Annotated in this window: 87 protein-coding genes (1 of these 87 running past the window's edge); 52 read left to right on the top strand and 35 right to left on the bottom strand. The window is 65.0% G+C overall.

Translation table 11 applies throughout. From position 1 onward, the window contains the following. Positions 1-1037, bottom strand: the 5' portion of a protein-coding gene (gene mtnA / locus Spa11_RS22410) for an S-methyl-5-thioribose-1-phosphate isomerase (protein WP_145116812.1). Its footprint begins 58 nt before the window's first position; 1037 of the gene's 1095 nt are visible here — the first part of the coding sequence; it begins with the start codon at positions 1035-1037; the stop codon falls past the left edge of the window. A gap of 162 nt (positions 1038-1199) precedes the next feature. Between mtnA and Spa11_RS22405 the strand changes: the two genes are divergently transcribed. The 5 genes from Spa11_RS22405 (at position 1200) to Spa11_RS22385 (ending at position 5191) form a co-directional block, all read left to right on the top strand. Further along, complete coding sequence (locus Spa11_RS22405) at positions 1200-2039, top strand: SDR family NAD(P)-dependent oxidoreductase (protein ID WP_145116811.1); 840 nt, start codon at positions 1200-1202, stop codon at positions 2037-2039. A 112-nt stretch (positions 2040-2151) separates the two neighbouring features. Continuing rightward, positions 2152-3147, top strand: a complete 996-nt coding sequence (locus Spa11_RS22400; protein WP_145116810.1) for a M28 family peptidase — start codon at positions 2152-2154, stop codon at positions 3145-3147. A gap of 154 nt (positions 3148-3301) precedes the next feature. Then, positions 3302-3517 carry a CDGSH iron-sulfur domain-containing protein gene (locus Spa11_RS22395; protein ID WP_145116809.1) on the top strand — a complete coding sequence of 72 codons (216 nt, stop codon included), beginning with the start codon at positions 3302-3304 and terminating at the stop codon, positions 3515-3517. Positions 3518-3922: 405 nt separating this feature from the next. Beyond that, entirely contained in the window at positions 3923-4825 is a 903-nt protein-coding gene (locus Spa11_RS22390) for a hypothetical protein (protein WP_145116808.1), read from the top strand. Positions 4826-4906: 81 nt separating this feature from the next. Further along, on the top strand, positions 4907-5191 hold the full coding sequence (locus Spa11_RS22385; protein ID WP_145116807.1) for an antibiotic biosynthesis monooxygenase family protein: 285 nt from the start codon (positions 4907-4909) through the stop codon (positions 5189-5191). A 270-nt stretch (positions 5192-5461) separates the two neighbouring features. On the opposite strand, the gene Spa11_RS22380 is transcribed toward Spa11_RS22385, so the two are convergent. Further along, positions 5462-6247 (bottom strand): sugar phosphate isomerase/epimerase family protein, encoded by a 786-nt coding sequence (locus Spa11_RS22380; protein WP_197529596.1) that lies wholly within the window; start codon positions 6245-6247, stop codon positions 5462-5464. A 141-nt stretch (positions 6248-6388) separates the two neighbouring features. Between Spa11_RS22380 and Spa11_RS22375 the strand changes: the two genes are divergently transcribed. The 5 genes from Spa11_RS22375 to Spa11_RS22355 all read left to right on the top strand — a co-directional run bounded on the left by Spa11_RS22375 (position 6389) and on the right by Spa11_RS22355 (position 13862). Continuing rightward, positions 6389-9331: a hypothetical protein gene (locus Spa11_RS22375; RefSeq protein ID WP_197529595.1), complete on the top strand. Its 2943-nt coding sequence runs from the start codon at positions 6389-6391 to the stop codon at positions 9329-9331. 157 nt (positions 9332-9488) lie between these two features. After that, positions 9489-10352 carry a transposase gene (locus Spa11_RS22370; RefSeq protein WP_145113967.1) on the top strand — a complete coding sequence of 288 codons (864 nt, stop codon included), beginning with the start codon at positions 9489-9491 and terminating at the stop codon, positions 10350-10352. Positions 10353-10438: 86 nt separating this feature from the next. Next, a complete protein-coding gene (locus tag Spa11_RS22365; protein WP_145116804.1) occupies positions 10439-11248 on the top strand; it encodes a Nif3-like dinuclear metal center hexameric protein in 810 nt (269 codons plus the stop codon). Between the two features lie 159 nt (positions 11249-11407). Continuing rightward, positions 11408-12190, top strand: coding sequence for a glycosyltransferase family 2 protein (locus Spa11_RS22360; protein WP_145116803.1), 783 nt, complete (start codon positions 11408-11410; stop codon positions 12188-12190). Between the two features lies 1 nt (position 12191). Next, positions 12192-13862, top strand: coding sequence for a hypothetical protein (locus tag Spa11_RS22355; protein WP_145116802.1), 1671 nt, complete (start codon positions 12192-12194; stop codon positions 13860-13862). Positions 13863-15120: 1258 nt separating this feature from the next. Here Spa11_RS22355 and Spa11_RS22350 read toward each other — a convergent pair. Further along, on the bottom strand, positions 15121-15621 hold the full coding sequence (locus Spa11_RS22350) for an FxsA family protein (RefSeq protein WP_197529594.1): 501 nt from the start codon (positions 15619-15621) through the stop codon (positions 15121-15123). Positions 15622-15754: 133 nt separating this feature from the next. Between Spa11_RS22350 and Spa11_RS22345 the strand changes: the two genes are divergently transcribed. Then, a complete protein-coding gene (locus Spa11_RS22345; RefSeq protein ID WP_145116801.1) occupies positions 15755-16921 on the top strand; it encodes a PA0069 family radical SAM protein in 1167 nt (388 codons plus the stop codon). A 17-nt stretch (positions 16922-16938) separates the two neighbouring features. Here Spa11_RS22345 and Spa11_RS22340 read toward each other — a convergent pair whose 3' ends face one another. Beyond that, complete coding sequence (locus tag Spa11_RS22340; RefSeq protein ID WP_145116800.1) at positions 16939-17703, bottom strand: response regulator transcription factor; 765 nt, start codon at positions 17701-17703, stop codon at positions 16939-16941. A gap of 484 nt (positions 17704-18187) precedes the next feature. Between Spa11_RS22340 and Spa11_RS22335 the strand changes: the two genes are divergently transcribed. Continuing rightward, positions 18188-19423, top strand: coding sequence for a hypothetical protein (locus Spa11_RS22335; protein ID WP_145116799.1), 1236 nt, complete (start codon positions 18188-18190; stop codon positions 19421-19423). 164 nt (positions 19424-19587) lie between these two features. Here Spa11_RS22335 and Spa11_RS22330 read toward each other — a convergent pair whose 3' ends face one another. Together Spa11_RS22330 and Spa11_RS22325 are read right to left on the bottom strand one after the other, a co-directional pair. Then, positions 19588-19788: a small basic protein gene (locus tag Spa11_RS22330; protein WP_145116798.1), complete on the bottom strand. Its 201-nt coding sequence runs from the start codon at positions 19786-19788 to the stop codon at positions 19588-19590. 747 nt (positions 19789-20535) lie between these two features. Continuing rightward, positions 20536-21420, bottom strand: a complete 885-nt coding sequence (locus tag Spa11_RS22325; RefSeq protein WP_145116797.1) for a serine/threonine protein kinase — start codon at positions 21418-21420, stop codon at positions 20536-20538. 113 nt (positions 21421-21533) lie between these two features. Between Spa11_RS22325 and Spa11_RS22320 the strand changes: the two genes are divergently transcribed. From Spa11_RS22320 to Spa11_RS22305, 4 genes are all read left to right on the top strand, one after another. Beyond that, on the top strand, positions 21534-23456 hold the full coding sequence (locus Spa11_RS22320) for a hypothetical protein (RefSeq protein WP_145116796.1): 1923 nt from the start codon (positions 21534-21536) through the stop codon (positions 23454-23456). 247 nt (positions 23457-23703) lie between these two features. After that, a complete protein-coding gene (locus Spa11_RS22315) occupies positions 23704-28044 on the top strand; it encodes a tetratricopeptide repeat protein (protein WP_145116795.1) in 4341 nt (1446 codons plus the stop codon). A 280-nt stretch (positions 28045-28324) separates the two neighbouring features. Continuing rightward, positions 28325-29023, top strand: a complete 699-nt coding sequence (locus tag Spa11_RS22310) for a hypothetical protein (RefSeq protein WP_145116794.1) — start codon at positions 28325-28327, stop codon at positions 29021-29023. A gap of 216 nt (positions 29024-29239) precedes the next feature. Then, on the top strand, positions 29240-29896 hold the full coding sequence (locus Spa11_RS22305; RefSeq protein ID WP_145116793.1) for a hypothetical protein: 657 nt from the start codon (positions 29240-29242) through the stop codon (positions 29894-29896). A 94-nt stretch (positions 29897-29990) separates the two neighbouring features. Here Spa11_RS22305 and floA read toward each other — a convergent pair whose 3' ends face one another. Next, on the bottom strand, positions 29991-31034 hold the full coding sequence (gene floA / locus Spa11_RS22300) for a flotillin-like protein FloA (protein WP_145117113.1): 1044 nt from the start codon (positions 31032-31034) through the stop codon (positions 29991-29993). 197 nt (positions 31035-31231) lie between these two features. Beyond that, positions 31232-33130: a mechanosensitive ion channel family protein gene (locus Spa11_RS22295; protein WP_197529593.1), complete on the bottom strand. Its 1899-nt coding sequence runs from the start codon at positions 33128-33130 to the stop codon at positions 31232-31234. A gap of 311 nt (positions 33131-33441) precedes the next feature. On the opposite strand from Spa11_RS22295, the gene Spa11_RS22290 reads away from it, so the two are divergent. Next, entirely contained in the window at positions 33442-34593 is a 1152-nt protein-coding gene (locus Spa11_RS22290; RefSeq protein WP_145116791.1) for a DUF1559 family PulG-like putative transporter, read from the top strand. Between the two features lie 152 nt (positions 34594-34745). Next, positions 34746-35246, top strand: a complete 501-nt coding sequence (gene smpB, locus Spa11_RS22285; protein ID WP_145116790.1) for an SsrA-binding protein SmpB — start codon at positions 34746-34748, stop codon at positions 35244-35246. Positions 35247-35418: 172 nt separating this feature from the next. Here the strand turns inward: smpB and Spa11_RS23420 are convergent, their stop codons facing one another. Further along, a complete protein-coding gene (locus tag Spa11_RS23420; protein ID WP_231933082.1) occupies positions 35419-36927 on the bottom strand; it encodes a family 16 glycoside hydrolase in 1509 nt (502 codons plus the stop codon). 128 nt (positions 36928-37055) lie between these two features. On the opposite strand from Spa11_RS23420, the gene Spa11_RS22275 reads away from it, so the two are divergent. Both Spa11_RS22275 and Spa11_RS22270 read left to right on the top strand, forming a co-directional pair. After that, positions 37056-38078 carry a GH25 family lysozyme gene (locus Spa11_RS22275; protein WP_145117112.1) on the top strand — a complete coding sequence of 341 codons (1023 nt, stop codon included), beginning with the start codon at positions 37056-37058 and terminating at the stop codon, positions 38076-38078. A gap of 160 nt (positions 38079-38238) precedes the next feature. After that, on the top strand, positions 38239-40068 hold the full coding sequence (locus Spa11_RS22270) for a DUF7453 family protein (RefSeq protein WP_145116788.1): 1830 nt from the start codon (positions 38239-38241) through the stop codon (positions 40066-40068). Positions 40069-40171: 103 nt separating this feature from the next. Here the strand turns inward: Spa11_RS22270 and ilvC are convergent, their stop codons facing one another. Beyond that, positions 40172-41209, bottom strand: coding sequence for a ketol-acid reductoisomerase (gene ilvC / locus Spa11_RS22265; protein WP_145116787.1), 1038 nt, complete (start codon positions 41207-41209; stop codon positions 40172-40174). A gap of 140 nt (positions 41210-41349) precedes the next feature. Beyond that, positions 41350-41868 carry an acetolactate synthase small subunit gene (gene ilvN, locus Spa11_RS22260; protein WP_145116786.1) on the bottom strand — a complete coding sequence of 173 codons (519 nt, stop codon included), beginning with the start codon at positions 41866-41868 and terminating at the stop codon, positions 41350-41352. Positions 41869-42223: 355 nt separating this feature from the next. Here ilvN and rpsB point away from each other — a divergent pair, with 355 nt between their 5' ends. Both rpsB and tsf read left to right on the top strand, forming a co-directional pair. Continuing rightward, complete coding sequence (gene rpsB, locus Spa11_RS22255; protein ID WP_145116785.1) at positions 42224-43006, top strand: 30S ribosomal protein S2; 783 nt, start codon at positions 42224-42226, stop codon at positions 43004-43006. A gap of 151 nt (positions 43007-43157) precedes the next feature. Further along, positions 43158-44006 carry a translation elongation factor Ts gene (gene tsf / locus Spa11_RS22250; RefSeq protein WP_145116784.1) on the top strand — a complete coding sequence of 283 codons (849 nt, stop codon included), beginning with the start codon at positions 43158-43160 and terminating at the stop codon, positions 44004-44006. A gap of 746 nt (positions 44007-44752) precedes the next feature. On the opposite strand, the gene thrS is transcribed toward tsf, so the two are convergent. Beyond that, positions 44753-46933 carry a threonine--tRNA ligase gene (thrS, locus tag Spa11_RS22245; protein WP_145116783.1) on the bottom strand — a complete coding sequence of 727 codons (2181 nt, stop codon included), beginning with the start codon at positions 46931-46933 and terminating at the stop codon, positions 44753-44755. Positions 46934-47320: 387 nt separating this feature from the next. On the opposite strand from thrS, the gene Spa11_RS22240 reads away from it, so the two are divergent. Continuing rightward, complete coding sequence (locus tag Spa11_RS22240) at positions 47321-48007, top strand: DOMON domain-containing protein (RefSeq protein ID WP_145116782.1); 687 nt, start codon at positions 47321-47323, stop codon at positions 48005-48007. A gap of 45 nt (positions 48008-48052) precedes the next feature. On the opposite strand, the gene ribD is transcribed toward Spa11_RS22240, so the two are convergent. After that, positions 48053-49165, bottom strand: coding sequence for a bifunctional diaminohydroxyphosphoribosylaminopyrimidine deaminase/5-amino-6-(5-phosphoribosylamino)uracil reductase RibD (gene ribD, locus Spa11_RS22235; protein ID WP_197529592.1), 1113 nt, complete (start codon positions 49163-49165; stop codon positions 48053-48055). Between the two features lie 180 nt (positions 49166-49345). Next, on the bottom strand, positions 49346-51529 hold the full coding sequence (locus Spa11_RS22230; RefSeq protein ID WP_145116781.1) for an SEC-C domain-containing protein: 2184 nt from the start codon (positions 51527-51529) through the stop codon (positions 49346-49348). Positions 51530-51937: 408 nt separating this feature from the next. On the opposite strand from Spa11_RS22230, the gene Spa11_RS22225 reads away from it, so the two are divergent. The 4 genes from Spa11_RS22225 (at position 51938) to Spa11_RS22210 (ending at position 58723) form a co-directional block, all read left to right on the top strand. Further along, positions 51938-53437 (top strand): BBP7 family outer membrane beta-barrel protein, encoded by a 1500-nt coding sequence (locus Spa11_RS22225; RefSeq protein ID WP_145116780.1) that lies wholly within the window; start codon positions 51938-51940, stop codon positions 53435-53437. A 175-nt stretch (positions 53438-53612) separates the two neighbouring features. Continuing rightward, positions 53613-56690, top strand: a complete 3078-nt coding sequence (locus Spa11_RS23415) for an efflux RND transporter permease subunit (RefSeq protein WP_231933081.1) — start codon at positions 53613-53615, stop codon at positions 56688-56690. 131 nt (positions 56691-56821) lie between these two features. Continuing rightward, a complete protein-coding gene (locus Spa11_RS22215; RefSeq protein WP_145116779.1) occupies positions 56822-58132 on the top strand; it encodes a S41 family peptidase in 1311 nt (436 codons plus the stop codon). A 315-nt stretch (positions 58133-58447) separates the two neighbouring features. After that, the gene (locus tag Spa11_RS22210) at positions 58448-58723 is read left to right on the top strand and encodes a hypothetical protein (protein WP_145116778.1); all 276 of its coding nucleotides are present in this window, start codon (positions 58448-58450) and stop codon (positions 58721-58723) included. A gap of 136 nt (positions 58724-58859) precedes the next feature. Here the strand turns inward: Spa11_RS22210 and Spa11_RS22205 are convergent, their stop codons facing one another. Both Spa11_RS22205 and Spa11_RS22200 read right to left on the bottom strand, forming a co-directional pair. Then, on the bottom strand, positions 58860-60257 hold the full coding sequence (locus Spa11_RS22205; protein ID WP_145116777.1) for a bifunctional folylpolyglutamate synthase/dihydrofolate synthase: 1398 nt from the start codon (positions 60255-60257) through the stop codon (positions 58860-58862). Between the two features lie 147 nt (positions 60258-60404). Continuing rightward, positions 60405-60668: a DUF202 domain-containing protein gene (locus Spa11_RS22200; RefSeq protein ID WP_145116776.1), complete on the bottom strand. Its 264-nt coding sequence runs from the start codon at positions 60666-60668 to the stop codon at positions 60405-60407. A 90-nt stretch (positions 60669-60758) separates the two neighbouring features. Between Spa11_RS22200 and Spa11_RS22195 the strand changes: the two genes are divergently transcribed. The 3 genes from Spa11_RS22195 to Spa11_RS22185 all read left to right on the top strand — a co-directional run bounded on the left by Spa11_RS22195 (position 60759) and on the right by Spa11_RS22185 (position 63634). After that, positions 60759-61547 (top strand): hypothetical protein, encoded by a 789-nt coding sequence (locus Spa11_RS22195; RefSeq protein WP_145116775.1) that lies wholly within the window; start codon positions 60759-60761, stop codon positions 61545-61547. 98 nt (positions 61548-61645) lie between these two features. Next, positions 61646-63256 (top strand): glycoside hydrolase family 43 protein, encoded by a 1611-nt coding sequence (locus Spa11_RS22190; RefSeq protein ID WP_145116774.1) that lies wholly within the window; start codon positions 61646-61648, stop codon positions 63254-63256. 120 nt (positions 63257-63376) lie between these two features. Further along, entirely contained in the window at positions 63377-63634 is a 258-nt protein-coding gene (locus Spa11_RS22185; RefSeq protein ID WP_145116773.1) for a hypothetical protein, read from the top strand. Between the two features lie 181 nt (positions 63635-63815). Here the strand turns inward: Spa11_RS22185 and Spa11_RS22180 are convergent, their stop codons facing one another. From Spa11_RS22180 to Spa11_RS22160, 5 genes are all read right to left on the bottom strand, one after another. Continuing rightward, a complete protein-coding gene (locus Spa11_RS22180; protein ID WP_145116772.1) occupies positions 63816-64409 on the bottom strand; it encodes a type II secretion system protein in 594 nt (197 codons plus the stop codon). 203 nt (positions 64410-64612) lie between these two features. Further along, positions 64613-66550, bottom strand: a complete 1938-nt coding sequence (cysN, locus tag Spa11_RS22175; protein ID WP_145116771.1) for a sulfate adenylyltransferase subunit CysN — start codon at positions 66548-66550, stop codon at positions 64613-64615. 81 nt (positions 66551-66631) lie between these two features. Next, entirely contained in the window at positions 66632-67003 is a 372-nt protein-coding gene (locus Spa11_RS22170) for a four helix bundle protein (protein ID WP_145116770.1), read from the bottom strand. A gap of 25 nt (positions 67004-67028) precedes the next feature. Beyond that, positions 67029-67937, bottom strand: a complete 909-nt coding sequence (cysD, locus tag Spa11_RS22165) for a sulfate adenylyltransferase subunit CysD (RefSeq protein WP_145116769.1) — start codon at positions 67935-67937, stop codon at positions 67029-67031. A 220-nt stretch (positions 67938-68157) separates the two neighbouring features. Next, entirely contained in the window at positions 68158-69279 is a 1122-nt protein-coding gene (locus Spa11_RS22160; RefSeq protein WP_145116768.1) for a DUF1559 family PulG-like putative transporter, read from the bottom strand. A gap of 262 nt (positions 69280-69541) precedes the next feature. On the opposite strand from Spa11_RS22160, the gene Spa11_RS23495 reads away from it, so the two are divergent. Both Spa11_RS23495 and Spa11_RS22150 read left to right on the top strand, forming a co-directional pair. Further along, positions 69542-70300, top strand: a complete 759-nt coding sequence (locus Spa11_RS23495; protein WP_145116767.1) for an FKBP-type peptidyl-prolyl cis-trans isomerase — start codon at positions 69542-69544, stop codon at positions 70298-70300. A 583-nt stretch (positions 70301-70883) separates the two neighbouring features. After that, entirely contained in the window at positions 70884-72473 is a 1590-nt protein-coding gene (locus tag Spa11_RS22150) for a hypothetical protein (protein WP_145116766.1), read from the top strand. 299 nt (positions 72474-72772) lie between these two features. On the opposite strand, the gene Spa11_RS22145 is transcribed toward Spa11_RS22150, so the two are convergent. From Spa11_RS22145 to Spa11_RS22115, 7 genes are all read right to left on the bottom strand, one after another. Beyond that, a complete protein-coding gene (locus Spa11_RS22145) occupies positions 72773-73390 on the bottom strand; it encodes a DUF502 domain-containing protein (protein WP_145116765.1) in 618 nt (205 codons plus the stop codon). 429 nt (positions 73391-73819) lie between these two features. Beyond that, on the bottom strand, positions 73820-74551 hold the full coding sequence (locus Spa11_RS22140; RefSeq protein WP_145116764.1) for a DNRLRE domain-containing protein: 732 nt from the start codon (positions 74549-74551) through the stop codon (positions 73820-73822). 150 nt (positions 74552-74701) lie between these two features. Beyond that, positions 74702-75733: an NADP-dependent oxidoreductase gene (locus tag Spa11_RS22135; RefSeq protein ID WP_145116763.1), complete on the bottom strand. Its 1032-nt coding sequence runs from the start codon at positions 75731-75733 to the stop codon at positions 74702-74704. An 810-nt stretch (positions 75734-76543) separates the two neighbouring features. After that, the gene (locus Spa11_RS22130; RefSeq protein WP_145116762.1) at positions 76544-77257 is read right to left on the bottom strand and encodes a sulfotransferase family 2 domain-containing protein; all 714 of its coding nucleotides are present in this window, start codon (positions 77255-77257) and stop codon (positions 76544-76546) included. A 787-nt stretch (positions 77258-78044) separates the two neighbouring features. Beyond that, positions 78045-79244, bottom strand: a complete 1200-nt coding sequence (locus tag Spa11_RS22125) for a 5-(carboxyamino)imidazole ribonucleotide synthase (protein WP_231933080.1) — start codon at positions 79242-79244, stop codon at positions 78045-78047. Continuing rightward, a complete protein-coding gene (purE, locus tag Spa11_RS22120; RefSeq protein ID WP_145117108.1) occupies positions 79241-79699 on the bottom strand; it encodes a 5-(carboxyamino)imidazole ribonucleotide mutase in 459 nt (152 codons plus the stop codon). Before purE ends, Spa11_RS22125 begins: the two co-directional genes overlap by 4 nt. A 375-nt stretch (positions 79700-80074) precedes the next feature. Next, a complete protein-coding gene (locus Spa11_RS22115) occupies positions 80075-81073 on the bottom strand; it encodes an N-acetylmuramoyl-L-alanine amidase (protein ID WP_197529590.1) in 999 nt (332 codons plus the stop codon). A 119-nt stretch (positions 81074-81192) separates the two neighbouring features. On the opposite strand from Spa11_RS22115, the gene Spa11_RS22110 reads away from it, so the two are divergent. Further along, positions 81193-82971, top strand: a complete 1779-nt coding sequence (locus Spa11_RS22110; RefSeq protein WP_145116760.1) for an endonuclease I family protein — start codon at positions 81193-81195, stop codon at positions 82969-82971. 163 nt (positions 82972-83134) lie between these two features. Here Spa11_RS22110 and Spa11_RS22105 read toward each other — a convergent pair whose 3' ends face one another. Further along, on the bottom strand, positions 83135-84451 hold the full coding sequence (locus Spa11_RS22105) for an exo-beta-N-acetylmuramidase NamZ family protein (protein ID WP_231933079.1): 1317 nt from the start codon (positions 84449-84451) through the stop codon (positions 83135-83137). A gap of 121 nt (positions 84452-84572) precedes the next feature. Here Spa11_RS22105 and Spa11_RS22100 point away from each other — a divergent pair, with 121 nt between their 5' ends. The 13 genes from Spa11_RS22100 (at position 84573) to Spa11_RS22040 (ending at position 102441) form a co-directional block, all read left to right on the top strand. Further along, the gene (locus tag Spa11_RS22100) at positions 84573-86345 is read left to right on the top strand and encodes an ABC-F family ATP-binding cassette domain-containing protein (protein ID WP_145116759.1); all 1773 of its coding nucleotides are present in this window, start codon (positions 84573-84575) and stop codon (positions 86343-86345) included. Positions 86346-86696: 351 nt separating this feature from the next. Continuing rightward, complete coding sequence (locus Spa11_RS22095; RefSeq protein WP_145116758.1) at positions 86697-87395, top strand: cytochrome c3 family protein; 699 nt, start codon at positions 86697-86699, stop codon at positions 87393-87395. Between the two features lie 99 nt (positions 87396-87494). After that, positions 87495-90773: a TAT-variant-translocated molybdopterin oxidoreductase gene (locus tag Spa11_RS22090; protein WP_145116757.1), complete on the top strand. Its 3279-nt coding sequence runs from the start codon at positions 87495-87497 to the stop codon at positions 90771-90773. Positions 90774-90879: 106 nt separating this feature from the next. Next, positions 90880-92304, top strand: coding sequence for an NrfD/PsrC family molybdoenzyme membrane anchor subunit (nrfD, locus tag Spa11_RS22085; protein WP_145116756.1), 1425 nt, complete (start codon positions 90880-90882; stop codon positions 92302-92304). A 70-nt stretch (positions 92305-92374) separates the two neighbouring features. Next, positions 92375-93787, top strand: a complete 1413-nt coding sequence (locus Spa11_RS22080) for a quinol:electron acceptor oxidoreductase subunit ActD (protein ID WP_145116755.1) — start codon at positions 92375-92377, stop codon at positions 93785-93787. A gap of 120 nt (positions 93788-93907) precedes the next feature. Then, positions 93908-95137: a quinol:cytochrome C oxidoreductase gene (locus tag Spa11_RS22075; protein ID WP_145116754.1), complete on the top strand. Its 1230-nt coding sequence runs from the start codon at positions 93908-93910 to the stop codon at positions 95135-95137. A gap of 271 nt (positions 95138-95408) precedes the next feature. After that, positions 95409-95759: a hypothetical protein gene (locus Spa11_RS22070; protein ID WP_145116753.1), complete on the top strand. Its 351-nt coding sequence runs from the start codon at positions 95409-95411 to the stop codon at positions 95757-95759. 262 nt (positions 95760-96021) lie between these two features. Then, positions 96022-96891: an SCO family protein gene (locus tag Spa11_RS22065; RefSeq protein ID WP_145116752.1), complete on the top strand. Its 870-nt coding sequence runs from the start codon at positions 96022-96024 to the stop codon at positions 96889-96891. 5 nt (positions 96892-96896) lie between these two features. Continuing rightward, a complete protein-coding gene (locus Spa11_RS22060; RefSeq protein ID WP_145116751.1) occupies positions 96897-98174 on the top strand; it encodes a cytochrome c oxidase subunit II transmembrane domain-containing protein in 1278 nt (425 codons plus the stop codon). Between the two features lie 90 nt (positions 98175-98264). Continuing rightward, entirely contained in the window at positions 98265-100046 is a 1782-nt protein-coding gene (locus tag Spa11_RS22055) for a cytochrome c oxidase subunit I (protein ID WP_231933078.1), read from the top strand. Between the two features lie 179 nt (positions 100047-100225). Then, positions 100226-101347, top strand: a complete 1122-nt coding sequence (locus Spa11_RS22050; RefSeq protein ID WP_145116750.1) for a cytochrome c oxidase subunit 3 — start codon at positions 100226-100228, stop codon at positions 101345-101347. Between the two features lie 85 nt (positions 101348-101432). Further along, entirely contained in the window at positions 101433-101831 is a 399-nt protein-coding gene (locus tag Spa11_RS22045; RefSeq protein ID WP_145116749.1) for a cytochrome C oxidase subunit IV family protein, read from the top strand. A gap of 148 nt (positions 101832-101979) precedes the next feature. Further along, the gene (locus Spa11_RS22040) at positions 101980-102441 is read left to right on the top strand and encodes a thioredoxin family protein (RefSeq protein WP_197529589.1); all 462 of its coding nucleotides are present in this window, start codon (positions 101980-101982) and stop codon (positions 102439-102441) included. 186 nt (positions 102442-102627) lie between these two features. Here Spa11_RS22040 and Spa11_RS22035 read toward each other — a convergent pair whose 3' ends face one another. The 6 genes from Spa11_RS22035 to Spa11_RS22010 all read right to left on the bottom strand — a co-directional run bounded on the left by Spa11_RS22035 (position 102628) and on the right by Spa11_RS22010 (position 108858). Next, positions 102628-103044, bottom strand: a complete 417-nt coding sequence (locus tag Spa11_RS22035; protein ID WP_145116747.1) for an anti-sigma factor — start codon at positions 103042-103044, stop codon at positions 102628-102630. A gap of 70 nt (positions 103045-103114) precedes the next feature. Further along, on the bottom strand, positions 103115-103783 hold the full coding sequence (locus Spa11_RS22030) for an RNA polymerase sigma factor (RefSeq protein WP_145116746.1): 669 nt from the start codon (positions 103781-103783) through the stop codon (positions 103115-103117). 214 nt (positions 103784-103997) lie between these two features. Next, positions 103998-104912 carry a hypothetical protein gene (locus Spa11_RS22025; protein ID WP_145116745.1) on the bottom strand — a complete coding sequence of 305 codons (915 nt, stop codon included), beginning with the start codon at positions 104910-104912 and terminating at the stop codon, positions 103998-104000. A gap of 4 nt (positions 104913-104916) precedes the next feature. Further along, positions 104917-107019 (bottom strand): serine/threonine-protein kinase, encoded by a 2103-nt coding sequence (locus Spa11_RS22020; RefSeq protein ID WP_145116744.1) that lies wholly within the window; start codon positions 107017-107019, stop codon positions 104917-104919. 82 nt (positions 107020-107101) lie between these two features. Beyond that, positions 107102-107872 (bottom strand): FHA domain-containing protein, encoded by a 771-nt coding sequence (locus tag Spa11_RS22015; RefSeq protein WP_145116743.1) that lies wholly within the window; start codon positions 107870-107872, stop codon positions 107102-107104. A gap of 143 nt (positions 107873-108015) precedes the next feature. Next, complete coding sequence (locus Spa11_RS22010) at positions 108016-108858, bottom strand: hypothetical protein (protein ID WP_145116742.1); 843 nt, start codon at positions 108856-108858, stop codon at positions 108016-108018. 353 nt (positions 108859-109211) lie between these two features. Between Spa11_RS22010 and Spa11_RS22005 the strand changes: the two genes are divergently transcribed. The 6 genes from Spa11_RS22005 to Spa11_RS21980 all read left to right on the top strand — a co-directional run bounded on the left by Spa11_RS22005 (position 109212) and on the right by Spa11_RS21980 (position 115300). Further along, positions 109212-109817, top strand: a complete 606-nt coding sequence (locus tag Spa11_RS22005; RefSeq protein WP_145116741.1) for a hypothetical protein — start codon at positions 109212-109214, stop codon at positions 109815-109817. A 66-nt stretch (positions 109818-109883) separates the two neighbouring features. Continuing rightward, the gene (locus Spa11_RS22000) at positions 109884-110345 is read left to right on the top strand and encodes a heavy-metal-associated domain-containing protein (protein ID WP_145116740.1); all 462 of its coding nucleotides are present in this window, start codon (positions 109884-109886) and stop codon (positions 110343-110345) included. A 97-nt stretch (positions 110346-110442) separates the two neighbouring features. After that, positions 110443-111048, top strand: a complete 606-nt coding sequence (locus Spa11_RS21995) for a WcaF family extracellular polysaccharide biosynthesis acetyltransferase (protein ID WP_197529588.1) — start codon at positions 110443-110445, stop codon at positions 111046-111048. A 292-nt stretch (positions 111049-111340) separates the two neighbouring features. Further along, entirely contained in the window at positions 111341-112936 is a 1596-nt protein-coding gene (locus tag Spa11_RS21990; protein ID WP_145116739.1) for a glycosyltransferase family 4 protein, read from the top strand. A 112-nt stretch (positions 112937-113048) separates the two neighbouring features. Beyond that, positions 113049-114041, top strand: coding sequence for an NAD-dependent epimerase/dehydratase family protein (locus Spa11_RS21985; RefSeq protein ID WP_145116738.1), 993 nt, complete (start codon positions 113049-113051; stop codon positions 114039-114041). A gap of 305 nt (positions 114042-114346) precedes the next feature. Further along, entirely contained in the window at positions 114347-115300 is a 954-nt protein-coding gene (locus Spa11_RS21980; RefSeq protein WP_145116737.1) for a GDP-L-fucose synthase family protein, read from the top strand. Positions 115301-115343: the final 43 nt, after the last annotated feature.

The following is a 115343-nucleotide window of genomic DNA, read 5'->3' as shown; positions in this document are numbered from 1 at the left end:
TCGGTGATGATGCCGGTGATCAGCTCCGCCGGCGTTACGTCGAACGCGGGGTTGTCGACCTGCACGTCTTCGGGCGCGGTGCGGCGGCCGAAGGCGTTGGTGATTTCTTCTGGGGTGCGTTGCTCGATGGGGATGTCGCTGCCGAATGTGATCGTGAGGTCGAACGTGGTTGTTGGCGCCGCGACGTAGAACGGGACCTTGTGGTAGTGGGCCTGCACGGCGAGGCCGTAGGTGCCGATCTTGTTGGCCGTGTCGCCGCGGGCCGTGATGCGGTCGGCGCCGACGATGACGGCTTTGGCTTTGCCGTCGCGGAGGATTGGGGCGGCCATCGAGTCGCAGATCAGCGTCACGTCGACGCCGCGCTGCATCAGCTCCCACGCCGTGAGCCGCGCGCCTTGCAACAGCGGCCGTGTCTCGTCGGCGAAAACCTGGGGCTTCATGCCGCGCTCGCTGAGGGCGAAGAGCACGGCGAGGGCGGTGCCGTCGCCACCGGTGGCGAGCATGCCGGTGTTGCAGTGCGTGACAATGCCAACGCCGCTGCCAAGCGCTTCGAGCAGGTCGGAGCCGTGACGGCCGATGGCGGCGCATTGCAGGCGGTCCGCTTCGTGGATCGCCTGCGCTTCGGCGAGCAGCCGTTCGCCGACCCGGCCTGACGAGGGTTCATCGAGCGTGGTGATCACGCCGCGCATCCGGTCGAGCGCCCAGAACAGGTTGACCGCGGTGGGGCGGCTGGTGGCGAGGTAGTCGCATGCGGCCAGCGCCGCCTGCTTGGCTTCTTCGACGGTCGCCGCCGCGGCGCCTGACGGCAACATGGCGCCGTCACGCACGCCGAGGACGACGCCGTACGCCGCGGAGATGCCGATCGCCGGCGCGCCGCGGACGGCGAGCTTCTTGATCGCCTGCCAGACACACTCGACGTTGTCGCAGTTGACGTACGTCACGGCTTCGGGAAGACGTGTCTGGTCCAGCAGCGTGAGAAATCCGTCGCCGTGGCCGGTCCAGCTGATAGCGGCGACGGTGGTGTTGTCTTGTGACATCTTGGGTAAGGTTGCTGTGAGCGTGCTGCAATTCGACCGACGGCGAGCCGGCGACGTGAGTCGTCGGTGGGTAGCGGGTACCAGGGTTCCACCGACGACTTACGTCGCCGGCTCGCCAATAGGTGATTGGGTTTATCGTCTGGTATCGACTACACTAACCGCATGCTCCCCGATCCGCTCCCCCCGACGCTAGCGCGGCAGGTCGCTTTGGTGACCGGCGGGGCTCGGCGTGTCGGAAAAGCGATCGCCATCGAGCTGGCCCGGCGGGGCGCCCGGGTGGCGATTCACGCCAATTCCTCGCTCGGCGAGGCCCATGAACTGGGCGCCCTCTTGGAAGAGCGCTACGGCGCCGATGTCGCGGTCTTCCAGGCCGAGCTGACCGACGAGGGCGCCGCCGAGGACCTCGTGCACCGCGTCGCCCGGCACTTCGCTAGCACCGGCGAGGCGTGCGACGAGCATGCCGGCGTGCTCGACATCCTGGTGAACTCGGCCGCGATCTGGCCCGAGACGCCGTTCGAGGAGTTCGCGGCGAGCGACGTCCGCAAGTGCCTCGACGTGAACACCGTGGCGCCGCTGGTCCTCGCCAAGCACGCGGGGTTGTGGATGGCCGACCAAGACGCGGGGGGCGTGATCATCAATCTCGGCGACGCCGCCACGGCGCCCGATGGCAAGCCGTACCGCGACTACCCCGCCTACCACCCGTCGAAGGCGGCGATTCCCGGCATGACGCGGATGCTGGCGGTCGAGCTGTCGAGACGCAACAAGCGGGTGCGGGTGAATGCGGTGCTGCCGGGTCCCGTGATCTGCCAGCATCTGCCCGGCGAGCCGGACGAACCGGACGAACGCAAGGACGAGGCGCGTTACGTGTCGTTGATCCGCACCGGCGACGAGGGCGGCTACGGCAAGGCCGAGCACATCGCCCACGCGGTGGCGATGCTGGTGGAGAACCCCTTCATGACGGGCGTGGTACTACCGGTGGATGGCGGCGGCCGGTTGCGGTGAGCTTGGCGAGGCGCGCGACGTTAGTCGTCGGTGGAACCCGTGTACCCGCTTCCCACCGACGACTAACGTCGCCGGCTCGCCGAATTCTCCATTCTGCGAGTAGAATGCTCGCATGAAGCACTGGCATCTCTCCTTGATCGTTCTCCCCATCGTCCTGTTCGCCGCGTCGATCGCGTCGGCGGATGAGCCGCCGACGAACCCTCTCAACGCCGATCGGGCGATGGGCTATCTCGAAGCGATCTGCGCCATCGGCCCGCGCGTTAGCGGCAGCCGGGGGATGCTTGAGCAGCAGAAGCTTATCAAGGAGCATTTCGAGAAGCTCGGCATAGAAGTCGAGGAGCAGCGTTTTCAGGCGCCCCATCCGCAGAACCGTTCGCGCCGCGTGCGGATGGCGAACCTCGTGGTGCGCTGGCGGCCCGAGGCGACGCGGCGGGTGCTGCTGTGCGCGCATTACGACACGCGGCCGCTGCCCGATCAGGACCGCGACCCGCAGGCACGCCGCAATGGGGTCTTCATCGGCGCCAACGACGGCGGCAGCGGGACGGCGTTGCTCATGGAGTTGGGTCAACTGATGGCGGAGCGGTTCGACGAAGCGGCGCCCGATCAAGACTTCGGCGTGGACTTCGTTTTCTTTGATGGCGAGGAGCTGGTCTTCAACGACCGCGACCCTTACTTCCTCGGCAGCCAGTGGTTCGCCACGCAGTACGCGAAGCGCAAGCCGCTGCCGGCGAGCGATGGCGGCGAGGAGCGCGTGTGGAACTACGACGCGGCCGTGCTCTTCGACATGGTCGCCGACAAGGACCTGCAGATTCACTTCGAAGGCCACAGCTTCGCGTCGCGCCAGTCGCGGCCGATTGCCAGAGAAGTGTGGGACGTCGCCGAGCGGCTAGGCGTCGAGGAGTTCGTCCCGCAGGTGCGCCACACGGTGCTCGACGACCACCTCGCGCTGCGCCAATACGGCGGCATCCGCGCGATCGACGTGATCGACTTCGACTACCCCTATTGGCACACGACAGAAGATACGCCGGACAAGTGCTCGGGCAAGTCGCTGGCGAAGGTGGGGTGGGTCGCGTGGGAGTGGCTGATTGAGAAAGCGAATGACGAATGACGAAACACGAATGACGAACCTGCCGGTAGCGGCCTAACCCCTCCGACAGGTTCGTCATTCGTCATTCGGATTTCGTCATTCCTATTGGCGTCTTGGCGGTTCCGCTTCTGCCGTCAACAATCAGACCGTCAACAATTTCCCGGAGATACGCCCCATGGCCGACGTCAAGATCACGGTTCGTAAGAATGGCTCGCTGAAGATCGAGGGGCCGATCGAGCTCTACGACGCCGATGGCAACGCGTTCCCACTCGACCCCTCGAAGCCGGCGATCGCGCTGTGCCGCTGCGGGGCGTCGAAGAACGCGCCGTTCTGCGACGGCGCGCATAAGGAGTGTGAGTTCACTTCCGAGGTGAAAGCGCCGGTGGCGTAGTCCGCACGGTTAGTCGAATCCGTTGTAGGGTGGGTCGTGATCCACCGCAGCGACGTGAGCCCTGGGTTCATGGTGGGTCACGACCCACCCTACGAGGGACCGACACGCTGTCGACGGCGTCTCGACGTGTTATCCACGGCGTCGCCGGGAAAGTTTTCCACGCCCTGCCCGTGCCGCGGGTAGGGCTTTTTCCTGCGCCGTCAGGGGTTCTCTGCGAATTGGCGCGGGTGGCGAGGGTCGTGCGGCGCGGGTGTCGATAACTCAAGCGTGGCTGGCCCATTCGGCGCGTGGCGGCGCGGCGGGGGGCTGCTAGAATCCGCCCCCCGATGGCCGCTGGCGGCCGAGCACGCCCCGCCATCGAGCTAGCTGTCCTGCCGCTTACCGAGACAAGAGGCCCGTTTCTCCATGCTGCCTAGCGACCCAATCACGGACGAATCGTTCTCGCAACCATCCGCCGGCCCAATCCCTTCAACAGGTCATGTCGTTGGCGAGGAGCCGCGGGTCGAGACCGACCTGTCGGCCCAGACGGTCGAGTCCTCCTCGCCGTTCGTCGGACAGTGGAACCAGCTCGTCAGCACGACCAACTGGGAGAAGGGACGCATCATCGCCGACTGGCGTGAAGCGGTCCGCAAGAGCGGCGCGCACGTCACCGAGTACTCGGACGAGGCATGGACGCGGCTGGTGGGCAATGTCACGAGCCAGCACGTCGGCCGGCTGCGTCGCGCGCACGAGCGGTTCGGCGCGGTGCGCTCGCAGTATAGCGGGCTGTTCTGGAGCCACTTCCAAGCGGCGCTCGATTGGGACGACGCGGAGATGTGGCTCGAAGGGGCGATCAACAATCGCTGGAGCGTCTCGCAGATGCGCGGCGCGCGGTGGGAGGCGAATGGCGGCGGCCCCGAGGGCCCGACCGACGGCCAGGTGATCGAGGCCCAGATCGACGAAGACTCCTACAACGCGCTGAGCGGCGGCGAAGAGGCGTCGAGCGAAGAGGCCCGGAGCGGCGGCGCCACCGACGATGAAACCGTCGCCGCCGCGTCGCGCGAGAGCGCCGCGACGGTCGAAGCGGACGAGTCGGACGCCCCGTTCGAAGCCGACGGCGACGGCGATGTAGCCGAGAAGGCGCCGCGGGTGCGGCCGTTTGCCGACATGGCGAAGCTGCCGGATGACGTGGCGGACGCGTTCGAGCAGTTCAAGCTGGTGATCCTCAGCCACAAGATGACCGGCTGGGACGCGATCAGCCGTGACGACCTGCTGGGGGCGCTCGACGCGCTGAAGGCCCTGGCCGTCGCGCCCTCGGACGACAACTAAACCTTCGGCGCCGTTCTGTGCTACGCTCTGCAGGCTGCAACTCGCTTTAACCAGGACTGCTTTCTCAAAGGACGCGCCGCGATGGTCACTGTCGGAATGAATTACGTCGTCTTGCCCGGCAAGCAGGGGGAGTTCGAGGAGAAGTTCGCCGCAGTGCTCGGCGCCCTCAACGCGGCCGAGGGGCACGACAGCTCGTCGCTGTGGCGTGACGTGGCGAACGACGCGTCGTATCTGATCACCAGCCAGTGGAACGACGAAGAAGCGTTCAAGGCGTTCATCACGAGCGACGCCTTCCGCGCGGTCACCAACTGGGGCAAGGCGGAGATCCTGGCGGGCCGGCCCTCGCACAAGGTCTACAAGCACTAAGAGATTGTAGGGTCCCCTGTGCGGACCGCAGTTGGCGGTTTGCAGAATCGCCAGCACACCGATTCTTCGGGAGCCCTTAGCGCCAGCGCCGAGAGTGAAGCAGGCACACGCTTCAGATGCGACTTGAAAGGGAGCCGGAACGCGTTAGCGCCCGGAGTTGTAGCGGGTGCCAAGACCAACTACGGGCGCTAACGCGTTCCGGCTCTCTGTTACAACCGACGTTCGTTCGCTCGTTGCGGTGAATTGATCGTGCGGTCCGCACAGCGGACCCTACAAGGCGCGGAGGAACTGCACGGCGTCGCTGATTTCGCCGGTCGGGTCGGACGTGTCGGTTCTGGTGACCGTTATCGGGCCGCGGAAGGCGTGCTCTTCGAGGACGCCGAGCACGGCGGGCATGTCGGCTTCACCGCGGCCTAATTGGACCTCCGTGGCACGGCTGCCGCTGACGGACGCTTCGCGCACCGCGTCGACGGCGTAGACGCTTACCGTGTCGGCGCCGAGCTGCGACGCGGCGTCGGCGGGGTCTTGGCCGCCGCCGATGAGCAGGGAGGGGTGCAACGCGACGCCCACGGCGCCCTCGCCGATGCGATCGAGCAGCCGGCGCTGCGCTTTGGGCGCCGCGCCGGACGCGAAGGCGAAGCGCGCGCCGACGCGCTCGCCGTGGGCGCCGAGGAGTTGCAGCGACTGGACCATGATCTCGGACAGGGCATCGTCTTCGCCCTCGGGGATCTCGCCCGCCCGGCCGACAACGACATGGGCGCCGAGCTTGTACGCAAAGGCCATCGCCTCGCGCGTCGCCAGGACGCGGCGCTCGAGGTCCTCGGCGTCGTCGAAGCCGCGACGCGTTGGGAACGACGCCGCCAGCACCCGCAGGCCAAGGTCATCGAGCGTCTTGCGGAACTGCCGGAGGGCGGTTTGCGAGAAGTCGGCGATGCGGAGCTCGGTCCGGAGGTCGATCTCGACGCCGTCGGCGCCGAGCTGCGCGGCGGTCTCCAAGGCCCGCCGCAGCGGCTGGCGGAGGCTGAGCGTCTGGATAGCGATTGGTGGGGCTGGCACGGTTGTGTCGGTGGTTGGCGTCGGTCCGATGCGGCTGCTCCGCCGGGGAGTCGGGCGGGTCGCCAGACGCACCGTACAGTTGAAAGGCCTTGGGCGACAAGCGCTCGGCCCTCCGCTCCCCGTGCGCCCCAGCATGCCGCTGTGACCCTTCTGACGCACTGCCGACTCGCCCTTGCGACGATCGCTCTGACATCGGTGACGATAGCGCCGGCGTCGCCAAGCCGCGTCTCGAGTTCCGGGCCGCAGCCGCTTGCCGAGTCGAGTGGCGCGGCGCCGGAGGACAAATCGCCAGGCTCCGACGACTCGCTGGTGGACCTCGTCCGAGTGTTCGCTTGCCAGTTTGACGACGCGAGTTGGGACATCAACTATGACAGCTGGCCCGACCGCTGGACCCGCGTCTATGACGACGAGCATCCGCAGTACGCCCGGATCGCGATCGTCCCGGCGGACGATAAGGCGACCTCCGGAAAGGTGCTGTTGATCCAGCCGGACGGGGCGGGGGCGACGGCGATCAGCCCGCCGATCCACGTCATGCCGAAGTTCAGCTACAAGCTACGGATGCGGGCTCGGATCAAGGGGGTTGAGCACGGGGCCGTGCGGGTGCGGATGGCGTTTCATAACAACCGAGACATCAAGAAGCAGGTCGAACAGTCCGATCCGCTCCCTTCCGATGGGAGGTGGCGCGACATCGAGATGGGCGACTATCAGCCGGAGGACGGCGAGGTCGATCGCGTCTACCTGCACCTTGACTACGCGCGCGGCGAGCGTGGCGACCTCAACGCCGAGATTCAGATTGCCGACGTGCGTCTCTATCGATTACCAAGCATCCGCATCCATACCGACAGCCTCTACAACGTTTACACGAACGTCGAGGATGTGGAGGTCACGTGCAGCCTGTCGGGCATTCTGGAGCAAAACCCCGAGGTGCGGTTCCAGCTCCTCGACGCCACGAACAAGTCCATCGGCGAGGGGGGCAAGGTCAATCTCGACGGCCAGATCATCTCCGAGTCGGTCGCGCACGCTTCGGACATCGTGGACGGGTTCGGCACCGACAAGTCGAGCTACGAGGGATCGAAGGCGTGGAAGCCGCCGATTAAAGACTATGGTTTCTATCGCGTGCGGGTCGGAATGTACCGCACGGGGACCGACGTTCCGATCGGCGAGACACGCGCCATTTCCGTCGCGGTGGTGCGTGACGCACTCGTCACCAGCGAACGCGGCGAGTTCGGGTGGACGCTGCCCAAAGCCGACCGGCCGTTGCCGTTCTCGGTGCTGCAAGAGCTGTTGCCTCGGGTGGGCGTCCGCAAGGTGAAGCTGCCGGTCTGGTTCGTCCCGGGCGACGAGCAACGAGGCGAGTCGATCATGAAGTTCGCCGAGCAACTCGCGGCGCGCGGGATCGAGACGATCGGCATCCTGGAGGACCCGTCGCTCGTCATTGCCGACCCACGGACCCAGAAGGAGTCGCCTCCGATCGAGGGCTTTCTATCGGGCGAGCCGTCGTACTGGCTGCCGCAGATCGACCACATCATCACGCGGTTGTCGCTGCGCATCCGCTGGTGGCAGCTAGGCCGAGACGGCGACACGAGTTTCGTCGGTTACGACCGGCTCGTCGAGCGCATCGGCGCGATACGCAACCAGCTCTTCCGCTTCGGCCAAGACGTGCGGATGGGGATCGGCTGGCGGTGGGATCACCCGCGGGACAAAGGCAAATCGCTCAGCTGGGACTTCGAGCAACTCGCCGGACGCGAAGCGCTCGACGCGGCGGGGCTCGAGTCGGCGTTCGACAAGGCGCGGCCGAGCTCGGCCGAACGCTGGGTTGTCGTCGCGCCACCCGAGGTCGACATGACGCCCCCCGAGGGCGCCGACCCCGACGACCCTAACGACCCCTTGATGCGAGCCGCCTTTGTGCGTCGGCATCAGGAACGCGTCCGTGACTTCGTCAAGCAGATCCTCGTCGCGAAGATGAACGGCGCCGATGGCATCTTCATCAGCAATCCGTTCTCGGGATCACCCGACATGGCCGACGGCCAGACGGGCGTCATGAACACCGACGGCTCGCCGGGCGAGCTGCTCTTGCCGTGGCGTACGTGCGCGCGGCTGTTGGGGGGCGCCAAGTATCTCGGATCGATCCGATTGCCGCACGGCAGCAACAACTGGATCTTCAAACGGACGGATGGGCAGGTCGTCATGGTCCTCTGGAACCTCGAAGCTCCGACGACCGAATCCAACGATACACCCGTCGAAGAAACGCTCTACCTCGGCGAGAACGTCCAGGTCATCGACGTTTGGGGCGATGACAAGAGGCCCGAGCAACGCGACGGCCGGCAAGTGATCCGTGTCGGACAGATGCCACTCTTCGTCTACGGGTTGCACGAAGGGATCGCCCGTTGGCGGATGGAGATGGGATTCGAATCGAAGCAGGTGGCGAGCGTCTTCGGCGTCCAGCAGCAGAACGCTCTCCTGTTGCACAACACTTTTGGCCAGGGCGTTGGGGGGACGGTGCGTGTTTTTGTTCCCGAGCAAGGCGTCGGCGACGAGTCGATGTCGGAAGTCTCCTCCAGCTCGTGGAACGTCTCGATGGACGATCCAAGGCTCTCGATGAAGACGAACGAGTCGCTCAAGGCGCCATTGACGATTGGTCTCGACGACGCGAGTTTCGGCCCGCAGATCGTCCGCTGCGAGTTCGAGATCTCGGCGGAACGCGACTACAAGTTCAGCGTGTGGCGCGAGCTGTTCGTCGGCCTCGACAACATCTCGCTGGAGGTTGAGACCTTCCTCACCCCCGAGGGCGCGCTGGTTGTCGAGCAGCGGATGACCAACACTGGTGAGCTACCGGTCGATCTCAAGTGCACGCTGCACGCTAGCAACAGCCACCGGCGGCCCAAACGGGCCCAGGTGTTTCAACTTGAGTCGGATGTCGACAAGAAGCGCTACAAGTACATCAACGCCGACGACCTCATCGGCAAGACAATGCGCCTGCAGGTTGAGGAGACGGCGGGTCAGCGGGAGTTGATCTACCGATTCAAGGTCGAGCCGAAGTTGCTCGATGATTCGGAGGAAGCGACGCTGACGCAGGCGTTGTGAGGGGAGGGACGGGGGACGTGTTCGAAGCAACGAAGCGTAAGGCGAGCCGGAAGCGTAACAGGATTATGCAAGGGCTAGCACGGTCCGATGGCGAAGAGGGAGTCCGCGTCCCATTCTGCATGGAGAGATTCTATTCCTTGCAGGGGGAGACGATCCGATGGAACGCGAACTCTGGCGGTTATTGTACCGTTTGGTGAAACAGTTGGACGTGGGATGGGGGAGTTGGAGGTACTCCACCGGCGACATCGTGGTGGTTTACCTGTGGGCGGTGGTCCACGACCGCCCCACCGCCTGGGCCGCGTGCCCCGAGAACTGGCCCACCGACCTCTGCCCTCAACCTTTGCCGACGCAAGGCACGCTGAGCCGACGCTTGCGTAAGCCCGCTTGCGTGCTGCTGCTGACGGCCGTGGAGCAGCGGCTGATCGGGCTGCTGAACCTGGGCCAGGGGATCGTCAAGAAGATCGATGGCAAGGCGCTCGCGGTGAGTCTGGTGAGCAAGGACCCCGACGCGGGCTACGGCCGTGGCGCCGGGGGCAAGCAGCTGGGCTACAAGCTGCATGTGATCTGGGGCGATGGGCCGATGCCGCTGGCCTGGGACCTCTCACCGATGAACGTCAGCGAGAAACGCGTGGCCCGCTGGTTGATCGAAGGGCTTGCCGGCGGCGGTTACCTGCTGGCGGACACCGAGTACGACGCCAACCCGCTCTACGACGCGGCCCAAGCCGAAGGGTTTCAGCTGGTGGCGAAGAAACGCAAGGGGAAAGGCTTGGGCCACCAACGACATTCGCCCAGTCGGCTGCGGAGCATCGAGCTGTTGGGGACGGCGTTCGGGGCGGCTCTCTACCGCCAGCGGACGGCGATCGAGACCTCCTTCGGGACGCTGGTCACCTTCGGCGGCGGGCTCGCCTCGCTCCCCGCCTGGGTCCGACGCTTCCACCGCGTCCGACACTGGGTCCAGGCCAAGCTCCTTATCGCCGGAACCCGCTCGCTCGCAAAGAACCCTCAGCTACTAGTTGCATAATCCTGTCACGCTTCCGGCTCGCCTTTGTTTTGCTTTGTGGGCGGCGCCTCTACAGAAGGGTCACCGAACCCCTTACGATGGTTGGCATGCCGACGACGCCCACCATCGCCGACGCTTGCCGCCTGCTCGAATCGATCGCGCCGTGCGTGCTCGCGGAGGAGTGGGACAACGTCGGTCTGTTGGTCGGCGATCCGGCGGCGCCGCTGAGCCGTGTGCTGACGTGTCTCACGCTGTCGCCCGATGTGGTCGATGAAGCGATCGCCGCCGACGCCAGCCTGGTGGTGACGCATCACCCGTTGCCGTTCCGTGGCGTGAAGTCGTTGACGACCGAGAGCGTCGACGGCGGTTCGCTGTGGCGGCTCGCCCGGGCGGGCGTGGCGGTCTACAGCCCCCATACGGCCTACGACTCCGCCGCGGGTGGGGTGAATCAGCAGTGGGCCGACCGGCTTGGTCTGACGGCGACCCGTGCGCTTGCCCCCACCCCAGACCGCACCGACGGCGCCGGCGTGGGGCGGGTCGGCCGGTGGCCGGGCGGGGATTTCGACGCCCTGGCGGAAAGGGTGAAGCAGCTCACGAACCAACCGCAGGTCCGCGTCGTAACACCCGAGGTTGTTTCCTACATCGACCGGGGGGCGACGGTCGCGATCGCCTGCGGCAGCGGCGGGTCTCTGCTGGACCTTGCCGTCCGTGCGGGCTGTGACGTGTTTCTCACCGGCGAAATGGGCTTCCACGAGTGCCTGCGCTGCCGGTCGCTCGGCGTGGGGGTGATCCTGACGGGTCACTACGCCAGCGAGCGGTTCGCCCTCGAGACGCTCGCCGACCGCCTCCGGGCGGGTCTGCCGGGCGTCGAGGCGACGGCAAGCCGAACCGAACGCGACCCGCTACAGTCCGTCTGACGGCATGCGGGTTGCGTTTTTCTTTGGCGTCGGTCGTGCCGGCGCCTAAACTGTCCTGACGGCAACCACCGTCGCCCGACCGATTCAAGCATCACCTGCCCGCAATCGTCACCGGCGCCGCCCGTGGTTCCTACCCCGCTATCCCACCGAGGCCCTTCCGTGCGTTCACAACGACTGCTGACGGCTCTGCCGGTCTACAACGAGCAGGAGCATCTCCCGAAGGTCCTCGACGAGGTGGTGCGGCACGCCGACGACGTCCTCGTGGTGGATGACGGCTCCAGCGACGACACGCCGCGGTTGCTAGCTTCGCGGGACGACATCCAAGTCGTGACGCACGATCCCAACCGCGGCTACGGCGCCGCGATGCGGACGGCGTTCTGCTACGCCAAGAAGCACGGTTATGACCTTCTGGTGACGATCGACTGCGACGGGCAGCACGAGCCGCAGCGCATCCGCGAGCTCGCCGCGATGTGCAAGGGCGACGTCGATATCGTGTCGGGCAGCCGCTATCTCGCCGACTCGACCGCCAGCGGGCTCGCCGCGCCGCAAGACCGCAAGGCGATCAACCAGACCATCACGCGCGAGATCAACGAGCGTCTCGGGTTCTCGCTGACCGACGCGTTCTGCGGCTTCAAGGCCTACCGCGTCGCGGCGCTGCGACCGTTGCAGCTGCGTGAAGACGGCTACGCGATGCCGCTCGAGCTGTGGGTGCAGGCCGCCTACCATGGTCTCAATGTGATCGAGGCCGCGGTGCCGCTGATCTATCTCGACGAGAAGCGGAGCTTCGGCGGCGAGCTCGACGACGCGCAGCGCCGCCTCCGTCATTACCGCGAGGTGATCGACCGCGCGCAAGCCCGCGCCGGCGTGCGACACCCCGCCGCCGACTTCGATCCGTGCGCCGGCCTTGTCGCGCCGGGCGTCGCTGTCCCCGCCGTAGGCTAATATGGCGGCTTCCGAGTCCCAACTCCGCACCGAGCAACGGCGAACGCGCGACGCGATTCGTGGGAGCGGGGCTCGCGCCGGACAGACTCCCGCGGATGGCGACCGGGCCTCCAGTGAGTCGATCGACCGGTCGGCTACGGAGTACGCGCGCTACAAAGCGCCTGCCGCCGACGACGCCGCGCTAGTGGCGCCGGGTTGGCCCGAGCTGCTCGATCGCTTGCGGCAGCCACGCAAGATCGGCGACGCCAGGCTGGGGGGCGGCCCCCTAGCGAAGCTCGCCGGCTCGGCGCGGCAACATCTCGTCGACGCCGCCGCGCGCTACACCAGCGCTTACGCCGACGTCGCGACCGTCATCGACGGCCCGATCGTCCTCTCCGGCCATCAGCCTGAGCTGTTCCACCCCGGCGTGTGGTTCAAGAACTTCGCTTTGGACTCGCTGGCGAAGGCGTCGGGCGGTCTCGGTCTACATGTCATCATCGACAGCGATCTCTGCCGTTCGGCGAGCGTGCTTACGCCGACAGGCTCGCACGCCACGCCGCGCCGCGAGCCGATCGCTTACGACCAGCGCGCCGCGGCGATCCCTTTCGAACAGCGGCGGCTGTTGGACCAGGCGACGTTCGAGTCGTTCCCCGCGCGAGTCGCTGAAGCCGTGGCGCCGTTCGTCGCCGATCCGTTGGTAACCCATCTGTGGAAGCACGCCACGGCGGTTGGCTGTGACTGTGTGTCGGCGTTGCTTTCGACGCCGCGTCACAAGCTCGAGCGCAGCTGGGGGAGCCACACGCTCGAACTGCCGTTTAGCGAAGTCGCCGACAGTGAGGGGTTCCGGCGATTGGCGGCTGAGATGTTCTTGCGGTCCGAGCAAACCGCGGCGGCGTACAACGCGGCGCTTGCCGAGTACCGATTGGCTCACGGGCTCAAGAACGCGGCCCAGCCGCTCCCCGATCTGCACCGCCAGGACGGCTGGGTCGAGGCGCCGCTATGGGTCTGGTCCGACGCCGCACCGACGCGCCGCCCTGTCTACGTACGCCCGATCGCCAACACGATCCGGCTCACCGACCGTCAGGGCTGGGAGGCCACGCTCCCCGCCGACGCCGACGATGTCGTGCAAGCGCTCACCGAGCTCCGCGCCCGAGGCGTCAAGCTCCGCAGCCGGGCGCTGGTGACGACGCTTTACTGCCGGTTGGCGCTCGCCGACCTCTTTTTGCACGGCATCGGCGGCGCGAAGTACGACCAGGTGACCGACCGCTTCGCCGAGCGGCTGCTGGGCGTGCGCCCTCCGGAGCACGCCACGATGACGGCGACGCTCCGCCTGCCGATTGAGCACGACGCGCCCAGCGAAGCCGACCGCCGCGAGTTGGCGCAGATGCTCCGCGACCTCGACTATCACCCCGAGCGGTTTGCGCCCGACCACGAAGCCGCGGCGGAGAAGCAGCACTGGATCGAAACCGAGAAGACGCCGGACAACGCCGCCGAGCGCCACACCGCGATCACCGCCGCTAACCGCGCGATGGCGGAGTCGCTTGTCGATCGCCGCCGCGAGATTGAGCATCGGCTCGCCACCGCGACCGCCGGCCTCCGCGCCGCGGCGGTGCTCGACAGCCGCGAGCACTCGTTCTGCCTCTTCTCCGCTGAGAACATCTACGAGCGGTTGAGTAAGCTCGCAACCTTGTAGCGTCTGCTGTGCGGACCGCTGAGGGCGGTGGGAGCACTGTTGTTGCGGCCACTCACTGACCGAGGCGAGCCGAAAGCGTCATCGCCAGGAGAGTGACGGACGCCGCTTCCTTATGGGCGCCGATTGGCGTTGCTCGTCATCGTGCGATCTTGCCTTGAGCCACGTTGCTTAGGAGTTTCACGCCTCAGCAGATTTGGCGATAACTCGGATTGAGCATCTGTCAGTCAACTGAAGGCGCTTGCGATTAGTGTCCGCAGTGCGTCTTGCGATTGGTAGATTAGGCTCGGTCGGACTGGCGAGGTGCTCCTCTCCCGGGGTCTAGGCAGGATCGACGGAACGCCCGCGCAATTGCGTACCCGGCGCAACCTAATCCGACGTGGGCGTGCCCTCTGCCTTGGGCATGTTCGAAAGTTGAAGTCGTAACGCCCTATCGACAACAAACGCTCTTTTCTCCGTGTAAGGCTGCATGCAACACGGGCAGAGCACGGAAACGCCAGTCGGGACTGAGAGCCGAATCGGCGAAGTTGTCTTGACCTGAACAAGACAACTTCCTCCCCCTAGATTCGTCAAAGTAACCGTCGAATCTCTGGGGGGGTCTGTGCTTATAACCCACTTGTATTTGATGGTCATACGTCCATCTTTTGAGATTCCAGCGTCTATACTGGGGCCTAGCACCCCGCCCGACCCGTCCTCTAAAACACTCCCCTTTGCTTGCATGCTCCCGGACTTTTCTGGCCCTAACGCAATCACGTCAATTGAAACTGACGGCCCCTCTGACGTGTTCTCTTCAGCGCTACTCGCAGTGACGTGAGCCGTGCTAACACACACGCAGAAGGCAAGTTTCGCGAGCGTTCGCAACATCCGGACCACCTCTTTGCGTCAAGAAAATGATGACCTTCAAAGCTTCTACTGAATAGCTCGTCAGAGGCCGAATGGTTCTTCTGGGTACCTTGGAGGTATCATCCCATGACGATTAAATCCTAATCAAAAACGAGTGCGGAAGAAGTCGTGCGGTTGCTCAGACCGACATATTCTGGCCAGCCTGCTTCGCGCTGAGGCTTCATCGTTCGACGTAGTTTAAGACGTAGCGGCGATGTCCACTTATTCTGGTTGGCTGGGGTCGCAACCTAGCGGAGCCCGCGGCGAAGCTTTGTGGCGACGCCCATTCCACTGCTCCGGGGGCTCCGGCTGACGCCTACGACCCTTGCCACCCGACGCAATAAATTGCCAACCACTATCCACAGTCCGCGCAGCGGCGCTACTCGGCGTCGCGGGTGCGGACGTCGATGACTTCGGCTTCGATGACGCGGTCTTTCGGCGGCGGCGCTTGATCGACGGATGAGCCGATCCTTGAGCCGAAGGTCCAAACCTTCACGCCAGGTCCGGCGTCTTGGCTGCGGACGTTGCGGCGCAGCGCCTTGGCGATGAGCGGCTTGAGGATCGACCTCACCGGCGGGACGAGGAGCAGGAAGCCGGTGACGTCGGTGATCACGCCGGGAGTGATCAGCATCACGCCGGCGATGAGGATCAGGGCGCCGTCGAAGAGCGTGTCGGCGGGCTGCTCACGAGACCGCAGTTGTTGCGAGAGCTTGCTGAGCGTCGCCAGCCCCTGCGCCTTGGCGAGCGACGCGCCGACGACGCCCGTGCCGAGGGCGATGGCGATCGTCGGCAACACGCCGATCTCCTGGCCGAGCTTGTAGAGCAAGAACAGCTCGGCGAGCGGCAAGACGGTGAACAGCAGAACTAGAGTTAGCAGCACTTTTTATGGATTTTGGTGGTTGCTGTGGTCGGGGAAACCTTGACCCGAGCAGTGAACTTGTGTATACTACGTCTGTTCAGTTGGTTGTTCGGGTCCCGCCGATCGGTCGGTCAACTTGCGGAGGACGTGTCCTATGCTATCGAGTACGTCGTCGTCGAGCCCTGCGGTTTTGGTTGAGTTGAAGCTTCCGGCCGGGCCGGTGGGCCGCTGGACGGGACGCGGCAGCGCGTTTCGCCCGGCGAATCCGCACGAAGCGGTCCGCACCGAGGCCGACTGGGAGCAAGTCGCCGAAGACGCCGATTTCTTGGCGTCGCATGGTCTGCTGGACGGATCGTCAAGCAGCGGGGCGGCCAAGCTACGCACCACCATCGAGGGGGACCGGTCGCAGTCGATCGTCAACCGCAACGACAGCCCCGACCTGCCGTTCCGCTGGAGCGTGAACCCGTACCGGGGCTGCGAGCACGGCTGTGCCTACTGCTACGCCCGGCCGTCGCACGAGTTCTTGGGCTCGGACGCGGGCCTGGGGTTCGAGACGCGGATCGTCGCCAAGACCGACGCGCCCGAGCTGCTCCGGAAGTGGCTGGCGAGGCCGCGGTGGCGTCCCGAGCCGATCGTCTTCTCGGGAGTCACCGACTGCTACCAGCCCTTGGAGAGCCGCCTGGAGATCACCAGGGGGTGTCTGGCGGTGGCGGCCGAGTGCCGGCAGCCGGTGGGAGTCGTCACCAAGAACGCCTTGGTGACCCGCGACATCGACCTGCTGGCGGAGCTGGCCCGGCACAAGGCGGTGGTGGTCGCGGTGTCGCTGACGACGCTCGACGAGAAGCTGGCCCGGAAGATGGAGCCCCGCACCAGCACGCCAACCGCGCGGCTCGAGGCGATCGCCGAGTTGACGGCGGCCGGCATCCCGACACACGCGATGGTCGCGCCGATGATCCCGGGGCTCAACGACCACGAGGTCCCGCATCTGCTCGCTGCGGCGCGCGACGCGGGCGCCGCGTCGGCGAGCTACACGCTGCTGCGGCTGGCCAGTTCGGTGCGAGACGTCTTCATCGAGTGGCTGCGTCGCTGCGAGCCGGACCGCGCGCCGAAGGTCGAGGCCCTTATCCGCGGCGCCAGGGGCGGGCGGTGGAACGACCCGCGGTTCGGCCACCGCATGGCGGGGAGCGGCGCGTACGCCGGCCAGATCGCGCGGACGTTCTCGGTGTTCGCCAACCGCGAAGGCCTCCAGCGATCGCCCGAGCCGCTCAGCAGCGCGTCGTTCCGACCGCCCTCGGCGGAGCGGCAGCTGGCGCTGTTTTGAAGGCGATTCGGAGTTGGCTAGTTCATCCCGGCGATGGCCAACGAGGCGAGCACCATCGGTGTGGCGGACGGCGGCATGGCGGCGTGGTGCATCCGTGGCAACGTTGGCGGCGGCGAGGGCGCTCGACGCCGACGGTTGTTCTGCTCGCTGAGGGTTTGTACGACCGCCGTCAGCGCCGCGAGGGGGACCGCCGAATCGACGCCCATCTTGTCGAAGACGCGGCGCCGGCGTTGTTCGATTGTCCGGACGCTGACGTTGAGTTCGCTGGCGATCTGCTTGTTGAGGCGGCCTTCGCAGACGGCGTCGAGCACGTCGCGTTCGTTCCGGGTGAGCGAGGCGAGCCGGTGCGCGTAGGTAGCGATCAGTTGACGCTGTTTGCTACGACGGTTCGCTTCGGTGAGGGCCCGGGTGAGCGTGGCAGCGGCGACGTCGGCCGATGGCGGGGGCGTCAACGCGTCCCAGGCGAGCTGGCGCCACAGGGCGGCGTTGGCTTCGGTGTCGGTGACGACGACCACCGCGGCCGTCGAGAGCCAGCGGCACGCCGATTCCATCGACGCGCCGTCCATGAAGAGGGCGAGCGGCGCCACCACGACTGCCGGCGATTCGCTCGCCAGGGCGCGGTCGGCCTCTTCGACGGTTGGCGCTTGTAAGAGCGGCAACCGCAGCTTGCCGGCCGCGTCGTGCCAGTAGGGTGTTACTCCCAGCGCGCCGACAAGCACCGTCTGGCACGGGCGCTGCTCGGCGCCCGAGAAATCTTCAAATGCTTGATAAATTGCCTGCATCACTTCTACCCCACTCGGTACGGACGATTCGGGTGAATCGACAGAGACCAAGGGGCAGCAGCGATCGGTCGGGACTAGCCGTTAGGTGAGTCGCAATGATGTGGTTTCGAGGCGCCCGACCAGCTATCGCCCTGCCCGCAATGGCTGGTCTCGGCCGCTTGCGACAAATGACGGTCCGTGGGGCGTGGCCCGTCGTCGCTGTGTAGTATCTCGGCGATCCCCCCGAATGGAGATGCGAGAAAACGCTAGCGGGGAACGGGAAAAAGAGAGAAGGGCGCCCTCTCAACTCCGCTCTTTCCGGTTGATCGCCATTACCCCCAAACTCGCTTGGGGTTTTGTTGTTTGTGTCCTGAACTCAATGCTAGTTGTTTGACTGCTCGACGGGGCGCTCTATGGTTCCCCAGCCGCTGGAAGTGGGCCGCGATCCACCAATCCCAACGCTCTCCAACTCACTGCGTTATTTCCGACGCTCATTGCAATCGCCATGTTGATACGGACGCTAATCGCCGCAACGCTCGCGCTGGGTCTGTGTGTCGGCGCCTCCGCGCAAGAGGGTCGAGAGCTGGCGAGCGGCCAACCGGAGCCGTCGCTGCAAGATCGCGTCGACGCCCTAGCGCAGCAGATCTATCGTCGCTATCAACACTACCCGCCCGCGCTGGCGTCGCAGCGGGCGGCGGCCGAGAAGGTCCTCTCGGTTTGGAACCAGATCGCTCCCAACGGCGAGGAGAAGGCGTCGCCGGAGAACCTCGATCGGATGGCCGATTGGCTCGACGCGGCGATCCGCGCTGTGATGCCGGGCGGATCGGGCGAATTCCCCGCCGCTCCCGATTTCGAGCGGCGCCAACCCGAAGCGCCGCGGTTCGAAGAACCCGGCGAGCCCGCCGAAGTGGTTCCCGCCGACAAGTCTTCGCCGTCAACGGGAGCCGGAGTGGTCGACCCGACGGCAACTACTTCGCCGGTTCGCGACGCGGCCGGGCCCAAGACGACGTCCGTGGTCGAGCCGGAGCGTTCACGACTCAAGGTGAGCGACCCCGTGGCCACGATTAACAATCCGTACGTCAATGACGCCGAGCCTACGAGAGCCCGGCCCGAGACCTCGGTGAACCCGCTCCGACGATCGCCGCGCGACGCCGAGCCGACGCCGAGCCAGTTCGCCGGCCCCCGGGCGACGGCGAAGCCCGTTGTGCCCGAGCCCGAAGCGTTCGGGTCCGATTCCAATGCACCACAGCGCAGCAAGTGGTCGCAACACCCCTCGGCGGCGCCACTGGAGTGGCGCGACCCGTTCGCCGACGATCCGTCCGCGAGCCCCAATCCGCTGCGTTCTGGCAGCAGGCACGAGACGCGGCGTCCCGAGTACCGCCAGTCGTACCGATCGCGTTCGTCAAAGGTGAACCTCAGGCAGCTGTCGGCCGACATTCGTGGCTACAACTCGGCGCTGCGTTCGTTGCAATCGGCGGTGATGGGGCTGAAGCAGAGCGACATCGCTGCGCTGGCGGCGGCGGAGGAGGAGCTCAACCGGCTCGACGAGCGTCGGCAGTTCCTCGACCTCTATCGGGCGGGCCTCACGCCGGCCCAGCAGCGGGTCTTGCCCGACTCGCCCTCGGCGGAAGTCGTGCGCGAGCTGGTGCGTCGCAAGAGCGAGGCGCTCAGCGACCATTCGTCGTCGAGCCTGCGTGACGAGCGTCGGGCGCAGCAGGCAGATTGGTTCGACGGCTTCTGAGCCTCTGGGAACCACAGAGCCACCGAGGGCATTGTGGTTCATCTTCTAGAGGATTTACTACACAATAAAAGAAGCCGCCCGACGATGTCGGCCGGCTTCTCGATCGTAGTGCAGAGGCCAATGGCTCGCCGGCTCCCTTCGCAGGGGCGGCGAGCGGCGGGGGGTCACTTCCCTTCTTCGCCCTTGACCTTCTTCTTCTTCTTGAGCTGGAGCTTGCGGACGCGGACCTTCGGCAAGCCGAAGGGGGACGCTTCCTCGCCGAAGCGGTCGGCTTCGCGGAGCTTTTCGATCCGCTCGACGCGGGTGAGAACGCTGCGGGTGGAGACCGCGCCGGCCTTCACTTTCAGAGATTTGTCGATCGCCATGGCGTCACGCCGGGGATTTAGCGGTGCTGCGGAACTAGCCAGGGCCGCCCAGAGAGGGCGCCTCGGGCCGAGCCCCACAGGTTAGCGGTTGGGGCGAGAGGGGGCAAGCGGCGATTTTGGGCCGAATCGGAGAGTGGTCAGCGTACCGCCGGGCGGCGAGCCGGAAGCGTCACAGGATTATGCAATCGCTAGCAGTCAGTTGTTGCAAGTTCGATGAACTATCAGACTCGTTAGCGTCGTTTACTCCCCTCCCCCTTGTGGGGAGGGGTCGGGGGAGGGGGGAGAATCCGGGTACCCGCTTCGCCCCCCTCCCCTAGCCCCTCCCCACGAGTGGGAGGGGGACACAACGCGCTAACGCTTCTTGGATTACATCGCCGAACCGACTTCACACTGCTAGCCATTGCATAATCCTGGTCAGCGCCCGGAGGGAAATTGCTACCCGCTCCACTCCGGGGACTTACGTCTCCCGGCTCGCAGGGACGTCTCCCGGCTCGCTGGCGGTCGCTACTGAATATCAGAGTTGGTGCTGGGCGCACTCCGGTCGCTGACGAACATTCTGCCCGTCTTAATCAAAGGCTTTGGCGATCAAGAGGTGCGGGTCAAACGATAGGCGAAGAACCGGGGGCTAAGGCCCCGCGGCTAATCAACGCTCGCCACCAAGATCAGCCGGCACGCCTTAGCGTCCGGTTCTTCCACTTACGACGATGGATGCACAATGCGCTGACGCTTACGGCTCGTCGGTTGGCGTTACCCCTTGTCGGCGTACTCGCTCTTGAGCCGCTTGAGGCGTTTGACGATTGCCTCCATTGTGCGGGGGCGTTTGTCGGGGTCGGCGGCGAGGCACTCAGTGATGATCGCCTCGACCTCAGGGTGGACGCCCGGCACGAGGCCCGACAGCGGCGGGATGGCGATGACGCCGTGCGACATGGCCGCCAGGCCGTCGGCGCCGCGGGGCCAGGGGAGTTCGAACGCGAACATCTCGAACATCGACGCCCCATACGCGAAGACATCGACGCGCTGGTCGGTCGGCCGCCGACGGGCGATCTCCGGGGCCATGTAGTTGGGCGTGCCCGTGCGGTTGCCGGGCTGCATGTACTCCTTTTCGGCGGGGACGGTGAGGCCAAAGTCGATGAGCTTCAGCGACGAAGCGTCCTTCGCGCAGACGAAATTGCGGGGGCAGACGTCGCGATGGATGAACCCCGCTTTGTGAACGACGTCGAGGGCCTCGGCGGCCTGACGCATCAGGGTGAGGCGGTTGCCGTCGAGGCGTTTGTCGCGTCCGATGATCAGTGAGTTGAGGCCCGGGCCGTCGAGGAACTCCATGACGACGTACTGCTCGCCCTTGGTCGTCATGCCGTGGCGGAGCGTCTTGACGATGGTCGGGTGGTCGAAGCGCGACGCGATCTCGCCTTCGGTCGGTTTCTTCAGGCCACGGAACCGGGCCTCGAGTTGCTCCGTCTTAAGCTTATCGAGCACCTTGAGGCCGACGATCTCGCCGGTCTCGCGGTCGCGAGCCATGTTGAAGTCGGACATCGTCCCCGACACGGCTTCGCGAAGAATCTCGAAGCGGCTGGCGACATCGACCTTGCCGCTATCGAGCAGCGATCGAAAGAACGAACCGATACCGGGCATCGACCGAGCTAGGTTTCTGAAGGGGAGGGAAGCCCGCCGGCCGGTGGGCGGATATCCCCACTATACCTGCCCGGCGTGATTCCGCCCCGCAAACGACAAGCCGCCAGGCCCGCATGACCCGATCGACCGGAAATCTCGCTATCGCAGCGACGTTCGCGCTGTTGCTAGCCGCCCGGGGAGCCCTGGCGGGCGGCGGGCCGGAGAACGTTCTGGTGGTGGTGAACGCCAATAGCGCCGGCTCGAAGGCGGTCGCCAACCACTACGTCCGCCTACGCGACGTGCCGGCTTCGAACGTCCTCGCCCTGGATTACAAGGGGCCGCTCGAAGCGGCTAGCGGGGCGGTGTTCCGCAAGCAGATCCTGCAGCCGATTATCGACACGATCAATGAGCGCGGCCTGGCGTTGCAGATCGACATGATCGCCTACTCGACCGACTTCCCATGGCGGGTCACGCTCAAGGAGGAGTACCCAGAAGACCTCAAGCTGCCGGCGGTGATGTCGAAGGTGGCGTCGCTCAACGGGGCGACCTTTCTCTATGGGTTCGCGCTGGCGAAGAGCCCGGGAATCACGTCATTCGACTCGAACTGGTACTACGCGACCGCGCCGGGTCAGTCCCGCGCGACCAACCAGCAGAAGTGCCGACTCTTGGGCGCCGCACCGTCGCGGGGGTTTCGGTCGCGGTACCTGTGGAACCCTGCTGGAGGGAAAGAGGCCAGCGTCAAACGTCCGGACGGCGATGACGAAGACGCCGAGGACCAACCCGTCCGCCGATACCTGTTGTCAACGATGCTCGGCGTCACGACGGGGCGGGGCAACACCGTTGATGAAGTCATCGCTTCGTTGGAGCGGGCCGTTGAGGCCGAGGCGTCGCCTCCCACCGGCACGTTCTACTTCATGCGTAACAACGACATCCGTTCGCAGGTGCGGCACGGCTGCTACGACGTGGCGGCGGAGCAACTGCGGCGCTTGGGCGCCAAGGCGGTCGTGAAGGTGGGCGTTCGTCCCGCTGGCGCCGACGATGTGGCGGGGTTGATGATGGGGTCGCCCCATCTCGCCCTCGACACGGCCGCCATGACGATCCAACCGGGCGCCATCTGTGAGCATCTCACCAGCACGGGCGGGATGCTCTTCAAGCAGAGCGAGCAGACCTCGATCGCCGAGCTGATCCGTGCCGGCGCCACGGGCACGAGCGGCACCGTGAACGAGCCCTACGGCATCCAGGTGAAGTTTCCCTCGCCGATGCTGCCGATCCACTACCGGCGTGGTTGCTCGCTCGCCGAGGCGTTCTACCAGTCGGTCGCGGCGCCCTATCAGTTGCTGATTCTCGGCGACCCGCTATGCCAGCCATGGGCGAAACGGCCGACGCTCGAAGTCGAAGGGTGGCCCGAGGAAGCCGACGAGGACCTCCTTAAGCCGGGCGCGACCAGCACGATCGGCTTCGAGCAACTCGGCCTCACCAAGCCGGCGAAGAGAGCGGGGCCCGCCCCGTCCGCCCCAACTGCTGAAGTCCCGCCAGCCGACACGCCGCCCGCCGCACTGCGGATTAAGCCCCGCGTCACCCCTAACGGAGCGAAAGGGACCGCATTTTGGGAGCTGTTTGTCGATGGTCGCCTGCGGATGCGGCTGCCATCGGACACCGAAGCGGCGTTTACCACCGATCAGCTCGGCCCGGGCTGGCACGACCTGCGTTGCGTCGGGATCAACCCCGATGCAATCGAAGCCCAGCGGCGCCGGCTCGGGGGGCTGGAAGTCGGCTCGGGAGATGGCCCTGGCGGGGCGAAAACGCCCCGGGTAACTCTGAAGCTCGATGCAAAAAGCAGCACGCCGCTGGACGGCGAGGTCGCCCTCGCCGCGCAGGCTGAGGGGGCCGAGCGGATTGTCATCCGACACAACTTCCGTGAGGTAGCGACGATCGACGGCGATGGAGGCGACGCGTTGGTTCCAGCCGACTTGCTGGGGCAGGGGCCGGTGCGGCTCCAGGCAGTCGCCGAGCCGGGTGGAGCCCTCTCGGAGCCGGTTTGGCTTCGGGTCGAGTGAACGAACCTGCGCAACCCTCCCGAGCCGCGCCGCCGGACGAAAGTCCCTATTTGACAGGCGTTTACGCCGAGCTGGGTTCGTTGACAGCCCCCCATGCCCCGATACGATGACAGGCTTGTCGGGCGATTGTCCCTAACTGAGGGAACGCGCTGGGTCGCCCGGGCGTCTCAATCGGCCCGGCGCTTCGCCACGAGACACTAGCTCGTCCGCTTCACCGTCCAGCAGGAACCCCAGGTAGGGTCCTCTCATGCATCGTTACCGCGTCAACCTCACGCTGCTCATCGCGATCGTCGTCGGCTCGATCGCCATCCTGGGCGGGTCGTACGGACTCTACAAGTTCCAAAAGTCGCGTAACGCCAATCGGCTGCTCGACCGCGCGGAGGCCGCAAAGGCCGAGGGCGACCTCAAGCGAACGTCCGAGTTGCTGGTGGACTACCTGCGGATCAAGCCGCGGGACGAAGAGGCGATGGCGGACCTGTCGAATGTCTTCGCGGACATCGCGGCTCAGCCGAAGTCGGAGCCCGTCCATATCCGCAACGCGATGGCGCAGCTGGAGATGACGGTCCGGGAGTTCCCCGAGCGCGACGACCTGCGTCGTCGCTTGGTGGACCTGTATATGTCGCGCCGCGTGCGGATGCTCAAGCAGGCGCTCGACCACGTGTCGCAGTTGCTCAACCGCAAGCCGAACGACCCCGAGCTCGAGGTGATGCGTTCGGAGTGCTACTTCGCCGCCAACGACCCGAAGGCAATCGAACACGCCTACAAGCTGATCGGTTACGACAAGGCCGAAGGCGAGTTCGACGAAGCCAAGGCGATCGCTCCACACGATGCAGGCGTCTATAGCCGGCTGGCTTACAAGCTGAAGTCCGATCAGTTCGAGGGCGACCTGGCCAACGAGGTCATCGACCAGATGGTCGAAGCCAATCCCGAGAGCGGCGAGGCTCTTCTGGCCAAGGCGAGTTGGCTCGAGGCGAGTGATAAGAAAGAGGAAGCGATCCCGCTGGTGAAGAAGGCGCTCGAGCTCGAGCCCGAGAACACGACCGTGGTGATCGCGAACGCGCGGCTGGCGTTGCGTGACGAGAGGCCCGAGGAAGCGATCGCAATGATCGAGGAGGCTCTCGAGCGGGACCCCACCGACACGGGGCTTTATCAGACTCTTTCGGAAGCGTCGATTGTCAACAAAGACTTCGAGGGCGCGCTCGCGGCTTGCGACCGAGGCATCAAGGCGGTCGCCATCGACCAGTCGCAGGTCCTGATGGTGCAGAAAGCGCGGCTGCAACTCCAACAGGGCAAGAAGGACGACGTCCGCAAGACGATCGCCGAAATGCGAGAAGGGGAGATGATCCCGTCGGCGTACCCCGATTACTTCGAGGGTCGTCTGCTGATGGATGATAAGAAGTACCTCGAGGCGATCCAGCTGTTCGAGAAGTACCAGCAGTTTTTTGCGTCCAACCCGACAATGGGGCTGGAGCTTAATGTGATGCTCGGCTTCTGTCGCGAGGCGCTCGGCCAGGACGAGTTGGCGCTGGAGGCGTTCAACCTGGCGTTGCAGCTTGAGCCCGGCAACCTGATGGCAGAGCAGGGCCGGCTGCGCACGATGCAGAAGATCGGCCGCACCGGCCGCGACAACGAGGGGGTGTCGATCTACGCGGCGCTTGCCGAAGAACTCGCCAAGCCGGAGAGCCAGCAGAACTGGGAGGCCTTCGATGAGGTCTGCAAGGACTACATCGAGAAGATGCAGCTCGGCGACGCGATGCTCGACATCCTCCGTGGCGAGGTGATGATGCGTCGCGGCAAGTACCCGGAGGCGCGCAAGCTGCTCATCGGCGCCTACAAGAAGGACCCGGATAACTTGGGCGTCCGCCGCGCCGCGGTGAAGCTCTTCGCCGCCGACCCGGATCAGGGCCCGGCGAAGGCGCTGACGCTGCTCGACAAGGTGGTCGAAGACCTTGGCGACATGCCGATTCTACGCCTCGAGAAGGCCGACCTCTTGTCGATGATCAACGATGAGAACTTGACCGACCAGCTCTTCGCTTTGACGGAAGGGATCGACGATTGGGAGACCCCGCAGAAGGTCCAGCTCTGGAAGGGGTTGGCCGAGAAGTTCGCCAGGCTCCGCGATGAAGAGGCCCGCGCGGAATGTCTGCGGAGGGTCGCCGAGCTCCAGCCGGGCGACCTGCCGACCTTGATCGACATGTTCAACGTCTCGCTCGCCGCGAACGACCCCGCTGGCGTTAAGCGAGCGCAGGATGCGATCCTCGACCTCGTCGGATCGAAAGAGGACCCGACATGGCTGTACACCGAGGCGAGCCGACTGCTCAATGAGTATCGCGTCAGCGGCGGTCAGGGCGACGGCGTCAAGCAGGCCTCCGAGCTGGTGGAACGGGCGTTGGCGTCGCGCCGGGATTGGAACGACCTGATCAATCTCCAGGCCGACATCGCGCTGGCGCAGGGCAACGTCCGCAAGGCGTTGGAGAGCTACGACCGTGCGGCGACACTCGGTCGGCAAGACGCGCGGGCGCTGTTCCAGTACATCAAACTGCTCCGCGCCCGCGGCCGCTTTGTCGACGCGGTCGCGCAGATGGAAAAGATCAATCGCGAAAGCCTGCTCCGTCTGTTGGGGTCGGACTACGCCGAATCGCTGCTGCGGGTCGGGCGCGCGCCCGAGGGGGTCGATGCGGCGAAGGAGTTCGCCGCTCAGGCGCCGAACAACGCCAAGGTGCAGCTCTGGCTGGGTCGGTTCTTGACCCAGGCCTCGGGGCTCGAGGCGGACAAGTCGGAGCGTAAGAAGACGTTGATCGACGAGGCGGGCGTCGCGTTCGCCAAGGCGGTGGAGATCGACCCCACGTCGTCGGAGAACTGGCTGGCATTGGTCGGCTACTACGCGGCCACAGGCGAGGGCGTGAAGGCCGACGATACGATTCGCAGCGCCCAGCTGGCGCTGCCCGAGGACCAGAACCTGCTGATGTTCGCCCGCTGCTACGAGATGGTGGGACGCACGATCGACGCCGAGTCGCTGTACCGCCTCGCCCTGGAGGGCGCCGAAGAGGCCGAAAGGGCGCGGGTTTCGCGGATGATCGCCCAGTTCTACCTCGGACCGACCTACAAACGGCCCGACGCCGTTGAGAAGGCGACCCCGTTGGTGAACAGCATCCTCAAGGACGCCGCCGAAGGGACCATCTCCGTGGACGACGCCAGCGCCCAATGGGCGCGGAGCACGGCCGCCAAGTTGCTCGCCCGCAGCGGGGGTTACCAAGACCTCCGAAATGCCGAACGTTTGATCGCGTCGAACTCCGACAACGGCGTGTTGTCGCTGGAGGACCGCGCGCTGATGGCCGAGATCTTGGCGCCCCGTCCCGAGCCGGTGTCGCGGATGAAGGCCGCCAAGTTGCTTGAAGAGATCGGGTCGAACCAACAGCTCTCCCGAGAGGCGGAGATGGCCTTGGCCCGGCTCTACTTCGCGTTGGGCGAATGGCGTAAGTGCCGCGAGCAGATGCTCGACATCATCGGCCGCTACCCGAACGACCCGAACGTGAAGCTCACCTACATCGAGATGCTGCTGCAACGCGGCGGGCCGAGTGAGATCGACCTCGCCGTGCGGCAGGTCCAGCGCTTGCAGGAGATCGCGCCGAACGACGTTGCGACGCGCGAGATGCTCGCCCGGGTGGCGTTCGAGAAGGGCAAGAAGAAGGAAGCCGCTCAGGCGGTGATCGGGATGTTGCCCCGCGATTCGAGCAAGATCGACGCGAAGCAGATCCCGCTGCTCAAGCGCGTGGCGGGGCGGTTGATTGAGTTCGACGACCTGACCCGCGCGCAGAAGCTCTTTGAGTTGGCCGCCAAGCTAGGCGGCGTCAACGAGCAGATGGCGCTTGCGCAGTTCATCGGCGAACGGGTGGACGTGGAGCAAGGGCTCGACGCGATGGAAAAACTACGCGACGACCTGACCGCCGAGCAGTTGGTGCAGGGCGGCCTGGCAGTCCTCCGGGTGGCGGAGGTGAAGAACGAGGAGGTGTCTCCGGAGGCGATCGCGCAGGTAAAGGGATGGCTCGAGCGTGGCCTACGCGAAGACCCCGAGCTGATCGCGCTGAAGCTTCAACAAGCGGAGCTCTACGACGTTCAGCACGAGTATGAGAAGGCCACCGAGGCCTACCGCGCCCTGTTGGATCGGAAGGACCTGACCGGCGTCGGGCGGGCGGTTGTGCTGAACAACCTGGCCTACTTGCTCGCCCTTTCGAGCGACGATGACTCCGCCATCAGCGAGGCCAGCCGGCTGGTCACCGAAGCGGTTGAGATCCTCGGTCCGGGCACCGAGATCCTCGACACCCGGGCGGTGATCTCGATCGCCGGCAAGCGCTACGACGACGCCATCGAGGACCTCAAGCTGGCGGTCATCGACAACCCGACGGCTTCGAAGTACTTCCACCTCGCCACGGCTTACACGCTGTCGGGGCAAGACGGCTTGGCGAAGCAAGCCTGGGAAGAAGCGGTCGATCGGGGGCTTTCGCGCGACAACGTCAGCCGGCTGGAGAAAGACCAGTACGACCAGACGAAGCAGAAGGTCGAGGCCGGCGGCATCACCAGCAACTAGGCGCGTTTGTTGGCGAGCCGGGAGCGTGAGCGACCGGAGGGGAAGTGCGCCGAATTCCCTCCGGTCGCTCACGCTCCCGGCTCGCCGATTTTTTCGCGGGAGAGGCTGTACAGGGGCCTTTATTTTCAGCGACGGAGCGGCGGCGATTTGCTCCGGTGATCCCGGCCCGGCAATTTGGAATTAGCCACCGCCTCGATTATAATCAAGGCTTTCCGGCGCTATCGGGATAGGTGGCGCGCGGCGGTTATTATCCGGAACGTGTGGGATCAGGGCGACGACGATGCAGTTCCATTTCGCAGCCACCGTGAGAGCCATCGTCCACTTGGTCGTGGCGCCGGCATGCCTGGCGGCGACGGCCATTACCGCAACGGCCCTTAGCACACCAGCTTTAGGCGCTGCCTCGGAGGACGCTCCTGCTGGGGAAGCCGCGGCAGAGTCCGCGTCGCCGGCGGTGGAACGTCGCTTCGACCCCGCGGCGATGCCGGAAGTCGGTCCCGCTGCATCGCCTCTTGGCTACCACTACGCCGAGTTGACTCCCGCTCAGACCGCGGCGTTGCGGCGTCGCTTCAAGTTGCCGCTAGAGGCGTTGGCGACCGTCAAATCGCCGAGTGAACTGAAGCAAGCGGTTGTCGTGGCGCCGCTGCCCGATCCGAATCGCCCGCTGCTGGCCGTGAGCCCGGCGTCGGAATCGCAGAAGAATCCCTTCGCCGACAGCGACGCGATCTCGTTCCGCAAGGACCCGCTCAAGGCGCTTGGCGCTATGCTCGGGGCCGGCGACGCGATGCCGGCCGGGGCGCCGGCGGCAACGGCGGATTCCGAGGAAGACAACCCGTTTGGCGGAGCGGTAGCTGCCGAGGCCCCCGAGCCGCAGGCGGAGGTCGATGGCGCCGACGACCCGTTCGGCGCCGACGCCGACCCCTTCGGCAGCGACACGGGCGCCGAGGCGGCGGACGAAGAAGACCCGTTCGGGGCGTTCTGACGACGCGTGCAGTTGTGGCGATTTTGCGGCCTGTCCGGACCGCTGCGGCGATCGACGCCGAGCGACGGGCGCCAAGAGAAATAGTCTTCTCTTCCCCCCGGTGCTATCCTCCCAGCAGGACGGGCCGCTGCGGTCCGCGATAGCGAAGACCGTGATGTAGGGCGACCGATGACCCAGGCCTCGAAGACGAGCGTTCCCTCTCGCGGCAGACGCCGCATGCCGGCCCTCTGCCCGGGGACCCGACCGCTGGGATTCGGGACGTTGATACTGGGGGCGCTGATGTTCGGCTTGGTGGCGGGCTGTGAGCCGGCGCCCGAGCCCGTCGAGCCGCCCCCGCCGCCGCCGACTCCCGAGGAGCGATTCGAACGGATCGTCGGCGCGCTCGAAGACAAACTCAATGACAGCGCGTTCGGGACCGCCGACGCCGTAGCGGAATACGACGCTCCCGCCGGCACGCCGATCACCGCCGCCAAGGTGAAAGTCAAGCACACGATCACGCCGCCCGACGGCGAGGACGATGTCCCTCGCGCGCAGCTCTGCCTGATCACCAAGGCGAAGGTCACCGTCACCCTGCCGACCAAGTCGGAGAAGGAAGAGAGTGACGAGGAGTCGAGCAGCCGACGGCAAAAGCGGGCCGACGACGAGCCGCTCGGTGAGGGGATGCCCCCGATGGAATCGCTGATCGTCCCCTCACGGGAAGAGGCCGCCAGCCGCCTGGGCAGCTCGGGCGTCCACGAGATCGACCCGGGCGAGACCCAACGCTGTTTTAATCTGGAGTATCGCGACGACCGATGGGTGCTTGTCTCGGAAGTCGACGAAGAGAACGAGCCGTTCAACGCGCTGGCGATCGAGTACGCGTTGAAGAAGCAGTAGTAAAAGAGATGATAGATGGCAGAGGGTAGATGATAGGGAAGAGCCGCAAGCTCAATCTCTATCATCTGCCATCTAACCTCTGTCATCTCGCCCGTCAGGGTGTCGAGCTCTTCGTCAGGACGCCGAGATTTCCCTTCCGGAACGCGTCGGCCATCGCGCGGGGGACTTCGGCTTCGGCGGCGACGACTTGGCCGCGTTGGTAAGCGACCTGGGCCTTCATCTCTTGCTCGCGGGCGATCGCGTCGGCGCGACGCTTCTCGGCCATCGCCTGGGCCTTGCGGGTGTCGGCCTCGGCCTGGTCGGCTTGGAGGCGGGCGCCGATGTTCTCGCCGATGTCGATGTCGGCGATGTCGATCGACACGATCTCGAACGCCGTGTGCGCGTCGAGGCCGCGTTCGAGCACCGCCTTGCTGATGCGGTCGGGGTTCTCCATCACGGCGAATTGGTCTGACGACGAGCCGATCGCGGTGATGATCCCCTCGCCGACGCGGGCGATGATTGTCTCCTCGGTGGCGCCGCCGATGAGCTGCTTGAGGTTGGTGCGGACGGTGACGCGGGCGCGGACCTTCACCTCGACGCCGTTCTTCGCCACGGCGCTGAGGGTCGAGCGCGGCGACTTCTCCGGGTCGGGGCAGTCGATCACCTTCGGATAGACGCTGGTCTTCACGGCGTCGAGCACGTCGCGGCCGGCGAGGTCGATCGCCGCGGCGCGGTCGAAGTCGAGGTCGATGTCGGCCCGGTGGGCGGCGATAATCGCGCTGATGACCCGCGGCACGTTGCCGCCGGCGAGGTAGTGGGCCTCGAGACGCTTGGTCGTGATGCCCGAGGTTGGGTCCTGCCCGACGCCGGCCTGCATCGCCTGGATGCGGGCGTCGACGATCGTCTTCGCATGGACTTGGCGCAGGCTCATGAACACCAGGTCGAACGGGTTCATCGGAACGTTCGACATGAACGCCTGCAGCCAGACGCGCCCGTAGTTGAGCAAGAAGAACGCCAGCAGGAGCGCGGCGCCGATGATGACGACGACCAGGACCGCCTGCACGAAGAGATTCTCAGCCAGACCCTGGGCGAGAAGCGGAGCGGCCTGAGCAGCAAGGGGGGCAGCGGTGAGCGGGGCGGCAGCGAAGAGGGGAGTCATCACGCGGCGATTCCGGTAGGTGCGGTTGGCAGCTGCGGGAGATTGTAGCCGCTCGGGCGGCGAGTGGAGAGGTTCCGGGGCGGCGTTAACCCCTCACGGTGCGTCTGAGCCGGGGCGCTAGCCCTCGGTGGGTAGCTGGTACCCGAATCCCACCGAGGGCTAGCGCCCCCGGCTCAGACGTTCTCAATTGGCGAGGATTACTCGAACTGGGTAGCCCCCGGGAACTTTACCGGGCCGGGGCGGTCCTGGTAGTTCGGCAGCTCGCCGGCGATCTTGGCGGCCGTGCGGGCGCCGCTGCGGTCGGGGGTTTCGTCGCTGAGCTCGGGGACCTCGCACTTCTCGCCCTTTTGGAGGTAGAGCGTCTGCGTCGGGAAAGCGAACGAGACGCCGAGCTCCGCCGCCAGCCGGAGGACGTCGGCCAGCAGCCGGTGCCGCTCGCGCAGCTCCGTGGCGTAGTCGGGCACTTCGAAGAAGACCAGCAGCTGGATGTCGAGCGAGTTGGCGCCGAAGTTGTGCAGGTACGCCGCGTAGAAGTCCTTGCGGGTGTGGGGGTGCCGGCGGATGAGCTCACGGATGCCCTCGCAGAAGGCTTCGATCCGCTCGGGCGTGGTGCTGTACTCGACGCCCAACAACGTCAGGTAGCGGCGGTACTTGCGGCGGCCGAGGTTGTCGATGCTCGACGACGCCAGCTTGCTGTTGGGGAGCGTCACCTCCGAGTCGAGCGGGGTGCGTATCCGAGTGCTGCGGAAGCCGAGGGATTCAATGGAACCCTCCACGTTGTCGATCTTTACGTAGTCGCCGACCTCGAAGGGCCGATCGAAGAGGAGCGTGATCGAGCCGACGAAGTTCGAGAGCGTCTCTTGGCTCGCCAAGGCGATCGCGATACCGCCGATGCCCAGACCGCCGAGCAAGGTGGAAGGGAGTTCATCGCTGAAGGTCGCGATCGTGGCGATCACGCCAACCACGCCAATCGCGATCTTGGCGGTAGAGTTCGCCAGCGGAATGAAGAGGTTATCGAACTGTCGGCTGCTTCTCTTCGCGCGGCGGGTGAAATAATCACCGACCAGGTCCAGCACGCGGAAGAGCGCGAGCACGGCGGCGACGATGGTCACGATCACCAACCCATTGAGCAGGATGCTCGTAAGGGTGGGCGACAACTCAATAAACCGCGCCCCAAACACCCAGACCGCGGCGTTGGCGAGGCGGCCGACCGGTTGCCAAACGCCGGCGGTGGTTTTGTGCTCTTCGACGAAATCGGGGTCGATCCGAAACAGGAGCATGTCGCCGATCCAGGTCATCACCCTCCGCGTCAGCCAGTCGGCGAGCCAGCCTAGCGGGATGAACGCGGCGAGCAGCAACCACTGGTAGGTCGGCAGCAAGAAGTGCGTTGTCCGCCAACTCTGTGGGAACTGCTTGCGGACCCAGACGCCGAAGGTCTCGGTCGGTTCGGTTTCGGTCGCGGTCGTGTCGCCATTGGCGGCAGTCAACTCGGCGCGCTTCTCGGCGAGTTCGTCGATCCGCTTCTCGAACTGCTCGTAGAGGGGGTCGATGACAGCGACCGTCTCGGCGCTAAACCGCCAGCGGCCGACGCCGTCGCGCGCGATGGTGATCTGCTCGGCTTCCGGGGCCGAGTAGAGAAGCCAATTCTCCAGCGACCACGACTGCTCGTAGTCGGGGTTGGACTCCGCCTTCTCGAAATCGACCTTGGCCGAAGAGCCTTCTTTTTGAAGGTACCAGGGGTTGATCTCGCTCTCGCCGCCCTGGGTTGGCGGGTCGCCGACCGCGGGGATCAGGCGGAAGAGCTTGTAAGCAAGGTCGGCGCCGCGGCTGTCGGCGGCGACGGCGCTCAGTTGCGAGAGGTCGAGCAGCTCGGCGGCGGACGATTTCTCGTTCGCCTGCATGCGTTTCACAAAGGCCTCCAGCGCCGCCTGAGGCGTTAGCATCTCGGCGGGGACCTCGGGCTCGGCGGGCTTCTCGGCGGGGGCCGATTCGCCGTTCGCCGCGGCCGTGACGTCGGCGCGCGCCACCGGGAGCGCAGCGCCGAAGGCGAGCAGACTTAGGCCGAGGAGCGACCAGCGGACGAGGGGACGACTCATGGAGGGGCGTCTTTGCATGCGGCTCCCACGGGGGCTATCGGGGCCGCTCGTGGGCGGTCCCGAGCGGGTTTGCTGGCAATTTTGGGGGGATTCGGCGATACTGCACCATCGTGCCTCTTGGCGAGCGATCGGCAAGGGCGCCAGCGGCGAACCCGACCAAAGTGGGAGGTTGGAAGTGGGAAGTGGGATGACGCGCGAGCGGAGCTTTATTCCAACTTCCCCCTTCCAACTTCCCACTTCGAAATACCAGAACGCTCCGCTTATCGTGCGGCGTCCGTAGCGCCTGTCCGCCAACCAGCGACGAACCCTCCATGACCACGCCTCCACGCCAAGCGACTCGCGCTCACCGTCCACGCCCCGGCTTCACGCTCGTCGAGCTGCTGGTGGTGATTGCCATCATCGGCACGTTGACGGCGTTGATCCTCGGGGGCGTCCAAGCGGCCCGCAGCGCGGCACGCCGGGCGCAGTGCACCAACAACCTGAGCCAGATCGGCAAAGCGATCATCAACTACGAGACGCAGAAGCAAAGCTACCCGGGTTACGTGCAGTCGTTGCAACAAGGCAAGCGGCCGGGCCAGGCGCCCAACGAGAAAAACTTCCTGGTGCCCCAAGTTAACGGTTTGAGCGGATCGCGGTTTCAATCCGTCACCGTAACAACCCCCGCAAAGGTGTACGACGACTCCCGCGTCAGTTGGGCGGCGATGATCTTAAACGAGATCGAGGGCGGTCAAATCTATGACAATATGGTGGACAGCACGATCGACGTGAGTGACGACCGCGCCCTGATCCGCCCCATCGCGGCGTACATATGTCCCGACGACACCGAGCTGACGTCGGTCGAAGGCAACGCAGGCTTGAGCTACTCGGCGAACACCGGCGCGTGGGACTGGTACACCACCAGCGGATCCCTGGCGAGCGCCTTCGACCGCGCCGCCTTCACCGCCATCGAAGGTGATCACCGCGCCAACGGCGTCTTCCACAACTTGACGTTCGGCAACGTGAAGATGGACTCCGGCGACGTCAGCAAGGGAGACGGCGCCGAGAACACGATCCTGCTCGCCGAGAACATCCAGAAGGAGGGCGCCTACACGTGGGCCGCAGCGGCGCTGAGTCTGCCGGGTGAGCAGCAGCTGGGCGTCGTGTGGCTCGACCCCGCGCAGCATGGGGGCGGCGACCGCGAATGGAGCCCCTTCACGAGCGGCGCGATGATCCCCTTCTCAGCGGAGGGCCCCAGTCCGGAGTATCCGTCCACAACGCCGCAGTTCGCCCGGCCCTCCAGCGGCCACTCGGGCGTCTTCAACGTGGTGATGGCGAGCGGCGCCGTGCGGACGATCGCCACGACGGTCGATTACTCGGTCTACCAGCGTCTGCTCACGGTGCAAGGAAGCAAGTGCGTCGAGCCAGTTGAACACAACGACTCGGTGTTCCGCACGCTCCCGCCGCTAGCGGCGGGGGACTATTGAGCGATAGCGAACAATGGCGAGCCGGCGACGTTAGTCGTCGGTGTGACGTGAGTACCCGCTTCACACCGACGACTAACGTCGCCGGCTCGCCGCCCCTCGTTCGGCTAACCACCTCGCGCCTGACTGCTGACCTCTGACTACTGATTACTGCTGTGGCCCAGAAACCAAAATCGTCCGCCAAGAAGGGGGACAACCCCAACGAAAAGACGATCGCCACCAACCGCAAGTCGCGGTTCGCGTACGAGGTGCTCGATCACCTCGAGTGTGGCATCGTACTGGTGGGGAGCGAGGTGAAGAGCCTGCGTGAGGGACGCATGTCGCTCGACGAGGCCTACGCCCGCATGGACAAGGGCGAGGTCTGGCTCGTCGGCTGCAACATCGAGGAGTACCGCAACGCCACGCACGAGCAGCACGAGCCCAAACGCCGCCGCAAGCTGCTCATGCACCGCCGCGAGATTAACAAGTTCGCCGCGCGGGCCTATGAGAAGAACCTCACGCTGGTGCCGCTCAAGATGTACTTCAAAGAGGGCAAGGCAAAGCTGCTGCTGGGCCTCTGCCGCGGCAAGAAGACGTACGACAAGCGCGAGTCGCTGAAAGAAAAGACTGCCAAGCGAGACATGGACCGGGCCATCAAGGGCCGCGGAAGGGATTGAGCGTCAAAACGCCAAAGGTCAGCCCCGGAGGGGCGAAAGCGCGTAGCCAGGGGCGCGAGCCCTTGGTAAGCGGCTCTCCGTTTGTTTACTGCCGACTACCAGGGGCTTGCGCCCCTGGCTACGCGCTGCCGCCCCTCCGGGGCTTACGCTTCGACGCTAATCCGTTGATTAATCACTTCGCCGCGGTTTCGGCAATTTTCTGCTCCGCCGCCGAGAGCTCGGGGTTGGGCGTCGCGTCGCCCTCTTCTTTGCCGAGCAGCCAGCGGACGCCGCCGATCAGGGACTCTTGGTACTGCGGGTTGGTCCAGACGTCTTCGCGGTGGCCCATGCTCATATGCATGACGCGGCCTTTGCCGTAGTTCTTCACCCAGAGGATGGGGATGTGGACCGGACGCTTGAGCGCCGTCTTCTCCATGTCGAGCGACATCAGCACGCGCACCTTCTCGGGCTGCCAGTGCTTGAACATATAGATCTCTTCCTTGAGCGGGATCCGCGTCCCAGCGGCGCCCCAGGGCTTCGACGCGGGGTGGTCGTCGGCGTGGACCTTGATCACGACATCGGTGTCGGCCGTCCATGGGTGTTCAACGAACGTGCCGCCGATCATGTCCCAGAAGGGCTCGTAGTTGTGATAGGTGTCGGCGGCCGAGTGGACGCCCAAGAAGCCGTGGCCCTCTTCGGCAAGCCAGGTGTTGAGGAACCACTCCCGCGTCGCCTCGGGGATCGGCAGGTCGCCGGTGGTGTAGAACGCGACCACGTCGTAGTTCTCGAGCAATTCGGGAGTAAAGTCGGTCGCGACGTCTTGCGTGCAATCGACGCGGAAGTCGCCGCTGCGGACGCCCAGCTCGGTGAGGATCTGCTCGGCGTGTGACAGCTCGTGCTGCTTGCGATTGACGGTCGAGTGGACGAAGCCCTGGCTCTGCGTGACGAAGAGCAACCGCTTCGGACCATCGTCTTGCGAAACCTTGCTATCGCCGTCGGAGTCTTCACCATCCAGTCGCTTGATGCGTACGTTGCGGTAGGTGACTGGCGAGCCGTGGTCTTGCAACGCGATGAAGCCTTGCTTGTTTTCGCCGAAGCCTTTCCAGTCGGCGAACTTGCTGCCGGCGACGCGTTGGTTCCATTCGTCCGACCCGATCTTGGCGTCGACGACCTTCTGGTCGTTGAGCCAGTGCTCGACGTGGCCGTCGCGGATGACGATGCGGCCCGTGTTCCACTCGCCGGCGGGCTTTGAGACCGTCAGCGGGACGGGGTAGAGATCGTAGAGGGCGCCGGGGCCGTTCTTCTCGTTGACGCCGGGGTACTCGGGGTCGAGGACTTGGTACTCGGGGCCCGTCTCGTAGGCGTACTGGCCCGCTTCGCTGGCGAGGTAGATCACGCCGCTGTTGCCGCCCTTGGCGATTTTGAACTCGAACCGCAGGTCGAAGTCGCCGTACTCCTCACGGGTCACCAAGTCGCCGCCTGTGCCAGCGCCGGTGAGGAGGCCGTCCTTGAGGCTCCAGGCCCCGGGCGGAGTGTCGGTCTTGTAGCCCCGCCAGCCGTCGGTCAGAGCGTCCACGGCCAACAGGTCCTGCCAGCCCGATCCCTCGTCCTTCGGCTGGGCAGCGAGGCACACAGGGGTGGCGGCGAGTGCGCAAAGCAATGCGAGGGCTGCGCGGAAGTTTCGGCTCGGGTGAGGCGTCATGGCGGCGGTTCCGTCAGAATGGGTGGATTGAGAGAAGGGCCACATCAGCGGGCAGTATGCCCAGCCGGGCACGCCAGCGGCAACCGCCGGCGCGGCGGGCGCCCCCGTAGCTACCGGAACAGTGTGCGATGCGCTACCAGAAAGTTTTGACCGCCGCGGTTTTGTCGCTTTGCGTTTTTGCCGGCGACCGCGCCGACGCCGCGTTGTTGGGGGTCGACGTGTCGTCTTGGCAATCGAGCGTCAACTGGAACTCGATGAAAAACGCCGGCGTCCAGTTTGGATTCGCCCGGGCGACGATGGGGACCGTCGATTACGACTCCCAGTTCGCGTCGAACATGAACAATTCCCGCGCCGCGGGCATCCCGATCGGGCCGTACCATTATGGCTACCCCAACACGGCAATGAACCCGTTGTCGGCGACGGTCAAACAAGACGCCATCAACGAAGCGACCGACTTCGTCAACCGCATCAAGCCGTACTACGACGCCAACCCGGGCTGGTATCTGCGGCCAGTGCTCGACGTAGAAGAGCTGCCGTCGAACGCCGAGGTCAACACGGTCGCCGAACAGCGGGCCTACCTTTCCGCTTGGGTGAAGGACTTCAACAGCGTGGTGAAGGAGCGGCTTGGTGTCGATGTCATCATCTACTGCAACAGCAACTACGCCTCGAACTATTTCACTGCCGACTTGGCGTCTTTCGATCTTTGGATCGCACGCTGGACTTACAACTCGAACACTCCGCCGTCAGCCTCACAGCTCGGCATCTGGAGCAACGCTGGCTACGATTTCTGGCAGTACAGTGACAGCGGGAGCCTCGGCGGCGAGAACCCGCTCGACCTCAATCACTTCCCGGGCACGTTGAACGATTTGCAGCAGTACCTTGTCGGCGGCGAGCCGCCGCTCGAGGGGGATTACAACGGCGATGGCGTCGTCAACGCAGCCGACTACACGAAGTGGCGCGACACCTGGACCCGCACCAACACCGACCTCAGCGCCGACGGCAACAAAAATGGTGTGATTGACTCGGGCGACCGCGATGTCTGGGCGGCGAACTATGGCGCGGCGGCCGCGTCGGCGATGGGCGTGCCTGAGCCGACGGCGTTGCTGCTTCTTGGCGTCGGCGCCGCCACGCTGGGGGCCCGCCGACGCTAAGCAAGCGAGGGCCTGCAGGGCCCCGGACGGACCGGCGTCCAGATATCGACGGCTCGCCAGATCGTGTTGGGCAGGGCCGTGAGGCCACTGGCAAATTTGCGTTCGTCGTACCGGTCACATATAAGTACTCGCACCTCCTCTCTTGTGCGTGGACACCGGCATGTCGACAGTCGCCAACAGCCGCCGCTTAATCGGGTCCTCGGTTGTTTGGTGCCTGCTTGTGAGCGGTGTGCTGGCGAGCGGTGACCTCCGCGCCATCGCGCTGAGCGGTGTGGCGCCCGGCGGAAACAATGCGGCGTATACCGGACTTGGTACGCCCGTCATCAACGCTCGAGGTGATGTCGCGTTTCTGGGGTCAGCGACCGACGGGACGGAACAAATGGCGGGGGTTTGGACCGCTAGAGATGGTGAGCCCCCGTCGCCCGCCGCTCTCATCGGTCAGATCGCCCCAGGCGCCAACAAACCGTTTCAGAGCCTCCGCGGCCCGTCGATCGATCGGTTTGGTCGTGTCGCATACATCGCCAGTCTGCAACGCGACGAAGGAGAGACGATTCCTATCAGCGGCGCATGGCGCGCCGGTCCGGACGGCGACGTGACGCTGATTGCGTTGGCCCGAGAGGATTGGTTCATCCCGGGGACCTCCTCGGTCATTGGGCACTTCGACACCACGCTCTTCGTGAACGCCGCGGGTCAGGCGATGTTCTCCACGAGCCTGAGGACCGACAGCTTGTGGGACGGGACGGTCATCGTTGGGGAGAACGCCGGTGTGGATAGCGTCCTAGGGATCGTCGCCCGAGAGGGACAGTCGGCCCCAGGGACCGACGCTGCCTTTCGTTTCGTTTACTACCGCCATACCGGCCCCAGCAACGCGGGCCATGTCGGGATCGTGACGACCCTGCAGGGGCCGAACGTCACTCCCGACAACGAGGAGGGCGTCTGGGCTTACACACCGGGCGCTGGTATACGGCTCGTTGCGAGAGAGGGAGACGCAGCGCCAGCGATGGACGGCGTCTTCAACAGCTTCTACTACCCAAGAGTTTCGGTGAATCGGTTCGGAGACGTCGCCTTCGCGGCGGACTACCGACCCAACGAGGGAGGGGCGTCCGTCGGGAGCGGCGTCTTCTCGAGCGCCGCGGGGACGGAAGGACCGGTCGCGATCGTAAAGACTGGCGACGCCATCTCGTCGATGGGACTCCAGTTCGGGAGTGCGGGCAACGTGCTGTTGCTGGGGTCCACCGGGGACATCGTTGCGCCGGTCACGCTATCGGGGAGCGGCGTCAACACAGCGAACAACCACGCCATCTTGATGGCCGACGCGGGTGGTGATCTAAACCTCATCGCTAGAGAGGGTGACCCCGCCCCAGGAACCGACGCGCGGTTCGGCAACATGATAAGCCCCGACCCCTTCTTCTCCCCATCGCTCAACGGGCGGGGACAGGTCGTCTTCAGCAGCCGGCTGTCGGGGACGGGCGTCGATGCTTCCAATGACTCAGCGATCTGGGCGTACGACGGGGGCGCGTTGCGACTAATCGCCCGAGAGGGGGACTCGATTGACGTGAGCGACGACCCCCACAGCCCCGACCTGAGGACCATCGAGAGCCTCGATGCCGAGCTCCGGTCGAGTAACGATGACGGCCTCCCTAGCGGCTTTAACGACCGGGGCCAGATCGCCTTCTACGCCGCCTTCACCGACGGCACGAGCGGCGTCTTCGTCTCCGACGCGGTGGCGGCGCCGCTCCCGTTGGCGGGTGACTATGACCGCGACGGGTTCGTGACGCCGGGCGACTACGACGTTTGGGAGTCGGCCTACGGCTCGTGGGCCGTTTCGTACGAGGGCGCCGACGGGAACGGTGACGGCTTCGTCGACGCGGCCGACTACGCGGTCTGGCGCGACGCCTATCAGACGGTCGTGCAGAGCGTGCCCGAGCCATCGGGCCTGAGCGGGCTGGCTGTTGCTCTCGCGGCGGCGGCGTTCCGCCGGCGTCGATAGCGAACTTCCGAGGACGATCGATACAAAAAACAGCCCCGGCCAATCCTGGCCGGGGCTGTTTGCGTTTCGGTTGGGACCGTTCGATCGGTCAGAGGAGGGGGGCTTAGTTGACTTCCTTCTCCTTGATCCAGCTCATCATGCGGCGGAGTTCTTTGCCGACGATCTCGACGCCGTGGGTGCGCTCGCGGCGGCGGGTCGCCTTGAACATCGGCGCGCCTGCTTTGTTCTCGAGCATCCAGTCGCGGGCGAAGCGGCCCGACTGGATGTCTTCCAGCACGCGCTTCATCTCGGCCTTCGTCTCTTCGGTGATGATCCGCGGGCCCGTCTTGTAGTCGCCGTACTCGGCCGTGTTGCTCACGCTGTAACGCATGTAGCTGAGGCCGCCCTGGTAGAAGAGGTCGACGATCAGCTTCACTTCGTGCATGCACTCGAAGTAGGCCATCTCGGGCTGATAGCCGGCTTCGACGAGGGTCTCGAAGCCCGCCTTGATCAGCTCGCTGAGGCCGCCGCAGAGGACGGCTTGCTCGCCGAACAGGTCGGTCTCGGTCTCTTCGGCGAAGGTCGTGCGGATGACGCCGCCCCGCGTGCCGCCGATCCCCTTGGCGTAGGCCATGCCGATCTTGAAGACGCTCGACGACTCGTCCGACATGTCGTCGTCGGCCGCGACCGTGCCCGCCTTGCGCGTGGCGATGAGGCAGGGGACGCCGCCGCCCGCCTCGAACTCGCTGCGGACTAGGTGGCCCGGGCCCTTGGGCGCGACGAGCAAGAGGTCGGTCCCCTTCGGCGGCTCGATCAGCCCGAAGTGGATGTTGAAGCCGTGCGAGCACATCAGCACGGCGCCCTTCTTCAGGTTCGGCAGGATGTCCGACTTGAAGACCTCGGCCTGAACTTCGTCCGGCAGCAGGATGTTGACGACGTCGGCCTGCTTGGCGGCGTCGGCGGCCGAGACGGGCTCGAAGCCGTGCTCCTTGGCGAGGTCGTAGTTGGCGCCGCCGGGGCGCTGGCCGACCACGACGTTCACGCCGCTATCGCGGAGGTTCTGAGCATGGGCGTGGCCCTGCGAACCATAACCAATGATGGCGACCGTCTTGCCCTTGAGAGCGGCGAGGTCGGCGTCGGCGTCGTAGTAGATTTGGGCCATGAGGGCGGCGGTGTGATGCGGACGCCGCACGGTGGGCGGGGCGTCCTGGTGTTCAGAAGTGGGAAGTGGGAAGTCGGAAGTTGGAGAAGGGGATTAACATCTTTCCCACTTCCAACTTCCCACTTCCGCCTTTGAGTTAGTTAGGCGTCGCCTTCAGCGCCCGGTTCGCCCACGATGGGCCTGTTCACGCTCCGGATCATCGCGATGCGGCCGGTGCGGCACAGCTCGATGATGCCGAAGGGGCGCATCATGTCGATGAAGGCCTCGATCTTCTTCTCCTGGCCGGAGAGCTCGATCATCATCTCGTTAGGCGAGACGTCCACGATGCGACCGCGAAAGATGCGGCTGAGCTCGCGGATCTCGGGGCGGTCGGTCTTGGCGGCCTGGACCTTGATGAGCATCAGGTCGCGTTCGACGTGGTCCTTGCTGCTCACGTCATCGACACGGACGACCGTGACGATCTTTTCGAGCTGTTTGCGGACTTGCTCAAGGATGTTGTCGTCGCCGACGACAACAAAGGTCATCCGGGAGAGTTCGGGCGACTCGGTCTCGCCGACGGCGAGGCTGTGGATGTTGTAGGCCCGCGACGCCAGCATCCCGGCGACGTGCGCCAGCACACCGGGGACGTTTTGCACCAGAGCGGAAAGAACGTGTCGCATCGGTTGGAAAGGGGTCGCGGGAAAGGGCTTACAGCGACGGCCCGGGGGCCGTGCCGAGCCACGAATCGTAATCCGGGGGCGGGGCGGTCGCAACCAGCCCACCGCCGGCCGTCATTGACCAAAGATGTGAAGACCGGTACTCTGGCCAGACTCGCGACCCTCGAACGGCCCGAAGGGTTCGCGACTAGTCCCGACAAAGGAGCCCCGTACGGGCCCAAATCAGGGGCTCTAACGCATCCGGCCGGAACGACCAACGCTGGCCCGCCTCGGCGCTTTTGAACGCCTCAGGCGGCCTACTAGGGCCCTTGTAAGGGCTCTGGTAGGGCCTCGCCGGTGTGCCCCCAGGAGAGATTTTGTGTCGCTAGTTAATGAGCTCGTCGAAGCAGGCGTTCACTTCGGTCACCGTGCGAGCCGGTGGAACCCGAAGATGCGGCCGTACATTTACGCCCGCCGCAACCTGATCCACATTATCGACGTCCGCGAGACCATCCGCGGTCTCCTGCGAGCCAAGAAGTACCTGGCCGACGTCGCCGGCCGGAACAGCCTGATCCTGTTCGTCGGAACCAAGCGCCAGGCGTCGGAGTCGGTCGCCCGCGAAGCGGCCCGTTGCGGCATGCCGTGGGTCTCGGAGCGTTGGCTGGGCGGCACGCTCACCAACTTCCGCACGATCCGCGACCGGCTTGGCCGGCTGGAGCAACTCGAGGCGATCCGCCAGGGCGAGGCGATCAACTCGTACTCCAAGAAGATGCAGTCCACGTTGACCCGTGAGTACCGCAAGATCTACCGCAACCTCAACGGCATGCGGACGATGACGCGTCTTCCCGAGTGTCTGGTGGTCGTTGACCCCAAGAAAGAAAAGAACGCCGTCAAGGAAGCCCGCGCGCTGGGCATCGCTGTGGTGTCGCTGATCGATACCGACTGCGACCCGGACACGGTGGACCTGCCGATCCCGGGCAACGACGACAGCATGCGCTCGATCGAGGTGATCACCCGCCTGCTGGCGGACGCGATCGCCGCCGGCAAGTCGCAGGCCGCCATCCAGCAACAGATGGCCAACGAGGGCGCCGCCCGCGAAGCGGCCCGCAAGGCCGACGCCGCTGCCGCCGAAGCAAAGGCCAAGGCCGAAGCCGACGCCTGAGAGGGCTGACGCTTTGCGAAAGGGGAAAGACGAAAGTGGAAAGGGGAAACACCCAGCCACCGAACCCTCCCCTTTCGGCATTCCCCTTCCCCCTTTCAACCAACGTTGGACGCCGCATTAACTCAAGCGGCATCCCTAAGAGGAATCACTCATGGCCGATATCACCGCCGCGATGGTGAAGGAGCTGCGTGACGAGACGCAGTTGCCGATGATGGACTGCAAGAAGGCGCTCGTGGAAGCGGGCGGCGACAAGGAGGCCGCCAAGCAGGCGCTCCGCGAAAAGGGCGTTAAGCTGATGGGCTCGCGCGCCGACCGGGCGACCGAAGAGGGCCGCGTCGCGGTCTTCGCCGGCGTTAACCAGCCGGCCGGCGCGATCATCGAGCTGCAAGTCGAGTCGGCGCCCGTCGCCAGCAACGAGGACGTCGTCGCTCTGGCGAACGACCTCGCCAAGCAACTCGCCACCGGCCCCGGCGCCAAGACCGCCGACGAGCTGTGGGATCAGCCCTCCCCCAGCCAGTCTGGCAAGAAGCTCCGTGACATCAAGGACGACCTCGAGAACAAGATCCGTGAGGTCTTCAAGCTGGCCCGCATCGAGCGGATTGAGGGTCCGACCGGCGGCTACGTCCACTTCGACGGCAAGACCGGCGTCCTCTTGGCGGTGAAGGGCGGCTCGGACGAGCTCGCCAAGGACGTCAGCATGCACGTCGCCGCGATGGGCCCCTCGGCCACCAACGTTTCGGACCTCGACCCCGCCGAGGTCGAAAAGGAACGGGCGATCCTGATCGAGGCCGCCAAGCAAGAGGGCAAGCCCGAGAACATCATCGAGAAGATGGTCGAAGGCCGCCTGCGGAACTACTACGCCGAGAAGGTGCTGGCCGAGCAGCCGTTCGTGAAGGACGACAAGCAGACCGTCGGCAAGGTCGCCAAGGCGGGCGGCATGGAACTCCGCGGCTTCTCGCTGTGGAAGGTCGGCCAAACGAGCGACGCCACCGCCGCTTGAGAGGCGAGCGACAATTGAAACGACAAACGCCCCGGCGCCTTGGCTCCGGGGCGTTTTTTTTTGAAAGCCCCGGAGGGGCGAAAGCGCGTAGCCAGGGGCGCAAGCCCCTCAAAAACCATGAGAGAAAGCAAGAAGCCCCGGAGGGGCGACAGCAGCTCCACATGCAGAGTTGCTGTCGCCCCTCCGGGGCTATCCTCCATCACCCCTACAGGGCGAATGACGGCAAACGTCAAACGGGGTGGCGGGGGCACTCCGCGCTTTCGCGGAAGCCCCCGAGAAGTGGAGACCGGGTCACCAACGCACGGGGGCTTCCCTGACGGGAGCGCCCCCGCCACCCGTCGCGCTACCAACGCCAGCCACCCGACGAGTAGAACCTTCGGACGCTTCTAGGGAACAACTGACCAATCGCAGCAGTAGCACCGCTTAGAAGGATGTGCATACCCCTCCCGATCTCAATGGGATCTTCAGGCCATTGGCCTTGCCACCATGTGGAAGTAAGCAGGCAAGCGATGAGCGTCCCGAAGCATACAACCACCCATCGCACAATGCTGGAACGATTCCATACGCCAAAGCACATCAGCCCTGTCAGGGTGATGCCTAAGGCAAGCCCCAGTAGATTCTTTCCATCAAACGGTCGCTGATAGTATGCCATGAACAAGCAACTTGTTATTGGCACGCTAAGCAATGCAGCGCATGCAAGTGTTGCAATAAACCGTCCTTGGCGAAACGCATTTGGTTCGTGATCCTCAATACTCATTCCCCACCGCCTTCGCCGACAAGTCCGCCGCCGGCGCTTCCGCGACCTGGCGTACGCGTTTGTCGTCGACCTCTTCAGTGAGGCGGGCGATCGCGTCGGCGAGTGAGCACGAGCCCAGGTCGCCTTCGATGCGGTCGCGCAGGGCGACCGTGCCGTTGTCGCGGTCTTGTTCGCCGACGACGACGAGGTACGGCACGAGTTCGAGCTGGCCCTCGCGGATCTTGGCGCCGAGCTTGGAGCCGCGGTAGTCGCCTTCGACGCGCAGGCCCGCGGCGCGGAGCTTCGCTTCGACTTCGCGGCCGTACTCTTCGGACTTCTCGCTGACGGTGAGCACGCGGGCTTGCACCGGCGCCAGCCAGAGCGGGAAGGCGCCGGCGAAGTGCTCGATGATCACGCCGACGAATCGCTCGAGCGAGCCTAGCGGCGCGCGGTGGATCATCACCGGGCGGTGCGGCTTGTTGTCGGCGCCGATGTACTCCAGCGCGAAGCGGCCCTCGCTCGGCAGGTTGTAGTCGAGCTGCACGGTGCCCAGTTGCCACTCGCGGCCGATGCAGTCGGTGACGACGAAGTCGGCCTTCGGGCCGTAGAACGCCGCCTCGCCCGGCTCGATCGACAGGCCCGGCAGGTCCATCGACTCGCAGACGCTGCGCAGCTCGGACTCGGCCCGATCCCACAGCTCTTCGTTGCCGACGTACTTGCTGCTGTCGGGGTCGCGGAAGCCGAGGCGGACGCGGTAGTTGTTCATGCCGAGCGACTTGAGCACGGCCTGCGTCATCTCGAGGCACGCGCGGAACTCGTCGGCGACTTGTTCGGGCGTGCAGAAGAGGTGGGCGTCGTCTTGCGTGAAACCACGGACGCGGGTCATGCCGCCCAGCTCGCCCGACTGCTCGTAGCGATAGACGGTGCCGAACTCCGCGAGCCGCACCGGCAGGTCGCGGTACGAACGGGGCTTCGACTTGTAAATCATGATGTGGTGCGGGCAGTTCATCGGCTTGAGCAGGTAGCGCTCATGCTTGTGCGCCCACACGTCGAGCGCGGCGGCGCGCTCGGCCGGCGGTTTCTTGGGATCGACTTCGCCGTCGAAGCCGAGCAACCGCGCGGCGTCGAGCAGCTTCGCCTCTTCGTCGTCGGTGATCTCGCCCGCTTTGAGACGCTCGACGAGGATGTCAACGAGCTGCCCCGCGTTGTGCTCGCACAGCACCGGGAATTGGCTCTCCCGGTAGTAAGGGAAGTGGCCCGAGGTCTCGTAAAGCTCGACGCGGCCGACGTGCGGCGTGTAGACCACTTCGTAACCGCGCGATCGCAGTTCTTCGCGGATCATCGCCTCGAGGGTCTGCCGGATGACGGCGCCCTTGGGGAGCCAGAGGATCAGGCCCGAACCGACCTTGTTGTCGATCGTGAACAGCTCGAGCTGCTTGCCGAGGACGCGGTGGTCGCGCTTCTTGGCCTCTTCGACCTGCTTTAGGTGGGCGTCGAGTTCGGCCTTGTCGAAGAACGCCGTCGCGTAGAGGCGTTGGAGCTGGTCGCGCGAGGCGTCTCCCTTCCAGTAGGCTCCGGCGACGTTGAGCAGCTTGAACGCCTTGCCGATGTGCGAGGTTGAGGGAATGTGGACGCCGCGGCAGAGGTCGATGAACTCGCCCTGGCGGTAGAACGACAGCTCCGCCTCTTCGCCGAGGCCCGTCTCGACGTGCTCGACCTTGAAGCGCTGGCCGAGCTCTTCGCACAATTGCAACGACTCGGCGCGCGGCTTGTCCATCCGCTCGAAGGCGAGGTCTTCTTTGACGATCGCCTTCATCTCGGCTTCGATCTTCGGGAAGTCGTCTTCGGTGAGCGGCTGCGGCAGCAGCATGTCGTAGTAGAAGCCCGTGCTGGTGGTGGGGCCGAACGCCAGCTGGACGTCTTTGTAGAGCCGCATGACGGCCTGCGCCATGACGTGCGCGCACGAGTGCCGCATGATGGCGAGGGCTTCGGCGTCGCGCTTGGTGAGGAAGCGGAGCTTCACCTCGCCCGTGGCGGGGAGCTCGTAGGTGAGATCACGCTGGACGCCGTCGATCTCGGCGGCGATGGCGGCCTTGGCGAGGCCGGGGCCGATCGCCTCGGCGACCTCGCGGCACGTGACGGCGGTTTCGAAGGGGCGGCTGCTTCCGTCGGGGAGTTGGACCGTGAGCATGGCGGCGACGTATCGTCCTAGTGAGTTCGGCAAGTGCGCCCCGTTACGGAGGGGGCGCTGTGGCGACCGCGGATGTCCGTAAACCGCGGCGAAGCCCTGCATCATAGCGATTTCGGGCGGCGGGGGGACGGGAACCTCCAAGACGCCAGGAGCGCCAAGGTTCGCCAGGAATTTTTTAGACAGGATGAACAGGATCGACAGGATTTCTGATCATCCTGTTGATCCTGTCAAAAACTTCTGTCGGTTCTTGGCGATCCTAGGCACTCCTGGCGTCTTGGCGGTTTCTCTTCGTCGGAAGAAGGGTAAAGTGGAAGACCACCGACGACTAACGTCGCCGGCTCGCCGCCGTTCGTTCCGCCTTCCCCCTTCGACCTTCCGCCTTCGCCCGTGTCCTCCGCACCGAACCAACTCAACACGCTGCTGGCGCCGCGGTTCCTGTTCCAGTTCGCGGTCCCGGTGAAGCGACAGACGCCGATCTGGTCGCCCAAAGGCATCGCTCTGGGCGAGGACTATCGGTTGCCCGACCTGGCGGGGCTCGACCGAGAGACGCCCGGCAGCGAGCGGAGGTTCGCCGACGTCCGCATGGCTTGGGCGCCGGAGGGGTTGGCGTTTTGGATCGACATCGACTGCAAGCAGCAGCCGGTGTGGTGCCGAGAGACGAGGCTCGACGAGTCGGACGGCTTGCATATCTGGGTCGATACGCGGGCGACGCACAACATCCACCGCGCGTCGAAGTTCTGCAACCGTTTCATCTTCACGCCGATGGGCGGCGGCAGCGGTGACACCCAGCCGCTCGCCGACCAACTGCTGATCAACCGCGCGCGAGAAAACGCCCGCCCCGTGCGGCCGCGCGAGCTACAAGTCGTTGCGAAGGTGACGAAGACCGGCTACCGCTTGGCCGCGTTCATCCCCGCGGTGGCGATGACAGGCTACGACCCGACGCAGCAAACGAAGCTCGGCTTCAACTACGCGGTGGTCGATCGCGAGCTCGGTTTGCAGACGTTTTCGAACGGGCCGTCGATGCCGTTCGATGAGGACCCGAGTTGCTGGGCGACGATGGAGCTGGTTTCTTAGAAGCTGGAACCGCGAATCCACGCGAATTGACGCGAATGAATAAAACTATTCGCGATGATTCGCGTCCATTCGCGGTTCCAGCTTTGTACGACCGCGGATGAGAAGGTCGCCGTCGATTGATTCGTGGGTGACTTCGGTGAATGTCAGGGCGTCACGCATGAAGGCGACGCCTTCGCCGCCGATGGGTCCGGGACCCGTTCCGCCGATGAGCTTGGGGGCGACGAACGCCCAGGATTCGTCGATGAGTTGCTGATCGAAGAATTGGCCGAGCAGTTTGCCGCCGCCTTCGACGAGGACGTTCGTTAGTCGGCGGCGGCCGAGTTCGTCGAGAAGTTGCGGGGGCGTTGCGGTGAGGACTTCGACGCCGCGGTCGCGTAGTTGCTGCGCATCGGCGGCGGGATAGCCTTCTCCGACCGCAACGAGCACGGCGCCATCGTCGGGGGTGTTCCAAAGCTTGCGATCGATGGGCAGCGGTTTGTCACCGGCGATCACGATACGCAGCGGCGTCCGCGGTCCGGTGGGACGGGCGGTTAGCAGCGGGTCGTCGGCGACGAGTGTTCGGGCGCCGACGATGACGGCGTCAACGCGACCGCGTAGTCGGTGGACGCGGGCCCGTGACGCTTCGTTGCTGATCCACTGGCTGTCGAGCGTGCTAGTGGCGATCTTGCCGTCGAGCGTCATCGCCCACTTGGCGATCACCCACGGCCGGCCCGTCTCGAGGAGCTTGAGGTACGGCGCCACGAGTCGCCGCGCGTCGTCTTCGAGCACGCCGACAACGCACTCGACGCCCGCCGCTTCGAGCGCGCGGATGCCGCCGCCATCGACCTTCGGGAACGGATCGCGCATCGCGATGACGACCCGCTTCACGCCAGCGGCGAGCACCGCCTCAACGCACGGCGGCGTCTTGCCTGTGTGGCAGCAGGGCTCGAGCGTGACGAAGAGTTTCGCGCCCTTCGCCCGATCGCCGGCTGCCTTCAAGGCGTTGACCTCGGCGTGCGGACCGCCAAATCGCTGATGAAAACCTTCGCCAACGATCGCGCCGTCAAGAACGACGACGCAGCCGACCATCGGGTTCGGCTCAACTAAGCCCTCCCCGCGCGCGGCAAGCTGCAAAGCCCGGCGCATTGCGGCGACATCGTCTACTTGCTCAGGGCTCATGAAGGGGAACCGCCAAGACGCCAGGAGCGCCAAGGATCGCCAGGAAAGAAACAGAAAGTCATTGAGACGGGATACACAGGATCAATAGGAGGACCAGAAATCCCGTCCATCCTGTTGATCCTGCCAAAACTCTCTTGGCGATCCCTGGCGCCCCTGGCGTCTTGGCGGTGAATCGTTTTCCTAGGAGGGCGTCCAGATCTTGGAGCCGCCGCCGGTGGCGGGTTCGTCGCTGCCGGGGGTCCAGAGTTTGGAGCCGCCGGCCGGCGCGTCTGACATTGCCGGCTCGGGACTCATGCCATCGCCTTGCATGCGAGCCATCTCTTCGGCAGACGGAACGGCGCCGAGGGCGTAGAGCAACTCGTAGAGCCGCTCGGCGATGCCCTTCTCTTTGAGGTGCTCGTCGCGCAGGTGGCCGACGATGCGGTTGGCCTCTTCGAACTGGCCCTCGACGACACGCAGTTCCAACTCGGCGAGGTCCCAGCCCGCATTGCTTTTACCCGTCCCATCGGCGGCTTGCCGACCACGCTCGATCCACGCCAGCGCGTCGTCGAGCTCGGGCTCGAGCGCCGCGAGTCGGCCATAGAGGTCCTCGGGCGGAAGGTCCTCGGCGAGGCCGGGTCGCCCGACCGCTTCCTTGGCGACAAGTCGGGCGACTTCGGTGGCGCCGGCAAGCTCGGTCCGCTTGTAGAGCGAAAAGATGTCGTCGTCGGTCGCCTTCGTAAGATCGACCCGCGTGACGCGCGACAGCGGGATCGTCTCGAGGTCGACTAGCTTGGGGTCGATTGCCTCAGGGGTCGGCAGGCCGAGCTTGGTCCGCAGTTCGGTGAAGACCCCAGCCTCGACCGAGGCAGCGGACGTTTGCTCCAACACCATCAGCGCCGCAGTGACGGCTGTCTTCAGGGCGGGGTCGGCAGCGGCTTGGGCGGGCGATTTGCCGGTGAGTTTCGCCAGCGGCTTATCGGGCCACTCTTCGAGCAGCACGCGACGCTGTTCGTCGGCGACGACGCGACGCCGATCGGCGACCGGTGTGTCGTCCGGGAAGCGCCAGCGCGACCGCATCGACGGCGCCCCGGCGCCGCGGCCGGCGACTTGTTCATCAGTCTTCTCGCCGATGGCGTCGCCCAGTTGGGCCGCAAGCACACCGAGCGTTGCGTCGAACTGTTCGTCGCGGTCAAGGACGAGTTCGAGCCGCTCGGGCTTGTCGGTCTGCCGGCCGTAATACGACAGCACGCCGACGATGCGCGGCGTCGTCTCGGCGGTGGCGCCGACGCCGGTCTCGGGTAGGTCGCGGTCGAGCAGCAGGAACGTGTGCCGCGGCGGCAGGCCCTCGATCGCGTGCAGCTCGGAGTCGCTGAGCTTGTAAGCGGACGTCCGCTTGGAGCGAGTCAGCTTGTCGACGAGGGTCTCTTCATCGGCGACCGAGTAAATGAGCCGGACGACATCGACACCCTCTTCACGGTTGCTAGCGTCGAGGAGTTGGGCGATCGCTTCGGATTCGACGGCGTCGTCCGGGAGGCCATCCTGGGACTGGTCGGTCACGAGTTGGGCGAACTTGCGCAGCCCAGCGACGAACTTCGTCTGGTCGCCGATCCAACCCGACACGACTGCCGCGTTGTACGGTAGCACGTCCAGATCGGGGTGGTTCTCGCAGAGTTTCTCTAGCAGGGCTTCGGCGCGGCGCCACTGGCCACGGCTTGCTAGCAGTTGGGCCTCGTCGTGCTCGGCTTCGACGGCGTGGCCTGCAGGCGCCTCGCGGAGGAACAGGTTGTCGCGTAGCAGCAGCGGCAGCTCCGGCGCGCGGTTGAGCCGCATCAGCAGCTCCATCGCCCGCGTGTCTTGTTCGCCCGCGACGCCCTGATAGAGCCAGAGGTGCGCACGGGCGGCGATGAGGTCGCCGTCCGCTAGCAAGGCTTGCCCCACCGCGCCGATCGCTTGCAGGACGCGCGCGGGGATCGAGTCGGAGACCAGCTCCATGGCGTCTTGCAGGTGCATGACGGCCTGGCGGCTCGACGGCGCAGCGCCGCCGGCTAGCTCTTCCGGTCCGGGCTCAAAGCTAGCGGCAAGAATCGCCGCCTGGGCGTGGGCGCTGGGGTTGGTGGGGTCGGCGGCGAGGTGCTGCTGGACCGTCTGCTGGGCTCGCTCCAGGTCGCCGAGTGACAGCTCGATCGACGCCTTGAGGTCCAGAAGCGACGCCCGGCCGGGCGTCTTGGCGAGCGTCTTCTCAAGGTGCGCCAGCGCCGCCCGTGGCTGGTCCCCTTCGAGCATGCGCTGCACTTTCTCGATCTCGCCCAGCAGGTCGGAGCAGCAGAACTTGAGTTTCTTGCCGCTACCGCAGGGGCACGGGGCGTAGGGATCGACCGCCATGACTAACGTCGGGGGCTGGGCTGGTGTTGATTCGTAAGGGCCTCTCGAGAAGGGCCAGGACACCATTCTAGCGGCGTAACGGCTAGCACCAACCGTCCGACCTCCTCCCCGGGGTTGGAGCGAAGCCGGTTTGCCACTGGCGGATTGCGCGGATTGGGTGGATGTTGTCGATTGCAAGTCTTCTGCGGATTTTGCCGGCAATTTCTGCATTGCTGGTTGTGCGGGGTCGATTAACTGGTCACAGGCGACTGAAGTGTCGTCACCCGTAGGGGGGCGCCCCGCGGGCAGGAGGCCGATAAGGGCCGGCGCTAGGCTGCGCCGGAGAGCCCTTGGGCGGCAAACCACGCCGCGAGGCGGACCGAGGCGTCGGCGATACCTACGCCGACTAAGAACTGAGGAGACTCATCCGTGGCTCATCCCGTACTCAGGATGTTGGTGGCAGCGGCCGTGAGCGGCTTCGCCGCGGCGGCTTCGGCGCAGGCGTTGCCTGCCCTGGCCGACGTGCCGACGTACGATCCGGCGGAAGCCAGCGTCGACGCGGCCGGAATCGGCTCGGCCGAGGCGATGCCGTCGCCGGAAACCGTCGTCGCTGAGATGCAGGGCCTCCAGCCGATCGCCGAGTCGCCGTACGACGGCCTTGCGCTTATGGGTCAATTGCCGGCCGCTACCGAGAGCAGCGGCAGCTGGCTGCGCCGAGGCCTGTGGTACGCCGACGTCGACGCCGTCGTGATGCAACGCACCTGGGACAGCAACGGCTTTATCCTGGTGCAAGAATTCGACAACGCGTTTGATCAGTCGGTCGGTTCGATCAACGCCTTCCTCTTCCGTTCGACCGTGCCGGTCCAAGAGCACTCGCTAAGCGAGAGCAGCCCTGGATACGACGGGGCGGGGCGTCTGGCGCTGGGCCGGTTCTTGTTCCGCGACACCGCAAACCGCGACCACAACGTTGAGATGGTCGTGTTCGGCGGTCCCGAATGGAACGAGCTCACCAGCTCGGAGGCGCAGCTGACGGAAGGGGGGCAAGGCATGTACGAGATTCAGAACGATATCTTCGGCAACTCTCTGCAGGCCACCCTTCCCCCCACGGTTCAAGTCCGTGACCAGCGTGGCTTGCACATCCCCGCATCGCTCGACGGATCGGGGCCCACCCGTGTCGATTTCATCCCTTCGTTCGCCTCCTTCGACCGCGCTCGGGCGATGCAGACGGAGTACTCCAGCGACTTCCAAAGCTGGGAGTGGAACTACAGCCTCGCCCAGCGGATGCGTCGCGACCGCATGGAGATGAACCCCGCCGGACAGTGGGTCCGCCGCGCGCAGCCCGGCTTTACATGGGATTACCTCGCAGGCCTGCGGTACTTCGATGTGGGCGAGCGTTTCGACTGGAACGCCCAGGGCATCGTCCTCGAGGCGCCTGAGGTCACGTTCACCCGTGTCGGCAACACGTCGTTCTACGAGAACAACGATCCCATGCAGATCACCGACACGACGGGCGCTATGAACATCCAGACGAGCAACAACCTATTCGGGTTCCAACTCGGCGGCGGCTTGACTTACGAGACCGATCGCTGGAACGTCTCGATCTTCTCCAAGCATGGCTTCATGGTGAACGACGCCCGGGCGACCACGAACGTCACCTTCAGCGACCCCGACGACGCGTCCATCGCCCTGAACAGCTTCGGCCGCGACCTGCACGAAAACGGCCTCTCTTACCTGACGCAGGGCGGCGTCACGGCTCGGTATCACCTGCGGCCCAACCTTTCGCTGCGGGTCGGCTGGGAATTCATGTACGCGACCGGCCTGGCGCTGGCCCCGAACCAGATCGACTTCAACCCGGCCACGAACCAGCTGCATATCACCGGCGATACGTTCTACAGCGGCGTGACGGCGGGAACGGAGTTTTACTGGTAGGCGATTCTCAATGAGGTGGCGGCGGCTGCTCCGTGATCCCGGGCCAACTTTGGGGGGCCCGCCCTGTCCGCTTGGCGTAGGCGCTGGCGGTCGGGCGGCTTAAGTTGGACCGGGCTGCGGAGCAGCCGCCGCACTGTCTTTCGCCCCGATTCAACGCTCTTTCGGCTCCGTCAGCATGTCCAAGCCCATCGATCCTACGAGCGGGCCGCCTGCTGGGGACGCTGCCAACGAGAACGCCGACCGCGAAACTTTCCTCTCGCGGCGCACTTGGGGCTTGCCGCACTATCTGTGGATCGCCCTGGCGGTCACCTTCGCGCTGGTCTTCATCCCGCGCGGCGCCCGCAAGGCTCTCGAGAGCAACACCAACAAGGCCGAGGACTGGCTGCCGGCCGCGTACGCCGAGTCGGCCGACCTGACGTGGTTCCGTGACCACTTCGTCCACGAGTCTTTCGTCCTCATCAGCTGGGATGGATGTACGCTCGGCAATCCCGAGAAGCTCCGCCTGTTGGCGGAAAAGCTTCGTGCCGAGACCGACAAGAAGGGGGGCTGGCGCTGGTACCCGCGCGTGATGACGGGGCCGGAGACGATCGAGCAACTGATCACGGGGCCCGCTTCGCTGAGCCGCACAGGCGCCATCGAACGGCTCGAAGGCGCGTTGGTCGGCCCACCAAAGGTGGGCGCCGATGGCGAATCGCTCGGTGACGAGTCACGCGTCACTTGCCTGCTCGCGTATCTGGACGATCAGCTCACCAGCAGCAACCTGCAGATGCGGCGCGCCGTGGAGCGTGTGCGGGACATCGCCCACAAAGAATGTGGCGTCCCGCTCGACAACATCCACATGGGCGGCCCGCCCGTCGATAACATCACGATCGACATCGAGGGCGAACGCACCCTATTCCGCCTCGCCGGCTTGGCGGGCCTGGTCGGCATCTCGCTGGCCTATCTCTGCTTCCGCAGCAAGAAGCTCACGGCGATGGTCTTCTGGACCGCCGGCGCCAGCGCGGGCATGGGGCTCTCGCTCGTGTACTGGTTCGGCGGCGTCGAGATGTTCGTGATGGGCCTGAGCCAGCCGCGGCTCGGAACGGCCGACGCCATCCTGATGTCGATGCCCGCGGTTGTGTACGTGCTCGCTCTGTCGGGCGCGATCCACTTCGTCAACTACTACAAGGACGAACGGATCGAGCACGGACAGAACGGCGCGGTGGAACGCGCGGTCCGCATCTCTTGGGGCCCCTGTTTGTTGGCGGCGTTCACCACCGCCATCGGTCTTGGCTCGCTCGCCGCCAGCGATATCCTCCCGATCCAGAAATTCGGCATCTTCACGGCGATCGGCGTGGTGGTCGCCGTGGCGCTGTTGTACGGGATCATGCCGGTGTTCTTGCACCGCTTCCCGCCGAGTCGCCGCGTCGTCGAAGACCGCACCGGCCACAAGGACCGCGGCCCGGCGTGGCACACCCCGCTCGCTCGATTCGTCACCCGCCGATACGCGCTGACTTCCATCTTGTGCCTAGCCGCAATGGGGCTGCTGGCGTTGGGACTGCCCAAGATCCGCACATCGGTGCAGCTGCTCAATCTGCTGGATGAGGACTGCCGGCTGATCCACGACTACGCTTGGCTGGAGGAGAACCTCGGCAACTTGGTGCCGATGGAGGTGATCGTCGCCCTGGACGACAACCAGCTTCGTTCGCCCGACGAAAAGGCAGTCGACCTCGAGGCCGACGGAAAGGACGCGCGGTATCGGATGACGATGTTCGAGCGCGCCGAACTCGCTCGCAAGCTCCAGGCCCAGGTTGAGTCGCTCGACGAGGTGAGCCGCGCGCTGTCGGCGGCGACCTTCGGCGCCCAGGCCCGCGACGACGGGGGCTCGGCCTCCACGCGGCGGGCGATCGAGTTCACCACCAGTCAAGCGCTGGAGGAATCACGCGGCGATCTGAACGAGTACCTCCTCGCCGAAACGATCGATGGCAAGACAACCGGCCGCGAGCTGTGGCGGATCAGCGCGCGCGTCACGGCCCTAGGCGACGTGGACTACGGACGGTTCGTCCAGAACCTCCGTGAGAAGGTCGAGCCGGTCCTCGACGCCTATCAGCAGCGTGACGAGTTGGTCAGGCGACTGAACGAAGGCGATGCCGAGAGCGAGGGGGGCAAGCCCCTCGATACCGCTCGCGTCTGTCTGTTGACGGCATCGAACGACCCCGAAAGTCCCCGGTTGCCGAAGCCCGGCACGCCCGAATCGCGGCTTGCCGAGCTGTTGCAGAAGTCGGCGATCGGTTCCTTCACGGTCTATCCACTGGAGTCGTACAAGGCCATCGACGAGGCGAAGCAAGCGCAGCTCCGTGAACAGTTGGCACAGCGTTTCGACGCCGTGGTGTCGCTGGACCCGGCGTTGGCGAAGGAACTCGAAGGCGTCGCGGTGACGACGCTCGACGCCGAGGCCGCGGTCGCAGAGGCTATCCCCGCTGCCGAGGCGACCGCCGTCTACACGGGTGTCGTGCCGCTGGTTTACAAGACGCAACGCGAACTGCTCACCAGCCTCAAGGACAGCATCCTGTCGGCGACGGTGCTTATCGCCATCGTGATGATGTTCGTGTTGCGTGGAGTCGCCGCGGGCATCGCCTCGATGCTGCCGAATGTCTTCCCGATTGTGGTGGTGTTCGGCGCGCTCGGTTGGCTGGGGATCAAGGTCGACATCGGCATCATGATGGCCGCCAGCGTCGCGTTGGGCGTGGCGGTGGACGACACGCTCCACTTCCTGACTTGGTTCGGCCGCGGCGTCCGCGAGGGCCTCGACCGTCGGACCGCCGTGGAGCAGGCGTTCGACCGCTGCGCCACGGCGATGCTGCAGACAACGCTCATCGGCGGCATGGGCTTGGCGGTGTTCGCCGTCAGCACGTTCACGCCGACGCAGCAGTTCGGCTCGCTGATGATCACGATCCTGGCGATTGCCCTGGTGGGCGATCTGATCATGCTGCCGGCGCTGCTCTGCGGGCCGCTGGGGTGGTTCTTCGCCCCGAAAGCGCCGGCGACACCGGGGGTATTTCCTCACGATGAGGGCTCGTCCATCACGCCGACACCGAAGCCGGTTAAGCCCGTTTACGTCCCCGAAACGCCGCCACAGGCGCTCGCGGAAACGCCTGCCCCGCAGAGGACAGCGCCGAAGGCTGCCAGCGAGCCGCTAACGCCCGCGAATGCGGCCCTGCGGTCGAAGCTGCAGAAGTTCCGCCGGTCGCAGGCAGGCGACTCTGCGAACTGAGGAGAGGTTCGGCTCCCCTCGGCTGCAGGCCTGCTGCCTCTCGATTGAGGGCTCTGGGCCGGTGGCAAAGTGACTGACGGCGGGCGATACTGCCCTCGGACCAGTCTTCACCGCCCGCTCGGCCGCCCCGGATGTCGCGACGAAACCTGACGGTGCTCTTCGTAGCGCTCGCGATCGGCCTGTTGTGCTATACGCGTTCGGAGCGGAACCCCTACGCTCGGTATGTCGGCCACGCCTACGAGCTGGTGGACGACTATGCGCTTGAGCAGCCGACGGACCGCGAGCTCTTCGCCGGCGCCATGCAGGGGATCGTTGGCGTGCTGCGGCAGAGAGGCGATGTCCACTCCGACTTTCTCGACCCGCGGAAGGCCGAGCCCTTCATGGCCGACATCCGCCAGGAGTTTGGCGGTGTTGGCGTACGGGTGAGCTTTGAGGGGACGCCGCCGCGGATTGTCGTCGTCGAACCGCCGCAGCCCGGCACGCCGGCTTACGCGTCACCGATCCGGGTGAAGGACCAAATCCTGACCGTCGATGGCAAACCGACCGAGGGCCTGGGCTTGCAAGACGTCGTCGGCATGATGCGCGGCAAAGTCGGCGCGCCGGTGTCATTGACGGTCCGGCACGAGGGCGGCGCCGAGGAGACCTTCCAACTTGTGCGGGCCGAGATCCGCGTCCCCTCGGTGATCGGTGATCGCCCAACCGCTGACGGCGGCTGGCGTTACGAGCTCGAGAGCGAGCCCCGCGTCGCGCTGTTGCGGGTCACAAGCTTCGGCAACCGCACGTCCGACGAACTGGCCGCCGCCTTGAAGCAAGTTGTCGACGACGGCGCCGAGGCGGTGGTGCTCGACTTCCGCGGCAACCCCGGTGGCCCCCTCGATACGGCGGTGCGGGTTTGCGAGCTATTTCTCCCGAAGGAGTCGCGGGTCGTCACGATCCGCGGCCGTGACGGCGAGGTGCAGAGCGAGTTCGCGACGAGCGCCGACGGGCCTTACCTCGACCTGCCGCTGGCGGTCCTGGTGGATGGCGACACGGCGAGCGCCAGCGAGATTGTCGCCGCGGCCTTGCAGGACCACGGGCGGGCGGTCGTTGTTGGCCAGCGTTCCTACGGCAAAGGAACCGTGCAACAGATGCTCGAGCTGGAGCCCGGCCACAGCATGCTCAAGCTCACCACGGCGAGCTTCTGGCGCCCCAGCGGCGTCAACATCCACCGCCTCCCGGGCACGCCGGAGAGCGTGCCCTGGGGCGTCTCACCGGATGAAGGGGCGGAAGTCCCGATGACGGACAAAGAGCGGATCGCCTGGTACGAATGGCGCCGCAACCGCGACCTTGTAGGTGCTACAACCGCTAGCGACGGCAGCGCTGAAAGCGATCCCCTAGTAAAAGACCCGACGCTAGCGAAGGCCGTCGAACGGCTCGACGCGATGTTGGGCGAGCGGCCGTAGTGGTTCCAGTTGCAGCGGCGTGCACCACGTTTGCAGGAATTACCAAGCGGGCGGCTCCCTTGTGAACGCCTGCAGGCATTGCGAACACCGCGTTTTCAGCGGGTTTCTTGGGCAGCGCCTCGTAGGTAGGAGTTTGGCACGCGTCGTGCTTTTAGGGTCTGGCGTTGGCGACGCTCGTGGGACGAGCCTCCGCTAGCCAAGGCCGCGTCGGCAAGCTCGCCGCCGCTCAACGCCGCCCCCAGCAGGGCTTGAGCCGGAGCCGCCCGTCGGTCCCTTATCTGAACATCTCATTCATTCGGAATAGCAAGGAAGTCCATGATGGTTGCCGCCCGCAAGATTCGCTGCGTTGTTGTGCTAGCAGACGCCGAAACTCTCGGCATGCCCCAACGCACGCAGCCCCGTTTCCGCCCCAGCGACTTGTTGCCGTGGGCCGACCCGCACATCCGTTCGCTCGTCGAGCAACTCCAGCAGGAGGTCCGCGAAGAGGAGGCCCAGCGCCGCATGGCGCCGCCCGCCCCGTCGGCAACGTTCGACGACGACTCAACCCTCGACGACGAACTGGCGCTCGACCTAATCACGCGCCGCTTTTGACAGCGACCCCTCAATCTTGATCGAGAGCCCAGGACGCGAGTCGTGGGAGTGCAGCGCGATCAGCGTCTGCCTTCTCGACAACGGTTGAATCGTGAAAGAATTGACTCGTGGCGTTCTCTGACCCAGACGCCACGCGTCACGCCGGACCGCTGAGCGGGGCGCCCCGCTCGGCGAGCACCAGCCGTCGGGCTTCGGCGGCAAAGAGTAGTGACCCGGCGAACACGACGACGTCGGCGGCTTGCCGCTGAGCGGCGTCCCACGCCAGTTGTGGCGTGTCGGCGAGTTCGATCGTCGTTCCCTCAACTACAAGCCGCCGAGCCGTCTCGGCGACCTTTTCCGGTTGGGCCGCGCGCGGGTTCTCGATGAACCGCGTCGCGATGAAATGGCCAAAGCGTCGCGCGAGCGGCTCGATTATCGCAGCCTTGTCTTTGTCGTCGCTAATGGCGACGACTAGCACCCGCTGCTCGCGCGGCGCTACGCCACCCCTTTCCAAGCGGCAGAGTTCGTCGAGCGCCTCGGCCAGCGCCCGAGCCGACGCGTCGTTGTGGGCTCCGTCGATGATGACGAGCGGATCGCCCGCTATGCGCTCCATCCGCGCCGGTAGTCGTCCGGTGTTGATGCCGAGTCGCCGCGCATCGATCGGCAGCGCCCAGCCCTGATCGGCAAGCACGCCCAGCGCCGCGAGTGCGACACTGGCGTTCTCTGTCTGAGCCCTACCCGGCAGGGCGGGGATGACGCCTTCGATCACCTCGCTCGAACCGTTCTCGCAGCGGCGGGTAAATCGCCAATCGTTTTCAGCGGTTTCAATGTCAAAGTCGCGCCCACGGCGCCAGAAGGGACAGCCTCGCTCCGCTGAAATCTGCTCGATGACGTCGCCCGCTTCGGCGTCGGCGACGCCACTCACCGCGGGGACGCCCGGTTTGAGGATGCCCGCCTTCTCGTAAGCGATCTTGTCGCGCGTCGCTCCGAGTAGGGCCGTGTGCTCGAGGCTGATGCTCGTAATGACCGACAGGGCGGGCGTGACGACGTTCGTGGAGTCGAGCCGCCCGCCGAGACCGACCTCGAGCACGACCGCGTCCGTCCGACGATCGGCGAAGTGCTGAAGCGCCATCGCCGTCGTCAGGTCGAAGAACGTCGGCCCCCCAACGGGTTCGCACTGCATCGCCTCGGCGATCGGCCGAATCCGTTCGACGAGCGCGACAAGCTCCGCCGCCGTGCAGGGTTGGCCGCCGACAGTGAAGCGTTCTTCGAGCTTCTCAAGATGCGGCGACGTGTAGAGGCCCGTCCGCAGGCCGGCGGCTTCGCAGGCGGCGGCGATCATCGCCGACGTGGAGCCTTTGCCCTTGGTCCCCGCAACGTGGACGATCCTGAGGGCCGTGTGCGGGTCGCCGAGCCGCCGCAGCAGTTCGCGGATGCGGTCGAGCTTGAAAGCCTCCTCGGCCGGCGGCACAACGGCGGCCCGCTCGTAATTGACTCGGCCCATCAGCCAAGCGATGGCGGCGTCGCGTTCAGCGGCAAGGGAAGGCGTGTTCACGGCGCGAATCTAGGACAGAGTCCACCGGATTCCCAGCCCCAGGGCAAAGCAGTTGAACCACAAAGGAACGAAGGGACAACGTATTCCTCTACCCTTTGTTCCTTCGTTCCTTCGTGGTTCTAAAAATTTAAAACTCATTTGCGACCGCTAGTCGGCGTGGGTCTGCTCGACGGCGCCGTGCGTGCGGTAGAACCTTGCCGCGCCGATCGCCAGCACGACGATTCCCGCCGCGATGGCGCCCCAGCCGATTGCGCGGTCGAGGTCGCCTGTGGGATGGAATCGCCAGAGGGTGACGCCCGAGGCGATGAGCATCAACGCCGTGCGTAGATAGGCCAGCAGCGTCCGCTCGTTGGCGAGCTTGGTGCGTACTACCGCGAGGCGGTCACGGACATAGGAATCGGCTTCGGGCATCGGGGTAGGATGGCGCCGCTTGGATTAAGACACAAGCGTCGCTGTGCTATCCTTTGTGCAACTCTTCGCCTTTCCATAGAAGACCAAGCCATGTCCTTCGCCGTCACCGACCCCCGCTTCGAACAACAGCCTCCGACCGAGCAGCCGCCTTCCGATGGCCGTGAACCCCGTCGTCAAGGCCGGGGCTGCTTCTTCTGGGGCTGCCTGACGCTCGTCATCCTGTTCCTGGTGCTGCTGATCGGCGTCCCGCTGGCGGCGTATTTTACGGTCAGGCACTACGTCAAAAAGTTCACTGCCGACGCGCCACTCAACATCGTGGCCGTCGAGCTGCCCGAGCAGGAGATGCAGGCCCTCGAAGCCCGTTTCGAGGCGTTCGACGCGTCCATCGAGAAGGGCGAGCCGCAGGACCTTGAGGTTACGGCCAAAGAGATTAACGCGATGATCGCGCAGGACGAACAGCTCAAGGGCCACATCGTCGTGCGGATCGCAGACGGCAGGGTCGGTGGCGACGTCAGCTTCCCGATGGACCAGTTCCCCGGCGGCGGCGGGCGGCACCTCAACGCGGCGGCTGACTTCGACGTCTCGATGCAGGGGGGCGTTCTGATCGTCACGCTTGCCGATGCGAAGGTGAACGGCGCCCCGTTGCCGCAGGCTTTTCTCGACGCCTTCGCGGGCGAGAATCTCGCCGAGGGGTTCTACGAAGAGCCGGAGAGCGCCGAGGTGCTGCGGAAGTTTGAGTCGCTCGAGATCATCGATGACAAGATCATCCTGAAGGCGCGCCGAGAGCCGCAGGGGCAACCCGCCGCACCCCCCGCCGAGGCGCCCGTGGCGCCGGAAATCGAGTCGATGGATGAGACCGCTGTGCCAGTGGAAAACTAGCCTGTCTCAAGACGGGCCCGGCCTCGCCGGATAACGATTTCGTGGCGAAGTAGGATAGAAGCGACTTGACCCCCGTCCCTCGTCGTCACTTCCACCTCATGCCGATACGTCTCCCAACCGCGGTGCTGCTTGTCGGGACTTGTATCGCTTACGGCGCCGATCCGCCGGCCCCGTGGGTCGCGGACGACGGCGACGGCGGCTACAAGAACCCTGTACTCTACGCCGACTACAGCGACCCCGACGTGGCCGGCGCCGATGGCGATTACTACCTCACGGCGTCGTCGTTCAATTGCGTGCCCGGGCTGCCGATCCTCCACTCGCGCGACCTCGTGAACTGGGAGCTCGTGAACCACGCGCTGCCGCGGCTCTATGACGGCGACGCGTTCGACATCCCGCGGCACGGCGATGGCGTCTGGGCGCCCTCGTTCCGCCATCACGACGGTTGGTGGTACATCTACTGGGGCGACCCCGACCTCGGCATCTACATGGTCCGCACGCAGGACCCGGGCGGCGAATGGTCGAAGCCCGTCCTCGTGAAGAAAGCCAGCGGCAACATCGACGCCTGCCCGCTGTGGGACGACGACGGCCGAGTCTACATGGTGCACGCGTTCGCCCACTCGCGCGCCGGCGTCAACAGCCTGCTGACGGTCGTTGAACTCAACAAGGAGGGAACGCAGGCGATCGACAAGGGCTGGATCGTCTTCGACGGGCACGCCGAGCATCCGACCGTTGAAGGCCCGAAGTTCTATAAGCGGAACGGCTATTACTACATCTTCGCCCCGGCGGGCGGCGTTGCCGAGGGCTGGCAGATCGTGCTGCGTTCGAAGAACGTGCGCGGACCTTACGAGGTCCGCCGCGTGCTCGCGCAAGGCGACACCGACGTGAACGGCCCGCACCAAGGCGCGTGGGTCGAGGCGCCAGACGGTTCGAGTTGGTTTATGCACTTTCAGGAGAAGCAGCCCTACGGCCGCATCGTTCACTTGCAGCCGATGCGCTGGGTCGATGACTGGCCCGTGATGGGCGACGACCCGGATGGGGATGGCGAAGGTCAGCCCGTGCTGCATCACAAGAAACCTGTCGCAAGCGAAGCGGTGAAAGTCCCGGCGACAAGCGACGATTTTGAGCGCGAAGAACTCGGCCTCCAGTGGCAATGGCACGCCAACCCGCATGCGGATTGGGCGTCGCTAACGGCCCGGCCCGGGTGGCTGCGGCTTACGGCGGCCAAGCTGCCGGCGGGGTATCGCAACCTCTGGGACGCGCCGCATCTCTTGTTGCAAAAGTTCCCGGCGCCGGAGTTTACGGCGTCGTGCGTCATCGACCCGCAGGCGATGCGCCCAGGCGAGACAGCGGGTCTGCTCATCATGGGTCTCGATTACGCGTACGTCGGCCTCGAGAAGTCGACCGAAGGCCTCCGCGTCGTCCGCCGCGCGTGTCGCAACGCCGATCGCGGCACGGCCGAGTCGGACGACGACCTGGTACGTCTGGACGACGCGACGCCGGTCGAGCTGGGCGTCGAAGTCGATGCCGGCGGCCGGTGTCGCTTCAGCGCCCGTTGCGGCGACGAATCCTGGTCCGACCTCGGCGACGCTTTTGCCGCCCGAGAAGGAAAGTGGATCGGCGCCAAGGTCGGCGTCTTCTGTCATGGCACGGCCGATGGGCGGGGCCACGCCGATTTCGAGCGGTTCACGGTCTCGCCGGTGGCCGAATAAATCCGTGTAACACGCGCCGCCGCGCCTCGCTTGACATTGTGCAGGACCGGCACGCCCACCCCTCAGCGACGCACACGGCGTCCGGGGCGACCGGCCTGCTCCTTGCGCGAGGCAGCCACCATGAGCGACGACAAGAAGTGGGAAGACATCCGCGAAGCGGGTCGGGCGGGCTTCGTGCTGCGCTACGGCGTGCTCGCCTGGGGCGTAACGACGGGCCTCCTGTTCACCATGATCCGCGTGCTCGAAGAGGGCGCCGACGCCAACGTGCCGCTCACGCTCGCGACCTCGCTGCTGCTGTTCCCGCTCGGCGGGATCCTCTGGGGCCACACGATGTGGTGGTTCTGCGAGAAGCTACGCCACCGCCGAATCGGGTCGTGAGCGACCGCACGCCCCTCGCTACGCACACCCCCGATTAGAAATGGAGCCGGAACGCGTCAGCGCCCGGAGTTGCGATTGAGAACCACGGATGACACGGATATCACGGATGAGTCAGCGCCACCTCGATCCGAGCAATCCGTGTCATCCGTGGTTAATTGATGGCGTCATCGCGTTGGGCGGGCTAAGGAGCCACGATGCTGGTTTCGCCGCCGTTCCGCGCCTCGTGAACCGTTCCACCCGGATGCGGCCCACGCCCGTTATCGATGATGAGCCGAGCTTCGTTCACGAGCAACACCGCGCCGTCGAACCACGGTCGAGCCGGCGCTGCCGGATCGATTCGCTCGGTGTCACGGAAGGTCGGGAAAGGCCAGTCGTCGCCCGGCTTAGGGGGTGAGGTGACGATCCAAGCGTAGTGACGCTGGTCGCCGGCTTCCTCCGGTTGAAAGGGACATCGCAGTAGCAGGGGCCACGCCTCGGGCGACCACACATCGCGCGGCGTCGACTTCATCCGGTCGGCGAGCGGCTGCTCTTCGATCCAGTGCAAGATCGCCACGGGCCAATCGCTGAGCGGGTCCGGCGGCTTCTGTTGAGCGCTCCAGCAACTACGAACGGCGATGTCGATCTGCCGGATGTGGTTCTTGCAGACGCCCAGTCGCGCCTGGTGGCGAGCCCCCTGGACCGCGGGGAAGAGCAAGGCGAGCAGCGCGCCGATGATCGCCAGCACAACGAGGAGTTCGACGAGGGTGACCGCACGCTTGAGCGCTGAAGCCATCATGTCGCCCCACGTTTAGGAAAGCGAACAGGTAGTCAGGGAGCCGGAACGCGTCAGCGCCCGGAGTTGAAGCGGGTGCACGTTTGGAGAGCGAGCGTCCGCTTCACTCCGGGCGCTGACGGGTTCCGGCTCTCAGTCTTCTTGCGTTGAAAAGCGATCGAAAGGTTTGAATCCAACGAACGGTCCTCACAGCGGACCCTACTAGTTCAAATAATCCCCCGTTCACTCAGCATCTTCACCACCGCCGCGGCGCATTCCTCAATCGACTTGTCCGCGGGCTTCACCACCAGGTCGGGCTTTGTGGGCGGCTCGTAGTCGAGCGACACGCCGGCAAGGTTCGGGATCTCGCCCGCGTCGGCTTTGGCGTAGACGCCTTGGTCGTCGTGCTCGCGGCGCCACGACTCGGGGGCGTCGACGTGGACTACCAGGAACCGCTCGGCGCCGACGACTTCGGCCGCCTTCTGGCGGACCTCTTCTTGCGGGGCGACTAGCGCGGCGATCGTGATCAGGCCGGCGTCGTTGATCGTCTTGGCGACCTCGGCGACGCGGCGGACGTTCTCGCTGCGGTCGGCGAGTGAGAAGCCCAGGTCGCGCGAAAGGCCGCGACGAAGCGTCTGGCCGTCGATCGCGACGACAGCGCGGCCCTGCTCGAACAGCAGGCGCTCGACCGCCGCGGCGATCGGCGACTTGCCCGAGGCGGGCGGGCCGGTGAGCAGCACCGTCGCCGGCTTCTGGCCGTATCGCGCGGTGCGTTCCTCGTCGGTGACGGCGCTCGTCGCGGCGACGAGGCCCTCGGCCGCTTCGGTGTCCCACGCCTCTTGCTTGTCGGTCGCCGCGGTGCGGTCGAGGATCATGCCCGCGCCGACCGTGATGTTCGTCATCCGGTCGATGACGATGAATGCGCCGGTCGCGCGGTTGGCGCGGTAGCCGTCCATCGCGATCGGCCGTTCGAGCTCGAAGCGGCAGCGGCCGATCTCGTTGAGACCGAGCGTCGGCGTCGGCTCGCGGTGGAGCGTGTTGACGTCGATGCGGTAACGCAGCGTGCTGACACGGCCCGGCGTGGTCTGGGTCCCTTGCTTGATGAGGTACTGCTTACCCGGGAGCAAGGCGTCGTCCGACATCCAGACCACGGTCGCGTCGAACTTGTCGGCGACCGTCGGTAGGTTGTCGGGCCGCACGAGCATGTCGCCGCGCGAGACATCGATCTCGTCCTCGAGCGTGACGGTGACCGCTTGCGGGCAGAACGCTTCTTCGAGGTCGCCGTCGAACGTGACAATCCGCTCGATGCGGCTCTTTCGCTTCGAGGGGAGCGCCATCACCTCATCGCCGACGCGGACCTTGCCCGACGCGAGCGTTCCGCAGAAGCCGCGGAAGTCGAGGTTCGGGCGGTTGACGTACTGCACCGGCAGGCGGAAGTCGATCAGGTTGCGGTCGCTGGCGATGTGGACGTTCTCGAGGTGGTGCATCAGGGTCGAGCCCTCGTACCACGGCGAGTTCGGGCTGCGCTCGATCAGGTTGTCGCCGTTGAGCGCGCTGATCGGGATGAAGTGCTGGTCCGGCATGTCGAGCCGGGTGGCGAACTCGCGGTAGTCGCGCTTGATCTCTTCGAAGCGTTCCTCGGACCAATCGACGAGGTCCATCTTGTTGACGGCGATCAGCACGTGCTTGATCCCCAAGAGCGACACGATGAACGAGTGCCGCCGCGTCTGCGTAATCACGCCGTGCCCCGGCCGGGCGTCGACGAGGATGATCGCCAGGTCGCACGTGCTGGCGCCGGTCGCCATGTTGCGGGTGTACTGCTCGTGCCCCGGCGTGTCCGCGATGATGAACTTGCGCTTGGCCGTCGAGAAGTAGCGATACGCCACGTCGATCGTAATGCCCTGCTCACGCTCGGCCTTGAGGCCGTCGGTGAGCAGCGCCGGGTCGAACTTTCCGCCGGTGGTGCCGTGCGTCACGGAGGCCTGCTCGATCGCGGCGAGCTGATCCTCATAGATCATCTTCGACTCGTAGAGCAGCATCCCAATGAGGGTGCTCTTGCCGTCATCGACCGAACCGCACGTCAAGAAGCGCAGAAGCTCCTTGTGCTCGTGCTGCTTGAGGTAGGCGTCGATGTCGGTGGCGATTAGTTCGCTTTGGTGGCTCATACAGAAATGACGAAGCACGAATGACGAATGACGAATGACGAATGACGAACGCAAGCGATGCTCGGGCCGCCAAGAATCAGGTCAGTTGGGCTTCGTGTTGCGGAGTATTTTTGACAGGATCAGGTGAAGTTCTTTCGTCTCTTGCCATAGATGGCGAGCATTCTCTTTCGACTCAGGACACGCCCTCGCAATCATCCTCAGCCAATGCTTGGTTTCACGGGCTTCTTTGCGACTAATTGCAATCTTGTGCCTGAAGTCTTTCTTCGATTCAGCATCGTCCGCTTCGCAATAATTGGCGCCAACACTCGTAGCTGAACGAACGAACTGAGAGATCAGAGGTGAGGCAACTGGAGACCGCTTGAGCGACATTGCAAAGTCGATAGCCGCTTCGCCGAACGTCGCGGTTCGTTCTTCCAGGTCGTATGGACGCTGTTCCCCGCTTGCGTTCGTCATTCGTCATTCGTGCTTCGTCATTCGCTTAGAAGTAGCCTTCTTTCTTCTTCTCTTCCATTGAGCCCGCTTGGTCGTGGTCGATGACGCGTCCCTGTCGCTCGCTCGTCGTGGTGAGCAGCATTTCTTGGATGATCTCGGGGAGCGTCGTGGCGGTGCTCTCGACGGCGCCGGTTAGCGGGTAGCAGCCGAGCGTGCGGAAGCGGACCATCCGCTCTTCGATGACTTCGCCTTCCTCGATCGGCATGCGGTCGTCGTTGACGTTGATCAGGACGCCGTCCTTCATCACGACCGGGCGTTTGGCGGCGAAGTAGAGGTCGGGGATCGGGATGTTTTCGAGGTGGATGTACTGCCACACGTCGAGTTCGGTCCAGTTCGACAGCGGGAAGACGCGGATCGACTCGCCCTTGTTGACGCGGCCGTTGTAGAGGTTCCACAGCTCGGGGCGTTGGTTCTTGGGGTCCCAGCGATGGAACTTGTCGCGGAAACTGTAGACGCGTTCCTTGGCGCGGGACTTCTCTTCGTCACGCCGGGCGCCGCCGAAGGCCGCGTCGAAGCGATGCTTGTCGAGCGCCTGCTTGAGGGCCACCGTTTTCATGGTGTCGGTGTGGACCTTACTGCCGTGCGTGAAGGGGCCGATACCCTGCTTCACGCCTTCTTCGTTGATGTGGACAATCAGGTCCCAGCCGAGTTCTTTACGGATCAGGTTCTCACGGAACTCGATCATCTCCTTGAACTTCCACGTCGTATCGACGTGCATCAGCGGGAATGGCGGCTTGCCCGGGTAGAACGCCTTCTCCGCGAGGCGGACCATGCAAGCGGAGTCCTTGCCGATCGAGTAGAGCATCACCGGGTTCTCGAACTCGGCGGCGACCTCGCGGATGATGTGGATGCTTTCCGCTTCGAGCTGCTTGAGGTGCGTGAGATTGTAGGACACGGCGCGCGGCGGGTGAGACGGAAGGAGGGGGGCAGGTGGCGGCGCCGCCCGTAGCTAGCAACTGCCCCCCACATCGTGGACGGCGAGCCGTAAGCGTCAGCGCCCGGAGGGCCGGTGGCGGCTAGCCCCCTATCATCGCCCTTCAAAGGGGGGGCGTCCAGGCGGGATAGGCGGGGCCCTTCCGAGAGACGGGGAGCCCGAGCGAGTCGCTGCTGACCGCTTAACGGCTCGTGCTGGCGTTGACCGCCTCGGCGAGCGTGTTGTCACGGATGTCGATCGAGACCGCTAGAGCGGCCGGATCGACGTCGTCCGAGATGAACTCGACTCGGCCATCGAGATAGGCGCCGTTGACCCCACCAGGGTGAAGACTTCGCGGGGCTGCGGATTGGTAACCAGCCAAGCCCACCTGTCCGTTCGTAACGGGTACGGTTAGTCCTGGCCACGGATGGCAAGGCATTTTGTCCCGGACGAGGATCATCCACTCTTCGCTGCGGAGCGGCGGGCAGCGGACAGTCGTGTCGCCGATCAACTGTTGATTCGAATCGCTGTTGTAGGAATTGGGATCGACATAGTTCGGCAGCTGAATGCGGTTAAGCAATGAACCATTGATAAGGAACTCAGACGTAAAGGAGCCCGTGCTGGCTTTGTCGTGGTGAGCGTCGAGGGCCAGCAGCGAGGCGCCGTTCCAGCCAAGCGCCCACGCCCCGCGCTCGTCGCTGGTATCAAAGTGCGATCGCACCTCGGCGATGCCGAGCGTCGCGGTGAGACCGTCGCTGATACGCCGCAGAGGTAGACCGCCGACGACGAATGAAGCGGGATACAGCAGCTGCAAGTCGGTGTGCATCGTCGAGGTGTAAACGGCGTAGTTGCCTTTGGCGAACGTCTTCCCCTGAGTCAGCTCGGCGTCGGAGAAAAAGCGCGAGCGGGCGTCGTCCGAAGGGCACAACAGGGCCGGGGGCGTTATCTCTTGGGGTTCGTTCGGCTGCTCGAACGCCGACTTGCTCATGTCGAACTGATCGGCCAGTGATCCTTCTTCGAGGTACGGGAGGATCATGACGCTCCAGCTCAGTTGCTGGCCAAAACGTTGGTCCACCGCTTCGTAGGGTTCCTTTGCATAGGTTTTGGAAAACACCTCCAGCAGTCCCGACGGCGGAAGCTTGCCCACCGACGATTCGTAGTTGTGAACCGCCAGCATCAGCTGCTTCTGATTGTTCACACACTGCGTCCGCCGAGCCGCCTCGCGCGCCGACTGCACCGCCGGGAGCAGCAGCGCCACGAGCACGCCGATGATGGCGATCACCACCAGCAGCTCCACCAGGGTGAAGCCGGTTCGTGGCCCCACAGGGAGCCGGTGCGGCGGTGAGGAAGGCCTCGATTCCATGCGGAGCTGGAGGAAAGGCAAAAACGTGCGAAGGGGATAGGGCGGCTAATGCAGGCGGATGAAGAGTCTCGTTGGGGATTAGCCCCATTCTAGCCCCGCTCCTCGAGTCTGGCGATCATTTGCTACGGACCGCCTCCTGGGTGGGTTCTGCGGGGTGTGGTATCCTGTTAGGCCCGCCGCCGAATCGGCTGTCACCCTCCGAACCCTCCGGAACTCTGCGTCCATGCGTTTGTCACTCGCTGCTTTGGTCTTTGCGGTTTTCCCGTTTGCCACGGCGACTTCGGTGCTGGCGCAAGTGGGCGAACTCCCGGCGCCGGCGACCGATGGCGTCCCCGCGGGCGAGGCAGCGACGGGACAAGGCGAGGACCCCCGCTTCAATGAGAAGCTGGGCTACTGCCTGGGGCTCGACTTCGGCAGCCGGCTGGCGGCGGACGAGACGCCGGTCGATCTCGGCGCCGTCGTTGCGGGGCTGAAGGACGGGCTCAGCGGCGCCCAGCCGCAACTGACGGACGAGCAGATCGCCGCCGTCATGGATCGTTTTCAACTCATGATGCTTAAGAAGGTGAACCCCGAAATGGCGCAGCAAGCCGAAGAGAACCTGACCCGCGGCACGAAGTTCCTCGCCGAGAACCGCGCGAAGGAAGGCGTGCAAGAGACCGCGTCGGGTCTGCAGTACCGCGTCATCACCGAGGGCGACGGCGCCACCCCCACGGCCGAGGACACCGTCCGCTGTCACTACGAGGGGACGCTCACCGACGGCCAGGTCTTCGACAGCTCGTACAAGCGCGGCACGCCGGCCGAGTTCCCCGTCGGCGGCGTCATTGCCGGCTGGACCGAAGCGCTACAGATGATGAAGGTCGGCTCGAAGTGGGAGGTCGCCCTGCCCGCGAAGATCGCCTACGGCATGCGTGGCGCGCCGGGCGCGATCGGCCCCAACGAGACGCTTGTGTTCACCATCGAGTTGCTCGATATCGTTGACTGAGGATCGGCGTCGATGGCCGATCGAGAGTGGCCGATCGAGAGGGTTCGTCGAAACCCTCGATTGCCTCCAAATAACGTCTGAGCCGTGGGCTAACGCCCACGGCTCAGACTCTTTTCTTCCGCAACGCTTATTGCTGGGCGCTTGGCGGCACGTTCGCCAGCTTGGCTGCCATTCTGGTTGAGGGGGGGCCAGCTCTCTCACGCTGCGCGACGCCGCATCTCCCCCTTTCACGTTTCGCCTGCGCGTGGCCGCACTGCGACAAGAAGCCGCAAGATTAAGTTTGGCGGTTTCTACATAATTTGTGCGCCAAACCGTGGTCGCCGACGATCGCGTGACCTAAGTTTGGCCGTTCCTGGGCTGCGTAGGGCGGTTTTTCCGTTTAGATCGGGCCCTGAAGAACCCGCTGTGGCAGCATGGGTTAAGTGGGGAGGGATTTCTTGACGGTGAGTCTAGGCAAGATAGAATCAGCCCCGATTCCCTTCGCACCCCCTGCTGGCGAGCGAGTTGCACTGAACGCGCAGACTCGTTCGCAGGCCCGACGGCTTTGAATCGACCACTATTTTTTTCTGGGAGGACACCCTCGATGCGGCAATCTTTTGTCGCCCTGCTGTCGGTAGCGATGCTGCTGGCTCTGGGCACGCAGGCCTCGGCCTGTCGTAAGTGTGGTAGCAGTTCGGCTTGCGAGTCGGGCTGCGGCGCTGTGGTCGCTGACTGCGGCGGTGGTTGCGACGACGGCTGCGGAGCGGCCGATGGATGTGGCGGCGGCTGCGGCGAAGTGGCGGCGCCCTGTGCGGCGCCGACGATGGTCACCAAGACCATCTACGTCCCGCAGCAGGTCACCGAGATGCGGACGGTCAACGCGACCGAGTACACCGCCGAAGAGCGGACCCGCACCTACACCGTCATGGTCCCCGTGACCAAGACCAAGACGGTTGAGTACACCGTCATGAAGCAGGTCCCCGAGACCAAGACGGTCGAGTACACCGTTATGGTCCCTGTCACCGAAGAGGTCGAGCAGACCTACACGGTGATGACCCCCGTCACGGAAGAGAAGACCTCGACTTACACGGTCATGGTCCCCTCTTACGAGGAGAAGACGGTCGAGTACACCGTCATGGTCCCCGTCACCGAAGAGAAGACCCAGACCTACACGGTCATGGTCCCCTCTTACGAGGACAAGACGGTTGAGTACACCGTCATGACCCAAGTTCCCGAAGAGAAGACCTCGACCTACACGGTTCAAGTTCCTTACACCGAAGAGGTCACGCAGACCTACACGGTGCAGGTCCCCCACACCGAGACGGTCGAAGCCACTCGCACCGTCACCAAGTGCGTCCCCGTGACCACCATGAAGACCGTCCAGGTCTGCGGCGGCCACTACGAGACGCAGATGGTTGAGGTTGGCTGCGGTTCGTCGAACGGCTGTGGCTCGGCCTGCGGCGGTTGCGACTCGGGCTGTGGTTGTGAGTCGCCCTGTGGCGGCGATTGCGGCGGCTGCGGCTGCGCCACGAAGACCGTTTGCCGTAAGGTCTGGGTCCCCACGACCGAGACCAAGGAAGTGCCTTGCACGACCTACGAGCAGGTCACCGAAGAGGTGCCTTACACGTACAACGTGACCAAGTGCACCACCGAGGAGCGCACCCGTACGGTCACCGTGACCAAGTGCCGCGCCGAGGAGCGCACCCGCACCTACACGGTGATGAAGTGCGTCCCCGAGACCAAGACCAAGACCGTCAAGGTCTGCAAGATGGTTCCCGAAGAGCGCACCCGCACCTACACGGTCACCTCGTGCGTCCCCGAGACCAAGACCAAGACCGTCAAGGTCTGCAAGATGGTCCCCGAGGAGCGCACCAAGACCTATACGGTCACCAAGTGCGTCCCCGAGACCAAGACCCGCATGGTCAACGTGACCAAGTGCGTCCCCGAGACCCGCACCAAGGAAGTCACGGTCACGCGCTGCGTGCCCGAGACGATGACCAAGGAAGTCACCTACACCGAGTGCGAGCCGCAAGAGAAGACCTCGACCTACACGGTTCAGGTCCCTCACACGGTTACCAAGGAAGTTGAGGTCACCGTCTGCAAGATGGTCGCCCAGGAAGTCGAAGTCCCGTGCAGCGCTCCGGCAGCTGACTGCGGCTGCGGCGCCCCGGTCGCGGACTGCGGCTGTAACTGAGCTCGCCAGAGTTCGGAAGCTCGCTGATTAACTAACGACACGGGCCGGGTCTCCTTCGGGAAATCCGGCCCGTGCTTTTTTATTGGCTTAACAAACTTGTGGGAGTCGTCTCCTGGCGCCGATTACGCGCACCATCGCGAAACGGCATGGGCGCCGTAATCGGGGTCTGGAGACCCCTCCGACAAAGTTTGCTACAACGACAAGAAAATTAACCACAGAGGCATAGAGAGCACGGAGGAAGAAAACAGAGGCGGTTCCTCTGTGCGTCACTCCGTGTCCTCGGTGGCTCTGTGGTTAATCTATTGATGGGTCGCCGTCGCGGCGAAGAGGCTCGTGCCGCGGCCCAGGCGCTCAAACGTCGCCATCACTTCGCCGAACTCACCGGTGATCGGCGTCACGTCCTCCGGCGGCACAATCGCCACCGTGCCGGTCCACGGGTCGGGGCTGCTCGGCAGGTAGACGGTGACGCCCACCGTCGGGTCGCGCTCGACCTCGACGCCGATCCGTGTCCACGGCCCGATGCGCGCGAGCACCGGCCGCAGCGATCCCGTGCCGAGGTTCCCAGTGAGCTGGTCCTTGAAGACGGCGTAGCGCGGGAAGAGCATCGACAGGTAACGCTCGGCGCGCTGATGGAACCACTGGCCCAGCGACTTCTCGGCGAGGATCCCGCAAAGGAAGCAGACGCCGATGAGCGCAGCGACAGTGAGCGTCACCAGCAGCGCGTAGCCGGCGGGTGTGTGAAAGGGAATCCACTCGAGGATCGCCGGATTCCCCGTCACCGCGGCGACGACGCCCCACACGATCGCCCCCGCTTGGGCAAGCAACCACCCCATCGCCGCGAGTGGCAACAGAAACAACACCCCGCCGATCAATGTCGCGCGGAGGAAGGTGAGTACTCGGCCAAAGCGTCGCTGCATGGTGGCGTCCCGGGAGGCGTTCAAGCGAAGCCGCCAGTATCGCGACCAGGCTTAGGACGGAACAAGCACAGCGCGAAGCCGGAAATCGCGGGTGGCCAATAGCAAGCGAAAAGCCGCCCGAAACACGGAGAAAGGGACCACCCTCGTAGAGCCCCATAGAGGGCCCTCTTGTGCGTCCGCGCTCAACCCCGACAAATCAGTCGTCTGGCCCCCTAAACCACCGCCAGATGGCCTCCTAGAGCCCCTCCTGGGCCCATGAGGGCCATCTCGCCCGGAGAGCCTCGATGGAGGGCTTCCTCGGGGTCGAAGGCGTCGGCCGCCGCCCTCGGAGGAGCGGATTCGACGCCAAGAACGGACTTCACCGCGGGCTTCGCTACGCGATGACCCTGGCCACACGCCGCTAACGTGGGAACCGCCCAAGTCCGCGCCTCAGACGCCGCATCGCCGCCAGCAACCGCCCATCGCTCCGCAAAGCGACGTCAACACCGACCAGACCACGAGTTGGCCCGGTTCGGGGATCACGTCAATCGATTCGATCTCGAACTCGATCTGAAACGGCGCTTGGCCCGCCGTGTTTTCCTTCGCCCACCAGAACTCCCGGTCCTGGCTGGGACCTTCGTTGACGCCCTTGAACACCAAGCTGAGCGTCCCATCGCCTAGGTAGGCGTCGTTGACCGCGGAGGTAATATCCCAGCTGTAGATTTGATTGACGATTGCGAGACTTGCATCCCACGACGCGATCGGGCTCCCCGTGAATCCTGGCTGGTTGTTCCAATTGATCGAACCCTCGGTCCACGCATCCGAGACCGCGACGTGCCAATCGAAGAAACCATCTTGCGCGTTGAAGTCCCCCCGGTACGTCCCCGATAGGGTCGCCGAAGCGATTTGCGTTCCGGGCAGATACGCGGGGAGGTCAAACTTCAGATAGGTCCGTGCTAAGCCAGTCCCCGCGAAGTTGTTGCCGACGAAGAGGATGTCGGAGTTGAAGTTGGCGGTGGGCAAGCCCGACATCACGCTGGCGTCCTGGCCGACGACTTCAATCGACGCAAGGGCTACCTGGGCGCTGAAACCCGCGAGCAGCGCGGCGAGGGTGAGCCCGCATCGCCACCTGGCTCGCCGGGACAGAACAGCTCGCCGGGACAGAACTGCGCTACAAGCCATAGAAATGCTTTCCGGTGACGCCTGGGTGCGAAACTCAGTTGCCGTGCACGGTCCCCGGTGTACCCCACGGGACAGGGTCCCGTCAAACTTTTTTCGGGCGATCAAGCCCGTCACCAAGACTAGCCATCCCGCCGGGCGCTTCGCCCCTGGCTACTCGACGTCGAGCCGCACCAGCTGCTTCCCCATGTTCTCGCCCTCGAACAGGCCGATAAAGGCGTCGGGCGCCTGCTCCAGGCCTTCGGCGACGCTTTCTTCCCAGACGACCTTTCCGGCGGCGATCAGCGAAGCCATCTCGGCGATGAATTCGTCTTGGCAGTCGGTGTGGTCGCGGACGATGAACCCCTCCAGGCGGATTCGCTTGCCGATGATCTGGAACAGATTGCGTGGGGCCGCGGGGGGCTCGGTGGCGTTGTAGGTCGAGATCATGCCGCATTCGACGCAACAGCCGTAACGGTTCATCACCTCCAGCGCCGCTTCGAGGTGGTCGCCGCCAACGTTGTCGAAGTAGACATCGATGCCGTCGGGGGCGTGTCGCTTGAGCTCGCCGACGAGGTCGTCGGTCTCTTTGTAGTTGATCACCGCATCGACGCCGGCCGCCTCCTTCAGCCACTCGAGCTTGGCCGGGCTGCCCGCGCTGCCGATCACCCGGCACCCCTTCGCTTTGGCGAGTTGGCAGACCACCGAGCCCACGGCGCCCGACGCGGCCGAGACGAAGACAGTGTTGCCCTCTTGCAGGCGGGCGATCTTGTTGAGCCCCACCCACGCGGTCAGTCCCGTCATCCCGAGCACGCCGAGGTACGCCTGGACGGGAGCGAGATCGGGGTCCACTTTCGTCACGCCCTCGCCGCGCGACTTCCAATACTCGCGCCAACCGAGGTTGCCCAGAACGGTGTCCCCCTCCGCAAAATCGGGATGCCGCGACTCGACGACCTTGCCAAGGCAGCCCCCTTCGAGCGGTTTGCCGATTTCAAAGGGCGGGACATAGCTCTCCCCCGCTTTCATGCGGCCGCGCATGTAGGGGTCCACCGACATCCACTCGTTCTTAACCAAGAACTCACCGTCGGCGATCGGCGAGAGCTCAGTCGTGGTGGTCTTGAAGTTGCTCTTCTTCGGAACGCCCTCGGGGCGCGAAGCGAGTTCAATCTGTCGCGAGCGGGTCGCCTGGGCGGCTTTGGCGGTCATTGTCGTAGGGTCCTGTAGGGGTGTTCGATGAACGCACTCAAGCCGTGGTGAGCGTTAGGGCACTCGGTGGGATCAGTAGGCCGAAGCGATTAACGTGCCAACTCGACCACTTTGCGAAACTTCTTCGGAGACGGCGGCTTTGAAACCGCAAAATATCGCCCCGACGGCTCAACGGTCGGAACTGGCTTCCGCGGAGCCAATGCGGCGGCCCAGCGCCCAGGGAGCTCTCTTTTAGAGATGCGGACTCTTTGCTGCAGCGGCTGCGCGGGCAGCCGGGGTTGAAACAGGATGCTGGGGTCGCAGCGTAGCGGAGCCCCCAGCGAGGTGGAAGGAAGCTCTGCTTCACGAGAATCCGGGTGCAACATCGTCTCGCTAAGCACGGGGGCTACGGCTATCACCTTCGACCCCTGCCACCCGCCGTGCTTCGCCACTTGGCTCGCCAGGCAGAACTGCCCTACAGGCCATTGGATTGCTTCCCGGTGACGCCTGGATGCGGAACTCGGTTGCCGTGCACGGGCCCGGTATACCCCACGGGACAGCACCCAGTCAGCTCCTTTTCGGACGAGCGTGGGGCGCCATTAAAACCAGCAGCGACAAGGCGCCGGTCATCAGCCCCACGGTGTTCCGCCTTGATTGCCGATACGGCCACAGTGAGAAGGGGACCGGGGTCGTCGTTGGAAGCGTGGCGGGGGGCGAAGATCCCCACGGCGGTGGAGGAGACTCATCGATAGCGGTTCATCGGGGGGCTTGGGTACGCTTCGACCCCGGTCATTCGAAGTATTCGCCCCAAGCCCTGGCCGGATGGACTATTTAACGCCGCTCATTCGCACGCAGTTCTGCAATTGTTCGCCGCTCATATCCGAGCAACTCATAGTCTTTCGCCCAGAGTTGATGCACGGCGTCGATCGCCGCATCAGTTAGACTTGCGAGTGCAGGCTTCCGGAAGCTGCGATTGAGGTGCGGGGTTTTCGAAGTAATATCGAGGCGATCGTATACAGACGTAGTATCTTCAGCCATCCGCTCAAACCGACCTATGAAGTCAACAATTTTATTGCCATTTATATCGAATGCATATGTCGATTGGTAGAGTGTTGGGTAAGTAGGTATTCCCCGGAACCTTCGGAGAAAATCGTGTAGAAAGTGTATGTCTGCAGCTTCAAGAATGCGTTGGTGGATTTGTTGGCGAAATGTCCCGTACTCGCGGACGGTCTCGAACACGCGACTGGGGCACCAATAGAGTTTCTTAACGTATGTGAGCGGGGGAGGGAAATTCCAACGGAACTGTGAAACAACCCAATCTATCGGATCGCGGACAAAGACAAATTTGAAGTAGCTATCCCAGTGACCCGCCGGTAGTAACGCTCGGACAATCTCAGGGGGCGCGTGACGGTGGGGGAAAAGCCCCGGTGAGGCAAGGTCTTCACCGCAGCTCTCATCGTAGTGACTGAGTACCGACTCGAGGCTGCTAGTGCCTGTCTTTGGGTTGCAAAAAAAAAGAAAACGCTTGCTATGCGAGAGTATCATTGCAGTCGAGTGGCTAGCATCGTGTCATGTGCGATAGTAGAATGACTCTCATCGGTTCCAGTTAAGCGTATGCGAAGGTGTAAGGGATTATGCACTACTTTTACAAAGATTGTCTAGCTATCGTCGCAAGGTAAATGAGTTGTTGACTTGCTGTCCATTCCGTCGCGGTGGACCTAGTGGCGTGAATTAAAGATCGCAATATTCTACCAGTACGTAGGGTGGGTCGTGACCCACCATGAAGCGGATAACGGCTCTGGGTGCGGTGGGTGGGGCTTAACCCTTGAGCCCTGTAGGGGCGACGGAATGGTGGCGATTCCGTCGCCCCCTACAGGGCTCTCCCTCTTGATGGTTGGCCGGTTACCCAGGGCGTTGCCCTGGGCTATCGTCCAGCGCCCCTACAGGGCTTTCCTTCGTAGGGCAGGCCTTGCCTGCCTGAATCGGGGTCGAGCGTAACACTAATCGCGGTGGATTGCGGCCCAGTCGTCTATGACCAGCCTCAATGATCCGATTCAAGTATCCTCGCAACCCAAAATGCAATATCCACGCCTACGGCAATGGAGATAGAACAAAAAACCACAAGCAACACAGCTGCAAAAAACTTTTTCGAACTACCAATCTTATTGGAAATCAACAACGCAGCGCAGCTCCTCACCAAAGCTATCGCAAGCAATAGAATAAGTGTCTCACCAAGCCAGTACGCGACAAAGCGAAAATCTATGGGAACAAAGTCCATCTGAAAGCACTGGTGGAACCAGTGGTACAGAGTTTGAATTGTCGTAAGTCGAGACTAGCTCCGTAGCCGCTCGCGCGCCGCTCTTGCCGCGTCCCGCACCGCCTCCGGCGTGTCGCCGAGGATCGTGAGGTGGCCCATCTTGCGGCCGGCTCTGGGGGATTCTTTGCCGTAGAGGTGGAGGCTCGCGCCTTCGGCTAATGCGGCGGACCAGTTCGGTTCGCGCGGGGCGCCGTCGGTCGTGTACCAGAGGTCGCCGAGGAGGTTCGCCATCGCGGCGGGGCGGAGCGATTCGGGCGAGCCAAGCGGGAGGCCGGCGACGGTGCGGACTTGTTGTTCGAACTGGCTCGTGCGGCAGCCCTCGATCGTGAGGTGGCCCGAGTTGTGCGGCCGCGGGGCGATCTCGTTCACCAGCAGCGCGCCGTTCCACGTCTGGAACATCTCGACGCACAACAGGCCGACCGCGTCGAGCCCTTCGGCGACGCGCGTTGCGATCCGTGCGGCTTCATGGGCGATCGCCGGCGTCGTGCCGGGGGCGGGCAACACCGACACGTCGAGGATGTGGTCGGCGTGCTCGTTCTCGATCGGGCCGTAGAGGACCGTCTCGCCGTCGAGGCCGCGCGCGACGAGCACCGACACTTCGCGCGTGAAATCGATGAACGCTTCGAGGATGCACTCGCCGGGGCCGATCGCGTTCCAGGTCGCTTCGAGTTGTGACGCGTCCTTGATGACGCGTTGGCCTTTGCCGTCGTAACCCATCTGCGCCGTCTTCAGCACGGCGGGGAGTCCGACCGTGTGGGCGGCGGACTTCAATTCTTCGAAAGAGTTCACCGCGGCGAACGGCCCGACGGGGACGCCGGCCTCTTGCAAGAACGTCTTCTCACGGACGCGATGCTGCGTCGTGTGGAGGACATGGCTGCCGGGGCGGACGGGCGTGTGAAGTTCGGCGACGGCGATCGACTCGGTGGGGACGTTTTCGAACTCGAGCGTCGCCGCATCGACCGACAGCGCGAAGCTGGCGACGCTCCGCAGGTCCGAGAGCAAGCCGACGTGTTCGTGCTCGGCGACGAGGCCGGCGGGCGAGCCGCGGTGCGGCGTAAAGACGTGAACGCGGTAGCCCATCCGCTGGGCGGCGTGCGTGAACATGCGACCGAGCTGCCCGCCGCCGAAGACGCCCAGGGTCGATCCCGGTTGCAGCGCCTGGCCAGGCTTAAGCGCCTCGATCGAGCGGGCGGGGGTCGATGGCGCCGGGCTCACGTTAGCTCCTGAGCGCGGACACGCTCGGCCTCGCCGTCGCGGTAGGCGTGCAGTTTCTTACGCAGCTCGGGCCGCGTGGCGCCGAGGATGCGCACGGCGAGCAAGCCGGCGTTCTTCGCGCCCGCATTCCCAATCGCCAGCGTGCCGACGGGGACGCCGCCGGGCATCTGCACGATCGACAAGAGCGAGTCGAGCCCGCTGAGGGCCTTCGATTGGACCGGCACGCCGAGCACCGGCAGCACCGTCAGCGCCGCGATCATGCCCGGCAGGTGGGCCGCCCCGCCGGCGCCGGCGATGATCACCTTGAGGCCACGGCCCTCGGCCTCCTTGGCGTAGGCGACCATCTCCTCGGGCGTGCGGTGGGCCGAGACGACCCGGGCCTCGAACGGCACGCCCATCGAGGCGAGCGCCTCGGCCGCGAGCCGCATGGTGGGCCAGTCGCTGTCGGAGCCCATGACGACACCAACCAGGGGCTTGCCGGGGGGCGAGGCGATCGGCGTGGCGGCGGCGTCTGGGGTCACGATTCGCGGGCGAGTTGGGAGGTCTTGCCGAAAGGGCAAAGTCTCGCCGGACGTGGGGGGATTCGCAACCCGCAGGGGCAGATGACGCGAAGCGTCCGCTTATTTATTCCCCTCCCTCTTTAGGGAGGGGTTAGGGGAGGGTTTTGTTTGTCCGTAGCGATGTCGTGTTGGAGGTCGAAAGGTCCAGCGTAACGGATACCCAATCCCCACTCCGCTGGACGCGTTTTACCCTCCCCTAGCCCCTCCCTAAAAAGGAGGGGGATACGGGCGCCGGCTTGGCCGTCGAGGGTAATCAATCGCTGTCGTGGATCAGCCGCCGCTGTTCTCGATGATCTCTTTCGCGCCGCCCACCACGCGCTTCCAATCGAACGCCGGGCCGGGGTCGGTCTTGTTCTTTTGGATGTGGTAGTGGCCCATCACGCCTTGGAAGTCGCGGAGTTGGGCTTCGGGGAGGACGCGCGGGATCACCTCGCCGGCTTCGTCGGCCGGGTACTCGCACTTGATCTTCGGGAAGACCTGGCACAACGTCGCGGTGAGCTTCGTTAGCGAGTCGTATTGCTCGGGCGTGAAGTCGTACTGGTAGAGCATCGTGTCTTGGATCTCGCCGACGATGATCTCCGGCCGGGCGGGGTGGCCGACGAAGTCGGGGTTGCGGAGGTCGGTCACCAACCAGCTGGGGAAGGTGAGACGCACGAGGTCGTTCTCGTCCTTGTCGTACCACTGCTCGAGCGTGCTCTTGCTCTTGGCGGAGTAGGCGCCGATCTGGGCGATCTCGACGCCGATCGAGCGGCCGTTGCTGGTGGTGGCGTGCCAGGCGCGTTCCTTGAGGTCGAGCGTCTGGTAGATGGTGCCGTCCACATCGACCATGAAGTGAACGCTCAGGCAGCGGTGGTCGTGGAGGATCTTGAAGCACTGCCGACTGACGCCGCAGACGTCGTAGTGCATGACGAATTGATCGACGACGTCCTGCAATTCTTCGAGCGACCAGCCGCCGCCACGCAGCTTCTCGATCTGCTCGGGAGTGAGCGTCTCCTTGCGGAGGCCGTAGCGGTTGGGCGTGTCGAGCTTGGCCTCTTCTTCGCTGGTGCGCCAGTCGGACTCTTCGATCGGCGCAAAGCGGCGTTCGACGCGGTAGGCGTCGTAGCCGCCCGGGTCGAGCCAGGTGACGACCGGGGCGCCGGTATGGAAGAGCTTGCCGCAGACGACGATCTCGTCGCCGCTGCGGGGGAGCTCTTCACCGGGCTTGCCAGCGAGAGTGGTCGAGGCGAGGCCAAGGGTCAGCAACAGAGCGAGAACGATAGTGCGCACCGCGATCTCCCAAAAACTTTCTTTCGTCTTACGCATTTGTCATGCGGAATCGTTGCAACCGGTCGCCGGCTGGCGACAATGGGTAGTTTGCCGTCCCGCCCCGATTGCCCCGCCTGCGTATGTCTACTGTAGCTGCCCGCCGCCTCGCTTTTGCGCACGTCTTCGTCTGGTGGGCGGCGATCGCCACGGCCGGGCCCTGGGACGCCCCGGCCAGCTACTACAACTCGGCGACCGGCACGGGGGCGACGCTCAAGTCGCAGCTCCACAACATCATCGATGGGCATACGTCGCGGTCGTATGGCGACCTGCGTACGCTGCTGCAGGTGACCGACGCCGACCCGGACAACCCGGGGCACATCCTGCTGGTGTACGACCGCGTCTCGCTCGACCTGTCTTCGATCAACTCCGGGAGCATCCCGGGCTGGGACAGCGGCAACAGCTGGAACCGTGAGCACACTTGGCCGCAGAGCCTGGGCGTGGGATCGGGAGGGCCCGATACCAGCGACATGCACCACCTGCGTCCGTCGACCAACAGCGTCAACAACGCCCGCGGCAACAAGCCCTTCGGCGGTTCTTATGGCCAGCCTTACGGCGACGCGGGCGGCGGCTACTGGTACCCCGGCGACGCCGACGCGGGGATGATCGCCCGCGGCATGTTCTACATGGCGGTCCGCTACGACGGGTCGGACAGCGGGACGGGCAACCTCGAACTCGTCAACGGCTCAGGCGGGGGCAGCACCATCGGCGACTTGGCGAGCCTGCTCGACTGGCACTACCGCGCGGCGCCGGACGACTTCGAACGCCGCCGTAACGACATCATCTTCGACAGTTACCAGTACAACCGCAACCCTTTCATCGACCACCCCGAGTACGCCTGGAGCGTCTTCGTCGATCAGCAGAACGACACGCAGTTATCGATTGCGGGGGCGACGGCGTCGGCGGACGGTTCTTCGACGCGCGACATTGATCTGGGACGCGTCTTCGTCGGCGGCGCGGCGCCGAGCCAAGTGTCGGTCGGGCTCGACAAGAATGGCGTGGACGGCACGTACTTCCAAGTCACGGCAACCGGCGCCGCCTTCACCAATGCGGGTGAGTACTCGAAGCCTGTGCCGATGGGTTCCTTAGCGGGGGCCTTCGACAGCTTCGACGTCGGCCTCAACGCTTCGACCGCGGCGGCGGGCTCGTACACGGGCTCGGTCATCGTCGATAACCTCGACGTCACCACCGCCGGCGGCGCGGGCCGCGGCGCGAACGACGGCAACGATGTCGTGAACCTGGCGTTCGACGTGGTGAACCACGCCGTCGCATCGTTCACGGACGACGTGCTGACGACGTCGCTGACGATCGATTTCGGCCAAGTGACGATCGGCAGCGGCACGCTCGCCGAAGAGTTGTCGATCTTCAACTTCGATGGGACCGGCGCGCCGGCGTTCGCCGCGGACCTCGACATCGACAGTGTTGCGATCGTTGGCGATGGCGGCATGTCGCTCGATCTGTCGCCGACCTTCGGCGTCGAGCAGGGCGCTGGCGTCGTCTTCGACGCGATCTTCGACACGTCGAGCCTCGGCGAGTTCGCCAACACGTTCACGATCCATCTGTCTGACGAGGACCTCGTCGGCGCACAACTATCGACCCTGTCGTTGACGCTTCTCGGCGAAGTGATCGCGGCGCCGGGCCTCGCCGGCGACTACAACGGCGACGGCCGCATCGACGCCGCCGACTACACCGTGTGGCGCGACGGCAATTCGCCCGACAACTCGCCGGCGGGTTACGACGTCTGGGCGGCGAATTACGGCGAATCGATTCCCCAGAGCACGAGCGTGCCGGAACCGACTGGCGTCCTGATGGTGCTGGCGCTATTCGTAGGGTCCGCTGTGCGGACCGCACGAGTGGCGTAACCGTACATTATTGTTAACGACGGTGATTGCACGAACCGGGGGCTAAGGCCCCGCGGCTGATGAGTTGGCGGCGTTGATCGTGGCGCTAGCCGCGCGCGGCGTTACGAGTACGCATGCCTCGGATGGTGATGCCAGCCGCCAACCACGGTCCGCACAGCGGACCCTACTTGTACATCAACACCGCTTCGCGGCGCTGGCGGTAGGCTTCGACGCCTTCGCGGGCGAGGGCTTGGAGTTCTTCGACCGACGCGCCGGCGTTCACCGCGTCGTGGACTTGCTTGTTGATCAACAGGCGGTTGTAGCTCTTGGTGTCCCAGTCGTCGGGGTAGAGCTTGCGGAGCGTCGCGGCGATCGCCATGCCGACATCGGTGGCGCCCAGCTTCGCGGCGTCGGTGAGGATCACGTCGACGCCGCCGCAGCGCTCGCCGGCGAACTTGCTCGACTCGGGCGTGAAATAGCGCGGCACGAAACGCACGCCGGGCGTGTTGGCTTCGTTCAAGGCGGCGGCGAGTTCCACCGGCTTCACCCACGGCGCGCCGAAGACCTCGAAAGGTGTGTCCGTGCCGCGACCAACGGAGACGTTCGTCGTCTCCATGATGCCGAGGCCTGGGTAGAGCAGCGCCTGCGAGAGCCTCCGCATGTTGGGCGACGGGTCGGTCCACACGAGGCCCGTCTGGTCCCACGTCATGCTGCGCCGCCAGCCCTCGCACGGCACGATGACGAGCTCGACCTCGATCGGCCCCTGCTCGTCGCCCTCTCGCTTGAAGAGCTTGGCCAACTCGCCGATCGTCAGGCCGTGACGGAGCGGCACGGTGTGGAAGCCGACGAAGGACTCTTCGCCCGCGTCCAGCATCGGGCCTTCGAGCGTGACGCCGTCGATCGGGTTCGGGCGGTCGAGCACGACGAACGCGATCCCCGCGTCGGCCGCCGCGCGCATCGCCAGCTTCATCGTTGCGGGGTAGGTGTAGAACCGGCAGCCGATGTCCTGGATGTCGAACACCATCGCGTCGATCCCTTCCAGGTGCTTGGGGTCGGGCTTACGGCGCGGACCGTAGAGGCTGACGACCGGAATGCCGGTGGGGCCGTCCAAGCCGTCGTCGATCTGCGACTGATCGAGCTCGCCACGGATGCCGTGCTCGGGGCCGAACATCCGCACCAACTCGACGCCGTCGGCCTCGTTGAGCACGTCGATCGTCGTGCGGCCCGCCGAATCGAGGCCGGTGTGGTTGGTGATCAGCCCGACGCGCTTGCCGACGAGGGGGACGAAGCCGTCGCGCTGCAGAACGTCAACGCCAAGCAAAACGGGCTGGTCCGCAACCGCGAGCGGCGAGAGCAGCAGCAGGAAAGCGAAGAGCACGCGATGCATCGGCGCCTCGTGAAGAAATGGTTGGAACGCCCGTAGCGTACTCGACCAGCAAGCCCCGGCGAGCCGACGACGCAAGTCGTCGGAGTGCCTGCGCGAATGGGTGGTGATCTGCATTACGAAGCCAACTCCGACGACTTGCGTCGCGCGCCTCGCCTTGGACCGTTGATCACGACGTTCAGACAGTCGAAACTTGTCTTCCCTCGCCCCTGGCCCCCAACCCCTCGCCCCTCCCGCCGTGCCTGTCGTTCTCTCGCTGCAAGCCGCCCACAAGCGTTACGGCCACCAGATGCTGCTGGACGACGCCAGCTGCGCGCTGACCGACGACCAGAAGGTCGGCCTGATCGGCCGCAACGGCGCCGGCAAGAGCACGCTCTGCCGCATTTTGCTGGGCGAAGAGGACCTCGACGCCGGCGAGGTGGTCCGCAGCAAGAAGCTCCGCCTCGGCTACCTGCGGCAGCACGACCCGTTCCTGCCGGGGGAGACGGGCATCGAGTTCCTCCAACGCGACAGCGAGCAGCCCGACTGGCGTTGCGGACAGGTGGCGTGGCAGTTCGCCCTCGGGGACGACATGCTCAATCGCCCGGTTAAGGAGCTGTCCGGCGGCTGGCAGACGCGGGTGAAGCTCGCCGCGCTGCTGCTGCACGACCCAAACCTCTTGGTGCTCGACGAGCCGACGAACTTCCTCGACCTACGGACGCAGATCCTCCTCGAACACTTCTTGCGGGACTTCAAGGCGGGCGTCCTCGTGGTCTCGCACGACCGGTCGTTCCTCAAGCGGACCTGCACGCACACGTTGGAGCTGTCGCGGGGCTCGCTGACGATGTTCCCGGGCGACGTCGACGCCTACATGGCGAACCTCGACGACCGCCGCGAGCACGACAAACGGCTCAACGCCGCCACGTTGGCCAAGCGGAAGCAGCTCGAGCAGTTCATCGCCAGCAACCGCGCGAACGCCAACACGGCCAGCCAGGCCCGCAGCAAGGCCAAGCAGCTCGAACGGCTGGAGCTAGTGGAGGTCGCCGGCGACGAGGCGAAGGTCCACTTCTCGTTCCCCGCGGTCGAGCCGCGCAAGGGGCCGGCGGTGCGGACCGAAGGGCTGGCGATCGGCTACGAGGACCGCGTCGTCGCCGACGACATCCACATCGAGATCGAGCACGGCAGCCGCGTCGGCGTGGTGGGCGACAACGGCCAGGGCAAGACGACGTTCCTGCGGACGATCTGCGAATCGCTGCCCCCCAAGGACGGGACGCTCAAATGGGGCTTCGGCTGCCAGCTGGGCGTCTACGCGCAGCATGTCTACACGACGCTCAACGCCGAGGAGTCGGTGCTCGACTACCTCGACCATCAAGCCGCGAAGGGGACCACGCACCAGCAGCTCAAGGATGTGGCGGGCAGCTTTCTGTTCTCCGGCGATTTGGCGGAGAAGAAGATCAAGGTGCTCTCCGGTGGCGAGCGCGCGAGGCTGGTGCTCGCCGGGCTCCTTTTGGAGCAACACAACGTCTTGGTGCTCGACGAACCGGGTAACCACCTCGATGTCGAAACCGTCGAGGCCTTGGCAAGGGCGCTAAAGAAGTACCAAGGGACCGTGATCTTCACGAGCCACGACCGGCATTTTATGCACGAGGTGGCGACGGCCGTCATCGAGGTCGGCGGCGGCCGGGTCACGAGCTACCCCTCAAGCTACGACGACTACGTCTACCGGATCACCAAGGAGATCGACGCCGGCCTCCGCGCGACGCCGGGTGGGGGCGGTTCGAAGACTGACGGCGCCGACGCAGCAAAGCGCGACGGTAAGGCCGACCGTGAGGCCCAGAAGCGGCTCAAGGCGGTCGAGCGCAAGATCGCCAAGCTCGACGACGAGAAGAAACTGCTCACCGCCGAGATGGCGACGACCTACGACCCGGCCGAGCTGACGGAGCGGCAGACGAAACTGGCGGAGATCGCCGCCGAGGTCGAGACGCTCGAAGCCGAGTGGGTCGAGCTCAGCGAAGCCACCGGGGCTTGGTAGGGTCCGCTGTGGGGACCGTGGTTGCCGGTTTGGAGTGTTCAGCCGATCCGCCACGGAGAATCCAATGAGCGGTCCGCACAGCGGACCCTACGAAGGTCTGAACATGTGTTTAGAGGCCCGTAGCGGCCCCGTAGAGCGACGTTTAGGGTTCGCCCCGACAATCGGTACCCCCGCCGCCTTCGGACGCCTTAAACGGTCTCCTAGCGGCCCGTGGTGATACCCCCCGTTCGGGTGTGACTCTAATGCCGCTATCTTGGACGGGCTTGGTTCGGTACCTTGGCCGGGCTCGCAGAGTCCCTGCGTGCCGTGACGTGTATTTACCTATCAACTAGCCTCCGCCGATCTCTCGACGTGGCCAAGTTCCATTTCCCGCCCTGGGTCAATACCTTCTCGCTGATGGTGATCGGCGGCGCCCTCGCTGGGGCTGCGTACGCCGGGGCCGTGCTGTTCTACGGCACACTGCCGAAGGTGATGTACACCGGCTACCAGCCGGAGCAGCCCGTCCCGTACAGCCACAAGCTGCACGCCGGCGAGCTGAAGATCGACTGCCGGTACTGCCATAACACGGTGGACAAGGCCGGCCACGCCGCCATCCCACCGACGGCGACCTGTGGCAACTGCCACAACGCGACGCTCGGCCCGGACGGCACGCTCGCCAAGACCGCGATCCACACCACGAGCGTCAAGCTCACCAAGGTGCGTGAGAGCCTGGCGTCGAACGAGTCGATCCAGTGGGAGAAGATCCACGACCTTGCCGACTACGTGTACTTCAACCACTCGGCCCACGTGAACAAGGGCGTCGGCTGTGTCGAATGCCACGGCCGCGTCGACAAGATGGAAGTCGTTCACCAAGACAAGCCGCTGTCGATGAGCTGGTGCCTCGACTGCCACCGCGACCCGACGGCGCGTCTGCGTCCGCTCGACCAGATCACGAATATGGAGTGGGACCCCGAGCTAAGTGGCGAGGGCTCCCGCGAAAAGATCGGCGCCGAAGTGGCGAAGCAGCTCGGCGTCCACCCGAACAGCAACTGCTCGACGTGCCACCGTTAAGCGGCCCGTCGAGCAAGTGATTATTGGCTCCTCCGCCGAGCGTTGGCGGAGAGCCCTGCGAATTCAAGCACACTGCCGCGTCCCCTCCCGACCGCAGCGATGACCCAAGCGACCCAAGAGCCGTCCAACCCCCTGGCCCCCGCCAGCCGCGTCAGCCCGTTCTGGCGTAGCCTGGACGAGTTGCAGAATACGGAGCAGTTCCAGGAGTTCCTGGCGCGCGAGTTTCCGCAGGCCGCCTCGGAGTTCCCCGAGGGCGTGTCGCGGCGTCGGTGGATGCAGCTGATGAGCGCGTCGTTCGCGCTGGCCGGCGCCGCCGGCTGCCGCTGGGAAACGGAGAAGATCGCCGAGTTCGCCAATCGCCCCGAGGGTTACATCCCCGGCACGCACCAGCACTACGCGACGAACATCCACTGGGCCGGCGCGCCGCGTCACCTGTTGGTGACCAAGTACGACGAGCGTCCCGTGAAGGTCGAGGGCAACCCCGACCACCCGGCCTCGCTCGGCGCCGCGGACGGCTTCACCCAAGCCGCGACGCTCGCCCTCTACGACCCCGACCGCGCGCGTTCGGTCATCCAGCGTGACGGCAGCGCGACCTTCACCAAGGACTGGACCGCGTTCGAGAACTTCCTCGACGAGCGCGTCGCCGAGCTCGGCGACGGGGCGGGCCTGGCGATCCTCACGCCGACCATCGATTCGTACGCGTTCTACGCGGCGCTCGACAGCGTGCAGGAGAAGTTCCCGGCCGCGAAGTTCTACAAGCACGACGCGATCTCCTGCGAGAACGCGCTCGCCGGCGCCGAGCTGGCGTTCGGCTCGCGGCTGCGTTCGCACTACAAGCTGACGGACGCGGAAGGAAAGCCCGTCGCCAAGGTCATCGCAACGTTCGACGCCGACCTGCTGCACGAGACGCCCGACGCGTCGCGGATCGCCCGTGAGTACGCCGACGGCCGCGACCCCGACGGCGAGATGAACCGCCTCTGGTCGGTCGAGAGCTTCTTCACGAAGACCGGCGCCGCCGCGGACCACCGCTTGCCGGTGAAGTCGTCGGCGATCGGCGCGCTGCTCGTCAAGCTCCGCGACAAAGTCAAGGAGCTGACCGCAGGCGACCACGAGCACGGCGAGCCAATCGAAGGCGAGCCCACCCCCGAGCAGTTCCTCGACGTGCTCGCCGATGACCTGGCGCACAACCAGGGGTCGAGCCTCGTCGTCGTCGGCCCCGGCCAGCCCGCCGCGGTCCACGCGCTCGGCCACGAGATCAACAGCCTGCTCGGCAACCTCGGCAAGACGGTCACGTTCACCGAGGAGCCGAAGCCGCGCGTCGAAGTCGCCGATGCGGCCGCGCTGCTGGAGGCGCTTGGCAACGAGAGCGTCAACACGCTGATGGTGCTCGACGGCAACCCGGCCTACGACCTGCCCGGATTTGCTGCGGCGATCGAGAAATCGCAGCACACGATCCGCCTCGGCGCGTACGACGACGAGACGTCGCGCGTTTGCCACTGGTCGCTGCCGCAGACGCACCCGTTCGAAGAGTGGGGCGACGTCATTGCGTGGGACGGATCGGTCGGCGTTTGCCAGCCGATGATCGAGCCGCTGCTCGGCGGTCGGTCGGTCGTCGAGTTGCTGGCGGTCCTCGCCGGCGACAAGGCGCCCAACGCCCAGCAAATGGTCCGCGATGCGGTCACCGCCGAGGTCGATCTCGACGAAGCGGCGTGGAATAAGGTGCTGCACGATGGCCTCGCCGCTGATTCAGCCGCGGAAGTCGCCGAAGTCGGCGAGGCGAACGCCGCCCCCGAGATCGCCGCCCCCGCCGAGGGCGACGACGCGATCGAAATCGTGTTCGTCCCCAGCAGCAGCACGTACGACGGCCGGCTCGCCAACAGCGGCTGGCTGCAAGAGACGCCCGACTTCCTCACCAAGCTGACGTGGGACAACGCCGCCCTGGTGGCGCCAGCAACCGCCAAGAAGCTCGGCCTCAAGCAGGGCAAGCTGGCCACGATCAAGGTCGGTGAGACGAGCATCACCGCGCCGGTCTACGTCATGCCGGGGCAGGCCAAGGGCTCGATCTCGATCGCGCTAGGTTATGGCCGCACCGCGGCGGGCCGCGTCGGCGGCTTGCTCGATCCCCAATCGGGTCGCCCCGCCGACGGTCTCTATCCCGAAGGGATCGGCGGCACGTGGTTCCCCGCCGCCGCCGAACCGGTCGGCGTCGATGTCTACCCGCTGCGTGCGGCGGCTAAGGGCGGCGCCGCGACGACGGGTTTCATCGCCGAGGGCGTCACGATCAAGTCGACGGGCAAGGACTACCTGCTCGTCGGCACCCAGGACCACCATGCGATCGACGCGCTGGGCCTCGAGGCGATCGGCAAGCGGACCGGCGAGCTCATCCGCACCGCGTCGCAGGACTTCTATACGGAGCACAAAGACTTCGCTCCGAGCATGTCCCACGAGGTGATGGTTCACGCCGGCGGCGAGAACCGTCCGACCGAGCCGCTGTGGGACCTGCAGAAGTACCACACGGGTGACCCGAATTACGCCCCGGCGTGGGGCATGACGATCGACCTCAACAAGTGCATCGGCTGCAACGCCTGCATGGTCGCCTGTCAGGCCGAGAACAACGTGCCGGTGGTCGGCAAGGACCAGGTTCACAAGGGCCGTGAGATGCACTGGATCCGCATCGACCGCTACTTCCGCGGCACAGCGAATCCGCAGGACGCGGCCGACCCGGCCAACTTCGACAACCCGCAGATCGCCCACCAGCCGATCGCCTGCCAGCACTGCGAAACGGCGCCGTGCGAAGAGGTCTGCCCCGTCGCCGCGACGGTGCACGACAACGAGGGCCTCAACGTGATGGTCTACAACCGTTGCATCGGCACGCGGTACTGCTCGAACAACTGCCCCTACAAGGTCCGCCGCTTCAATTACTTCCGTTACACGAAGAAGCTGTACGAGGCGTCGAACGAGCTGATGAAGCTCGTGATGAACCCCGAGGTGACCGTCCGCAGCCGCGGCGTGATGGAGAAGTGCACGTTCTGCGTGCAACGGATCTCCGCCGCCCGGATCACGGCGAAGAACGAGGGCCGCCCGATCCGCGACGGCGACGTCACCACCGCCTGCCAGCAGGCGTGCAGCACCCGCGCGATCGAGTTCGGCGACCTCCGCGACGAGAAGTCACGGGTTCACCAGACCTTCAAGAGCGATCGGGCCTACGGCATCCTCACCGAGTTGATGACCAACCCCCGGAACAAGTTCCTGGCGAAGATCCGCAACCCGCACCCGATGCTCGCGCGGCCCGACCTCGACCCCGTGCTCCATCACCACGGCGAAGGCCACGGTGAAGAACACGGCCACGAAGAGCACAAAGTAGAATCGCACGCTTAATCAACTAACGAACAAAGCCTCGATAGGAATGACGAAATCCGAATGACGAATAACGAAAGCTTGGTCGCTTCGTCATTCGTGCTTCGTCCTTCGTCATTTTTACTCTATGTCGACCGCTGACATTCCCGCCGGCTACCTCCCCGGAAAGCTCGGCTCGGTTCCCGAGCCGTGGATCGACCCGCCTTGGGTCGAGGGGGACAACGACTACCGCAGCGTGACCGAGAAGGTCTGCCGCATCGCGGAGAATCCGCGCCCGCCGCTGGCGTGGTTCATCGGGTTTGCGGTGGCGGCGTCGCTCGCCGGCATGCTCGGCGCGATGATCGGCTACCTGATCATCACGGGCGTCGGCGTTTGGGGTAACCAGAACTCGGTGAGCTGGGGCTGGCCGATCGTCAACTTCGTGTTCTGGGTCGGCATCGGCCATGCCGGGACGCTGATCTCGGCGATCTTGTTCCTGTTCCGCCAGCACTGGCGCACCAGCATCAACCGCTTCGCCGAAGCGATGACGATCTTCGCGGTGGTCTGCGCGGGGACGTTCCCGGGCATCCACATCGGCCGCGTCTGGTTCGCCTACTACCTGTTCCCGTTCCCCGATACGCGGCTCTACATGTGGCCGCAGTTCCGCAGCCCGCTGCTGTGGGACGTGTTCGCGGTCGGCACGTACGCGACCGTGTCGCTGCTCTTCTGGTACATGGGCATGATCCCCGACCTAGCGACGCTGCGTGACCGGGCCAAGCACCCGATCCGCCGCTTCGCCTACGGCATCCTGTCGGTGGGCTGGATCGGCTCGGCGACCCAATGGCGCATCTACGAGAAGGCTTACGCGTTGCTCGCCGCCCTGGCGACGCCGCTGGTGCTCTCGGTGCACACGATCGTTTCGTTCGACTTCGCGGTGAGTCAGCTGCCGGGCTGGCACACGACGATCTTCCCGCCGTACTTCGTCGCCGGCGCCGTGTTCAGCGGGTTCGGCATGGTGCTGACGCTGATGATCCCCGCCCGCGAATGGTTCGGGCTGAAGGACATCGTGACCATGCGTCACGTGGACTGCATGTGCAAGATCATCATCGCCACCGGCTCGATGGTCGGCTTCGCGTACCTGACCGAGTTCTTTATCGCCTGGTACGGCGGCAACCCCTACGAGCAGTTTACGTTCATCAACCGGGCGTTCGGCCCGACGTGGTGGGCTTACTGGACGATGGTCACCTGCAACGTGATCTCGCCGCAGCTGTTCTGGTTCGGGTTTATCCGTCGCAGCCCGATCTTGATCTTTATCATCTCGATCTTCGTGAACATCGGGATGTGGTTCGAGCGGTACGTGATCATCCTCTCGCTGGAACGGACGTTCCTGCCGGGGAGCTGGCAGTCGTTCGTGCCGACGTGGATCGACATCGGGATGCTGATCGGCAGCTTCGGGCTGTTCTTCACGCTGTTCCTGTTGTTCTGCCGCTTCCTGCCGATCGTCGCGATGAGCGAAGTGAAGCAGGTGATGGCCCACGTCGACGGGCACGCGAAGGGCGCCCACTCGCACTGAGAATTATCCATCCGCATTTAGCCCCCGGTCATTGACCGGGGGCTAATTGACCGGGGCTTTTACGAAAGACATGAGCGAAATCGCCAATCTCGACGTCACGCACGAGCCGAAGCGCCTCGGCCTGCTTGCGCAGTTCGCCGGGCCCGACGAGTTGATCGCCGCGGCCGATAAGGTCACCGACGCCGGCTACAAGAACGTCGAGGCCTACGCGCCGTTCGCCGTCATCGGCATCGACGAGGCCCTCAAGGCGAAGAAGACCATCCTCCCGTGGATCGTTTTCTGCATGGGCCTCTCGGGGTGCCTCATCGGCATCACGATGCAGTGCTACATGAATGGCATGGAGGGTTCGTGGTGGCTGGCGGGCTACGAGTTCCTCATCAGCGGCAAGCCGTTCTTCAGCATCCCGGCTTTCATCCCGGTGACGTTCGAGCTGACGATTCTGCTCAGCGCGTTCGGCTCGTTCTTCGGCATGCTGGCGCTGAACAAGTTGCCGCGGTTATTCAACCCGCTGCTACGCTCCGAGCGATTCGCCGACGTGACGACCGACGGGTTCTTCTTGTTCGTCGAGGCGGCTGACGCCAAGTACGCCGAGGCCGAGACCGAGGCGTTCCTCACGTCGGTCGGCGCCACGGGTGTCGAAGCGATCAACGACGTTGTCGAAGGCCGGTCGCTGCCCGCCGCGATCCATCTCGCCGGCGCGTGCGTGGCGACCGCGGCGCTGCTGGTCCCGCTCTATCTGTGGATGACCTCGAGCACGACGACGTCGCTGCCGCGGATCTCGCTGTTCAAGGACATGGAGCACCAGGCCAAGTTCCAGGCCCAGCAGCCCTCGCCGATTTTCGACGACGGCCGCTCGATGCGCGAGCCGATCAAGGGGACCGTCGCCCGCGGCCGCAACCTCGACGACGTCGAGTTGTACTACGGCGAGCGCGCCGAATTGTCGGTCGCCGGCGGCCCCGGTCGTGGCGACCTGCGGTTCGCTTCCTTCAACAACGACGGCCGCACCCGAGCGCAGTTCGTCGCCGAGGGCGATGAGGAGGACGGCGAAGCCGCCGCCCCGGCGCCGGCAGCGGGCGAGCCCGAGGAGAAGGACTGGGTCACCGACTTCCCGGCGGCCATCAAGATCACGCAGGAAACGATGGACCGCGGCGAACAGCGGTTCAACATCTACTGCGCCACTTGCCACGGCCTGACCGGCGCAGGCGACGGCCTCATCACTCAACGGGCGATGAGCCTCAACCAAGGCACCTGGACGCAGCCCACCAGCCTCCATGTCGAGGCGGTCACCACCCAGCCGGTGGGCCGTATCTTCAACACCATCAGCAACGGCATCCGCAAGATGCCGGGCTACAAAGAACAGATCAGCGCCGAAGACCGCTGGGCAATCGTCCTCTACCTGCAGGCGCTGCAGCGCTCGCAGAAGGCGACCGCCGAAGACCTGCCGGCCGACAAACTCCGCGAAATCAGTAACTTGAAGAAGTGAAAGAGGTTGGTAGGTAGATAGACCGGTAGTCCGATAGGCAAGCGCCTAACGGAGCCCGGTTGACGCCTCGAACCCTACCGGACTAACCGACTACCGGACTAACAGCTAACAGCTCCCGCCATGGCCTCCCTCGTCAACGCCGACATCACCGAGATCCGCCAAGCATCCGCCGGGCTGGCCGGCGCCGGGTTCCTCTGGGGCGCCGTCGGCGTCGCGGTGCTCGCGGTCGGCGCCGTCATCGGCTACGCGACGGGCTCTTGGGCGCAGTTCGCTCACGCCTACTTGCTCGCCGTGATGTACGTCACGTCGCTGGGCGTCGGCGGGTTGTTCTTTGTGCTGGCCCATCACCTCACCGGCGGCCGCTGGGGCACCACGGTCCGCCGCCTCTCCGAGATCACCGCCGGCACGCTGGTGGTGTCGTTCGGTCTCTACCTGCTGATCATCCTATTCTCGGTGATCGCGGGCAGCGACGCGCTCTACCCGTGGGTCAACCGCCCCATGGTTGAGAGTGACCCGATCCTGAGGTCGAAGATGCACTACCTCGAGCCTACGTGGTTCACGATCCGCGCGTGCGTCTATTACCTGCTGTGGATCGCGATGGCGTGGACGATGCTCGGCATCTCGACGCGGCAAGACTCGAGCGAGCCCCTCCGCCGCGCGAAGGCGATGCAGTGGTACTCCGGCCCGATGATGCTGGTCTACGCCCTGAGCATGAACTTCGCGGCGTTCGACTTCATGATGTCGCTGGCGCCGCACTGGTTCAGCACCATGTTCGGCGTGATCTTCTTCGCCGGCTCGTTCGGCGTGTTCCTGGCGTTCCTGTTGATGCTGTCGGTCTTCCTCCAAGACCGTGGCATCCTCACGCAGTCGATCACAACCGAGCACTACCACGACATCGCCAAGCTGATGTTCGCCTTCGTCGTCTTCTGGGCGTACGTCTCTTTCAGCCAGTACATGCTGATATGGTACGCGGCGATCCCAGAAGAGACGTTCTGGTTCGATATCCGACAGCAGGGCGTCTGGCTCTACTGGGGTCTGGCGCTGATCCTGGTGCACTTCTTCATCCCGTTCCTGGGTTTCATGTCGAAGCGGGTCCGGCGCAACAAGCGGATGATGTTCTTCTGGGCGGGCTGGATGCTCGTCGCGCATTGGATCGATCTGGCCTACATCATCCTGCCGCAAGTGCGGACGGATGGCTCGGTGGGGATGACGGTCGTGATGGGACTGATTACCACCGCGGGCGCGTTGGGCGTGTTCACGTGGGCCTGGATGAGCGTCGCCGCCGGTCGCTGGCTGCTCCCGGTCCAAGACCCACGCCTGCCGATCGCCCTCAGCTACCACAACCACTAAGTCATTTAGGCAAGACGGATTAAAGAGGAGGGGTAGGGGGGTATTTGGAGATAGGGGAAGTGGCCGTCATTGGGCCGTCATTGGGACGTGCCGAAACCGGCAGGCAGTCTTTAACGAATTAAGAGACTTCGATCGCGAAGTCGTCGCCCCTCCAAGACACCATCCCCCCTATCACCAACATCCTCCAAATCTCCTTTCCTCAAGCGACCCACCGAAAGTAAGTTGATTCCGCCCCTGTTCGGCGGTTAGCACTATCCGGCGAGTACGAGCGATGAGCCACCACCCCGTCACAATCCCCCCGGGCCAACCGATCCCCGAACCCGGCGTCGAGCCAGACGGCGTCGATAGCGCGACGCTCATGGTCTGGGGCTTCGTGTCGGTGGCGATCATCCTCGGCACGATGTTCGGGTCCGCGGCGCTTTACTTCGCGGCGCAGAACAGGCTCAATACAACACGGCTCATCGCCCCGCGGTATATCGAGTCTGAGAAGACGCTCACCGATCAGCGAGGGGTGCTGGCAAGCTATGCCGCCCCCACCGCGGAGGGGAATCCCTACACGATTCCGATCAACCGCGCTAAACAACTAGTGCTGGCCGAGCTGCAGAGCAAAAAAGCGGAGTGAATTCCCAGAGGGGTGTTTCGGGGAAGGGGATAGGGGGATAACTGGAGGTATTGAAGGATGATCGTCGGTGACGCCGTCCGGACCAGCCAAACCACCGCTCGTTTCCTTCTGAATCACTTCGTAGACGAACCACCCCACAGCGGCCTGCCCTGCCGAGAGACCATCCCCCCATCCCCAAACATCTCCTTATCTCCCTTCGAATCGTAGCCATTTCGAGTCGATGTTAGCTGTCCCCTCACGAACGCCGTGCCTAAGTGCCCTCGTGGCTCTGGCGCTGGCGGTCTGCGCGGGGCCGGTGAGGGCGCAACTGATCGAGAAGTTGCCCGAAGAGATGCAGGGCGTCGGCGTCGACGACAAGTCGGGCTCTCAGGTGCCGCTCGACCTGCGCTTCCGTGACGAGAACGGCAAGGCGATCACGCTGGCCGAGGTCTTCACGGGCGACCGCCCCGTCCTGTTGTCGCTCAATTACAGCGACTGCCCCATGCTGTGCGGCCTGCAGCTCAACGGCCTGTTCGACACGCTCGCCGAGATCACCGAGGCCAAGGGCTGGACGCCCGGCCGCGAGTTCGATGTGGTGAGCGTCAGCGTCGATCCGCTGGAGACAACCCTCCGCGCCAAACAGACCGAGCAAAAGTACCTCCAGCGTTACGGCCGCGCCGGCGCTGCCGAGGGGGTCCGCTTCTTGACGGGCAACCAAGAGAACATCCGCGCGCTCGCCGACGCCGTCGGCTTCCGTTACAAGTACGTCCCCGACACGCGCGAGTACTCGCACACCGCGGCGGAGATCGTCGTCACGCCGAAGGGCGTGGTGTCGCGTTACCTGTACGGCGTCGCGTACGACCCGCAGACGCTCCGGCTGTCATTGATCGAGGCCGCCGATGGCAAAATTGGCTCTCCACTCGATCAGATTATCTTGTTCTGCTTCCACTACGACGAGACCAAGGGCCGCTACGGCCCGGTCGCCCGTCGAGTGATGAGTGTCGGCGCGGGGGTGACCATTTTCGCGATGTGCGCGGGGTTGTTGCCTTACTGGCTGCGTCGCACGCCGTCTAGCGCCGCTGCCAACGACGCTACGTCAATCAACCCCGCTGAGCCGCAAGCGGCCGAGCGGGAGCCTAACGAAGTCGCCTGATACCGATGTCGCCCGTTTCGCCCATGCAAATCCCGCTCGCGTCGTTCGGCACGTTCGACCAGTTCCGCGACGCCGCCTCGACCGGCGCCGCGGCGATCGACACGCTGTACTTCTGGATCCTCGGGATCTGCGCGTTCTTCTTCTTCCTGATCGTGGCGGTCCTGGTGGCGTTCATCGCGCGCTACTACGCCCGGCCCGGTCATGTCGAGCAGCACACGCCCCATCACGACAACCGCCTCGAAGCGTTGTGGTCGATCATCCCCAGCTTCATCGTTGTGGCGCTGTTCTGGTACGGCGTGCTCTTCTACCTCGACCTGCGGACGCCCCCCGAGAACGCGTACGAGATCCAGGTCGTTGCGAAGAAGTGGAACTGGTCGTTCATGTACCCCAACGGGGTCGTCGACCCGAACCTTCACGTCCCCGCCGACCGTGACGTGCGGCTGGTCATGTCGAGCGACGACGTGCTGCACAGCCTCTACGTCCCGGCCTTCCGGGTGAAGATGGACGTGGTGCCCGGTCGGTATAGCGAGTTGTGGTTCAACGCCACGACGCCGACCGAATCGTTCGACCCGGCGATCGACCCGAGCACCACCGGCGCCGACGAGAACGGCTACGACCTGTTCTGCACCGAGTACTGCGGCCAGGGCCACTCGGCCATGATCGCGAAGGTGGTCGTCCACAAGTCGGGCACCTTCGAGACATGGCTCGCCGAAGCGGCGCGGATCGACCCGACGAGCTCGCCGGCGGAGTTGGGCGAAAAGATCTGGAAGCAGCGCGGCTGCTCACAGTGCCACTCGGTCGATGGCAAGGCGTCGACCGGCCCGACGTGGCAGGGCACCTACGGCACCGAGCAGAAGACCGACAAGGGGACCGTCAAGGTCGATGAGAACTACATCCGCGAGTCGATCCTCAACCCAATGGCTCAGATCCGCGACGGCTTTAAGGGCGTCATGCCGAGCTATCAGGGTCAGCTCAAGGACGCCGAGATCGCGGCCGTCATCTACTACATGAAGAAGCTCAGCGCCGAAGCCGACAGCGTCCCGGCGACGTGGGAAGACGCCGGCGGTGTGCCGGGCCAAGAGGAAGGCGAGGGGTCGGCCGAGGGCGTCGATACATCGCCCGGCGACGGGCTCGACGCCGGCGAGCCGATTCCCGCCGAAGAGCAAACTCCCGCGGACAAGCCAGACTCGGAAGAAGCCGCCGCCGAGAAGATGGATGTCGAGGAGCCAAAGACCGGCGAGCAACCCGAGACGGACGACGCCGAGACCGCCACCGAATCGTAGGCCGCGAAGGGACCGCGTCGCGAGACGACGCGACTCGCTGACCTACCGAAGAAATAGCTAACTGCTAACGCCTAACCGCTAACAGCTACCATGATTTCCCAATCCCGCGAGCACTCGCTTCTCCAGGCGATCGCCGAGGACCCCAGCCGCAAGGTGTTCATCCCGCAAGGGCGGAGCTACCTCGCCAATCCCCCCGGGATGACCTTCTGGCAGGCCGTCTCGTCGTGGGCGTTCACGCTCGACCACAAGCGCATCGGCGTGATGTACTTGTGCGGCGTGATGTCGGCGTTCCTGCTGGGCGGCATCTTCGCCGGCGCGGTGCGGTTGGAACTGTGGAACGGCACGCCCGGTCTGTTCCACGACAACGTCCAACAAGCGCAGGACTTCTACAACCAGATGTTCACGCTCCACGGGGCGGTGATGACGTTCCTGTTCATCATCCCGAGCATCCCCGCGGCGCTGGGCAATATCTTCTTGCCGATGATGCTGGGGGCGAAGGACGTGGCGTTCCCACGGATGAACCTCGCCAGCTTCCACCTGTGGTGCATCGGCGCGGTCTTCTTCTTGATTACGCTGCTCACGTCCGGCCTCGATACGGGCTGGACCTTCTACACGCCCTACAGCACCTCGACGCAGACAAGCGTCATCTTCGCGACGATGGGCGTCTTTATCCTCGGGTTCAGCTCGATCTTCACGGGCCTGAACTTCGTGGTGACCGTCAACACGATGCGTCCCAAGGGGATGACCTGGTTCAAGATGCCGCTCTTCATGTGGGGCATCTACTCGACCGCCATCATCCAGGTCCTCGCCACGCCGGTGCTAGCGATCACGCTGGTGCTGTTGATGTGCGAACGCCTGATGGGCATCGGCATCTTCGACCCCGCCCTCGGCGGCGACCCGGTGTTGTACCAGCACTTCTTCTGGTTCTACTCGCACCCGGCCGTCTACATCATGATCCTGCCGGGAATGGCGATCATCTCCGAGGTGATCCCGGTCCACAGCCGCAAGCACATCTTCGGTTACACGTTCATCGCGTACTCGTCGGTGGCGATCGCGCTGCTGGGCTTCCTGGTGTGGGGCCACCACATGTTCACCAGCACCGAGAGCAAGCTCGCGGCGGTGATCTTCAGCGCGCTGACGTTTACGGTGTCGATCCCGTCGGCGATCAAGGTCTTCAACTGGTTGACGACCATGTACAAGGGATCGATCCATCTGACGACGCCGATGTGTTACGCCCTGGCGTTCATCGTGCAGTTCACGATCGGCGGCTTGACGGGCCTGTTCCTCGGCACGCTGGCGACCGACATCCACTTGCACGACACGTACTTCGTCGTCGCCCACTTCCACTACGTGATGATGGGCAGCACGCTGATCGCCTTCCTCGCCGGTCTCTTCCACTGGTGGCCGAAGATGTTCGGCAAGATGTACAGCGAGCTCTGGGGCCGCATCGCCTGCCTGCTTGTTTTCATCGGCTTCAACACCACGTTCTTCCCGCAGTTCATCCTCGGCACCCGCGGCATGCCGCGACGCTACGCGGCGTACAAGCCCGAGTTCCAGTTCCTGCACCAGCTGTCGACCTCGGGGTATGTCATCCTTGGCGTCGGTTTCTCGCTCGCGGCGGCGGTGCTGATCTACTCGCTGTTCCGCGGCAAGAAAGCGCCGGACAACCCGTGGGGCGCGGCGACGCTGGAGTGGAAGTGCTGCAGCCCGCCGACGACGGCGAATTTTGAGATTCAACCGTGGGTCGGCAGCCCCTACGTGTACGACGACTTCGTCTACGACCCGGACGAGGGGGGCTACGTCGAGGTGCTCCCCGACCTGCACCGCAGCGGCAAGACCGCGGACGCCCCCGCGGCGCCGGTGACTCACTGATTTCAATTCAATTAACCACAGAGCCACAGAGGACACAGAGAGAAGCACTGAGAGTTTTTTGACAGGATCAACAGGATCAACAGGATGTTTTTTATCCAGTCGATCCGGTTAATCCTGTCTCAAGAAGCTTCTCCGCGTCCTCTGTGGCTCTGTGGTAAAACCTTCGATTTAGAAGCGATATGGCCGAAGCCGCCACGCTAGAACCGCACGCAGCCGACCCGCACGACGCCGGTCATGGGCACGGACACGACCATCACCCGAGCCTCGCGCACCACTTCGAGGACCTCGAGCAACAGTTCCAGGCCGGCAAGCTCGGCATGTGGCTGTTCCTCGCCCAGGAGGTGCTCTTCTTCTCGGGCCTGTTCGCCGCGTACACGGTGTTCCGCTGGCACTACCCCGAGGTGTTTGTCGACGCGCACCACCACCTCAACAAGACGCTCGGGGCGATCAACACGATCGTGCTGCTGGCGAGCAGCTTGGCGATCGCCTGGGGCGTGCGGGCCGCGATGCGGAACGACCGCCGTACGATCCTCAACACGCACGTCTTCACCCTCGGCTGCGCGGCGTTGTTCCTCGGCGTGAAGGCGATCGAGTACACCCACAAGTGGGACGAGGGCATCGGCCCAGGCAACTTCTATAAGTTCAGCGGCGGCCACCTCGAAGCCGACTGGCACTTCGCCGACTACATGCCAAGCCTGGCGATCGGTTCGCTGGTCATCGGCGCCGCCATCACGTTCTTCGGCGCCCGTTGGGCCGGCGCCTCCAAGCCCGTGAAGGGCTGGGTCACCGCGTCGATCGGCGTCTGCGTGCTGTCGTTCGGACTGGGCATCGTGCTCGCCAAGTGCATCATGCCGACCGAGGCCGAGGTGGCCCGCGCCGGCGGCCACGACGCTCACGCCGCCGATCACGCCGCTGAGTCGCATGAAAGCGATGCGGCGCCGACCGAAGGAACCGATCTGGCGGCCGTGACTTCGGCCGCCGCTCCCGGCGAGGGAGAGACGACCGCCGCCGGCGAGGTCGATCCGAAGTCGCCGGAAGAGCAGGCCCAAGACGTAGCGGCCGCCCCCCGCGGCGCCGCCTTCGGGCCGGCCAACTTCTTCGCGATCTACTTCATCATGACCGGCGTCCACGCCGTGCACATCATCGCCGGCATCATCGCGATCACCTGGGTCGTCGCCAAAGCCGCCGCTAGCGAGTTCTCCGCGGAGTACTTCCTGCCGGTCGAGAATGTCGGCCTCTACTGGCACATCGTTGACTTGGTGTGGATTTATTTGTTCCCGCTGATGTACCTGATTCACTAGCTGTTAGCGGTTAGTCGTTAGCGGTTAGCTAACGGCCCGCCCCGCGTTTACTAATCGCTAAAAGCTAACGACTAACCGCTCCAAAATGTCTCACGAAGCCCCCGGCCACCACATTTCCAGTCCCCAGGTCCTCTGGGCGACGTTCGGCGCGCTGGTGGCGCTGACGCTGCTGACCGTCGCCGTCTCGACGGTGCCGCTGAAAGACTTCCCGGTGCAGTACTTCCTGCCGATGGTCTTCAACGACCCGATGGACCTGACGTGGCTCGACATGCCGATCACGCTCACCATCGCGACGGCCAAGGCGTTGCTGGTGGCGGTGATCTTCATGCACCTCCAGCACGACAAGCTCTTCAACAGTATCCTGATGATCGGGGCGATGGTCTTCCTGGTGCTGTTCCTCGGCATGACCGTGCTCGACAGCCACGAGTACACGCCGGACGTCAACAGCTACAAGGCGGACAAGGCGGCGGAGGCGAACCCGTAAGGTTTCGCTAACCGGTGCGGGCGCCCCCGCTGCGGACGGGGCCCGCCTAGCGTAGCTGGAACCCTCACGCATTCTTGCAGGCACTGCTGGCGCCGCTGCCGATCTGGGAAGGACGGACAAGTCCTCTCCCCGGTCGCCCGGAGCCGCCGTGAAACGCTACTGCCTGCCGCTCGCCGCGGCCCTCGGCGCGCTGAGCGCTATCTCGATCGCTAATATCGCGAACGCCCAGTCGCCTGCCTCGTCGTCGATCGCCTGGAGCGACGTCACGGCCGACGCCTTTGCCGCCTCGCACCGCACCGGTAAGCCGATCCTCGTCTACGTCACGGCCGAGAAGTGCGCCTTCTGCCGCAAGATGGAGAAGGAGACCTGGAGCGACCCAGCGGTCGCCCAGATGGTCCGCACGGGCTTCGTGCCGCTTAAGCTGCACGCCGACACGCACCCCGACGAGATCGCGTCGCTGAGGGTCCGGGCGTTCCCCGCGACGATCCTCGTGACGGCCCAGGGCAAGCCGTTCGCCGGCCGCGTCGGCTTCGTCGAGCCGGCGAAGCTCGTCGAGATGCTCCAACCCGAAGTCGCCGTCGCACCATCGATCCGCCAGCCGGCGCTGTAGATAGCCCCGGAGGGGCGGCAGCGCGTAGCCAGGGGCGCGAGCCCCTGGAACCTGGAAACGGAGCCGCAAGAAATCAGAAGCCCCGGAGGGGCGAAAGCAACGGAAGAGTTGCTTTCGCCCCTCCGGGGCTTCGCGTTGATGTCGCGACGCAATTCAGGGGCTCGCCCCTCCGGGGCTTTCTACGGGTCAGCCGCAGTCGGAGAGGCGGCCGACGCTCGACTCGAAGTACTTACCGCGCCGGCGGGTCGTGCCCGTCTCGGCGCTCTGCTCGTGGCGTTCGCGGAGGTCCTCGACGTTGGCGTTGCACCAGCGGCAGTCGACCACTTCGAGGTGGAACCGCACGTAGTCGGCGTGCGCTTCGGGGAGGACGCCCAACAGGTGGCTGCCGAGCTGTTCGCGCGAGGGGCACGTCAGCCGGTTGCGGCGCCACACCTCACCGAGCGAGTGCAGCCCCGCGTCGCGGCCGCTGACGAGCGTCGCCAACCGTTCGCGCAGCTCGTCGTCGTCACGCAGCGCCGCTTCGATCGCCGCGATCCGTTCCGGCGCGGCGGCTTCGTCGAGATAAGCGTGGAGTTCGGCGTCGGTGAAGGGGCTGTCGGCCATCGGCTTTCGGCTGTCGGCTAGAAGAACGAAGGGTAAAGCTGACAGCCGATAGCTGACAGCCGATAGCCGCTCACGCAGTGAGCTCGGGGAAGACGCCTTCGTCGAGACCCTGTTTCTTGAGTCGCTTCTTGAGATTGGCGAGAAAGTCGAACTTGAAGTTGGCGACTTGCTGTTCGGTGAGGCCGACCGCGACGGCGACCTCTTTATTGCCCATGCCGCGGACGAACAGCAGCTCCATCGCTTTGACCTTGGGCCAATCGTCGCGACCGCGCCAGATGGCGATCTGTTCGGCAAGCGCCTCGGCGAGGGCGTCGGCCTCGAGGCGGCGGCGTTCGCCGCTGCGGGCGATCGAGCTGGCGCCACGCGCCGAGCCGGGCAGGTCCCACGCGCCGCCGCCCGATTCACCTTCGGTGCTCGAGAGCGTGACGGCGGGGCGGCGGCCTTCGCGACGCAGGTGGTCGGTGAGCTTGTGGGCAGCGATCGAGAAGAGCCAGCCCTCGAGCGGCCGGCGGGCGTCGTAGTTCGGCAGGCTCGTCAGGAAGCCGATGAAGGTCTCTTGGACAACGTCCTCGCTCGCCGCGCCGCGACTCGTCCCCAAGCGGCTCCGCACGAAGGCGAGCAGGCGTCCCTCGAACTCGTCGATCAGCTGCCGCCACGCGTCGGGCTTGCCACGACGGATCTCGGCCACGAGCAGCGACTCGGGCGAAGGCGCCACGTCATCGGCAAGCGCATCGGGCATCGGCGGCTGGGGTTTGGTGGGGTTGGAAGTGAGAACGCTCTCTCAGAGAGTATTAACCGCAAGCGGAGGCGATGCAAACCGAGCTTCAACTCACAATCACGTTTGTCAGGGAGCCGGAACGCGTCAGCGCCCCGAGTAGCAGCGTGATACGGATGGCGAGTAAGTCCGCGCCGCAACTCCGGGCGCTAATGCGTTTCGGCTCCCGGTCATTCGGTTAGGCGGCGTTGCTTTTGGGCTTTCGCCCGCCCGATCGCAGCACGACGTGCGCGAGCGCTACGAGCGACAGCACGCTAGCGCCAGCGAACGTCACGGCGCGAACGCCGCGTGTGCGTGCGACTCTGGCGGCGGCGTCGGCGAGCGACTTAGCGATCTGCGCCTGGACTTCGGGAGCCACTTCGGCGAGCGTATAGAGCAGATGGACTTCGCCGACGGACGTGTCACGAATTTCTTCGTACTGAGACTTCACGAACGGCGATGGGTCGAAGCCTGTTTCTGTAGGCCACGAGAGTGTGCCCCCGATCGCTCCGAATTTGAGATTCAGCCAGTTCGCGAGCTGCTCTTTTGTATCGGACTCGCACGAGTCCTTCGTGGTGAACGGGCCGGAAACGATCAGCTTCTGATTGTCGCCGAGGTGGGCGTCGATCCAGTCGGGGCGAATCGGATGCGGCTCGGCAGTATTCTTGAGGTTGTTATAGACCGGCTTGTCTGCGGGATCGATGTCCTCAAGTTTAATCTTCGGCTGTGCGGACGCGACCGCTGCAAGCTCTTCGTCGCTGGCGACTTCGGCCGTAGTCTCCCATGGCAGTCGCTCCCGGCTAGATTCTTGAGTCGAAGCCGTTTGCTTTTCTTGCATTGCAATCTGTCGCGCCAGCTCGCGCAGAGATTTCGTCCTTGCCTCAGCTTCGGCCCTCACAACTGCCGCTTCCGTCCTCGAAACATGGTGAGAGGAATATCCCCACAACAGCACAGCTCCGATCAGCCCGCCAAACATCATTGCGAGCAGTGCTAAGCCGCTCCAGTTCTTGCGCGTAATCGCGATGTACGTCAAACCGAGCACCACGAGCAATGGCAAGCCGATGACAACAAGCAGGACAAGTAGCCCCAATACAGAAATCGATGTCGTCGCCATATCTCTAAACCTCCATGCTCATGCCGCCACGAGCCAACGCGGCTCGGCGGCTGGGGGGGCACCAGGGGCTGGCGACTTGGGTCGCTAGGGCGATCACGCCCACCAGCACCATCCCCAGGGGTTGCGGGAACCAGGCGACTGCCGACAGCGCCCACGCGGCGATCACTACCGCGCCGATCGACCAGACGCTCCAGCGATATTGACGGACGTACTCTGCCGATCGCCACCAACGGACGAGGAGGAAGACAGCGCCGAAATAGATCGCAGCAACCGCCATTGGCAGCGTCGCGGTGTTGTCAGAGATGGTGATCGCATTGAAGGGCTTGAAGCCGAAAGAATCGAGAACGATCTCTTGGATCAGACACTTGTGAGGCGCCAGCGTTGCGTCGCTCCAGGCTGGCAACCGATTGCCCAGCACTTCGGCGGCGCCCGCGGCGGCGAGGCCAACGACAAGGCCGAGCGCAAGATTCATCAATCGGCGGGGCGGGTGAGCGTCGCGCTGTGCTTCGCCGAAGGCGCTGACGGCGAGGACGCCCCACGAGCCGAGGGTCGCGACGGCGGCGAGCCACACCGCGGTTACGGTGGGATCGACGCCGGTCCCACTCGCCAGGAGCGGCGCCGCAAGCGCCGACGCGACGATCGCCACCAGCGCCGACACGAGCATCGAGCCCGTCAGCGTCGCAGCCTTCTCACGCAGCGGCCGCGCGGACCGCTCGCGCATTGCCGCGCGGCGCCAGTTGTAGCGCGTGCGTCGTGGGGCGGAGGGTTTCCGCGGTCGATCGTAGTGGGCGGTGTGGGTTTCGACCTCGGGTGCGGGAGCCGTCTCCGTCCCTTTGAGGAACGCCGACCAGACGACGTAGTACACCAAGTAGAACGGCAGCACGAACGCCGGGATCGCGATCGCCGCGCCGGAGAAGACGAGCATCGTCACGATGCCGAACAGGATCAGCGCCTTGCCGAGCGGCGGGATCGGTAGCCCCTGCCACCAATGACGCAGTCGGTGTGACTCGTCCACGAGCGCTTGCCAGAGCGGTTCACGCTGCGGCGTGGGGTAGTGCGTGTGCGGCGGTGTCGAAACGGGCGCCCAATGCCGAATGGGCCCGTAGATCACGTCGTCGCTCAAGACATTGAACCCGCCCTTCGCTTGCGGCGGGGCGACGTTGGCGGGGGCGTTCGACTCGTTGCCGGGCAGCAGCGCGAGCATCTCTTCGACGCTCGACAACCGCAACTCGGGGTCCTTCGCTAGCGCTCGCGCCACGATCGTGCGGTAGGGCTCGCCGACGCGCGTCAGGTCGGGCTCGGCGGTGAGGTGCTTCATCAGCACTTCGCCGACGCTCTCGCCCTCGAACGGCACGCGGCCGGTGAGCATCTCGTAGAACATCACGCCGAGGGCGTAGGTGTCGATCTCACGACCGTAGCGGCCGCCGGCGATCTCGGGCGCCATGTAGTGGACGGTGCCGACCGATTCGGTCTGCCCGCTGCGGCGGCTGGTGGCGATGAACTTGGAGAGGCCGTAGTCGCCGATCTTGACGCGCGACTCGATCGAGCCGGCGCCGCGTTCGAGGTAGACGTTGGCGGGCTTGAGGTCGCGGTGGACGATGCCGCTCTGATGCAGATAGCCGACGCCCGCGGCGATGCCACGCAGCCAGGAGATCGCTTCCTCGATCGGCATGCCGTCGGGGCAGCGGTTGACGGCGTCTTCGAGCGACTCACCGGCGACGTACTCCATGACGACCCACTGGTCATCGACCGAGTCGGTTCGGAGGTCGTACAGCGCGACGAGGTTGGGGTGCTTAAGGTTAAGGCACTGGCGAACGCCACGCAGCTCGACATCGAGGTTGCGGCGGATGAGCTTGAGAGCGACCTCCTTGCCGGCGTCGCTGGTGGCGAAGTAGACCTCGCCAAAGCCGCCGCGGCCGACGCCGCGTTTAATGGTGTAGCCGTCGAGCGGCGTGTCGCCGGTGGCGTACTGGAACTTGATGGCGCGGCGCCCGCGGCTGCCGTCACTGCCGCCATCGACAGCCGCATTCTCGACTTTGTCGTCAGCGGCGGGCGAGGCGTCGGGCTGCATGGCGGGCCGGCGGCGGAGAAGGGTGGGGGGGAACATTTAGTTTAGCCGGTGAGGCGTGAGGCTTGAGGGGTGAGGGTTGGTTTCTTGGCCTTCTTCCTCAGGCCTGACTCCTCACGCCTCAAGCCTCCTGAACAGGTTCGACGCTCAGCGCGAAATCTTGCCCCTCAATCCGGTGGCCGGGCGAAACGGGGACGGCGCCGTCCGCTGGTCGGCCATCGACCACCAGGGCGCCGCTGGAACGGCACACGAGCCCCCCGGGGCCGCGGAACAGGATCGCCTCGTCGCGCCAATCGGGGCAGCGGATGTGGCTGTGCGGCTTCGGGCCCAGGACGCAACTCTCCGCCATTAGCAGGATGGCGTCCGCAGCCGGCACGCTGCGGTGGCCGCTCTCGATGGTCAGGATCGCCGAGGCGCTGAGGGCGTGCGGTCTTCGTAACCGGAGGGCGACCGAGCCCAGTTCGATGACGGCGCCGTCTTCGACGACCGCCGGGCCATCGAGCTTCTTGCCGTTCAGATTGGCGGGGCCGTAGGGGGTCAGCACGTAGCGGCCGCCGGTGCGGGCGAGGCGGGCGTGTCGGCGGGAGAGGTCGGCAAGAATCGGCAGGTCGGGCCCGTCGCTCGAGCCAACGCCGGGCTGGCCGATCACCAGCTGCTCGGCGAGCGTCACCAGATAGCCGCCGACGCCATCGACCCAGAGCATCTGCTGGTCTCGGCGGGAAGCGTCGGACGGTTGGCCAGACGGAAAGCCCTTCACGGTCTGGTCCTCGGGGGCGCCACCGGCGCGGGTCGTGTCACGGAGTCGCAAGGAGATCGCCGCCACGCTGCTGGACGGCCGGGCGGAGGGGCCGGCATACCATTGGGTCGGCGTTTCGTCGGGCGCCAGGGGCATGGTACGCGGAGCGAGGGGGTGAGGGAGAGGAAGAAAGTAAACTGTGGGAGGGGTCTCCAGACCCCGATTACGCGATCCATGCCGTAGCGAATTGGATGCCGTAATCGGCGTCTGGAGACCCCTCCCACAGTCGTTCAGACGGCTCAGTCCAACTGAATCGTCGCCGAGATCGCGGCCACCTTGCCGTCCTTCTTGGCGGAGACCATCGCGTTGTCCGACTCGAGGTCGAAGTACGCGGCGACTTGCTGCTGCACGTCCTCGGACTCGGCCGGATCGAGCTGGATCTCGCCGGGGAACGTCGTGTCGGCGTTGGCGAGCTTCGAGGCCACGTCGAGCCGCGAGCGGATGTCGGCGATCAGGCCCTTGGCTCGGGACAGCTGGCTCTCGTCGAGGGCGACCACATCGCTCGACGCCTGGGCGACTTCGACCAGCTGCCGCTTGGCTTCGAGATTCATGATGTCGGTTTCCAGTTCCTTCTGGGCGGCGATCATGGCCGTCAGCTTTTGGCGAGCCGCATCGAGGTTGGCCTTGCGGGCCTGCTGCATGTCACGCAGGTGCTCGAGCGTTTCGTCAGCGACCTTGTGACGGGTGAACCGCCGCGACAGGTCCTCGGTGACTTCGCTGCGGTCGTACGAGTGGCCCGCGTAGCGGAACACGTCACGGTCGGTGGAGAGGTCCGATTGAAGCTGCATGATTTCACGCTTGCTCTTCTCGGCCTTCTCGTCGGCAGAGTCGATCTGCTCGGCGAGGCGTTCGAGCTCGATCTCTTCCTTGGCGATGACTTCCATCGAGTGCCGGACTTCCGGCGCCAGGTCGCGGACCATCTGGCGGGCGCGGTCGAGCTGGAACTCGACCGGGACGGCCCGCTCGACGCGAGCCGTCGTGCGGTGGAAGGCGGTGCTGAGGTAGCTCAGGGCGTTGGAGCCGAAGGTAAGTCCCCCGACGAGGCCAACGAGCAGGGTAGAAACGACGACAGTTTTGATCACGGCTAGGTTCCCCCGGAAAGGCGGAAGTGGAAGGGCGGGCCCCGGAAGGGGGGCTCGGGACGGGCGATTGGGGCCGGCCCGGGTTGTCTATTAGGGCGGCTCACAAGAGGGACTTCGCGGCTTGCCAGCGGATCTTGTGACCGGGGCGCAAAAAATTCTGAAACTCGGCCCAAGGACCCCCAACGGGTCGTCAGCCGGGTGGCGGTAGCCCCCGGTGAATCTCCAGATCGGGTAGCTATTCGGGAAGCTATCGCACCGCCAACCCCGGCTTCCGCCGTGGGCTAAGGCGTTCGCAGCCGATAGAATGAGAAAATGTCACGCCGGACGGATTCCGAACTTCTAAAGCGCTTCCGATGAACCGAATCACGCTGCTGCCGTTGCTAGCTCTTCCGCTGTTGCTATTGCCGGGCTGTGCGGACGGCCCGGTGAAGCCCGACCCGGAAGTGGTGAAATCGCTGCGTGAGCGGTACGCCCTCGAAACCGAGCCCGCCGACGCCGTGACGCCGCTCGACTGGCGTGAGCAGCGTGAGGCGGTTGATAGCGAAGAAGAAGACGAAGCGGCCGAGGAAGCGACGCCGATCACCCTCGTCGGCACGGTCGGCGGGATGCCCAACCCCTGGGGCGCCGACAACGAGCCCGACTTCCCGTGGAAAAAGGGGCAGGCGACGTTCTTCCTGGTCGATCCCTCAACGGTGGAGGAGTTCGCCTCGCACGCCGCCGCGGAAGGAGTCGAGCACGCCGAGGACTGCCCGTTCTGTTCGCGCGAGGCGCGGAACAAGACGAGCTCGGTTGCCGTGGTGACGTTCCCGTCAACTGAGGATCCCGAGCAACCCGCCGCCGTCGATGCGCGGGACCTGTTCAAGCTGGAGAAGGGCGACCTCGTGGTCGTGCACGGCCAGTGGACGCTCAAAGGCGATGTGCTGATGGTCAGCGCCGACGGGCTCTATAAGCGAGAATGATTGAAGTGGCATGAAGTTGTGGGAGGGGTCTCCAGACCCCGATGACGCGCACCATGCCGTTTCGGGATGGACACCGCAATCGGCGTCTGGAGACGCCTCCCACCGATCAAGCAATTATCTAATAACGACACGGAGGTCGTGATGCGTGCTGCAAAGGTCTTGGTGGTTCTGTTTGTTTGTGCTGTTGCCGCGCCGGTTCTTGCTCAGCAGCCGATGGCGCAAACGAAGAAACTCGCCCCGGGCGTCGTCATCGTGGCGGTCGAGGACATGCACTGCGCGACGTGCGCCAAGAAGGTCGCGCGGAAACTCTACGCGGTGAAGGGCGTCAAACGCGTAGCGCCGTCGCTGGAGAAGGACCTCGTCACGGTCCACGTCCCGGCCGACCGGCCGGTAGCGGTTGTAACGATTTGGTCGGCGGTCGCCGCCAGCGGGATCAAGCCCGTTGAGCTACGCTTTGGAACCGAGCGGCTCGACGCCGAGGCAATCGCGCCGCTGCTGGCTGCGGCGAAGGCGTCGCAGGTCCGTTGAGTGGTCTCCGATGCGGCCGCGGTCGGGACGACGCGGCTCTCGCCTTGCGTTCGCGACCAAAGTCGGCTGACGTTCCTTCCCGCCACCCGCCCGTACTGTGTCCGATAACGCCGAGCCGCAGAACGAGGCGTGGGTCGATCTGTCGGGCTACACGCCCGGCGGCTATCGGCCGGGGCGGGGGAAGCTGACGCAGATCGTTTGGTACTTCGTCAGCGTCTTCGTCTTTGAGTCGGGCTGGTTTCCGGTCAGCAGGCTCAAATGCTCGATCCTCCGCTGCTTCGGGGCGAAGGTCGGCCGCAACGTGACGATCAAGCCGAACGTGCGGATCAAGTACCCGTGGCGGCTGAACGTCGGCGACCACACGTGGATCGGCCAGGAGTCGTGGATCGACAATCTGGGCGACGTGCGGCTGGGGAGCCACGTCTGCCTGTCGCAACGGGCCTACCTGTGCTGTGGGGGGCACGACCACCGCCGACGAGGATTCGATCTGATCGTCGGCGACATTACCCTTGAAGACGGCTCCTGGGTCGGCGCCGGGGCGACGGTCCTCGGCGGCGTCACTGTGGGGACGAACGCCATCGCCGCCGCCGGCAGTGTCGTGACGAAGGACGTGCCGGCGGCAAAAGTGGTGGGGGGGGTCCCTGCCCGGGTCTTGGGAGATCGGGAGCGACCGGGAGGCCTGGGGATTGGGGCTGGGGGCTGAGGGACCTGTGGCCCGCTGGCAACGCCGGTTGCGTTTCGACGACATGGCGGCGTCGCGAACTTGTCGATTTTTCCGCGCCCGATGCAACTCTTGCGGGGCGGAGGGCGTCCAAACGCCGGATTCCGCAGCAGTTGCGCGCTCGGCCCTCCCCCGTGAGGGGGTTTGGCCCGCCAGTTGCCCAGGAGTCGTCCGTGCCGTCGGTGGAACCGTGCGGCCCAAACCATCGACCAACCAGCGGCGCCCCGCAATAATCGCGTCTGCAATCTAGAGCTCGCATCAAGGACGCCTACCCGTGACGCTTTCGTCGCTCATCTTTTCCGAATACCGGTTCGCCACCTACGCCATCGCGCTGTTGGTAGGCTGGCTCGCCGCCCTAGCGCTGACGCCGGTGGTCCGTCGGGCTGGGGTCAAGCTTGGATTCGTCGATAAGCCCAACGCCCGTAAGCTGCAACTCAACCCGATCGCCCTCGGCGGGGGGATCGCGGTGCTTGGGGCGACCTTCACAGCCGTGGCGGTGGCGTTTCTGTTCGCCGACGTCGCGCTGACGGTCACGTTCTTCCGGGACGACGCCCGACTACTCGCCGGCCTCGCCTTCGCAACGGTGGCGACGCTGGCGCTGGGCCTGTACGACGACGCCCGCGACATGCGGGGCCTCTACAAGCTCATCGCCCAGGTCGCGATCGCCAGCGTGCTGGTCTACCTCGGGCTCGGCATCCCCGTGATCGCGCTCTTCGGCCAGGATGTTGAACTCGGTTGGCTTTCGATTCCGCTGTCGATCTTTTGGCTGGTGGGTTCGACCAACGCGATCAATCTGCTCGACGGCATCGACGGGCTCGCTTCGGGCATCGGCATGGTGCTCTGCCTGACGCTCGCGACCATCAACGCCTACTACGGCCAGTTCCCCGAGGCGGTGGTCACGCTCGCCATGGCGGGCGCCCTGTTTGGGTTCCTCCGTTACAACTTCGCCCCGGCGACTATCTACCTCGGCGACGCCGGCAGTATGGTCATCGGCTTGGTGATCGGCGCCATCGCTCTGCAAACGAACCTCAAAACCCCTGCCTTCGTGGCGATGGTCGTGCCGCTGGCGGTGTGGGCCGTGCCGATCCTCGACTCGGGCGCCGCCATCGTCCGCCGGCGGCTCACCGGCCGGAGCATCTTCGCCCCCGACCGCGGGCACCTGCATCACGCCCTGCTGACACGCGGCTGGACCGTGCCGCAAGCGTCGATGTTCATCACCTTGATCTGTGCCGTGACGTGCCTCAGCGCCGTGCTCGGCGTGATCTGGCAGAACGAGCTCATTGTCGTCGTAACGGTCGTGCTGGTGGTCGCCTTCCTGATCAGCAGCCGCACGTTCGGCCACGTCGAGTACGAACTGCTCCGCGCCCGGCTCCGCCAAAGCGGCCTCACCTTCAGCAGCAACGATCCCAGCGGCGCCGGCCGCCAGCACGGGGCGGTGCGGCTGCAAGGCTCGCACGAGTGGGAGGTCCTCTGGGACTCGATTGTCGAAGCGGCGCCAAGCTACGGGCTCACGAAGCTGCAGCTGACGATCCACATGCCGCGCGTTCACGAGGCGTTCTACGCTTCGTGGCGGGCGCCGAAGGGGGCGAAACCGATTGCCGACTCGAGTTGGCGGGTCACGCACCCGTTGACGTTCGATGGCGAAGTGGTGGGCAAACTCGACATCGTCGGCCTGGTCGATGACCACGAGCGTTCGACGCTGAGTCAGATCGCCCAGGTGCTCGACTTCCTTGAGCCGATCGAGGACGAAGTCCGTGAAGTGAAGCGTTCGCTGCTGCTGAGTCACGTCGCTAAAAAAAACGACGCGCCGGTAGCTCCCCCGACGTCGATTGATCCGAAAACTTTAGAAACGTCGCTTGCCGCCCACTGAGGAGGCGACAGGCGTCTCCCGCCGGCCCTCGCATTCCTTTCCAATGGGGCCACCCCCTCAGCCCTCCTCGCCCTTCCCCGAATCACTTTTTCAGTAGCAGAGAGCACGAACGATGAAAAACGACCTGATCCTCGTTGCCGGCGGCGGCGGATTCATTGGCGGACACCTGATCGCCAAGCTCCGCGAGCTCGGCCACACGAACATCCGCAGCGTCGATATCAAGCCGACGGAAGAGTGGTACCAGGTTTTCGACGATGTCGATAACGTCGTCGCTGACCTCAAGCTCAAAGACGCCTGCGAAGCCGCGACGAAAGACGCGGTTGAGGTCTACAACTTGGCCGCCGATATGGGCGGCATGGGCTTCATCGAGAACAACCGCGCGCTCTGCATGTTGAGCGTCCTGATCAACACCCACCTGCTCGAAGCGGCCCAAGCCGCCGGCACGGTGCAGCGGTTCTTCTACGCCTCCAGCGCGTGCGTCTACAACGCCGACAAGCAGAAGTCCGAGGACGTCATCCCGCTCAAGGAAGCCGACGCGTACCCGGCCATGCCGGAGGACGGTTACGGCTGGGAGAAGCTCTTCAGCGAGCGGATGTGCCGCCACTTCCGCGAAGACTTCGGCCTGCAAACGCGCGTCGCGCGGTTCCACAACGTCTACGGCCCGTTCGGCACTTGGGACGGCGGCCGTGAGAAGGCCCCCGCCGCTGTGATCCGTAAGGTCATCACCGCCAAGGAGACCGGCGACCTCAACATCGAGATCTGGGGCGACGGCAAGCAGACCCGTTCTTTTATGTACATCGACGACTGCGTCGAGGGGATCCTCAAGATCACTCACAGCGACATCATCGAGCCGCTAAACCTTGGCTCGGACGAACTGACGACCATCAACGGCTTGGTGGACATTGTCGAGGACATCGCCGGCGTTAAGCTCGAACGGCACTACAAGCTCGACGCGCCGAAGGGCGTCAACGGCCGCAACAGCGACAACACACTGATCAGTGAGTTGCTCGGCTGGGCGCCCGGCATCAAGCTGCGTGAAGGCATGGCGAAGACCTACGAGTGGATCCACGCCGAGTACCTCGCCAAGCACGGCGCCGCGGTCTGAGCACCAACAAGCCGGAAGCGTCTCCCGCGATGAGTTAACCTGTGGGAGGCGTCTCTAGACGCCGATTACGGTATCCATGCTTTTACGGCGTGGTGCGCGTAATCGGCGTCTGGAGACGCCTCCCACAGTCGTTTGCGCCCAAGCAATTAATGATGAGATCACCACGACGGACACGAAGAGCACGACGGCCTGTCTGCCGGGGCATCGTCAACCCGCGAAGCTGACCGTCGTGTTCTTTGTGTCCGTTGTGGTGAATAAGCATTCCGGTGTCACTAAAGGTTGAGTTCGCCCCCGTTCGGTCTTTCATGCCTGGCATTCCACGCGACGCGCGAATCTTCGTTACCGGCCATCGCGGGATGGTCGGTTCGGCGCTGGCGCGCCGGTTCGAGGCGGCGGGGTTTACGAATCTGCTGGCGGCGACGCGTCAGGAGGTTGATCTCCGCGATCAAGCGGCGGTGGACCGGTGGTTCGACACGCACCGCCCTCAGTACGTCGTCCACGCGGCGGGGACGGTCGGCGGCATCCAGGCGAACCGCACGCGTCCCGCGGAGTTCCTTTACGACAACCTGATGATCCACGCGACGGTGCTCCGCGCCGCGTGGCGCACGGAAGTCGAGAAGCTGCTCTACCTCGGCAGCAGCTGTGTCTACCCGCGCGACTGCCCGCAGCCGATGCGTGAAGAGTACTTGCTCACCGGCCCGATGGAGCCGACCAACGACGCCTACGCGATCGCCAAGATCGCCGGCGTGAAGTCGTGCCAAGCCTACCGCAAGCAGTACGGCTGCCACTTCATCGCCGCGATGCCGACAAACTTGTACGGGCCGAACGACAACTTCGACCCGGTGAACTCGCACGTCGTCGCGGGTCTGGTGCGCAAGTTTCACGAAGCGAAGGAATCGGGTGGCGAAGCCGTCACGCTGTGGGGCACGGGCGCCCCGCGGCGGGAGTTGATGTTCGTCGATGATGTCGCCGACGGGTGCCTCTTCCTGCTCGAGAACTACGACGACGAGGCGCCGATCAACGTCGGCACGGGCGAGGACGTCACGATCGTCGAGCTTGCCGAGACGGTCCGCGACGTGGTGTTTCCCGAAGCGCGAGTCGAGTTCGACCCCTCGATGCCCGACGGCCCACCGCGCAAACTACTCGACGTCTCCCGCCTCCACGCCCTGGGCTGGCGCCACCAAATCGCCCTGGCAGAGGGGCTGCGAACCACTTATGACTGGTTCAAAGAAAAATACCCAATGACCAAGTCCCAATGACCAATGAGGGCTCCCGCCCGAGTGGCAGCCCGCTATTAAGTCA

This window comes from Botrimarina mediterranea (assembly GCF_007753265.1).
Lineage (GTDB): Bacteria > Planctomycetota > Planctomycetia > Pirellulales > Lacipirellulaceae > Botrimarina > Botrimarina mediterranea.
The sequence above is the reverse complement of the archived record's forward strand: the minus strand, read 5'-3'. Positions and strand labels throughout refer to the sequence as shown.

Excerpts from the sequence above, each read along its gene's own strand:
- Spa11_RS22405 (WP_145116811.1), top strand. The coding sequence starts at position 1,200 with ATGCTCCCCGATCCGCTCCCCCCGACGCTAGCGCGGCAGGTCGCTTTG.
- Spa11_RS22400 (WP_145116810.1), top strand. The coding sequence starts at position 2,152 with ATGAAGCACTGGCATCTCTCCTTGATCGTTCTCCCCATCGTCCTGTTC.
- Spa11_RS22395 (WP_145116809.1), top strand. The coding sequence starts at position 3,302 with ATGGCCGACGTCAAGATCACGGTTCGTAAGAATGGCTCGCTGAAGATC.
- Spa11_RS22390 (WP_145116808.1), top strand. The coding sequence starts at position 3,923 with ATGCTGCCTAGCGACCCAATCACGGACGAATCGTTCTCGCAACCATCC.
- Spa11_RS22385 (WP_145116807.1), top strand. The coding sequence starts at position 4,907 with ATGGTCACTGTCGGAATGAATTACGTCGTCTTGCCCGGCAAGCAGGGG.
- Spa11_RS22370 (WP_145113967.1), top strand. The coding sequence starts at position 9,489 with ATGGAACGCGAACTCTGGCGGTTATTGTACCGTTTGGTGAAACAGTTG.
- Spa11_RS22365 (WP_145116804.1), top strand. The coding sequence starts at position 10,439 with ATGCCGACGACGCCCACCATCGCCGACGCTTGCCGCCTGCTCGAATCG.
- Spa11_RS22355 (WP_145116802.1), top strand. The coding sequence starts at position 12,192 with ATGGCGGCTTCCGAGTCCCAACTCCGCACCGAGCAACGGCGAACGCGC.
- Spa11_RS22345 (WP_145116801.1), top strand. The coding sequence starts at position 15,755 with ATGCTATCGAGTACGTCGTCGTCGAGCCCTGCGGTTTTGGTTGAGTTG.
- Spa11_RS22340 (WP_145116800.1), bottom strand. The coding sequence starts at position 17,703 with ATGCAGGCAATTTATCAAGCATTTGAAGATTTCTCGGGCGCCGAGCAG.
- Spa11_RS22335 (WP_145116799.1), top strand. The coding sequence starts at position 18,188 with ATGTTGATACGGACGCTAATCGCCGCAACGCTCGCGCTGGGTCTGTGT.
- Spa11_RS22330 (WP_145116798.1), bottom strand. The coding sequence starts at position 19,788 with ATGGCGATCGACAAATCTCTGAAAGTGAAGGCCGGCGCGGTCTCCACC.
- Spa11_RS22325 (WP_145116797.1), bottom strand. The coding sequence starts at position 21,420 with ATGCCCGGTATCGGTTCGTTCTTTCGATCGCTGCTCGATAGCGGCAAG.
- Spa11_RS22320 (WP_145116796.1), top strand. The coding sequence starts at position 21,534 with ATGACCCGATCGACCGGAAATCTCGCTATCGCAGCGACGTTCGCGCTG.
- Spa11_RS22315 (WP_145116795.1), top strand. The coding sequence starts at position 23,704 with ATGCATCGTTACCGCGTCAACCTCACGCTGCTCATCGCGATCGTCGTC.
- Spa11_RS22310 (WP_145116794.1), top strand. The coding sequence starts at position 28,325 with ATGCAGTTCCATTTCGCAGCCACCGTGAGAGCCATCGTCCACTTGGTC.
- Spa11_RS22305 (WP_145116793.1), top strand. The coding sequence starts at position 29,240 with ATGCCGGCCCTCTGCCCGGGGACCCGACCGCTGGGATTCGGGACGTTG.
- floA (WP_145117113.1), bottom strand. The coding sequence starts at position 31,034 with ATGACTCCCCTCTTCGCTGCCGCCCCGCTCACCGCTGCCCCCCTTGCT.
- Spa11_RS22295 (WP_197529593.1), bottom strand. The coding sequence starts at position 33,130 with ATGAGTCGTCCCCTCGTCCGCTGGTCGCTCCTCGGCCTAAGTCTGCTC.
- Spa11_RS22290 (WP_145116791.1), top strand. The coding sequence starts at position 33,442 with ATGACCACGCCTCCACGCCAAGCGACTCGCGCTCACCGTCCACGCCCC.
- Spa11_RS23420 (WP_231933082.1), bottom strand. The coding sequence starts at position 36,927 with ATGACGCCTCACCCGAGCCGAAACTTCCGCGCAGCCCTCGCATTGCTT.
- Spa11_RS22275 (WP_145117112.1), top strand. The coding sequence starts at position 37,056 with ATGCGCTACCAGAAAGTTTTGACCGCCGCGGTTTTGTCGCTTTGCGTT.
- Spa11_RS22270 (WP_145116788.1), top strand. The coding sequence starts at position 38,239 with ATGTCGACAGTCGCCAACAGCCGCCGCTTAATCGGGTCCTCGGTTGTT.
- ilvC (WP_145116787.1), bottom strand. The coding sequence starts at position 41,209 with ATGGCCCAAATCTACTACGACGCCGACGCCGACCTCGCCGCTCTCAAG.
- ilvN (WP_145116786.1), bottom strand. The coding sequence starts at position 41,868 with ATGCGACACGTTCTTTCCGCTCTGGTGCAAAACGTCCCCGGTGTGCTG.
- tsf (WP_145116784.1), top strand. The coding sequence starts at position 43,158 with ATGGCCGATATCACCGCCGCGATGGTGAAGGAGCTGCGTGACGAGACG.
- thrS (WP_145116783.1), bottom strand. The coding sequence starts at position 46,933 with ATGCTCACGGTCCAACTCCCCGACGGAAGCAGCCGCCCCTTCGAAACC.
- ribD (WP_197529592.1), bottom strand. The coding sequence starts at position 49,165 with ATGAGCCCTGAGCAAGTAGACGATGTCGCCGCAATGCGCCGGGCTTTG.
- Spa11_RS22230 (WP_145116781.1), bottom strand. The coding sequence starts at position 51,529 with ATGGCGGTCGATCCCTACGCCCCGTGCCCCTGCGGTAGCGGCAAGAAA.
- Spa11_RS23415 (WP_231933081.1), top strand. The coding sequence starts at position 53,613 with ATGTCCAAGCCCATCGATCCTACGAGCGGGCCGCCTGCTGGGGACGCT.
- Spa11_RS22215 (WP_145116779.1), top strand. The coding sequence starts at position 56,822 with ATGTCGCGACGAAACCTGACGGTGCTCTTCGTAGCGCTCGCGATCGGC.
- Spa11_RS22210 (WP_145116778.1), top strand. The coding sequence starts at position 58,448 with ATGATGGTTGCCGCCCGCAAGATTCGCTGCGTTGTTGTGCTAGCAGAC.
- Spa11_RS22200 (WP_145116776.1), bottom strand. The coding sequence starts at position 60,668 with ATGCCCGAAGCCGATTCCTATGTCCGTGACCGCCTCGCGGTAGTACGC.
- Spa11_RS22195 (WP_145116775.1), top strand. The coding sequence starts at position 60,759 with ATGTCCTTCGCCGTCACCGACCCCCGCTTCGAACAACAGCCTCCGACC.
- Spa11_RS22190 (WP_145116774.1), top strand. The coding sequence starts at position 61,646 with ATGCCGATACGTCTCCCAACCGCGGTGCTGCTTGTCGGGACTTGTATC.
- Spa11_RS22185 (WP_145116773.1), top strand. The coding sequence starts at position 63,377 with ATGAGCGACGACAAGAAGTGGGAAGACATCCGCGAAGCGGGTCGGGCG.
- Spa11_RS22180 (WP_145116772.1), bottom strand. The coding sequence starts at position 64,409 with ATGATGGCTTCAGCGCTCAAGCGTGCGGTCACCCTCGTCGAACTCCTC.
- cysN (WP_145116771.1), bottom strand. The coding sequence starts at position 66,550 with ATGAGCCACCAAAGCGAACTAATCGCCACCGACATCGACGCCTACCTC.
- Spa11_RS22170 (WP_145116770.1), bottom strand. The coding sequence starts at position 67,003 with ATGACGAACGCAAGCGGGGAACAGCGTCCATACGACCTGGAAGAACGA.
- Spa11_RS23495 (WP_145116767.1), top strand. The coding sequence starts at position 69,542 with ATGCGTTTGTCACTCGCTGCTTTGGTCTTTGCGGTTTTCCCGTTTGCC.
- Spa11_RS22150 (WP_145116766.1), top strand. The coding sequence starts at position 70,884 with ATGCGGCAATCTTTTGTCGCCCTGCTGTCGGTAGCGATGCTGCTGGCT.
- Spa11_RS22145 (WP_145116765.1), bottom strand. The coding sequence starts at position 73,390 with ATGCAGCGACGCTTTGGCCGAGTACTCACCTTCCTCCGCGCGACATTG.
- Spa11_RS22140 (WP_145116764.1), bottom strand. The coding sequence starts at position 74,551 with ATGGCTTGTAGCGCAGTTCTGTCCCGGCGAGCTGTTCTGTCCCGGCGA.
- Spa11_RS22135 (WP_145116763.1), bottom strand. The coding sequence starts at position 75,733 with ATGACCGCCAAAGCCGCCCAGGCGACCCGCTCGCGACAGATTGAACTC.
- Spa11_RS22130 (WP_145116762.1), bottom strand. The coding sequence starts at position 77,257 with ATGATACTCTCGCATAGCAAGCGTTTTCTTTTTTTTTGCAACCCAAAG.
- purE (WP_145117108.1), bottom strand. The coding sequence starts at position 79,699 with ATGGGCTCCGACAGCGACTGGCCCACCATGCGGCTCGCGGCCGAGGCG.
- Spa11_RS22110 (WP_145116760.1), top strand. The coding sequence starts at position 81,193 with ATGTCTACTGTAGCTGCCCGCCGCCTCGCTTTTGCGCACGTCTTCGTC.
- Spa11_RS22105 (WP_231933079.1), bottom strand. The coding sequence starts at position 84,451 with ATGCAGATCACCACCCATTCGCGCAGGCACTCCGACGACTTGCGTCGT.
- Spa11_RS22090 (WP_145116757.1), top strand. The coding sequence starts at position 87,495 with ATGACCCAAGCGACCCAAGAGCCGTCCAACCCCCTGGCCCCCGCCAGC.
- nrfD (WP_145116756.1), top strand. The coding sequence starts at position 90,880 with ATGTCGACCGCTGACATTCCCGCCGGCTACCTCCCCGGAAAGCTCGGC.
- Spa11_RS22080 (WP_145116755.1), top strand. The coding sequence starts at position 92,375 with ATGAGCGAAATCGCCAATCTCGACGTCACGCACGAGCCGAAGCGCCTC.
- Spa11_RS22075 (WP_145116754.1), top strand. The coding sequence starts at position 93,908 with ATGGCCTCCCTCGTCAACGCCGACATCACCGAGATCCGCCAAGCATCC.
- Spa11_RS22070 (WP_145116753.1), top strand. The coding sequence starts at position 95,409 with ATGAGCCACCACCCCGTCACAATCCCCCCGGGCCAACCGATCCCCGAA.
- Spa11_RS22060 (WP_145116751.1), top strand. The coding sequence starts at position 96,897 with ATGTCGCCCGTTTCGCCCATGCAAATCCCGCTCGCGTCGTTCGGCACG.
- Spa11_RS22055 (WP_231933078.1), top strand. The coding sequence starts at position 98,265 with ATGATTTCCCAATCCCGCGAGCACTCGCTTCTCCAGGCGATCGCCGAG.
- Spa11_RS22050 (WP_145116750.1), top strand. The coding sequence starts at position 100,226 with ATGGCCGAAGCCGCCACGCTAGAACCGCACGCAGCCGACCCGCACGAC.
- Spa11_RS22045 (WP_145116749.1), top strand. The coding sequence starts at position 101,433 with ATGTCTCACGAAGCCCCCGGCCACCACATTTCCAGTCCCCAGGTCCTC.
- Spa11_RS22035 (WP_145116747.1), bottom strand. The coding sequence starts at position 103,044 with ATGGCCGACAGCCCCTTCACCGACGCCGAACTCCACGCTTATCTCGAC.
- Spa11_RS22030 (WP_145116746.1), bottom strand. The coding sequence starts at position 103,783 with ATGCCCGATGCGCTTGCCGATGACGTGGCGCCTTCGCCCGAGTCGCTG.
- Spa11_RS22025 (WP_145116745.1), bottom strand. The coding sequence starts at position 104,912 with ATGGCGACGACATCGATTTCTGTATTGGGGCTACTTGTCCTGCTTGTT.
- Spa11_RS22020 (WP_145116744.1), bottom strand. The coding sequence starts at position 107,019 with ATGTTCCCCCCCACCCTTCTCCGCCGCCGGCCCGCCATGCAGCCCGAC.
- Spa11_RS22015 (WP_145116743.1), bottom strand. The coding sequence starts at position 107,872 with ATGCCCCTGGCGCCCGACGAAACGCCGACCCAATGGTATGCCGGCCCC.
- Spa11_RS22005 (WP_145116741.1), top strand. The coding sequence starts at position 109,212 with ATGAACCGAATCACGCTGCTGCCGTTGCTAGCTCTTCCGCTGTTGCTA.
- Spa11_RS22000 (WP_145116740.1), top strand. The coding sequence starts at position 109,884 with ATGGACACCGCAATCGGCGTCTGGAGACGCCTCCCACCGATCAAGCAA.
- Spa11_RS21985 (WP_145116738.1), top strand. The coding sequence starts at position 113,049 with ATGAAAAACGACCTGATCCTCGTTGCCGGCGGCGGCGGATTCATTGGC.
- Spa11_RS21980 (WP_145116737.1), top strand. The coding sequence starts at position 114,347 with ATGCCTGGCATTCCACGCGACGCGCGAATCTTCGTTACCGGCCATCGC.